Below are 115,343 nucleotides of genomic sequence, written 5' to 3' on the forward strand. Positions count from 1 at the left end.
TCTTAGAAATCAAGGTTTCTTTAATATTGGTAGTGTAAGAACAAAAGGGGTTGAATTTAGTATTGCTTCTGATATTGTTAAAAACGATAATTTGACTTGGAACGTAGCTTTTAATACTACTTATATCGATCAGAATATTTCTGAATTAGGAATTACGGTTCCTGGTTTTCAAGGTTATTTAACCGGAGATAATATCGCTGGTGGAAACGGAAATAAAATCCTTATTAACTCAGTAGGATATTCGCCAAATTCATTTTTTGTATATGAGCAATTATACGATGCAAATAAAAGACCAATTGCAGGTGCTTATGTAGACAGAAACGGAGATGGAAAAATTGATACAGGTGACCGTTACAGAGCTGGAAAAGCGGCTCCGGATTATACTTTTGGTTTGTTTTCTACCTTAAACTACAAAAAGTTTGACTTTACAATGAACTGGAGAGCAAGTGTTGGTAACAAAATTTTTGATAACGTAAGTTCTAATTTAGGTTATTCTGATGCTGGATTAAGAAGACAAACTGATTTGTCTAACGTAAGTTCAGATTACTATAATACTGGTTTTACTTTTGAAGATAATGGTACATCACGTTACTTGTCTGATTATTTTGTAAAAGATGCTTCTTTTATCAAATTAGATAACATTACACTTGGATATACTTTAGATAAAACAATCATAAAAGCTGCTACTTTAAGATTTACAGCTGGTGTTCAGAATGTTTTCATTCTAACAAAATACAATGGTTTAGATCCTGAGAAATTCAACGGAATTGATAATAATGTATACCCAAGAGCAAGAACATTCTTGTTTGGAGTAAATGCGAATTTCTAATAGTAGACTGAAATCAAAAATTTAAAAACAAACAAAATGAAAATATCATTTAAATATATATCTTATTTTTTCCTATTCGTTTTAGGATTAAGTATGACGCTTACTTCGTGTACGGACGACTTAAACGTGACGCCAAAGGATGATGATGAATTTTTATCAGAAACCTTTTTTCAAGATCCTGCATCGTACAAAGAAGTTTTGGCTAAATTATACGCAGGTTTGTATGTGGGTGGTAATGATGGTGATGGTGATGCTGCTGTACCTGGAAAAAGTCCAGATATTGCAGGACTTGGTGGTGACTTTAGCAGTTACTTAAGATTACTTTTTGTAACACAGGAATTTACTACAGATGAAGCGATTATTGCATGGGCTGATGGTACTTTACCAACATTGAATGCTCAAACATGGTCTCCTGCAAATGAATTTCTTGAAGGAACTTTCTCAAGAGCATTTTACCACATTAGTGTTGCTAATGAGTTTTTAAGACAAACTACAGATGAGAAATTAACTGCAAGAGGTGTTGATGCAAACTTAAAAGCTGATATCGCTAATTTTAGAGCCGAAGCTCGTTTTTTAAGAGCTTTCTCTTATTATAACTTAATGGATTTATTTGGTAATGTGCCAATTACGACAGAAAAAGATCCTGTTGGATTCTTTTATCCGGAACAAAAAACAAGAGCAGAAGTTTTTGCTTTCGTTGAATCTGAATTGAAAGACCTAGACAATAGTTTAGTGGCTCCAAGAGCAAATGAATATGGAAGAGTTGATAAAACTGCTGCTAAATTTTTATTGGCGCAAGTTTATTTAAATGCTAAAGTATATATAGGTGTAGATAAAAACAATGAAGCCGCAACTTTATGTAATGAAATCATTACGGGTTCAGGATATACATTTGCAAATGTTCCATACAGATATTTATTCTCTGCGGATAATAATAGAAATGGTGCTCAGTCAGAAATTATTTTCCCAATTGTTGGTGATGGTAATGCTATTAGAGCAACTGGTGGAGGTATGAGTTTTATCATGCACGCTTCTATTGGAGGTAGCATGGATGCTGCATCAAGAGGTATGGATGGTGGATGGCAAGGGATTAGAACTCGTAGAGAGTTTGTAAATCTTTTTCCTGATGCAACTGCAACTGCAGATAATAGAGGTACGTTCTACACAAACGGACAATCTAAAGACATTAATAATGTTTCGACTTTTACTGATGGTTATGCTGTAACAAAATACATCAATAAAAATGCTGATGGTTCTGCAGCACAAAGAAATGATATCCCGGATATTGATTTCCCAATGTTTAGATTAACAGATGCTTATTTAATGTATGCCGAAGCAACTCTTAGAGGAGCTTCAAGCGGAAATATTGCAACAGCTTTAGGTTATGTAAATCAAATTAGAGCAAGAGCAAATGCACAGGCAATTACACTTCCTCAGTTAACTCTTGATTTTATCTTAGATGAAAGAGGAAGAGAATTATTCTGGGAATGTCACAGAAGAACTGATTTGATTCGTTTTGGAAAATTTAGCGGAGCGTCTAAAATCTGGCAATGGAAAGGTGGATCTGTAAATGGTAATGCTACAGAGTCATTCAGAGATTTAATGCCTATTCCTGCAAGAAATATTCAGGCAAATCCAACTTTGAAACAAAATCCTGGATACTAACTTTATAAAACATTAAAATGAAAAATATATATAAAATTTTAATCGCATTTATTGGTGTTTTGGCGGTTTCATGTAATGCTGATGATGTTGAGAACAGACCTGTTATTGATGCAGGAACTGCTCCGGTATTATTAACACCAACATCTGGCTTTAGTATTGTACTATCAAAAGAAACTGAGAAAAACGTTGCTACAACTGTTACCTGGAACAAAGCAACTTATACTGTACCTCAGGCAATAATAAATTACACAATTCAGATTGCTAAAGCAGGAACTAATTTTGCAAGCCCAATTACTGTAATGAGCACAACTGGTGTTTCGCAAGAATTAACAGTAGAAGAATTAAATTCGGCATTAGTAAACGGTGGTTTTGTTGAGAAAGAAGTAAACAATGTTGATATTCGTATTAAATCTGTCGTTGGAGCTTCAGGAATTCCTCAATACTCTAATAGCTTTACTATAAAAGCAACACCTTATCACGTACCATTGGCAAGTTCGCATTGGTTAGTTGGTGCAGCTACTCCTGGAGGTTGGTCTTGGGATGGTGATGCAGAAACTGAATTTCCTTTAGTTGCTGGTCAAAGTAATATCTATCAGGTTACTCTTGTTCTAAAAAGCGGAGAAGGATTTAGAGAATTTATCAAAAATGATTTCACAAGTGGTGGTAACTGGGGCGGCGACAACAGTCATAACTTTACTTACTATACAGGATTGGGTTATACTATTGATTCAGAATTAGTAAATGCAGGTGACGGAGATTCTAATTTTAAATATACAGGACCTACGGGATCAAGAGTATTTAAAATAGACAACGTTGCAAAAACGATAACATTAGATTAATTTCAATGTAAATAAATTAAGGGCTATCTTATTAGGTAGCCCTTTTGTCATAGACAACATAAAAAATTGGTTATGTTAGTAATGTAAAGGGGCTGTCTGTAAAAAGGCAGCCCTTTTATTTTACATTTTTTCTTTGTTGTATTCTCCAATAACGGCAAAATACCCAAAAGTTCCCAGTCCTAAAACGATAAGAGGAGTAAGGATAAAAAGAATGATGATCCCAAAGACTAAATCGTCTTGTTTGTCTGATAGAAGTTTGGGTAAACCAAATTCAAATACGCAAAAATAAGCCGCTGCAACCGCAAGAACAATCCATAAAACACCTAAAATTTGTTTGATCGCATTCATAATTATTATATTAAAGGTGGTTAGTTTTGTTTTTATTATCGATATAAATCATTCCAATTACAAAGCAAACAGAAGCTATTATAATAGGATACCAAAGTCCGTCAAGATAAAATTCAGGTTTGCCGGCTTCTTTTGAATGCGTTACAAAATAGGTTGATATCGCCGGAAGCAACCCTCCAAAAATACCATTCCCAACATGGTACGGCAGAGACATTGAAGTATATCTGATCTTAGCTGGAAACATTTCAACCAGAAAAGCTGCGATAGGACCGTAAACCATTGTAACAAATAAAACCTGAATGAAGACTAAAAATATTAATGTCCATTCATCGCCTGAATTTATAGTGATCGAAATACTACTTTGAGATTCTTTTTTATTAGCAAAATCAGTTCTCTTTTCGATATACGTAGTTCCGTCAGTATAGGTTTTTGAAATTGAGGTTATTATGTCGCCATTTTTTGTTTTTTCGACATTTTGACCCGTACTTTCTACCATCTCGGTTTTATAATTTACATCTGTAGTATTGTACATCATTTTATAAATTGGTCTGTAAAATAAAATAGCGAGCAGCATTCCGCCCATCATAATGTATTTTCGCCCAATTTTATCACTCAGCCATCCAAAAATGATAAAAAACGGAGTTCCTATCAAAAGAGCAATTCCTAATAATCCGTCTACTTGCGACGAATCAATATTCATTACTGTTTTCATAAAGCTCATGGCATAAAATTGTCCGGTGTACCAAACAACACCTTGTCCCATTGTAGCGCCAAATAATGCCAGTAAAACAAATTTTAGATTATACCTGTTTCCAAAGCTTTCCTTTAACGGATTTGTGCTCGTTGTGCCTTCTTTCTTAGCTTTTGCAAATACCGGAGATTCATCCATGTTTTTGCGAATTAAGTACGAAACACCAACCATTACAATAGAAACCCAAAACGGAACACGCCATCCCCAGGAATCAAAATCTGTAGGCGTAAGAATGTTTTTTGTAGCCAGTATTACCATTAATGAAATAAATAAACCAACTGTAGCTGTGGTCTGAATCCAGGAAGTCCAATATCCTTTTTGTCCCACAGGAGCGTGTTCAGCAACATAAGTGGCTGCTCCGCCATATTCTCCTCCCAAGGCAAGTCCTTGTAGTAAACGCAGAATTAAAACTAATAAAGGCGCCATAAAACCAATCGTTTCGTAACTGGGAATACAGCCTATTAAAAAAGTAGAACCTCCCATTAATAATAAAGTAGCCATAAAAGTGTATTTACGACCAATGATATCTCCAAGTCTGCCAAAGAATAATGCTCCAAAAGGACGAACTACAAAACCTGCTGCAAAAGTGGCCAAAGTCGATAAAAATGCCGCTGTAGGATTGTCACTCGGAAAGAATTTTGTTGAAATTACCACCGCTAAACTTCCAAAAATATAGAAATCATACCATTCAATCATTGTGCCCATTGAAGAGGCTGAAATTACTTTCCAAATACCTTTTGTAGAAGTTTTACTCATAAAGCGATCTGTGTTTTTAGTAATAAATAAAAATATAAAGTATCATTTTACGAATATATAAGATATTTTTTTATTTAGTTGATACTTTTTTAACAAAAAGAACATAATTATTGACTTCTGGGTTTTTAGTAATACTAATTGCATTAAAACTGGAGGAGAGATTAGAAAACGATTTTTAACTGCAATGAGTGCAAAATAAAAATGCGAAATTCGCAAAGCTATAATTAGTATATTTTGTCATTTCGAGGAACGAGAAATCACATCCAGAGAGCAACGAACCGTGAATATGTAATGTGATTTCTCGTTCCTCGAAATGACAAACTAGAAGTAAAACTTATCGGAATTAGATTGGAATTTTTGAAAAAGAAATTAAAAACAAAAAACCCGAATCCCGAAGCTTCGGGACTATTCGGGTTTTAATGGTGGTGTCTCCAGTCCCGAGAGTTCGGGAGAACAAGGGACAAATTATGATTTTCTCTTAGAAAGGATATCTTTTAAAACAGAGGAGTCATTGATTATTTTTCCTTTAATAGTTTTTCTAAATATTGATTCTTTTCTTTTTCAGCCTGAACTAAGCGTTCATAAAGTTTTTTATTTTCATCATAAGATTCAATAAGTTTATCTAAAGGATTGAACGTTGGTTGGTATTGAAAAAATGAAGCGTTGTCGTGATTGTTCACTGTGTTTCCTATAATATTAAATACAGCTTCGTCACTATAGTTTCTTATACCATCAGCAGTGACGCCTAAAACTTCTGCAATTGCCTGCAGTTTTTCATCATCAACAGTTTCGCTTCCCTCAATGTTAGAAATAGATTGTTGGCTTATGCCAATGGCAAATGCTAAAGCTTCTTGTTTCATACCTCTAAGCTCTCTAATTCGGCTTATGTTTCTTCCAATATGTTTTGGTTTTGTTGCTGTGTTCATAGCTCAAATATAATAATTTAAGTATCAAAGTACAAAAGTAGGCAACACATAGTTTTTAACTGTTGAATTTTGCGGTAAAAACTTTTAGAAAGTATTAAAAAAAAAACCCGAATCCCGAAGCTTCGGGACTATTCGGGTTTTAACGGTGGTGCCTCCAGTCCCGAGGCTTCGGGAGAACAAGGGACAAATTATGATTTTCTTTTATAAAGGATATCTTTTAAAACAGAGGAGTCATTGATTATTTCTCCTTTAATAGTTTTTCTAAATATTGGTTCTTTTCTTTTTCAGATTGAAGCAAACGCTCATAAAGGTTTTTATTTTCTTCTACAGTTTCCATTAATTTATCTAATGGATTGAAAGTACAATGATTAGGTTGATTAGTGATACCGCCGTTAATTTCGTTATCATGTATATTATTAAAATAATTAATCGCGGCTTCGTCTGAGAAGTTTTTAAGAGCTTCGACGTTTACTCCCAATACTTGTGCTATTTCAATAAGTCTTTCTTCTTCTATGGTTTCGCTATTTTCGATAGCAGATATTGTTTGCTGGCTTATTCCTAAAGCCTGTGCTAAAGCTTCCTGTTTCATATCACGAAGTTCACGAATACGGCTTATTTTTCGTCCTATATGATTTGGTTTTGTAAGTGTGCTCATAATTCAAAGATAATAATTAAGTATCAACCTACAAAGTCGAAAAATATAATTCTAAACTTTGTAGAAAATGTCATCTTGTTATAGTAAAATAAGCTTTAGGAACCTTTGCGTAAATCCTAGCGCATTTAGCGATAAAATTTTACAATCAGAAAAGCATAAAAAAACAAAAAACCCGAATATTGCTATTCGGGTTTTAACGGTGGTGCCTCCAGGGATCGAACCAGGGACACATGGATTTTCAGTCCATTGCTCTACCATCTGAGCTAAGGCACCGTGCTGATTGCGGGTGCAAAGATAGAATCATTTTTCGTTTATCCAAAACATTTTTTAAAAAAAATCAATTCGTATCTTCGCGTTTATAAAAATGTAAACATGATTTTAACTGTCGATGTGGGTAATACTCGGATAAAAGCTGCTGTCTTTGAGGGAAGTAATGTTCTGGAGAATTTTGTTTTTGAGAAAAGTGAACTTGAAAAAAAAATTAAAAATATTTTAGAAAAATTTCAAAATTGCTCAGATTTGGTTGTTGCCTCTGTTGGAAATGTAGAAAAACAATCTTTTTTGGCTTTCGAAAATGATTTACAGATTCATTTTTTGACTCATGAAGATATTTTCCCTTTTATAAATAAATATGCCACCCCAAAAACTTTAGGAATAGACAGAATGGTTTTGGCGGCTGGCGCAACTTTGCAATTTCCTAAACAAAACAGATTAGTAATTGATGCAGGAACTTGCGTTACCTACGATTTTATCGACGAAAATGATAATTATCTGGGGGGAGCGATTTCTCCCGGCTTGCGATTGCGTTATGAAGCCTTGCACAATTACACGGCCAAGCTGCCTTTGCTTAGTTTTGAATTGCCGGAACAATATATAGGTAACTCCACAGCGCAAGCGATTCATTCCGGAGTTGTAAATGGCTTCGTCTATGAGATTGACGGTTTTATCGATGAATATCGGGCAAACTTTTCAAATTTTATAATAATTTTAACGGGAGGAGATGCAGATTTTTTGGCTAAACGATTAAAAAATACCATATTTGCCAATTCAAATTTTCTATTAGAGAGTTTGAACCAAACATTTCAATATAAAAATCGACAATGATTAAAAAAATTATAGTAAGCGCTTGTTTGCTTATCTCGTTCGTTTCATTTGCTCAACAGGGTACTGCTTCTCCTTATTCTTTCTTTGGGATTGGTGATGTCAGATTTAAAGGGACTCTGGAAAACAGGTCTATGGCCGGGGTTTCGGTAGAGCAGGATAGTATCCATTTGAATATTGAAAATCCGTCCAGTTACGCCAGTTTGGGACAAACTACTTTTACTGTTGGAGGTACTTTTGCAAGTTCCGTATTAAAAACTACTGAGAAATCTGAAAAAGCACAAAGGTCAACTTTTGATTATTTAGCTGTTGGAATCCCAATGGGAAAATTTGGAGCAGCTTTTGGTTTGATTCCGGTAAGTTCAGTTGGATATAAAATTCAAAATGACAACACAGGAACAGACGGAGCAACAAGTACGCAACTTCAGGGAAAAGGTGGAGTAAACAGAGTATTTTTTGGTTTAGGATATAAAATTAAGAAAAACTGGACTATTGGTGCTGATGCACAATATAACTTTGGTAAAATTACAACAACAAGTGTTGAGCTTGTTACTGGAGTTCAAAATGCTACTGCAGAAACAAATGCATCTGAGTTGTCTGGTGTTGGTTTTAATATTGGAACCATGTACCAAACAAAAATTGATAAAAAATTGACTTTGTTTACCAGTTTGAATTATAGTTTTGCAAGTAATTTAACGGCAAATAATACAAGGGTTATTTCTGTAGATGGTGATGCAGATCCTTATGAAGGAGCTCCGCATGAAGATAAATTAAAGATACCAAACAAAGTAACATTTGGTGCCGGTATTGGGCAGCCTAGAAAATGGTTAGTAGGTACAACATTTGCGTTTCAGGGTAATGGGCAACTTGCCAATTATTACAATGCTGCGGATAATATAAGCTATGAAAAATATCAAAAATATGCAGTAGGTGGATATTATATTCCTAATTATGCATCGTTTACAAGTTATCTTAGCAGAATTACATACAGAGCCGGTCTTAAATATGAAAAACTTGGTTTGATTGTTAACAACGAATCAATCAATGATGTTGGTATGAGTTTAGGAGCTGGAATTCCGCTTGGTAATGGTTCTTTTTCTAATGTTAACGTTGGGTTAGAATTTGGAAAAAGAGGTACTACTTCTGCAGATTTAGTTCAGGAGAATTACTTCAACTTTAGTTTGAGTTTCTCTTTTAACGACAGATGGTTCGTGAAAAGCAAATTCAACTAATCATTAGTTGTATGTTTTTCTAAGCTCATTACAATTTACTACATTTGGCAAATGAATTTACCAAAGAGATATATTATAACCATTGTCACAGTTCTTGCTGTGACACTGTTTTTTGGGTGTGAAAGTAATTTTAAAGAAGTTCAGAAAATTAACTTCTCAGAATTCGTTCCCGGAAGTGATGCAGATACCGTAAATATAAAATACACAGATTCCGGTCTTATAACAGCGGTTTTAAAAAGCCGTAAAATGTTAGATTACTCAAATCTTGATTTTCCTTTTACTGAATTTCCAAAAGGAATTGATGTTACTTTATATGATAAAAAACAAAAGCGTACTTTTATCGTATCAAATTACGCTGTTTCTTATAAGCCAACCCAGATAATAGATTTGCAGGGAAAGGTTAAGATTACGTCAGAAACCGGACAAATGCTTGAAACGGAGCAATTGTATTTTGATCAGAAAAATGAATGGTTTTATACCGAAAGAAAATTTAAACTTACTGATGCAAAAGGAGTTTCTTACGGTCAGGGTATCGATTTTAGTAAAGACTTTAAAGTAATTAATTCACAACGCGTAAGCGGTGAAATAGAATCAGACGAAAAAATATAATTATGGGCGTTTTAAAATATACACAATATCTTTATTTATTAATTGCAGCTGCTTTCATTTATGATGGAATTACGAAGCTAAATTCACCTGATGAAAATCCGTGGTTAAGCTTTATAGTTGCTGGTGTGAGCGTTTTTATGTTTTTCTTCAGGAGAAAATACGCCAAGAAATTTGATGACCATTATAAAAAACAATAAAAAATGGAAATTAGTATTATAATACTATGTTTAATACTATCAGCCTTTTTTTCAGGAATGGAAATAGCCTTTATTTCCTCGAATAAAATTTATCTTGAGATAGAAAAAAAGCAAGATAATTTTTTATCCCAAATCCTAACTAAACTTACTGAAAACCCTTCAAAATTTATTGCTGCAATGCTTATTGGTAACAATGTAGCATTGGTAGTTTATGGTTTTTACATGGGAGATTTAGTCCTGAATTGCATGGGCAGTTTTGGATTTCATTTTTCTGATGCCACAAGTTTATTGGTTCAAACCATAATTTCGACTTTTATAGTCTTAATAACAGCAGAATTTTTTCCGAAAGTCTTTTTTCAGATTTATGCCAATTCGCTCATTAAGATTTTTGCGATTCCGGCATATTTGTTTTACAGATTATTTTATTACATCTCGACATTTTTTATCTGGATTTCGGATTTTGTATTGCGAAAATTTTTCAAGACAGAAGGCGATCAGGTACAGCTTTATTTTAGTAAAATAGAACTGGGAAATTATATTACAGAACAAATGAACTCTGTTGAAGATGATGAAGAACTGGATTCAGAAATTCAGATTTTTCAAAATGCCTTAGAGTTTTCAGGTGTAAAAGCGCGTGATATTATGACGCCGCGTACAGAGATTGTCGATATCGATTTGTTTGACAGCATTACGGATCTTAAAGAATTATTTATAGAAACCGGGTATTCTAAGATAGTGGTGAGTCAAAACTCCCTTGATGACATTGTGGGTTACGTGCATTCATTTGATTTGTTTAAAAAGCCTAAAACAATAAAATCAGTTTTAATGACTGTTGAGTTCGTTCCGGAAACGATTTTGATAAAAGATGCCCTGAATTTATTAATCAAAAAACGAAAGAATGTTGCTGTAGTTTTAGATGAATATGGAGGTACTTCCGGAATTATAACTATTGAGGATATAGTCGAAGAACTTTTTGGAGAGATTGAAGATGAGCACGATTCAGAAGAAGAAGAATTGATTGAAGAAGATTTGGGCGAAGGTAAGTATTTGTTCTCGACCAGATTAGATGTAGAATATTTAAACGAAACCTATAAACTGAATATTCCTGAAGAAGATTCTTACGGAACTCTTGGGGGATTTATTGTGAATTCTACAAAAGAAATACCTCAAAAGGGAGAGGAAATAGTGATTGACAGCTATTATTTTGTGATTGAAGAAGCCACAAATAAGAAAATAGAATTGGTTAAATTGACAATAAAAGAGTGATTTTTTTAATTAATGAAAAAAATTGTGTAAAATAAAACGCTAGTTGTATTGTTATTAACTAGATAATTGTATTTTCGCAAACTGAATATAAAATTAACGATAATAAAAATGGCAGTTTTAGCAAAAATTAGACAGCGTTCCGCTTTATTGATAGGAGTTATTGCACTTGCATTATTTGCATTTATAATACAAGATCTTTTCACCAGAGGAAGTTTCGGTCAAAGTTCAAAAGATGTGGGAAGCATCGATGGAAAAGATATTTCATTTGAAGACTTTAGAGTTAAAGTTAGTAATGTTGAAAAAAGTGGACAAGGAATTACTTCCACTGAAGCTGCAAACAGAGTTTGGGATCAAGAAGTTTCGATCGCATTATTATCAGCGCAATTTGATAAATTAGGATTAAGAGTTGGTGAAAAGCACTTACTTGAAGTTTTAAAATCAGATCCAAATATTGGTAAAAACCCAATGTTTTTAAACGCAGCTGGTGGTTTTGATGTTGTAAAGTTTAAAGAATACTTTAAAGCTAATCCTGAAGCAGCACAATATATTTCTGAAAAAGAAAAAGATGCTGAATTAAACGCAAAATTTCAAATCTACAATACATTAGTAAAAGCAGGTCTTTATACTACAGCTAGCGAAGGAAAATTAAAATATGAAATGGAAGCTAACAAAGTAAACTTTGCTTATGCTGCAGCTTTATATTCTTCTATAAAAGATAGCGAAGTAAAAATTTCTGATTCGGAAATTGTAGATTACATGAAGAAAAACGAGAAAAAATTCAAAGCGGATGCAACTCGTGAAATTCAATATGTTTTAGTAGAAGATAAAGCTTCAAAAGAAGACGAAGCTGAAATCAAAAACAAAATCACTTCTTTATTAAACGGAAGAGTAGAATATAATGCAAAAACAGGTAAAAATGATACTTTGCCAGGTTTTAGAAACGCAACTAACATTGCTGAATTTGTAAATTCAAATTCTGATGTTCCTTACGATTCTACTTATGTTCCTAAAAATGCTTTACCAGCTGTAGATGCTGATAAATTATTCAGCTTACCTGCCGGAGCAATTTACGGACCATATGTTTACGGAAGATATTATGCTATCTCTAAATCTTTAGGATTTAAAGCTGGTGTTAATGCAAAAGCAAGTCATATCTTAATTGGTTATGAAGGATCTCAAACTCCAAACCAAAAAGAAAAAAGAACTAAAGAAGAAGCTAAAGCTAAAGCAGAAGAAATTCTTGCTCAGGTTCAGGCAAATCCAGACAGTTTCATGATGTTGGCTTTTACAAGTTCTGATGATTCATCTGCACAACAAGGTGGTGATCTAGGATATTTTGGTCCAAACCAAATGGTAAAACCATTCAATGATTTTGTATTCAACAACGGAATTGGAAAAGTTGGTTTAGTTGAAACTCCTTTTGGATTTCACATTATCAAAATTACAGATAAACAAGACGGAATTCGTTTAGCTACTATTGCTCAAAAAATTGAGCCTTCTGAAGCTACTTCTGATAAAGTATTTACATTAGCAACTAAATTCGAAATGGATGCTGCTGATAAAGATTTTAATGCTACAGCAAAAGAGTTAGGTTTAAAAGTTGCTCCTCCTGTAACTGCAAAAGCAATGGATGAAGCGTTTGGTCCTTTAGGAAACCAACGTAACATTATTAGATGGGCTTATGATAAAGAAACTAATACAGGTGATGTAAAACGTTTTGAAATCGCTAATATTGGTCACGTAATTGCTCAATACAAAAGCGAAAACAAATCAGGTTTAGTATCTGTAACATTGGCAAGACCTTATGTTGAGTCAATCTTGAAAAACAAGAAAAAAGCAGAGATCTTAAAAGATAAATTAAAAGGTTCTACAATAGAAGCTGCTGCTAAAAGCGCTGGTGTTGCTGTTCAACAAGCTACTAATGTAACACTTGATAATCCGGTTTTACCTGGTGGAGTTGGGCAAGAGCCTAAAGTTGTTGGTAATGCATTTGCATTAGCTGCAAATAAAGTATCTGCTCCAATTGAAGGAAATACAGGAGTTTATGTTGTAAAAAACATTAGTACTGTAAAAGCTCCTGCAATTGCTAATCATGCTGAATATGTTGCTAAAGTAAAAGCTCAAAGCGCATCTGATGCAAGCAGAATTTTACCAGCTTTGAAAAACAATGCTAAAATTGAAGATAACAGATTACAATTTAACTACTAATTTTAAGTAATTAAATTTTTAAATACAGAACCCGAAACATTCATTTGAATGTTTCGGGTTTTTTGTTAAATATATTTTTCTAACTGTTTTGTAGTAAATGTTTTATCTATTTCTCTAACTACATGGGAATAATGTAAATATGATTTAAAATATTTGTGATATTCAAATTATTACAGTTAATTTGTCCGAATTTTTGTTTTAATAAGATATTCTATTTATGCAGATGTTGCATAAAGATTAAAATTAATAATTAGAGAAACGATTTTAATAATCAGATACTGAATGTTTTATAAGTTTAATTTGTTCAAAAGAAAACCTAGAGTATATTCCAAAATAGAGAATCATATTTATGGAATAATTACGGAGCTTCTAAAGGTTGGCAGTACTGACATCAATGTTGATGAATTGGGCGGAAAATACTATTTAAGTAACGAGGAGCAACATTTTAAGGTTACTATATTAAGTAACGATTATGTGATCAGACTTACCAATACACGAGATTCTGTTGCTGAAAAATACGATAAGGTTTTTGTAGAAGATGTTTTGCGAGCAGTAAAAGAAGAGAAACATCGCAGAATGGAAGTTGTGTATGATTCTATTACAAATAGTATAGAAAAAATGGCAGAACGTTTACACAACACGCTAATTGAGTCTAATGAGTTAGAAACTCAGAAAGTTCGTCGTCTGGAAAAAACATCATAAGCATAAAAAAAAGTAAACTATTTGGTTTACTTTTTTTGTTTTAGGGCTTATCGTAAAAAGGAATACTTATTTCTGTAAAATCATTTCGTCATAAGAAAGAATTGTTTCATATCCTTTTGAGTTAAAATAGGCTTGCGGATTCTCTTTTGAAATTGCCATTACAAAATCGCCGCCCCACGCACCAAGACTTTTAACGACACCATTGAAATCAGGAAAAGCAATTTCTTTAATGGTTTTGATTTCTAGTATATTACTCAAATGAATTTCATGCTTTTCTACATTATGGGCAAATTCCTTAAGTGTTTTTGCTTGTAAGATAGCTTGAGTAATTTTATTGTTGTCAATAATATTATGAGCCAGATTCTGGTTTTTGTTATTATAATATGCACTAATCGCTGCTTTGCTGTTTTGTTTTTTATTAAGGTAAACAAAATAGATATTTTGTGTAAAGTCAGGATTAAAAGTAATTGTTTCTACAACCGGAGAATTGTCTTCCAGTCGATAAACAATTGGAGTATTATTTTGGGCACAGGCTATATCATAACCACTTCCTCCAAAACTATTTTTAAGCAACGTAAAAGCATCAATTTGTGCCCATTGTGCAATGTTATTTAATAAGGTAGACGATGTGCCTAAACCCCAGTTTTTAGGAAACGACAATTGTGTCGTGACTTTATATCCTTGTGAAGTATTAATAAAATCAGGATTTAAGATATAAGCTTCATGAAGAATATTGATTAAGGTTGTTTTTACAGTTTCAATCTTAGCAGCTTCATTATTAATGATTTCAGGAAAAGTGATCGTATCTTCATACCAAAGCTGTTCGTCAAAATTGTAACTTTTCCATTCAATTTCATTATTTGAAGCATCTTCTACAATTAAATTCTGTCCAAATTTTGTGGGTAATGCAAATGCTCTGGCGCCGTCTAGTACTAAATATTCGCCTGTAATCAAGAGTTTTCCGTTACTGTAAAAAGTTGTTTTCATTCTTTGTTTTTTAGCCCCGATAGTAGTGAAAATCCTTTTGTGCAGTCCCGAAGCTTCGGGAGGCATAAAAGATTGCAACGAATAGCGGGAATAGCTTCTGATTATTTGGCTGGATTATTTTCTTAAGTTTTCAATAAATTCTACAACGGCACTATGCGAAACAGCATTTTTCTTGAAATGAGATTTTATTAAACGACGCTCTTCTTCGCTGGCTTCAAATTGGTTGATGATGTTGTTTAGGTGCATTTTCATATGTCCTTCCTGAATTCCGGTTGTAGTTAAAGAACGTAAAGCGGCAAAATTTTGTGCCAAACCTGCGACAGCAACAATTTGCATTAATTCTTGTGCAGATGGTTTTTCAAGAATATCGAAACATAATTTTACTAAAGGATGCAAGGACGTTAATCCGCCAACGGTTCCTAATGCCAATGGAATTTCAAGCCAAAAAGTAAAAATTCCGTTTTCGATTTTAGCATGAGATAAACTTGCATACTGACCGTTTCTGGAAGCATAAGCGTGAACTCCGGCTTCGACAGCTCTAAAGTCATTTCCGGTGGCAAGAATTACCGCGTCAACTCCGTTCATGATTCCTTTATTATGGGTTACGGCTCTAAAAGGTTCTACTTCGGCAATTTGAACTGCTTGTAAAAAACGCTCTGCAAATTCTTGCGGATTATCGATATGTTTTTCTTTTAGATCTTCGATAGGGCATGAAACTTCGGCCCTTACAACACAATGCGGAACATAATTAGATAAAATACTCATGACAACTTTGAGGGTTTCATCTTCAGAAAATATATCTGAATTTTGAAATTCATCTTTCAAAGTTGTTGCAAATTGTTCTAAACAAGAGTTGATGAAATTAGCACCCATGCTGTCTTTTGTTTCAAAGGTTGCATGAAGCTGGAAATAATTCTCCAGTAAACTACGTTTGTCTTTTAGTTTAATATCTAAAATTCCTCCGCCACGTTGTTGCATGTTTTTCGTAATGCTTTGTGTTTCAGAGAAAAATTTAGGTTTTATCTGATCAAAAAAGGATTGAAGTTTTTCTGCATCTCCGTTAAAAGTAAAGTGAACCTGACCAATCTTTTCAGTGTCGATTACGGTTGCTTTAAAACCGCCTCTGGTTGCCCAGTATTTTGCTGCTTTTGATGCGGCTGCAACTACTGAACTTTCTTCAATAGCCATTGGAATAGTTTTGTATTTTCCGTTGATTAAGAAGTTAGGAGCCACTCCAAGTGGTATATAGAGGTTTGTAATGGTGTTTTCTATGAATTCATCATGCAATTGTTGAAGCTTTTCGTCTGAATTCCAGTAATTTCTTATAATATTCAGCGCTTCTTCAGGGTTTGAAAAATATGTATTGGCGATCCAGTTTATTTTTTCTTTTTTGGATAGTTTAGAAAATCCGGCAACAGCGTTGTTCATTCTCAGTATTTTAAATAATAATGTCGCGGCAAAGATACCATTTTAAGAGTTTTGTTTGCAAAGTATTTGAAATTTGAAAAGTACGCAAACGTTATTTTTTTTAACATTTAACAGTTGAAATGTGTATTATGTTCATTTTTTTTACTAAAATTGGGCTCTTTTTTATATTTAAAATAATTCTGATGAATACAAGTAAAATTACTGTAATTTTTTTATTTTTAGTTGCTACTGTTTTTGGACAACAAAAAATTACGATCGAAGATATTTATGGTGGAGCGTTTAGGCCAAAAGGTATGGACGAATTGCAATCTTTAAAAAATACAGATCAATATACTGTTTTAAATGTAGATCAGGCAAGTAGAAGTATGCAGATTGATTTATACGATTTTGCAACGCTAAAAAAGGTATCGAATTTAATTGATACTAAAAATCATAAAGCTCTTGCAGAAGGAATTGACAGTTATACTTTTGATGCTTCAGAAAAAAAGATTCTGATTGCTTGTAATTCGAATAAAATTTTTCGTCACTCTTTTACAGCAGATTATTTTTTATATGATATAACTTCTAAGTCGTTGACTAAACTCTTTGATTTTCAGATTCAGGAACCTACTTTTTCTCCTGATGGAACTAAAATTGCATATGCCAGAGAAAACAACTTATATGTATATGACGTAGCTTCAAAAAAATCAACAGCACTTACAACTGACGGAAAAAAGAATGCTATTATAAATGGTATTACGGATTGGGTTTATGAGGAAGAATTTTCTTTTGTACGGGCTTTCGATTGGAGTAAAGACAGTAAAAAACTAGCTTATATTCGTTTCGACGAAAGTCAGGTTCCGGAATTTTCAATGTCAATTTTCAAAAAAGACTTATATCCAACTATTGAAACGTTTAAATACCCAAAAGCCGGAGAAAAAAACTCTGAAGTTTCATTACATATATATGATGCAACGGGCAATACTACTAAAAAAGTTGATTTAGCAAATTATAATGATTTCTATATTGCAAGATTACAATGGACAAATGATAACAATATATTATCTGCACAGGTTTTAAACCGCCATCAGGATAATTTAGATTTACTATTTGTTGACGGAACTACAGCAACTGCAAAAGTGGTTTTGAATGAAAAAGATAAAGCATATGTTGATGTTACTGATAACTTGACATTCTTAAAAGATAACAGTTTTATCTGGACAAGCGAAAAAGACGGTTTTAATCATATATATGTTTATGATAAAACAGGAAAGCTTAAAAATCAGGTTACAAAAGGAAACTGGGAAGTAACTTCATACTACGGTTTCGACGAAAAAAACAAAACTATTTTTTACCAGTCTGTAGAAAATGGTTCTATCAACAGAGATATTTACCGCATAGGATTAGACGGAAAAAACAAAGTTCGTTTGTCTAAAAATACTGGCGCAAACGCAGCTACTTTTAGCCCTAACTTTCAGTATTTCATAAATACGTCTTCAAGCGCTGCAAAACCTACAATTTATACTTTAAACGAGGCTAAAACCGGAAAAGAAGTTCAGGTTATAGAAAACAATCAGGCACTTGCAGAGAAATTGAAGGGATATAATTTACCAACAAAAGAATTTTTTGTTTTAAAAACGGCTAAAGGAAACGAGCTAAATGCCTGGATTATGAAGCCTAAAGATTTTGATGCTTCTAAAAAATATCCGGTTTTTATGATTCAATATTCAGGACCGGGATCTCAACAAGTTGTTAATCAATGGGGGAGTTCTAACGAATATTGGTTTATGATGCTTACTCAGCAAGGTTATATTGTGGCTTGTGTAGATGGAAGAGGAACAGGTTATAAAGGTGCTGATTTCAAGAAAGTAACGCAAAAACAATTAGGGAAATACGAAGTAGAAGATCAAATCGATGCCGCAAAAGTAATTGGTGCATATCCTTATGTTGATGCGTCAAGAATTGGAATCTGGGGTTGGAGTTATGGAGGTTTTATGGCTTCGAACTGTATTTTTCAGGGTAATGATGTTTTTAAAATGGCAATTGCTGTTGCTCCGGTAACAAACTGGCGTTTTTATGACAGTGTTTATACAGAAAGATACATGCAGACTCCGCAGGAAAATGCAAGCGGATACGATCAAAATTCGCCAATAAATCACGTTGATAAATTAAAAGGTAAGTTTCTATTGATTCACGGATCTGGTGATGACAACGTTCATGTTCAGAACTCTATGCAAATGATGGAAGCGTTAATTCAGGCTAATAAACAATTTGATTCTCAGATATATCCGGATAAAGATCATGGTATTTATGGAGGTCAGACGAGAATTCAGCTTTATAATAAAATGACTAACTTTATCAAAGAAAATTTATAATCTAAAATTTTTAACCTTTAACAAATAATGAATAATATGGGAGAAACTCAAGTAAAAACGGCGCATCCAAAAGGACTTTGGGTATTGTTTGGAACGGAGATGTGGGAGAGATTCAATTTTTATGGAATGCGAGCTTTATTAACTTTATTTCTTGTGAATTCATTATTGATGAAAGAAGAAGAAGCGTCTTTAATTTATGGAGGTTTCCTTGGACTTTGTTACTTAACGCCAATGTTGGGAGGTTTTGTTGCCGATCGTTTTTTAGGGAACAGAAACTGTATTTTATTAGGCGGTTTATTAATGGCAATAGGTCAAATGTTGCTGTTTACCAGTGGAAGTATTTTTGAAGCTAATTTACCTTTAGCGAAGATCATTATGTATTCTGCATTAGGAGTTATCGTTTTTGGTAACGGATTCTTCAAGCCAAACATTTCAAGTATGGTTGGAAGTTTGTATCCTAAACAGGAAAAAACAAAATTAGACAGTGCTTTTACAATTTTCTATATGGGAATTAATATTGGGGCTTTCTTAGGGCAGTCTATTTGTCCTTTATTAGGTGATGTAAAAGATGCAGGTGGAATTAGAGATATCCATGCTTTTAGATGGGGATTCATGGCGGCTTCTGTTGCGATGCTTTTAGGAACTATTCTTTTTTACTTTTTAAAAAATAAATATGTAGTTTCTCCTGAAGGAAAACCATTAGGAGGTTTGCCTTCTAAAAATGATGCTTCTGATTTTGAAGAAGGAGAAGCACAAAAAGCTAATTTTTCTAATAAAGCTTTAACAATTGCCGGAGTTGCATTTATCGCACTTGGATTCTTTTTTCATTATGCTGTAGGTCAAAACTTGATTTATACATTAATTTACTCAAGTGGTATATCATTGGCAGGATTAATTATTTCTGATACATCATTAACAAAAATCGAAAGAGACAGGATTATTGTAATTTATATCGTTTCGTTCTTTATTATTTTCTTCTGGGCGGCTTTTGAACAAGCAGGTTCGTCATTGACTTTTATTGCAGACAATCAAACAGACAGAAATTTCTTTGGCTGGCTAATGCCTCCGTCAATGGTTCAGATTTTTAATGGATTATTTGTAGTTATATTAGCAGTTCCTTTTAGTATACTTTGGGATACTTTAAGAGCCAAAGACAAAGAACCAATTTCGCCAGTGAAATTAGCTGTAGGTTTAGTGGTTATTTCTGTGAGTTTCTTTATGATTGCAACTCAGGTTTCTTATATCGGAACTTCAGGATTATTATTAGTAAAATGGCTTATCTTATTATATTTCTTAAATACATGTGCTGAGTTATGTTTGTCTCCAATTGGTTTATCATTGGTAGGGAAATTATCTCCAAAACGTTTTGCATCTTTATTATACGGAGTATTTTTCTTGTCTAATGCGTCTGGTTATGCATTAGGAGGGACTTTAGGATCTATTTTGCCTGCAACAGGAGATAAATTTGCTAAAGCTAAAGAATTAGGAATCGATCTTCAGGCAGTTTTAGATAACAAAGTTGTACCAACTCAAGAGCAATTGTCTCTTTTAGAGCAACATCAGATTAGCGCTCATAATCACTTTTTTGCCGGATTCGAAATTCATAACTTATACGAGTTTTTTATGGTATTTGTTGTGCTTACAGGTATCGCAGCGATAGTTTTATTTGCTTTGACTCCGTTCTTGAAAAAAATGATGCATGGCGTTAGATAAAATGGAGAAAACAATAACATTAGAAGAAATTCAAAATTTTAAGGGCAACTATCCAAAACAATTGTGGTATTTGTTTTTTGTTGAAATGTGGGAACGTTTCTGTTTTTACGGAATGCGTGGTGTACTTACATTTTTTATGGTAGATCAGCTTTTATTAAAAGATGAACATGCCAATTTGCAATACGGAGCTATTCAGGCTTTTGTATACGCCTTTACTTTTATTGGAGGTATTTTTGCCGATAAGGTTTTAGGATTTAAAAAGTCATTATTCTTTGGAGGAATCGTTATGATTCTGGGCAATCTTTTGATTGCCTTTTCTCCGCAAACACTGTTTTATTACGGTATTGCTTTCTCGATTATTGGAACAGGGTTTTTTAAACCAAATGTTTCTTCAATGGTTGGGGAATTATATCATGAAGATGACGGAAGAAGAGATGCTGGTTACGGAATGTTCTATGCCGGAATAAATGTTGGAGGTCTTTTAGGAGGTGCTTTGTGTATTTATTTAGGGAAATATTATTCATGGCAATTGTGCTTTTTATCGGCAGCTGTAGTGATGTTTTTAGGTTTAGTTACCTTTTTATTTACTAAAAAGTATTTGGGGCCAATTGGTGATTCGCCGTTATTAGATTTAGAACCAGGTAAAAGAAGAATCCGCGAAATTGCAGTATATGCTATTTCTATATTGAGTTTGCCGTTTATTTTTATAATGGTAAAAAATACAGATTACACAGATTATTTCATGTATACAATTGGGATAGTTGCTGTTTTGTATTTTACGTATGAACTAATTAAACTAGGAGATATAAAATTGCAGAAAAAGCTTTTTGCAGCTTTTCTGTTCGTATTCTTTTATTTGCTTTTTAATGCAATTTATGAGCAAAGTGGTGGTTCATTATCACTTTTTGCAAAAGATAATCTAAGTAATAAATTACTGGGTTTTACAATTGATCCCAATGTGGTAAACAATAGTTCTAACACGTTTTTTGTAGTGGCTTTAAGTCCGCTTATTGGTTTGTTATGGATTTGGATGGGTAAAAGAAGAATTGAACCTAACACCTTAATTAAATTTGGAATTGGATTCTTGTTTCTGGGAGCTTCATTCTATATCTTTTATCTAACAAAGTTTTTTGCAAATTCAGAAGGTATCGCATCTTTAAACGTCTTTACTTTTGCTTATCTGGTAACAACAATTGGTGAGCTTTGTTTAGGACCAATCGGGATGTCAATTATTACCAAGTTATCTCCAAAAAGATTATTTGGTATGATGATGGGATTATGGTTTCTGGCAAGTGCATTTGGGCAATTATTTGCAGGGAAGTTAGGAGCAGAGATATCAAGATCAAATACAGGAGATACTTTATTGTCTAAGTTACAATCGTATACCGAAGGATATTATCAATTAGCAATTTATTCGCTTGTTGCAGGGGTTATTTTGATTGCGATTTCGCCAATTATTAAAAAATTAATGCAAGAAGTAAAATAGACCGTATTGAGCGATTCTTTTTTTGTTTAAATTTGTCCAAAATAAAATAAAAATGAAAAAAATATTTTTAATAACATTGTTTTTAGTTGGAGCATTTGCAACGCAAGCTCAAGAACTAAAATGGTATACCGATGTAAAAGAGGCAATTACCGTAAGTAATAAAGAACAAAAACCAATGTTGATGTTTTTTACCGGAAGCGATTGGTGTGGTTGGTGCATTCGTTTGCAAAATGAAGTTTTAAAAACACCTGAATTTACTAAATGGGCTAAGGATAATGTTATTTTAGTTGAACTGGATTATCCTAGAAGAACACCTCAGACTCCTGAGATTAAAAATCAGAATAATGAATTGCAGCAGGCTTTTGGTATTCAGGGATTCCCTACAGTGTTTTTTACAAGCGCTGAATCAAAAGACGGAAAAGTTAATTTTAAAGGTCTTGGTCAAACAGGTTACGTTGCCGGTGGTCCATCTGCTTGGTTAACAGTTGCTGAAGGAATTGTTCATCCAAAAAAATCTTAAAGAGAATAAAAATCTATATTATTTATAAAAACTCCTTACAGTATTGTAAGGAGTTTTTTTTGTTTAGTAAGAAAAGTTATTCATTTGTTTTTATGTTTTTAGGACTTTGATATTTTTTTACAATAAAAAAAACACATAATGTATTTTTTGTATTAATAAAAATTGGAAAATTAAAATAATATGTTAATTTCGTCATGCTATACTAACCAAAACCATTATACTATGACTAAAAAATTACTTATCCTACTATTTTTTTTAGGTTCATATTTTTTGCATTCGCAAAATTTAGTTTGGAGAACAAACATGACTGATGCAATCGCAATAAGCAATGAACTAGGAAAACCAATGTTGATTTTATTCACTGCCTCAGGTGTACCGGACAATCTTCAGAACGAAATCTTTAAGACACCGGATTTTGCAGTCTGGTCACGTGATAATGTAGTTCTTGTAAAATTAGATTTATCTGATGCATCTAAAGATGAAAGTGATAAGGAACAGAATGTGAAATTAAAAAATGCCTTTGGCGTTGAGGATTTACCTGAAGTATGTTTTGCAAGTGCTTCGATTCGAAAAAACAAAACGACATTTAGTGCTTTAGGAAAAATCGCCTATAAACCGGGTGGTGCAAAAGCGTGGATCGCAGAGTCGAATGCGATTTTACATCCTAGTGAATAATTAAATTTAAATTAAGTTTCTTAGTTTAATTTGTAGGCTCCCTTTTCGCTTTCTGGTGAAAAGGGATTTTTTTTGGGTGTTAATCAATATTTGCAATCAATATTTAGTTTTTTAAGGTGCTATTTTTTTTCATTTTGCTAAAATATTGAGATTTTTTTAATGAATTCTTGTTTTTATTGTTTTTACTCTAATTTTTGTTTGTATATCATTTGTTTGGTTCAGATATTATGTTAATTTAGTCGCGTAAACCTACTTAAAGCCAATTTAATATGACCCAAAAACTACTTATTTTACTATTTTTTTTAGGTTCGTTTTTTCTACATTCACAAGTTTGGAAGACTGATATGAATGACGCCATCATGGCAAGTGATGCACAAAAACGACCTTTGTTAATTTATTTTACTGCGGCGGGTGTTTCGCAGAAATTTCAAAGCGAAATTTTTGGAACTCCTGATTTTGTGGTTTGGTCGCGTGATAATGTTATTTTAGTTAAACTTGACTTATCTGACGCTAATGTATCTGAGACTGTAAAAGATCAAAATGTAAAATTAAAAAATGCACTAGGTATCGATGAATTGCCACAAGCATGCCTTTTAATGGCATCTGTTAGAAAAGGAAAAACAACTTTTAATAATCTGGGTCTTGTTCCTTATAAACCAGGAGGAGCAAAAGGCTGGATAAATGATGCCAATTTGATCTTGAATCCATAAGTGATTTAATAAATGCTTATTAAACATATCCCTTTTACTCGATGAGTAATAAGGGATTTTTTTATTTATAGTTTACTGTTGCTAATCAATAGTTTATCATTTATAGGGCTGTTTTTTTCTTATTTTATATATATGTTGCGTTTTTATTGCCTAATATTCATTTTTGTTATTTTTTACTTAATGTAATATTGTTTTGTGTTTATATTTAATATTATTTGTGTTAAATTAGTCAAATAAATACAATTAAATCAGAACTAACATGAAACAAAAACTACTTACTCTATTATTTTTTTTAGGTTCATTTTTTCTGCATTCGCAAAGTTTAGCCTGGAAAACAAATATGAATGAAGCAATTAAGTCCAGTGACGAACAAAGAAAACCGTTATTAATATTTTTTACTTCAGTTGGTACTTCCCAGAAAATACAAAACGAAGTTTTTGCGACGACTGAGTTTGCAGACTGGTCAGATAATAATGTTGTTTTGCTAAAACTTGATCTGTCAGATTCTAAACTGTCCAGCGAAGAGAGAGAACAAAATCTTAGATTAAAAGAAGCTTTAGGTATCGAAGAACTAACTCAGGTTTGCCTCGCTACAGCTTCTGTTAGAAAAAACAAACCCACAATTAATAAACTTGGATTGCTCGAATATAAAGTTGGTGGACCAAAAAAATGGATATCAGATGCTAAGACAATATTGCGAGGAGAATAATTGATCCTTTAATTTAATCTGTAAAATCCCTTTTCTTTAGTTGCGTGAAAAGGGATGTTTTTTTTAAGACAAGTTGCTCTCCAGATCTTCTGTATATTATTAGAATTAGAAGCATCTGCAATTAATATTTTTGGATGTAAATCATCCAGAATACGTTCTAGATTTATTTTTGGCGACTGAGTAAGTATTAATATGTCCGGTTGAATTTTAGTTGCATAAATTCCTGAACTGTCAATTACCGCTATTCTTTTTCCATTAAAAAATAAAGTATTTTTAATTTTATAAATTGATTTTAATTCTCCAAAATTCCCAACTAAATACGTGTTTAAAATATTGTTTTTTGAAATAGTATCAGTTGTAAAAATTGTAATATTCTTTCCTCTTCTTTCAGATATCAACGTGTTTTTCTTTGTATTGTAAATGATCAATTCATGTTTGCTTTCAATTTCTTTTTTAGTGCAGAGAAAAGAAATTTGCACTAATATGACTGTAATTAGAAAAAATACAAATTTGTTGTAACTGGGATTTTTATTCCAAATAATTGCAGCAATAATAAACAGATAAAAAGTTAGAAGAAAATAGAAATTAAAACTAATATCACGTATTACAAACCATTCAAACGAAGCTACAATATGGATGGTTTTATTTAGAAGATAAATGCTTTTTTCGAAAATTTCGATTATGAATATAGGAGGCGAGGTAAACACAGCATAAAGCATTACTATAATTCCCGCGATCATTATAAAAGATAAGATTGGAATGATGACAATATTTGTGACAAAAAAGAGTCCCGGAAATTGATGAAAATAATAGAGACACAAAGGTAATGTGCCTATTTGTGCTGCAAACGATACAGTTAATGCATTCCAGATTGTGATTAGGATTTTCTTTTTTGGCGTCCATATTCGTTTTAATAGCGGTTGAAGCCAAACGATAAAGAGCAACGCCAGATAACTTAATTGAAAACCTACATCAAACAAAAAATATGGTTCAAAAAGCAATATTAAAAGCATTGAGACTAATAAGGTGTGATAAATGCTCCCGCTTCTTCGTAAATGATTTCCTGTGGCTAAAAAAGAAAACATTACAACAGAACGTAAAACAGAAGGTGATAAACCTGATATTACAGCAAAAATCGTCAAAGAAATTAGAATAGATAGTAATTTAATGAATGAGCCTTTGCGGGTATTGGGAATTGGTTTTAAAATAAAATTAATAAACAGCATAATAAAACCTACATGTAATCCTGATACGGAAAGTATATGTGTAGCTCCTGAATATTGATAATCCTGAATAATCTCTGCAGAAATATCTTGTTGCTGTCCTAAAATTAGTGCAAGGGCAACATTCATTTCTTCTTTATTAAAATGAGCTGTTTCAAGATTATTTACGATCCGGGAATGAAGCTTGCCGGAATAATACCAAATGTCTTTTTTGAATTTTTTGTTAATGCGAATCTCAGATTTGCTAATGTATACCTGAGCATAAATTTGCTTGTCTTCGAGATATTTGCTGTAATTAAATTGATTTGGATTTTTACTCTGAGTATTTCCCAGTAAAATGGTATTAACCTTTATGACACTTCCTATAATAGGATTTTGAAGACTGTCTTTTTGAATGTTTACAATTATTTTACCAGAATGAGATTCATTGTTTATTGTATTTATTAGTGCTGTAAATCTGTCGTTGTAAGTATTGCTTTTAAGTTTTTCGCGTAATGTAAATGTTATAGTTTGCGGAGTTTCAAATGCCTTTTTATAATGAATATAGTTGGACTTTTGAAGCGAATTAGTGTGAAGTAATAAAGTTATTGCGCCAATAAAAAAGGATACGCAATAAGCACTGACTCCAAAAACAGAATTGAATTTTTTATTTTTTTTGCTAACAAAATAAGAAACAAAAAATGTAATTAAGCAAACAACAAGTATGGCAAAAACGACATTAAGAGCAGAATTGCTGTAATAACAAAACAGAATACCAAATAAAAACCAAATTGTAATTTTGGTTAAAGGAAAACTTAATACTTTCATTTGCTAAAAGTATTAAATAATTTGTAAGAAAAAAGATATATTTCGTTTAATTGGATTTACTCAACAATCCGATTGATTTGCACAAAAGAATTTTGATAATAAGGTTCTTTTGTAGACGAAATTATAACTCCCTTTGAGGTAGAAGAATGTACAAATTTAATCTCATTAGAATTTACTTCAGTAATAAGTCCAACGTGATTTATTTGTTTGCTTTTATTTGTTTTAAAGAAAATTAAATCACCTTTTCTGGCATCATTAAATTTGATTATTTTCCCAACTTTTGCCTGTTCATAAGAAGGTCTTGGCAATTTAATATTCTCTGACTCAAATGTGGTAAATACCAATCCGGAACAATCATAGCCGCTTTTTGTTGTGCCGCCTGCTTTGTATCTTACGCCAATATTGGATGTAGCCTTATCAACTAAATTATTAACCGTATTTCTATTTTCTCTCTTAGACTCTTTATTGCTTACAGCGGTCGAAGTCGATTTGCAAGAAGCAAAAAACAGAACTAAAAGCAAAAAGAGAATTATTTTTTTCAAACCAAAGAATTTTTAAACTTGTTTTAAATCAGCAACAATAAGTTTTGCAGTTTTTTTACTTGCGCCAACTCCACCTAATTTTTGCTCCAGAATATCATAGTTTTTAAGCAGTTTACTGCGATAGTCAGGTTCTAATAATTTTTGTAATTCTTCTTTAATGCGTTTTGTATTGCATTCGCTCTGGATTAATTCTGTAACAACTTCCTGGTCCATAATCAAGTTGACAAGCGAAATATATTTTAGGGTTATGATACGTTTTGCAATTTGGTATGAAATAGAACTTCCTTTATAGCAAACTACTTCCGGAACTTTAAAAAGTGCTGTTTCCAGAGTGGCAGTTCCTGAAGTTACAAGAGCCGCAGTAGACGAACGAAGCAAATCATACGTTTTATTCGAAATAAATTTGATGTTTTTATTGCTGATAAACTGTTGGTAAAATTCAAGATCCTGACTTGGAGCACCAGCAATTACAAATTCATACTCCTGAAAATCGTCAACAACACTAAGCATAACACTCAACATTTTTGTGATTTCTTGTTTACGGCTTCCGGGTAAAACCGCAATAATTGGTTTTTCGCCCAATTGATTTTCTCTTCGGAATATAGTTTCATCAAAAGCAGGCTGATTCTGGATCGCATCAATTAGCGGATGGCCAACAAAATCTACCGGAAAATGATGTTTGTCTTCATAAAAGCTTTTTTCGAAAGGCAATATCACAAACATCTTATCGATATCTTGTTTGATCGCTTTGATTCGGTTTTCTTTCCAGGCCCAAATTTGAGGCGAAATATAATAATGTGTTTTGTAATTTAAAGCTTTTGCCCATTTTGCAATTCGCATATTAAAACCCGGATAATCGATAAAAATCAAAACATCAGGTTTGAATTCCAAAATATCTTTTTTGCAAATTTTAATGTTGTTCAAAATGGTTTTTAAATTAAAAATCACTTCAACAAAACCCATAAAAGCCAATTCACGATAATGTTTTACTAAAGTTCCTCCGGCTTTTTGCATTAAATCTCCTCCCCAAAATCTAATATCGGCCTGAGGATCTTCCTCATATAAAGCTTTCATTAAATTTGAACCGTGTAAATCTCCGGAGGCTTCACCTGCTATTATGTAATATTTCATATGAATTGTATTGAAAGTGTATTTTGATAATTAAAACACCGGCATTTTTTTGCAAGGCAAAGATAAGATTTAAATAAATAAAGTAGAAATTGCTAAAACAATCACGGCCAAAACTACGCCTCTTGCCTTAAGTTCCTCGTCTCGTTTTAATAAAATCCCAAAAACGGCAAGATCTAAAACAGTACCTATAGTAATTACTTTTCCTAAATAGCCTTGTTGTTTTATGGTTTGAAATCCGGTAGAGATATCAAATTTTGTAAAAAAAGCGATGAATAAATAACTGCCCAATAATGCAGTGAATATTCCAATTATAAAACCAATTAAAAGATCTTTTTTATTCATTTAAATCCCAGGTATTAAGTTGTTGCATAGAATGATGTGCCGTCAAATCAAATTGCACGGGAACAACAGAGATATATCCATTCTCTAAAGCCCATTCATCTGTATCTTCGCCTTGGTCTTCGTTTGTGAATTTTCCGGTAAGCCAGTAATAATCTTTTCCGTAAGGAGTTTGGCGTTTGTCAAATTTTTGGGCATAATAAGCTTTCGCCTGACGACAAATTTTGATCCCTTTAATTTCTTTTTCTTTTAATTTTGGAAAATTAACGTTTAAAACAACTCCAGGAGGTAATTTGTTTTTTAGTGTTTCTAAAGTTATCTTTTTTACGAATGATTTTATTTGTTCAAAATCTGCATTCCAGTCAAAGTCTAATAATGAGAAACCAATAGCCTGAATACCTTCGATTCCGGCTTCTACGGCAGCACTCATTGTTCCTGAATAAATAACGTTTATAGAGGAATTTGTTCCGTGATTAATTCCGGAAACACATAGATCCGGTTTTCTTTTTAAAATTTCATTTACTGCCAGTTTTACACAATCAACCGGAGTTCCGGAACAGCTATATTCAGTAACAACGTCTTCTTCTTTTGAGATTTTATCCAGAAATAAAGTATTATTTATAGTAATCGCGTGTCCCATTGCGCTTTGAGGTTTGTCAGGAGCAACTACGATAACATCGCCAATGGTTTCCATAACACTTATTAAAGCCCTGATTCCGGGAGCTAAAATTCCATCATCATTCGTAACTAATATTAAAGGTTTTTCATTTTTCATGATGATATTTTTGTTCTGATTTGTCAAAATTAAAGCTTGTAAAAGCAAATGTAGTAACAGATTTTGGTAGAATACTAACAAATAGATAAAAATTGTAAACTAAATTAAAGAAGACTTTTGAACATCAAACATTTTTATATCTTTAACAAAAAATTATAGTCAACTTGGCAACTTGGCACAATTTTTACAGTTAACTTAGATTAAAAAATTTGATGAATGCTATTATTAAGTTTATGAAAAGAAATTATAAAATACTTATAGCCGTATTATGCTTGTCTTTAACCTTATTTGCCTTTAAAATTAATGCAGATAAGAGTGCTGATCCGGATCCAAACAGAGATAAAACGCTTTTAGAACTACTTGCTTTCGTTATTGAAAAAGGACATTATAGCCCTGCAGAAATAAACGATGAATTTTCTAAAGGTATATTTAAAGACTATATTGAAGCTTTAGACCCTTCAAAGAGATTCTTTTTGCAATCTGATATTGATGAATTTAAACAATATGAGCTGCAATTAGACGATCAGTTTTTGAATAAAGATCTAACGTTCTTCAATCTTACTTATACAAGATTGATGAAACGAATGGAAGAAAGCAAAAAACGTTATAAGACTATTTTAGCGCAGCCTTTTAATTATGATGTAGATGAAACATTCAACGCAGATTATGATAAGTTGCCTTATGCAAAAAATGCAACAGAGATAAATGAAAGATGGAGAAAACAAATTAAGTTATCGACACTTTCATCACTTGTAACAAAACAAAAGTTAGAAGAAGATAAAAAGAAAACAGATCCTGCATATAAAGTAAAAACTTTTGAAGCTTTAGAAAAAGAAACTCGTGATAGTTCATTAAAATCATTAGACGATAACTTTAGCCTTATTAAGGATTTGAATAAAGAAGATTGGTTTTCTGTTTATGTAAACTCAATTATGACGCGTTTTGATCCGCATACAAGCTATTTTGCCCCTGAAGAAAAAGATCGTTTTGATGTTAATATCAGTGGTAAACTGGAAGGTATTGGAGCAAGATTAACCAAGAAAAACGATTTTACTCAAATAGACGAATTGATTTCAGGAGGTCCTGCATGGAAAGGAAAACAACTTGAAGCCGGAGATTTAATTTTGAAAGTAGCACAAGGAAACGAAGAACCTGTAGATGTTGTAGGGATGCGTTTAGATGATGTTGTTAAAAAAATTAAAGGACACAAAGGAACTGAAGTAAAACTTACAGTTAAAAAAGTAGACGGAACGATTAAAGTAATTTCGATTATAAGAGATGTAGTTGAGATTGAAGAAACATATGCTAAATCTAGTATTGTAGAAAGAAACGGATTGAAATACGGGGTTATTTATTTGCCTAAATTTTATATCGATTTTGAAAATAAAGATGGTCGCGATGCCGGAAAAGATATTGCTCTTGAGGTCGAAAGATTAAAAAAAGAAGATATAAACGGTATTGTACTTGACGTTCGTGATGATGGCGGTGGATCATTATCTACTGTTGTTGATATTGCTGGATTGTTTATCGAAGAAGGACCAATTGTTCAGGTAAAATCAGCAGGTAAAAAGAAAGAAGTTTTATACGATAAAGATAAAAAAATCGAATGGGATGGTCCATTAGTAATTATGGTAAACAGTTTCTCAGCTTCGGCATCAGAGATTTTGGCTGCTGCAATTCAGGATTACAAAAGAGGTGTTATCATTGGTAGCAAACAAACTTACGGAAAAGGAACTGTGCAAAATGTTCTTGATCTAAATCAGTTTGTTCGTAATGCAAATTATGGAGATTTAGGAGCTTTGAAAATTACAGGACAAAAGTTTTACAGAATCAATGGAGGTTCAACTCAGTTAGAAGGTGTTCATAGTGATGTTGTTATGCCAGATCGTTATGCTTACCTGAAAATGGGGGAACGTGATATTGATAATGCAATGCCTTGGGATAAAATAGATCCGGCGGATTACAGCACGTGGACTTCTAATGAAAACTTTTCTAAAGCAATTTTGAACAGTAAAAACAGAATCGCCCAAAATGCGCAATTCAAATTAATTGAAGATAACGCAAAATGGATTGATGTTAAAAATAAAGAGAACACTTATAGCTTAAACATTAATAGTTTTAAAGCGACTCAGGAACAAGTTGAGAATGAAGGGAAGAAATACAAACCAATTTCTGAATATAAAAACAGTTTGATTTTTAAATCTTTACCATATGAAGAACTTGAAATGAAAAGTGATGCAACCCTGAAAGAGAAAAGAGATGTTTGGCATCAGGCATTATCTAAAGATGTTTATGTTGAAGAAGCATTGAATGTTTTAGATGATTTGCAATCAAAAGGCGGAGTTGCAAAAGGAACAGTTTCTCCTAAAATGAAAAAAGATAAATTGGTAAAATCATAATTAATTATAGATTTACTTATTGTAAAACGCTCCAAAAAGTTCTGCTTTTTGGAGCGTTTTTTTTGTAAGTTTAACTAAAGATAAAATATCAGATAAATGAAAAATTATATAGTTTTTGGGTTAATTGGTTTTTTGTTAACGTCATGTAAAAAAGAAATAAATGTAAAAGAGGAAGTGATTAATAATCAGGGATCTACTTTTGTATCTAATCAAAATAGTACAAATGCTTTATATGATATTTCTTATTTACCAACTTCTACAACCAGGCAAATCGTTAAACACACATATTATACACTTTCTTATAATGAGAAATTTGAGCAGGCAGAATGGGTTGCTTATGAATTAAAGAAAGAATATTTAAAAAACTCAAACTATAAACGTCCATATTTTATTGAAGATCCAAGTGTGACAACAGGTTCTGCTGACTGGAGAAATTATAAAAAATCAGGTTATGATAAAGGGCATCTTTGTCCTGCCGGTGATATGGAGTTTAATGAAAGTGCTTATAATGATACATTTTATACTTCGAACATTTCGCCTCAGGATCATGATTTTAATAGCGGAATCTGGAATAGGTTAGAACAAAAAACACGTTATTGGGCAAGTAAGTATAATGATGTTTATGTAGTAACGGGCGGAATTTTGAAAGATTCTGATAAAAAAATAGGAACAGAAAAAGTGTCTGTTCCTAAGTATTTTTATAAAATAATTTTGGCTAAAAGTGGTAGAGAGCATAAAGCAATTGCCTTTTTGGTTCCAAATAAAGATAGCGATGAGTCACTTTATAATTTTGTCGTTTCTATTGAAACTCTTGAAAAAATGACCGGAATAGATTTCTTTCCCAATTTGAAAAACCTAAAAAGCGATAAGGATTTTTAAATCAGCAAAATAAATTACAAACCAGTTTGTTCTTTTCCAGAGTTGAATGTAAAGGGTTAGATAGAATTAAAAAGATTATAAGTATTTTTTTTTACGCAGATCCTGCGGATTTAATTTTGAAATTAAAGCACATAAAAAAGCCGAAGATTTCTCTTCGGCTTGATTTTTTATTTCCTTTAAAAAACTAGAAAGTTGTTAAGACTTTTAATTCTGCAATAGTTTGTGTTGGATTCTCTGCTTTAAAAACAAAGCTTCCTGCAACCAGAACATCAGCTCCGGCTTCTACTAATTGTTTTGCATTTTTACTGGTTACACCACCGTCAATTTCAATAATTGTCGAAGCATTTTTACGAGTAATTAAATCTTTTAGTTTTTTTACTTTATCATAAGTATTTTCAATAAATGATTGTCCCCCAAAACCTGGATTCACACTCATAATACATACTAAATCAATATCGTTTATGACATCTTCTAATAAATCAATATTAGTATGAGGATTGATTGCAACTCCGGCTTTCATTTCTTCAGCTTTAATAGCTTGTAGGGTTCTGTGTAAATGTGTACAAGCTTCATAATGTACGCTTAAAATATTTGCGCCTAAATCAGCAAAAGTTTTAATATATCTGTCCGGATCAACAATCATTAAATGTACATCGATTGTTTTTTTAGCATGTCTTGAAATTGCTTCTAAAACGGGCATTCCAAAAGAAATGTTAGGAACAAAAACTCCATCCATAATATCAATATGAAACCAGTCGGCCTGACTGTTATTGATCATTTCGATATCACGTTGTAAATTGGCAAAATCAGCTGCAAGAACAGAAGGAGCAATAAGTGTATTCTTCATTGTGTGTAGTTGTGTGTTGTGTTATTTTTTGCAAAGATAGATTTTTTATGATTTACAGTAAAATTTAACCGCAAAGCACGCAAAGATTTTTTTTCTTTTAAGATTTTTTAAAAACGCAAAGTTCGCAAAGCCTTGTGTTTTATATTTGCTTTTAAAATAAACTAAAAAAAAACTTAGCGAACTTAGCGCAAACCCTTGCGTGCTTTGCGGTTAAATTTTAATAAAATAAAAAACTCCGGTAATCAGCCGGAGTTTCAATCATCAATCAAAAAACGAACAGTCAATCAAACTGTTGTTTGCTTTAATAACCAATATACGTAATTTCACAATAAATTCCAAATCCCAATATTTGGAATTTGGAATTTAATATTGGTTTTTCGGGTGATTACCCAAGATAAGTTTTAAGAATTTTACTTCTTGAAGTATGTTTTAATCTGCGGATTGCTTTTTCTTTAATCTGACGTACACGCTCACGAGTTAAGTCGAAAGTTTCTCCAATTTCTTCTAATGTCATTGGGTGTTGATCGCCAAGACCAAAATACAAACGAACAACATCTGCCTCTCTTGGAGTTAATGTTTCTAATGAACGCTCGATTTCAGTACGTAATGATTCGTGAATTAATTCTCTGTCCGGGTTTGGAGACTCTCCTGAACGTAAAACGTCATAAAGGTTAGAATCTTCACCTTCAACAAGAGGTGCATCCATAGATAAGTGACGACCAGAGTTTTTCATAGACTCTTTTACGTCATTTACAGTCATGTCAAGTTCTTTTGCAATTTCTTCAGCAGAAGGCGGACGCTCATTAGATTGCTCTAATAATGCATACATTTTGTTGATTTTATTGATAGAACCAATTTTATTTAATGGTAAACGAACAATACGTGATTGTTCAGCCAAAGCCTGAAGAATCGATTGACGAATCCACCATACAGCGTAAGAAATGAATTTGAAACCACGAGTTTCATCAAAACGTTGAGCCGCTTTAATTAAACCTAAGTTTCCTTCATTAATTAAATCCGGAAGAGTTAATCCTTGATTTTGATATTGTTTAGCAACCGATACAACGAAACGTAGGTTGGCTTTTGTTAATTTTTCTAATGCTCTTTGATCACCGGCCTTTATTCTTTGTGCTAATTCTACCTCTTCATCAGCGGTAATTAGGTCAACTTTTCCAATTTCTTGTAGGTATTTGTCTAACGATGCAGTTTCACGATTTGTTACCTGCTTGGTGATTTTAAGTTGTCTCATGTTTTTGTCTCCTCAATTTTTAAGTGTACAAATAGTTATACGTAAAGAGAGGAGAAAAAGTTACAATTAAATGAAAAATATTTTAAAATTTATATGTGACACCAGATTGGATGGATAAACTATAGGGTTTGGCAGTGTTGTCTTCAACGTGAATTTAGCTCCATCATTATTGTCAATAATAATAGTTAATGATTGATTAAGTGTGTTTTATGAGATGTTTTAATTTACATTCCCTTCTTTTATTTCTATAGTATCTTTAATCAAAACAGGTTTTCCGCTGGCAGAAAATCCTTCCAGTATTATTTCGAATTTACCTGACACATCTGATGCATAAACTGCAATTTCAGAGTTTGGATCTTTTAAATCGACTTTTGGCAGCCATAATAATTGATGTCTGTAATCTGGTATTCTTGCATTTTTAGTATTGGTGTAATCAGGTTGAAAATATTCTTTTGTGGATTGAGGTCTTAAAACTTCAGGTCTTATAATAAAATTGCCTTTAAGTTTCGTTTCATAATCTCCGTTTTTGGTAGTAAAGATAACTAAACCATTAAACGATTTTGAGCCATAGTAATAAATGCCTTTTACAACATTGATCTTGTCAATGTTTTTAGAGTTATAAACAAAAAGCTCATTAATATCTTCAATTATTAAACCATCAACAACTAATAATGCTGGTATTACTGATTCATAATTAGGATCATAATCATAAACGTGAATCGCGTAATTATTGTTGTTTTTTGTAAAATATGTCCCTTCAACAACTTCAGTTATGGTTTCTGCTACTGTTGGAAATCTTGTAAAAGCATCCAGTTTAAATTCTTTTGCTGCATTCCCATAAAAAGCAAGCGTGTCTTTAGACGCTAATATGTTATCTTTTTTGATATTATAGTAAGCATTTTCTATTTGACTGGAAATTAACCTCTCAGAAATGTTTTGTTTAAAATCAGAATTGAATTGGACAACAGGAAACGTCAAATTCGAGAAGTCGATATCTTTTGGTTTGTCGACTTCAATAGTATAATCATGTTTATTATCTTCAATAATCTGAACGACTAAATTTGCGCTTGTATTCGCTTTTTCCAAATTGAAAAAGAATCTCCCTTGAGAATCCGTTTTGGTTAATTTTAAAGTATAGTTTTTTTCTACTATAGAAAGAGCTATCTTTTTGTTCTGAATATCTGAACTTGTTGATGATATTTTTCCTGCAATTATTTCTCCGCGCAATTCCGGTAGTGTAAAATCAGTAGTATTTATTTCAGTGTGACTATTTTTATTAGAATTTTTTTCCTCCAATTCATTAAAAGATGTTTTACTTTGAGCTAGAAAACCATCTGCTTTTCTTATTGAAAGCATATAATTGCCTTTCGTGAAATCATCAGAGTTAGTGTTGATTTTAAATGTTATCAAATCTCTATTTTGATATGTTTTACTTTTTAAACCAAAGGATATATTCTCATTCGTTAGAATCTGTGGTGTAGCATATTCTTTTTGAGAAATGCTATTTGTTGGTTTTTCCTTATAAGGGTTTATTATAAAAATGTCAATATTACAATATTCAGTTACTTTTTTATTAAGCAACCAGTTCGTATAACCTATAAGTTTGTAGCTTCCGGTTTCTAAAGTCGTTGGAATGAAAAAATCACTGTTAGCGGCTCCGTTTTCAAGAAATAATTTATGTGTAAAAACAGTTTTTTTATTGCTGTCTATAAGCTGTAAATAGGCGATTTTACTATAATTTGAAGCAGAGTTTGTTGATTTATTGATACAAAAAATCTTGTACAATAAAGTTTCTCCGGTTAAATACGAATTTGCATTTGTACTGATATAAAGAGATTCATTTAACTTTTTATCTATTTCATTCAGTTCAGTTATGGCATTGGTTTTTTGAGCAAACGAAATTTGCTGAAAACTAATTGCTAAAACGATCAGTGTTATATATTTTAATCTATCCAAAATGATGGTTTTATGTTTGATGAAAATGAAGTGCAATCCCCGCATTCTATTGCATACAATATGTAAGCTCCGGTTTCGTCTGGAAAGTAGGATCTTGTTCCTGTAGCAAGTAAATTCATAATTGTAGTTCCTTTGCAAGCAGGTGATTGACCAAAACAATACGTAAATAAGTAATTGTCAGTTTCTAACTCAGGAATTGGAGCCGGACAATCATATTGGTAAGCTGGAATTGGTTTTCCCGGGAAAATGTCTCCGAAATTAAAAAACAATCTTTTTTCGGAATAAGAGGAAACATTAAAATAACCAATCACTTTTTCTCCCGGATTATCAACAGGTTTAATATTTCCGTAAAAAAAGCCTGGTTGTGTTTGTGACAAAAGACTTCCGTTATTCGAAATCTCTTTTAAGGTTTCATAAAAAGTATGAGCAGCAAGACTCTGAACATATTGTTTTACCAAAATACTATATCTGTTTCTGATAATTGGATCTTTACTGCTAATAAACCGAACAGGGAAATCAGTTACTTTGTCTTCACTTAGTTGATTGGTATTTGTTATTAGTAAATCATTTGATTTCTGATTTAAGAAACAAATTCTGGCCTCTTCTGTTCTGTCTTCAAAAACAACTTTTCCTGGCGGATTCGAACCAGGTGCATAAAAAACAGGAACTGCTTTTTGATAATACCATTTAGGAGCAACGACTTTATAAGTTTCTTCGTATTCGTATTTATAATATCTTGAATTGTTTGTTGGATCAGAGCTGTTTACTGTGATTTCTACACCAAGTACACCATTTTTAGTTACTGCTTTAGATTCTAATTTATCGATTTTGGTTTCTTGCGGTAATTTTTCTGAACTCGAAATATAAGATCTTCCGTCTTTGGTAAGTATATGTAATTGATATGTTCTGCCCGAAGCAGCTAGAAATTGAGTTAAAGAAATGTACGATTCGGTACCTTCTTTAAATTCATATTTATTGCCAATATCATCCGTAACATAAACCACAGCTTTAGTCTCAAAGTTTGGCGTTTTTTCTTCAAGTTTATAAGTTCTTGACACTTTTATTTCCTGGTTTTTATACTCATTTGTAATCGTTGCTTCTACGACGATAGCATCTTCAAATCCATTTGTTTGATAATTATACGGTGTTGTACAACCCAATATCGATAAGAGGATCATTGTTACAAGAAATCTATGTTGGAAGATTTTTTTCATAATCTTTTAAAATTTAAAATTATAAGTAACAGTTGGTATTGGAACAGAAAAAATCGAAGTTTGATATGCTTTTACCTGACCGTCTTTTGTGACAAAAAAGATAGAATACGGATTGTTTCGTCCTAATACGTTGTAAATTGAAATATTCCAGAAACTATGTGCTAGCTTTTTTATTTTATGATTCCCTTCAATATTTAAGCCTATGTCTAATCTGTAATAATCTGGTATTCTATACTTGTTTCGATCGCTATACATCGTGTACTCGGCTCCGTTATAATAATATTTGCCTATAGGATATGTTATAGGTCTTCCGGTTTGATATACAAAATTTGAAGAAAAACTATAACGATGTGTAAATTTGTAATTCATTACAATACTTACATCGTGAGGTTTATCAAAGTTTGTTGGAAAGTACGCACCATTATTTACTTTTTCATCATTAAACTGACTATCCAGTTTTATAAATGTTCTGGAATAGGTATAACCAATCCATCCATTAAGTCTTCCGGTTGATTTTTTCAGCAAAAATTCAACACCATAAGCTTTTCCGTCACCTTGTAATAATTCAGTTTCTAAATCCTGATTTAAAAGTAAGTTTGCTCCAACTTTATAATCAAGAATATTTTTAGAGGTTTTATAATAACCTTCAAGGCTTAACTCGATATCATTATAATCCAGTTTTTTGAAAACTCCAAGAGAATATTGCAAACCGCTTTCAGGTTTTACATTCAAATCAGATAATTTCCAGGTATCAGTAGGCGATTGGGTTGTGTTGTTTGTTAAGAGGTGAATATATTGGTAATTTTTATCAAAACCTGCTTTTACAAATAAGCTTTCATCAAAAATATACCTTAAGGCAACTCTTGGTTCAAAACCTCCACTGGTATTAATTACATCATTATTTCCATAGTTTTTTTCTTCAACAACGGTTGAAGGTGTCATAGGAACACCTTCCTGATAGATTTTTTGTGTTAATGCTCCTAAAGCTGCATACAAAGAATATCTAGCTCCAATATCTAATAAAAGTTTGTCAGTGATTTTAAATTTATCAGAAAAAAACACAGCTGATTCCAGTCCTTTTTCATCATCAATTTTAATTGGGTTGACTATTGAAGATTCTCCCTTTGGGTCTAATTCTCCGGGATTAACTTTATACAGTTTACTGGATATTCCGTAAGTAAATTTATGTTTGCTGCTTAATTCGCTATTAAATTTTAGACTTGCCTGAGTTTCATCTATCTTATATTTAAAAATAAATGATTCAGGATTGGGTGATTCATAATCGATACTGAATTTATATTCGCTATTCGTAACATTGAACTCACTGTTGTTTTTTTCATTAAAAGCGTGTTTCCATTTTAAGGAAATAAGTCTGTTGCTATATTGGTATAACGAATCAGGAGTTATACTATATTTATCTTTACTATAATATCCAGTAGCTTCAATTGCGTTGTTTTTGTTTATTTTATGCGTATATTTTGCAAACAAGTCATAAAATGAAGCCTGACTGTCTTTTAGGTTTTCATCATCTAAAGATTTTAGAATCCAGTCAGAATATGTTGCTCTTCCGCCTAATAATAAACTGGCTTTTCCTTTTACAACAGGAATAGATGCGGTAAGATTACTTGTTACGGGACCAATTCCTCCTTCGCCTGAAAATTTTTCAGTATTTCCGTTTTTAGAAATTATATCAAAAACAGATGACAATCTACCGCCAAATTCTGATGGAATTCCGCCTTTGTAAATGTCAACTTTGTTAATCGTGTAAGGATTTAGAGACGAGAAAAAACCAAAAAGATGAGCCGGATTATAAATAGTACCATTATCAAGAAGCATTAAATTTTGATCTTCTTTTCCTCCTCTTACATTAAATCCTGACGAACCTTCGCCAGCGGTCTTTATTCCCGGAATAGTTAAGGCAATTTTTAAAACATCTCTTTCTCCAAGAACTAAAGGAACAGTTTTTAGCCCTTCGGCTTCGATTGTCGTAACGCCTGTTATTGCCGTTCTGATGTTTTGACTGTTTTTTCCTTTTACAACAACTTCTTTTAGCTGATTTATTTTTTCAATTATAGAAAAATCTAAAGTACCATTACTGTAGATCATTATTTTTCGAGAAGTATTGTTGTACAATACAGATTCAATTTCGATTGTTGCCAGTCCTGTAGGCAGTTTTAAACTATAATAACCTTCACTATTTGTAATAGCCGTAATAGTTGTGTTTTTTACCTTTACAGTTACATCTGCTAACGGTTTCTCATTCTTTAGGTCAGTTATATGACCGGAAAGTGTATAGAAATCAACTTCAGAATCTAGCGCTTCTTTACCGATTAATGCGATTGGAGCAGATTCTGTTTTATTTTTTTTCACAGAATCATATTGTTGAAAAAAGATAGGGACATTACCATTCTTTGACTTTTCATTTAAGAACTTATCATTGATAATACTATTTTTTGTTAAGATGATTTTATTTTTATCTATAAAAAAATTAAGATCAGTATCTGCAAAAACTTTACTCAATATTTCCTGAATGGTTTTATTGGAGTAATCTCCTGATATTAGAACATTTTTATCAAGCCAATCCTCCTGAAAATAGAATCGATAATTTGTAGATGCTTCTATTTTTTTTAAAACCTCAATTCTGTTTGTATTACTGTAATTAAGATTAAGGTTGCTTTTTTGATCTTGCGAATAGATTAATTGATTAAAACCGATAAATAATAAAAGGATCGTAAATATTCTCATTTGTATAATTTAGCAGATATTAATTATTAATATATTTCAATAGATTCTTCATAAACAATGCAGGTGCATCCTTTTTTAAACTTCTGTAGGTAGTGTAGAAATCATTTATTTTTTTCTTACTATTTGGGAATAGTGTTATGATTTCTTTTTTATCGTTTAATGGGTAAAATAAGTTGTCTTTTAAAATTAGAAAATCATATTTTGGCACGAATTCTATCAGGTCAATTTCAGCTTTATTGATTTTTTTCTTCTCTTTATAATATTTTATAAAAAGTGTTACGTTGTTTCCTGCCGGAATTTTTTCATAATATCCTTTTCTGTAATTAGGCTTTAATGCTGTTAGATTTACAAAATTCTCGTTTCCTATTTTAAAAGAACTAACATTGTTTGTGATGATATTAATTTTTGTCGTGTTTAATTCACCATAAGGTTTTAAGATAAGCTCGTCGTTATAAATGTCATAATTTAATAATAAGTCAAAATAATCCTGATTGTTATAACGAATACTTCCTTTTTTAAAATCTTCAGAAATATAATAACGATTCTGATTATCGACTGTTTTGTCGAAATTCAAATGAGCTGATCCGTTTTCGAAGTCCAAAGATTCTACACCAATGTTTTTATCAAACCAATTGTAGACCGAAATTTCCTGACTTGTTTGGCAATAGGAAGTGTAAATGTTTAAGAATATTCCAAATAGAATAAGGTAAAGAGACTTTTTTTGAATATTTTTCAAAGGATTGGTTTATTTGGTTTTTTGTTTTTAGCTTTTCAAAAATATTAAATAAATGTTAATAATAGCGATTTTATTGTTAAAATGTATTCGCTATTTTTATTATTTACCTTAAAAAGCAATTAAATAAACAATCTTCTAAATAAAAAACACCTTGGCTTTAATAATTAAAGTTGAGGTGTTTTATTAAAATAGGGCAAACGTTATTATTCGGATAGATCGTCATAAACGTCCAGCATATCATCGAATATTTTTTTTAGAGATTTAATGTATAGTGGAAAAGCAATGATTAATAAAATGTATTCTTTTCTTAATACAGTTACATCATCGAGGATTTCGTATAAACTAGGAATAATTAATGTTAAGGAAACGGCAATACCAACCCAAGGATTATTTTTTATTTTTTTTAGAATAGATAAAAGCTTCATGTCTGGTTGTTTGGTTAACGCAAGTCTCATTTATAGTTATATTGATTTAGGGGTTTCTGTGTGTAAAAGTAATTTTGATTTTCTCTTTTAAAATCAAAAATGTCACGAAAGCTATTTTTCCTGTCATGAAATATTATAAAGCCCTGTAAACAAAGTGATTTCATTTTAAGCAAAAAAAATCCTCTCGGAATTGAGAGGATTTGCAGATTCTTTTATTTAGTGATTAAGACAGAATGTTCATTTTTTTTAGAAAATCTTTATAAGTGTCACTTAAGTTTATTTTGTGATCTCCTTTTAGAATAATAAGATTATCTGCCAGAATAATTTCTTCGATTTTATCTGTATTCACAATTGTGTTGCGATGTGTTTTTACAAATTTGTTTTTATCCAATAAGTTACTGATTTTAGTCAGTGAAATTTGAATGACAAATTTTTCCTTTTCAGTAATAATATTGCAATAACGTTCTTCGACTTCAATATATAAAATGTCGTTTATAGCTACTTTTTTCAGCGAGTTTTTCTTCTTTATAAATAAAAAATCATTGCTAATTACCGTATCCTGTTCATCGCTCATGAAAACATTTGTTTGAGCGTAGAACTTTTCGACAGCCATTTCTATAGCATAAAGAATTTCAAGTTCGTTAAAAGGTTTCATCAGGAAGCTAAAAGGCTTGGTGAGTTTTGCTCTTTCAAAAATTTGACGATCATTTGAACTGGTTAAAAAAACAAAAGGTTTTGAAGCGTTCGGAATTATATTTATAGATTCTGCAAAAGTGATTCCGTCCGGTTTTCCGTCCAGAAAAACGTCTATAATAATGATATCTATAGTATTCTCGTAAAAAAGTTTTAATGCATCAGTGAAGTTTGCGGCAACGCCTGTAATGGTGTAATTATTTTCGACGAGAACCTTGATAAGCGCATCGCTTTGTTCAGGTGTGTCTTCTATGATTAAAACATTAATATTATCCATTTGTTCTTGTTTTTGGGAAAGTTAATATCATTTTAGTTCCCTTGTTAATCTCACTTTCAATATTCAGGGTTCCGCTATTTTTCTTGATCATTTGTTTACATAATTGCATGCCTAAACCAGTTCCTATAATTTCAGAGTTTGATTTCTTAGCTAATAGTTCGCTTTCGGTAAGTAACTCTTTAATTGTTTCCTGTCGCATTCCAATTCCGTTATCCTGTATAATAAGATCACAAAAATCAGGATTGGTTTCTTGAGTGTAAAAACTTATTTGTCCGTTTTCATTAGAAAATTTAATAGCATTGTCTAATAAATTTCGAAGTACAATCTTTAGTGAATCAAGATCTACATAAATAAAAATACTTTTTGAGACTAGATTTTCAAAAGTAATCGCTTTGTCAAGAAGCAAAGGTCTGTAATTATACTCAATTTGCTGAACTATAGAATACAAATGAATTGATTCCTTATGAAAATACAATTGTTTGGTTTGCAGCATCGCCCAATGCAGTAAGTTATCTAATAGACTGTAAGCCCCATTTGCAATTGTACTATTGTGAAAAATAAGATGATGTAATTCATCATAGTTTTTGGTTTCGAGTGTTGCAGATAATTTAGCGTTACTTGTTTTTAACGCATTTACAGAAGATCTTAAATCATGGCTTACTATAGAAAACAATTGATCTTTAGTAGCATTAAGTTCATCAAGTTTATTTTTTTGAAGTAATATTATTTTAGAGTTTTTTACTTTTTGACCGTATAAATAAACCCCTCCTGTTAAAATTAAAAGTAGTCCTATTGCAGCGAAAAACAAGCTATTTCGTTCTGTGTTTTTAAGTTTGTTTTCAATTTGAAGAACTTTAATTTGTTTCTGTTTTTGTGCTACAGCAAACTTTTTCTCAAAATCAGCGACAGCCCATATTTTATTTTGATTGTTTAGAGAATCTGTCCAGTCTTCTGCTTCTTTTCTATAGGTTAGCGCCTTTTTATAATTATTCCTGTTTTCTTCTACAACAGCCATGTTGAATGCTGTATTTTCTTTTAAGGTAAAATCTTTTATGTTTTTAGATAACATATAAGCTTTTCGAAAATAATATATAGCTTGCTGATCTTTATATTGTAAGTAATAGAGATTTGCAATATTTATATTAGATCGAATTACGTTTTTTGTAATATATTTCGGGTTTAAAAGAACCTCTTTTTTTAAATATGACTCTGCTTTATCAAATTGCTTAAGGTGTAAGTAACAGATTCCAATATTGGTATATAAATCTGCTATTTCGCTTTCATCTCTGTGCTTTAGGATTTCTTTTTCAGCCTTTAAATAATATACAATTGCTTTTTCGAAATTTTCTTCAAAATAAAATAATAATCCAATACTATTATCGACCACATAATAATATTGGAAGGATTTGCTTATTAAGTTAAATTCAATACGTGATTGTTTATATAGCCCTTTCATCATTAATGAATAGCCTCTAAAATAATGACAATATTCTTTTGTTTCTAGATCAGTATTAGAATTTAATAGTTTCATAGAATAGACTAATGTGGAGTCCCATTCTTTTTTAAAGAAAAAATTCTGTGCTTTACTAAAATTAATTTCACTTTTTAGTGAATTTGCTTTTTTTTGAATAGTAATCTCAAAATAATTCAAGTTTTTTTTTTGTTGTGAGATAGCTATCGAGAATGAAAAAAGTAACAATAAAAAAATCTTGTGTTTTTTTTGAATCATTATTGACATTTTATAAAATCACTAAAATGTTATGTTGTTAATAATTTACAAATTGTAAATGGAATCATTGTTGAATATTCACTACAAAATGATAATCGAAAATTAAAGAATGGTCTAGATCTACTGAATTACTATGTTGCTGCACTTGTTTTTGTGCCTCTTGAAGTTTTTGGATCATCTCCATCTCCGCCGCCTACATCAGTTTTTGAACTTGAATTTTGTAAATATGATATAACTTCTGTGATGTTTTCAACAGTTTCAGATGAATAGTCAGTCTCTACATACCAAACATCATAAGTGTCTGGAGAGTCGTTGTCCCAATCGTAGTCGAAATAAATTGTGAAAGTGTTGTCTTCTTCTTTAACTGTTTGCACAGTAGGTTTTTCGGAATCTTTAGAATTAATGTATAGAGTAGCAGCAATTTTTAAGATTAGTACTCCGTCGTCATTATAATAAAAGTTTGCCGAAGCTAAAGGAGGAATGGGGAAAGTTAGATTTTTTATGTCTTTAAATCTAAAATCTTCAGTGTTGATTTTTTTAGTTTGAACAACTTTCAATGTCATAATAGGGTTTTTTAGGGTTAATAATTTATATTTTTGGATGCCTAAAGGTATTTTTTTTCTTCGAATAAAATGTGAAATTCATGTAGTTTTTTAGTTTTATTCTCGTTAAAAATAAAAGGAGTAGTAGTTTGTTGTAATTTAATTACTATTTGCTATAAAAACGAAAAACCCCAATTCAAATAAATGAATTGGGGTTTTCTATGAATAAACCTTTAGTAAACTAAGATCTGATTACTCTTTTTTCTCCTCACGTGGAGGTCTTTGTAAAAGTGCTTTTCTTGACACTTTTTCTTTTTTAGTTTTAGGATCAACACCTAGGTATTTCACTTCAAATACATCACCCATGTTTACTACATCGGTAACATTTTCAGTTCTTTCCCAAGCTAATTCAGAAACGTGTAATAAAACTTCATTTCCTGGTGCAGAAGTATATTCTACTACAGCTCCAAAATCTAACATTTTAATTACTTTTACTTCATAAGCTTCTCCCATTTGTGGTTTAAAAGTGATTGACTTAATTTTAGCCAATACTGCTTCAATTCCAGCTGGATCAGTACCTAAGATTTCGATAACACCTTGCTCATCAACTTCGTTGATAACAATAGTTGTTCCGGTAGCTTTTTGTAATTCCTGAATTACTTTTCCACCAGGTCCAATTAATGCTCCAATAAAGTTTCCAGGAATAGTTCTGGTAATGATTTTTGGAGAATGTGCTTTAACATCAGCTCTAGGAGCGGCGATAGTCTCAGTTAATTTTCCTAAAATATGTAAACGTCCTTCACGTGCTTGCCCTAAAGCTTGCTCCATAATATCGTAACGTAAACCATCAATCTTAATATCCATTTGACAAGCAGTGATACCGTCAGCAGTTCCGGTTACTTTAAAGTCCATATCTCCTAAATGATCTTCATCACCTAAAATATCAGACAATACAGCAAACTTCTCACCATCAGTAATCAATCCCATAGCAATTCCAGAAACTGGTTTTACCATTTGAATTCCGGCATCCATCAAAGCCATTGTTCCTGCGCAAACCGTTGCCATAGAAGAAGAACCGTTAGATTCTAAAACTTCAGAAACAATACGGATAGTATAAGGACAATCAGCAGGAATCATATTTTTTAAAGCTCTTTGAGCTAAGTTACCGTGACCAACTTCTCTTCTTGAAGTTCCTCTTAATGGTTTTGCTTCACCAGTAGAGAAAGGAGGGAAGTTATAGTGTAAATAGAATTTCTCTTCACCTTGTTCAGATGGAGAATCAATTTGGTTAGCTTCTCTTGAAGTTCCTAAAGTTACAGTTGCCAAAGCCTGAGTTTCTCCACGTGTAAATAAAGATGATCCGTGAACTCTTGGTAAATAATCAATTTCACACCAGATTGGTCTTATGTCAGTTGTTTTTCTACCATCTAAACGAACACCTAATTCTAATACTACATTACGAACAGCTTCTTTGTTTGTTTTGTAGAAATATTTAGAAACTAGATCTCCATCAGCTGCTAATTCTTCTTCAGTAAATAAAGCTTTAACTTCTTCTTTTACTTCAGCAAATGCAGCGCTTCTTTCGTGTTTTGCAGATCCAACTTTTGCAATAGCATAAATTTTATCGTATGCTGCAGCTTTTACTTTTTTGTAAATTTCTTCGTTTTCTTTCTCACCTTCGTAAGTACGAATTTCTTTTTTACCAAAAGCAGCTTGCAAACGCAATTGCGCCTGAATTTGAACTTTTATAGCTTCGTGAGCAAATTTGATAGCTTCTACCATTTCTGCTTCTGAGATTTCTTTCATTTCTCCTTCAACCATTGCAACTGAATCCATAGAAGCTCCGATCATCATGTCGATGTCAGATTTTGCTAAGTCTTCTCTGCTTGGGTTAATTACAAACTTACCGTCAATACGTGCAACACGTACTTCAGATATTAGGTTGTAAAAAGGGATATCTGAAACAGCTAATGCTGCAGATGCAGCTAAACCAGCTAAAGCATCAGGCATAACTTCTTCGTCATGAGACATTAATTGAATCATAACTTGTGTTTCAGCATGGTAATCGTCTGGGAAAAGCGGACGTAAAACACGGTCTACTAATCTCATTGTTAATACTTCGCTATCGCTAGGACGAGCTTCTCTCTTGAAGAAACCTCCTGGAAAACGACCTGCTGCTGCAAATTTTTCGCGGTAATCTACCGTTAATGGTAAAAAATCAACATTTGGGTTAGCGCTACGTGCAGATACTGCTGTTGCAAGTATCATCGTGTCGCCCATTCTTACTACTACAGAACCATCAGCTTGTTTTGCTAAGCGTCCTGTCTCGATTGTGATGCTTCTGCCATCACCTAAATCGATCTTTTCTACAAATAATTGTGGAATCATAATTTTTCCTTATTGGTTATACAATGGGTTTTAGTTGTGTTGTAGTTGTTGTGTGTAGTTGTTGTTAATCTAAAACCCAATGAAAAACCAAACTTTTTTTCTTATAAAATGCTTGTAATGTAAAAAACAAAAAGAGGCACTCTCGCACCTCTTTTCTATATTGATTATTTTCTGATATTCAATACTTTGATAATCTCACGATATCTGTTGATCTCTTTCTTTTTCAAGTAATCCAACAAAGCTCTTCTTTTACCTACTAATAGTACAAGTGAACGCTCAGTGTTGTAATCGTGACGATTTTTTTTCAAGTGTTCAGTTAAGTGTGAAATTCTGTACGTGAACAATGCAATCTGACCTTCTGCTTTTCCAGTGTTTGATGCTTCACCGTGTTGTGCAAAAATCTCTTCCTTCTTTTCTTTAGTTAAATACATTCCAATATTATTTAATGATTTTTATGTATGTCTTTACATCTCTTGTAAGACGGTGCAAAAATAATACTTTTTTTTGGAAAAAATAAATTTAAAGATTGAAAAAATTAAAGATTAAACAATTTCGAATGAAAATAATATTTTTTTAATCTTTTACAGGCCTGATTTTTTAGAATAATTTTGCAACTTCTTGATTTACAAATTCTAAAAATCGTTCGTCAGCCTCTGTAAAAGGATCTATAACATGGCTGTCAATATCAATTTGTCCTATATTTTGCCCATTAACAAATAAAGGAACTACGATTTCAGATTTTACTGTAAAGCTGCAAGCAATGTAATTATCCTGCGCTGCAACATCCGGAACTACAAAATTCGCATTGCTTTCTGCTACTTGACCACAAATTCCTTTTCCAAACGGAATTACGGTATGGTCAGTTTCAGCGCCAACATAAGGACCCAAATGCAAAGTTTTATTCTCATGATTGGCAAAATAAAAACCAACCCAGTTATAATATTCTACATTTGCATTTAACAGTTGGCAAATTGATAATAATTTTTCGTCTCTAACTAATGTTGTATCAGCTACAATAGCACTTATTTTTGGTTGTAATTCTTGAAATGTCATGATATTAAAATTTTATACAAAAGTATTTAAAGCTAATCTCAAAAAATACATAAATTTGAAAAAAATTTCCGTTGAAAAAATACCTGATCCAATTTAAGCCATTCCTTATATTTATAAGTACATTTTTTGCAGCATATATTTTGCTTACAATAGTTTATAAATTTTATTTAAACACTTTTCAAACAAATGATGTTGATGGAATTACTGCTGTTGTGGGTAAAAATGTTCTGCAATTAATGAATGTATTTAATTGTGATATTAAAATCTTCAAAAGTCTTTCAGATTCCTGGCTGGAGGTTTGGTACAATAAAAAGTATGTAATTAGAATCGTTGAAGGATGTAATGCCGTAAGTGTTATTATTTTGTTCATTTCTTTTGTGCTTGCTTTTTCCGGTAAACTTAAAACTACGATACTATTTATTGTGTTTGGTATATTGTTTATTTATATACTCAATGTTATTCGAATCGCTTTGTTAGCGGTTTTATTATTTCATATTCCTGAAAAACAACATATACTTCATGGTGTTCTTTTTCCGTTAGTTATTTATGGAGCGGTTTTTATTTTATGGATTATTTGGGTAAATAGATTTTCAAAGTATGCTAAATAATCTGCTTAAAAATAAATTCAAAATTATAATTGCAATACTTATTATAGTATGTTTTGGTGTAATAAGAGCTTTTGAGGTAAAACTGTTTTATGATCCGTTTTTAATTTATTTTGAATCTGATTTCAAAAACGCACCATTTCCTCCGGTAGATTCTTTTAAACTTCTTTCGGCGCTTTTATTCCGGTATTTTCTAAATACAATTCTTTCATTAATACTTATTTATACTTTATTCAGGGATCTTGAAATCCTGAAGTTTAGTGCCTTTATATATGGTTTCTTTTTGGTGCTGCTTTTTGTACTGTTTTTTACTATTCTCAATTATTTTCCAGACGGGAACTGGCTTCTTTTTTATGTTCGAAGATTTATTATACAACCCATATTTGTATTGTTATTTATCCCTGCTTTTTACTATCAGCAACAAAATCTTAAAAAATAACATTTCATTAAATCTTTTTTCCAGTCTTTTTAGGTAGTTTTGCAGTATGAATTTAAAAAAGTGTACAGGATTATTTTTAGTGTTCCTATTGTTGGTTTCCAACATTGGGTTTGCTTTTGATGTACATTATTGTGGAGGCGAAATTGCTTCTGTTTCATTAAATACTTCTGTTGCTACGTCTCCTGAAAAAAAATGTTGTGGCGCATCAGAGAAAAAATCTTCTTGTTGTAAAGACAAAGTAGTTCATTTTGAGAAAAAATCTGATAATGCAACTCCTAAGTTTTTCTTTTTTCAATTTGCTTTTCCGGCTGTAATTCAGGAATTCAAACCAATTGCTTTTTTATCAATTCCAAATTTTAAAAGCAATCAGATCATTTCGTATTATTCTGATGCGAATGCACCTCCGCTATTTAAACTATATAGTCAATATATTTTTTATTCCTGATTTTAATGTTTAGAATCAAGCCTTTATTGGCTTGTGCTATGCTGTTGCTTATTTCTCATATGAGAATGCTATTAAACAGCTTTTCTAATTAACATTAAAATCTTTTTTATGCAAAAAAATATTATGCTTTTGTGTATAATTTTGCTTTCTGTTTCTGCTTTTTCGCAAGAAGATTTAGAGGAAGTAAAAATTACCAAAAAGCAAAAAGGAATCAAAAAATCCTATACGCTTACTGCCAATACAAGCGTTATTACAAGCAAAGAGTTGCTTAAAGCTGCTTGTTGCAACCTTGCCGAAAGCTTCGAAACAAATCCATCAATAGATGTCAATTTCTCTGATGCCTTAACAGGAACAAAGCAAATAAAAATGCTTGGTTTAACAAGTCCTTATTTAATGATTACCGAAGAAAATATTCCTTCGGTTCGTGGAGCTTCTCAGGCTTATGGCTTGTCATTTACACCCGGAACCTGGATCGAAAGTGTTCAGATTACCAAAGGGGCGGGAAGTGTTATTAATGGTTACGAGAGTATTTCCGGACAAATAAATACAGAGCTTTTAAAGCCGCTAAACGATATTCCGTTCTTTTTGAATGTTTATGGTTCTACAGATGCACGTTTTGAGGTCAATACACATTTCAATAAAAAATTATCTGATAAATGGGCGACAAGTTTGTTTGTGCATGGAAATGCTCGTGTCGCGAAAAATGATATGAACGATGACGGATTTCTGGATAATCCTTTAGGAAAACAAATCAACGTACTGAATCGTTATCAATATTATAATCCCGAAAGTGGTTTGGTTAGTTTTATCAATTTCAGATATATGAATGATAAAAAACAAACCGGAGAAGTTGATTTTGATAAAGACAGAGATCGCGGAACAACAAACTATTGGGGTTCAGAAATTAATACAGAACGTTTTGATGTCTCTACAAAAATAGGATATGTTTTTAAAGACATGCCTTATCAGAGTATTGGTTTTCAGAATGCTTTTAACAGTCATAATCAAAACTCTTATTTTGGGTTGAATTTATATGATATAAAACAGAATAGTTTTTATTCAAATCTAATTTTCAATTCGATTATCAATAATACGATGCATAAATTTTCGACTGGTTTGAATTTTACTTACGATCAGTATCAGGAATTTGTGAATGTAAACGATTATAGTCGAATCGATAATTCAGTAGGAGCGTTCTTTGAATATACCTATGATAATACAGATAATTTTAGTTTGATTTTAGGCGGAAGAATTGATAATCATAATCGGTTAGGATTTTTTGTGACGCCACGTTTGCATATGCGTTACAATCCCTGGAAAGATGGGGTAATTCGTTTTTCTGGAGGAAGAGGAAAACGCTCGGCGAATATTTTTGCAGAGAACCAACAGCTTTTTGCTAGTTCAAGAACGTTTTCGATTTTAGATACAAACGGAAAAATTTATGGTCTAAATCCGGAAATTGCCTGGAATTATGGTGTGAGTTTTTCTCAGAAATTCAAGGTTTTTGGTAAAAATGCCGAAGCTGGATTTGATTTGTATCGTACCGATTTTCAAAATCAGGCAGTTGTCGATTTAATGCAAAGTCCGCAAAATGTTTCATTCTATAATTTAAGAGGAAAGTCTTTTGCTAATAGTCTGCAAGTTGAGTTTAACTATGAATTGATTCATAATTTTAATTTAAGAACAGCATATAAATTCTACGACATTCAAACCGACTATTTAACCGGTACTTTTCAGCGTCCGTTGCAGGCAAAACATCGTTTTTTAGGAAACCTTGAATACGAAACAAACGTAAGTGATGGTAAACAATGGAAGTTTGATTATACTTTTAATTGGTCTGGAAAGCAACAATTGCCTTATACAGCATCAAATCCGGCAGAAGATCAGTTTCCTGATTTTTCACCGTCGTATGCAGTTATGAATGTTCAGGTTACAAGAGTAATTTCGCCCGTTTTAGAAATATATGCAGGAGGAGAAAATATTGGGAATTATAAGCAGCAAAAAGCTATTTTAGGGGCTCAAGATCCATTTGGTCCTAATTTTGATGCTTCTATAGCATATGCGCCAATTTTTGGACAAATGTATTACGCAGGTTTACGATTTAAAATAAAATAAAGAACAGGAAATTAATTTCAATAACAATAAATAATAATAAGATGAAAAATATAATTTTAATTGCATTAGTAACTTTTTTAGGATTTTCAGCGCAAGCTCAAACTAAAAAAAATAAAAATTTAAAATATACTACAGAAGTAAATGGAAACTGCGAACAATGTAAGAAACGCATAGAAAAAGCAGCCTTTAGTGTTCCGGGAGTAAAAACAGCAACCTGGGATATTAGTTCACATCAATTAGCGGTGATTTTAAATGAAGAAAAGTCATCTATAGCAGATTTAAATAATGCTGTTGCAAAAGTAGGTCATGATACTAAGGATGTTAAGGCAACTGAAACGGATTATGAAAATCTACATTCTTGTTGTAAGTATGTAAGAGAATAATTATTCTAAAGAGCCCAAGTTTATACTTGGGCTTTTTAATAGTTAATTTATCTTTAAAATATAGCATTTTATTGGTGTTGAAGCAAATTATTGTTAATTTCACAAACTTATAAATATAACCAAACGCATTTATGAATAATTTTGATTGGACTCAATTAATCAACCCGGAATTTTATATTACTTTAAGTATCGGCGGCTTTCAAATTGGTTTATTTATTGTTTTGTTTATAGTTTTTGCTGAAACAGGATTATTTGCAGGTTTCTTCCTTCCGGGAGATAGTTTGCTTTTCTTGGCGGGTATTTACAGTCGTGACTTGATGCTGAATGTAGTTGATATCCCAGCTGATTTTATAAATGTTTTTGTGCTTTCGACTTTAGTTGCAATAATGGGAGTTTTAGGGAATATGACTGGATATTGGTTTGGTGCCAAAAGTGGTTATTACCTGTTTAAAAAAGAAGATTCTTTCTGGTTTAAAAAGAAATACCTGTTACAATCTAAAGATTTCTTCGAAAAATATGGCGGAAAAGCAATTATCTACGCACGTTTTCTTCCAATCTTTAGAACATTTGCCCCAATTATTGCAGGTATAGTTTCTATGGATAAAAAGAAATTTATGTTCTATAATATTTTGAGTTCTTTTTTATGGTCATTCATTTTGATTTTTGCAGGTCACTATTTATACGGAGTGTTTCTAAAACAAGGAATTGATCTAAAACATCATATCGAATATATCATTATCATAATCGTTATAATTTCTACTTTCCCAGTATTAGTTAAGCTTTTAAAAAAGAGACCAAGCGAAAAGATATAATTGAAAATTAAAAATAAAAAAAGTCCGAAGTAAAACTTCGGACTTTTTTTATGCTTGAAAATGATTTGATAAATAAAGATGTCGAGAAGCTTGAGATTAACCTATTATTAGTAATCAAACCATAATCGTGTCATTTCGACGAAGGAGAAATCACATAAAGTAACTCGACAGCAGTGCGTTCTTTTAGCATGTGATTTCTCATTAGTCGAAATAACATAAAGCAAAAAAAACATAACTCTTTTGATCTCTATAGTTAATAGAGTTTTATTATGAAGTTGAAATTTGTAATTTTTAAATGGAATTTATCTAAAAGCCTACCACTCATTTACTTTGTTAGCATCCATTTTTAAGAAGATGAACAGTAAAATAGTGAATCCCCAAAGTCCTGATCCTCCATACGAAAAGAAAGGAAGCGGAACTCCAATTGTTGGAAAAATACCAATAACCATTGCGATATTTACAAAAAAGTGTGTAAATAAAATTCCTGCTACGCAATAACCGTAAACTCTGCTGAATTTTGTTTTTTGTCTTTCGGCAAGGTAAATTACCCTTAGTAATAAACCAACAAAAAGAGAGATTACAACTAATGAGCCTACAAATCCCCACTCTTCACCAACCGTTGTAAAAATATAATCTGTATGTTGTTCCGGTACGAATCCTCCTTTAGTCTGCGTGCCTTCTAAGAAACCTTTTCCAACCCAGCCTCCGGATCCAATAGCGATCTCAGATTGATTTGTGTTGTATCCAATACCTTTCATATCGACAGTTTTACCTAATAAGATATTAAAACGATCACGGTGGTGTTGTTTAAATATATTGTCGAAAACATAATCTACAGAAAGGACAAATGCAGATATAATAGCTAATAAAATTCCGCTAAGAATGATATTGCGATCAACAGCACGACCTTTAAAGTGTATGATAATTAATACTCCCAATGCGATTAAAATAACTGCATATGGTTCTAAAACTAGCGTTAATACAAACAATAGAATAGTAATAAAGCCAGTCCAGACATACCAAGACGGCAATCCTTCTCTATAAAGTACAACAATAAAAATACTATAGATTAAGGCACTTCCCGGATCTGGTTGCGGTAAAATTAGCATTACAGGTAAAAATACAATTGCTAATGCCTGAATTTGCCTGTTTACATCTTTAAGATTAATTTGCGTGTCGCTCAAATACTTCGCTAATGCCAACGCTGTAGCGGCTTTAGCAAATTCAGAAGGTTGTAATGTAAAACCTCCTATAGCATACCAGCATCTTTGACCGGCAATAGTTTTTCCAAAAAGAAACAAACCTGCTAATGATAATAAAGACACACCAAAAATTATACTGGCATATTTCTCGTAAAATTTTCCATCAACAAAAAGCACGACAAAAATCAAAGGAATAGTACAACCAATAAAAATTAATTGTTTTTGATATGTTCCTTCGGTTGATAGTAATGATGAGGAATAGATATTTAGCCACCCTAATATCACTAACGAAGCATAGATAAAAACGCTTATCCAATCAATGTTATTTTTTACACTTTGATTTTTCATTTGAAATAATCTTTGTTAGTTCTTTTTAGTAGTGTCTGATACTATTTTTTTTACTTCTGTTTTAGGGGTAACTGCTACTGGTTTTGGGACAACAATTTTAGCTTTCAAAATAGAATCTTTTGGAGTCGATTCTATTGCACTTGCTTCTGTCATTCCTCCTAATTTTGCATATTCACCTGCAAGACTTTTGTTTAAAACCCTTACTTCTAAATCATTTCTTGTAATTTTTCTTTTCAAGTATTTCTCGATCATTAAACTTGCAATTGGTCCGGCAACAGTAGCACCAAAACCTCCATTTTCAATCATAATTGCAATTGCAATTTTAGGATTGTCTTTTGGAGCAAAAGCCACAAAAATAGAGTGATCTTTAAGTTGTGTTCTCTTTCCGTTAATTTTAGCAAAATTTTCTGCTGTACCCGTTTTTCCGCAAATATCGATACCATTTACTCTAAGTGCATAAGCTGTTCCTTTGTTGTAAACATCAAATAAACCGCTGATAACAGGCGGAAAATATTTTTGATCAACCGTAGTAACATGCTTAGTTGTAAATTTAGCATCAATCTTTTTACCTTCAATTTTTTTAATGATATGAGGCGTATAATAATAACCCTGATTGGCAACAGTTGCCATCATATTAGCCAACTGAATAGGAGTCATTAAAACCTCACCCTGACCAATCGCATTCGATACAATCGTTGTGCTTCTCCAGCCTCCGTTAGGATAAATTTTCTTGTATGTTTTAGATGTTGGAATGTTTCCTCTTTTACCAATTGGTAAATCGTATCCCATAAATTGACCTAATCCAAAACTTTTTACGTGATCACTCCAGACATCAACTGCTTTACCCGGATTTCCATATTTGTTAATGGTAAGCATATAAGCTTGAGCAAAATAGGTGTTACATGAATTGTAGATTCCGTTATGTAATTGATGAGGACCAAAACCATGACATTTCATGAAACGACCTCGACCATAACTAAATCCATGGTGACACATAAATGTAGTTTGCTCATTGATAACACCTTCTTGTAATGCTACCAAACCGGTTAAAATCTTAAATGGCGAACCTGGAGGATATTCTGCCAGAAGTCCTCTGTCATATAAAGGTTTTGCAATCGAATCATGATATAAAAGAGTATAGTTTTTAGATCTTTGTCTCCCAACTAAAATACCCGGATCATAAGATGGTGCGGTAACTAATGCCAGAATTTCTCCGGACTTTGGTTCAATGGCAACGATTCCACCTCTTTTATTGATCATTAATTCTTCTCCGTACTTTTGTAGTTCAGCATCAATCGTTAGGTTAATATCTTCTCCGGCAACAGCAATAGTATCGTATCTGCCATCTTTATAAGAACCAATCTCTCTATTGTATTTATCTTTCTGAATATATTTTACGCCTTTGATTCCACGTAAAATTTCTTCGTAGCTTTGTTCTACACCTTGTTGTCCAATTAAATCTCCACTATTATAATAAGGGTTTTTGGCAATTAAATTTTCGTTTACCTGAGTAATAAAACCAAAAATGTTAGCGCCATAATCTACTTCGTAATCACGAAGTGATCTTTTTTGGAAATAAAAACCTTCATATTTTCTGATTTTTTCCTGAAAAGCAGCGAATTCATTTTTGTTTAATTGTGATAAAAATACCGAAGGAAGTCTTGGGCTGTAGACTTTTGCTTTTGCAATTCTTTTGTCGTATTCTTCTCTTGTAATATTTAATAAAGCACAGAATTCACCAATATTTAGATTTTCTTTGATTTCTCTCGGGATAACCATGATATCGTAAGAAGCCTGATTGGCAACTAATAATTTTCCGTATCTGTCATAAATATAACCCCTTTCAGGATAGTCATACTGTTTCTTTATTGCGTTGTTTTCTGATTTCAATTTAAAAGAATCGTCAACAATTTGCAAATAGAATACCCTGATCACTAGCAAAGATGCTGCAATGATAATTAAAGAGGGCAGCAGAACTTTTCTCATCGTTTATTGGGCTTAATAAGGTAAATTATTATAATTGAAGTGATTATTGTAAAAATTGAGCTAAATAAAGTTCGGAGTAAAATATCCCAAATAAATTTAAACTGAAAAGCTTCCAGTACAAATAATACAATATGATGTAATACAACAGATACTAAAATAAATGAAAAGCGTTCAGGAGTTAAGGAATCATTTAGTTTAATGGTTTGATATTCATAACTCAGTCCAAATGAGAACTTAAAAATATAAGGTCTGTAATACGCCAGAATTACACAAGCCGTAGCGTGAATTCCGCCAGAGTTGCAGAACATATCCATTGTTAGTCCAAGTAAAAAACTTGAAATAATCAGACCTGATCTGTTACTATTTACGGGATATAAAATTATATATAGAATATATGGAAAAGGGCTTATGTATCCCAGAAAATTCATATTGTTGAAAATAACAACCTGAATTGCCAGTAACATTATAAATCGAAAAATATTGACTAACAATGCGCTATTCATCTTTTCCCTTTTTTTCTAAATTAATAAGTTCTTCTCTGTCTTTACTTTTAATAATGTAAACATGTCCAAGATTGGTCATGTCGTTGAATAATTTAACGTTAATGACATAGAAGCTTGTTTTGTCCTGAATGTATATTTTATCAACCGTTCCAATGTTAATTCCTTCAGGAAAAATTACTGATTGACCACCAGTTACGATAGTATCTCCTTTTCTGATCGAAGCCAATCTGGGTACATCGACTAACTGAACAAATCCTGTGCTTTTACCATCCCACGTTAAAGAACCAAAGTGGTTTGATTTTTTAATCTTAGCATTGATTTGTGATTTCATATTCAAAATACTCACAACAGTAGAATATCTTGGCGAAGTATTGTCTACGATACCAATGATTCCTAAACTGTTAATTACACCCATATCTTGTTTAACTCCTTCGTTTGATCCGGAATTTAAAGTGATGTAGTTTTCGTGTGTGTTGTATGAGTTGTGAATTACTTTTGAAACAATAATGTCAGCAGGTTTTACTCCTTTTATACTATCGGCCAAAGGCACTTTTGTGGTGTCTTCCTTATTGAATAAAAGACTTTTTAATCTTGCGTTTTCAAGTACCAATTCGTCGTTTTCGGTTCTTAAATTCAAATATTCATTTACACGATTAATTTTTTCATAAACACCTCCGCTTAAAAAATTAGCTGAACTGATTACTCTGCTTTTATGATAGGAATGAGATTGAATTGTGAGTGCCAACGAAATACCTAAAAGCAGCAAAAACAGCAATCGATTACTGTTTCTTATAATAAAATTAAAAATTTGCTGCATTTCTTGTTCGGTTATTTTGTTTCAGGATATGCTATTAAGTTTCAAATTTTCTAAGAGTCAAATTCAATTAATTTAACTCTTAGAAAAGTAATTTATTATCTTTTGAATCTTATTTAATTAAGATGCTTTTAAATTTTGCAATGTTTTTAAGAGCCATTCCGGTTCCACGAACTACTGCTCTTAACGGATCTTCAGCGATATAAACTGGTAAATCTGTTTTTTGTGAAATACGTTTGTCAAGACCTCTTAACATAGATCCACCACCAGCTAAATAAATACCTGTATTGTAGATATCTGCAGCTAATTCAGGAGGAGTTTGAGATAATGTTTCCATTACAGCATCTTCAATACGTTGAATCGATTTGTCTAATGCTTTTGCAATTTCACGGTAAGAAACGTCAACTTGTTTTGGTTTACCCGTAAGTAAATCTCTACCCTGAACAGACATATCTTCAGGAGGTCCGTCTAAATCTTCGATAGCGGCTCCAATTTGAATTTTTATTTTTTCAGCTGTACTTTCACCAACAAAAAGGTTGTGTTGTGTACGCATGTAATAAACGATATCATTTGTAAAAACGTCACCTGCAATTTTTACAGATTTGTCGCATACAATACCGCCTAATGCAATAACTGCAATTTCTGTAGTACCACCACCAATATCAACAATCATGTTTCCTTTAGGTTGCATAATATCGATACCAATACCAATTGCTGCTGCCATTGGCTCATGAATCAGGTAAACTTCTTTTCCGTTTACTCTTTCACAAGACTCTTTTACAGCTCTCATCTCCACCTCAGTAATACCAGAAGGAATACATACCACCATTCTTAAAGCTGGAGTAAACATTCTTTTTTTCAATGCTGGAATGCTTTTGATGAACATATTGATCATCTTTTCTGAAGCATCAAAATCTGCAATTACACCATCTTTCAAAGGCCTTATGGTCTTGATGTTTTCATGCGTTTTACCCTGCATCATATTGGCTTCCTTACCAACAGCAATGATTTTGCCTGATATTCTATCACGTGCAACGATCGACGGACTATCAATAACAACTTTATCATTATGTATGATTAAAGTGTTTGCGGTACCAAGGTCTATCGCAATATCCTCGGTCATGAAATCAAAAAATCCCATAAGTTTTTTAGGGGTTTAAAATGTTATAAATTATTTTGAACAAAGTTAAACAAATTAATGTTTAAAATGACGTGTTCCTGTAAATACCATTGCAAGATTATTTTCGTTGCAATAATTTATGCTTAATTCGTCTTTTATTGAACCTCCAGGCTGAATTACAGCTGTTATTCCTGCTTTTTTAGCTAATTCTACACAATCCGGAAACGGAAAGAAAGCATCACTAGCCATAGAAGCGCCCGTTAAATCAAATCCAAAAGCTTTAGCTTTATCAACAGCTTGTACCAAAGCATCAACTCTTGATGTCTGGCCTGTACCTGAAGAAATTAAAGTTCCGTTTTTAGCAAATACAATCGTGTTTGATTTTGTGTTTTTGCAAATTTTAGAAGCAAAGATCAAATCTTCTATTTCCTGAGCAGTAGGTTCTGTAATAGTAACGGTCTTTAAATGCTCTTTAGTATCTGTAATATTATTTCTGTCCTGAATTAACAAACCATTAAGACATGTTCTCACTTGTCTTGAAGGTAATTCTACTTGATTTTGAACTAATATAATTCTGTTTTTCTTTTCTTGTAAAACGGCAATTGCATCATCATCATAACTTGGGGCAATTACTACTTCACAAAACAATTTATTGATTTCCTGAGCAGTAGCTAAATCAATTTTAGTGTTTGCAATCAAAACTCCGCCAAATGCAGATGTTGGATCGCAAGCCAAAGCTGCTAAATAAGCTTCGCTGATTGTTGTTCTCGAAGCTAAACCACAAGCATTGTTATGTTTTAGAATTGCAAAAGTTGGTCCGTCAGTTTTAAACTCATTGATTAAGTTTACTGCCGCATCAACATCTAATAAATTATTATAGGACAATTCTTTTCCGTGAACTTTTTTGAACATCGCATCAAAATCTCCAAAAAAGAAACCTTTTTGATGTGGGTTTTCACCATATCTCAAAATCTGACCACCTTCTATGCTTTCTTTGTAGATTGTTTCGTCAGTATTAAAATAGTTAAAAATAGCACCATCATAATGAGAAGAAACGTGAAATGCTTTTGTTGCAAGCAATCTTCTGTTTTCAAGAGTTGTTGCACCGTTTTGCTCTGTAATTAAGTCCAGAAGTAAGCTGTATTCGTTAACCGAAGCTACAATTACAGTGTCTTTAAAGTTTTTTGCACCGGCACGAATTAATGAAATTCCACCAATGTCAATTTTTTCAATAATATCTTGTTCGCTTGCACCAGAAGCAACAGTTTTTTCAAAAGGATATAAATCAACAATAACTAAATCAATCTGCGGAATATCAAATTCTTTCATTTGTTGAACATCACCTTCGTTATCCTGACGGTTCAGGATTCCGCCAAAAATTTTTGGGTGTAACGTTTTTACTCTTCCTCCAAGAATTTCAGGAAATGAAGTAATATCTTCAACCGGAACTACAGGAATTCCCAGGTTTTTTATGAAATCTTCAGTTCCTCCAGTCGAATAAAGTGTTACGTTTTGTTCGTGTAATTTTCTAACGATTGGCTCTAGTCCATCTTTCGAAAAAACAGATATTAATGCTGATTGTATTGTTTTAGTTGTGCTCATTGTGTAGTTATGATTTTCAGACTGCAAAAGTAGTTTTTTTAAATATTATTTTAAAGAAAATTAATGTAACATTATGCTAAAAAAATCTACTGATGAGTAAGTTAACTTTTATTAGGTTTTTGATTTTAATTTATTGAATTTTACTTTAACGAATAATACATAAATATGCTGCTTTATCTAAGGTTATTGAAAGAAAGTTTTCGCTTTGCCATAAACGCTTTACGAAATAATAAATTACGTACCTTATTGTCACTTTTGGGAGTTACGATTGGTATTTTTTCGATTATTGCGGTATTGGCGGCCGTAGATTCTTTAGATAGAAAAATTTCGAAAGACTTAAGCAGCTTAGATAAAAATACGATTTATTTGATGAAATATTGTTTTGGACCTTCAGAAATTCCACAATGGAAAAGAGAACAGTTTCCTAACGTAAAATACGATGAATATATTAGCCTTAAAAACTCACTAAATAATACAGATCAGGTCGCTTATCAGCTTTTTGTAAATCATGAAACTTTAAAATATGATTCAAAAACAGTTAGTGATGTCAATATCGTGCCTTCGTCTAACGAAATGGTAGATATTGAGGGATTGAGTTTTGATAAAGGAAGATTTTATAATGAATCAGAATCTAATTCCGGAAGTGCCGTTATTGTTTTAGGATATGATATTGCCGAAGGACTTTTTGGAACAAGTGATCCCATCGGGAAAAATATTCGCTTATACGGTCAGCGTTTTACCGTAATTGGAGTAATTACCAAACAAGGTGCAGGTTTTTTTGGAGATAGTAATGATACATCTGTTTATTTGCCAACCAATTTTTTACGCCGAATGTACGGTGACAGCGATTCTATGACTCCCGTTATTGTTTTAAAACCTGTAAAAGGTGTAGATATGGATGCTTATAAGGCAGAAGTTGCACAAAAACTAAGGGCAATTCGTGGAATGAAAGCAGGCGAAATGGACAACTTTTTTATAAATGTACTTTCTGGTTTTACTGATTTTGTTGACGGAATTTTAGGAAGTCTAAGATTTGGAGGGATTTTTATAAGTTTCTTCTCTTTTCTTGTTGGAGGTTTTGGAGTTGCAAATATCATGTTTGTTTCTGTAAAAGAACGAACAAACTTAATTGGTATTCAGAAATCATTAGGGGCAAAAAATAGATTTATATTATTTCAGTTTTTGTTTGAAGCTGTTATACTTTGTTTAATTGGTGGAATAATTGGTTTATTAATTGTTTTTCTAATGTCTGTTCTTTTGACCAATTTATTAGATTTTGAATTTGTTTTGAGTTTTTGGAATGTAGTTATCGGAGCAGGATTATCAATTCTTGTTGGGGTAATTTCCGGAATTCTTCCTGCGATTTCAGCAGCAAAACTAGATCCGGTTGAAGCTATTAGAACCGGGATGTAGGTTTTTAAAAAGGTTCAAAGGCTCAGAGTTGCAAAGGTTCAAAGGTTTTATAAAAGAGTTTAAAGTTGCAAAAGGGGAGAGGTTTTTAGTTTGTATAAAACTCTGGAGAAAGAATTTATATTGTAGAGGCTGAATTTATTCCGTTGAATATGAAATTGATTCTTTTGAATTGCCTCCGGCTTTTGCTGGAGATCTAATTATAGATAAAGATTTAGGCTTTAGCCAAATAATTTTAGATCATACTTTTTTAAGAAAATCTATTATAATAAAAAATCCCAAGAAATAAATCTTGGGATTTTTGTTGAACTCAATATGCTTTTTGAAACTCTTATTTTTCTTTTAATAATTTTTCCAAATATTCATTTCTTTCTTTTTCTGCCTGAAGCATACGCTCAAAAAGTTCGATCACTTTATCTAATGGATTGAAAGTACAATGACTTGCATTAAACATTCCGTTTGCTCCATTGCAACTATTATCATAAAAAGTGTTGAAATAATTAATCATATTTTCTTCGGTAAAGTTTTTTATAGCTTCAACACTTACTCCAAGAGCTTTTGCAATTTCTGTAAGTTTTTCATCTTCTATCGTTTCGCTATTTTCTATTGCAGATACAGTTTGCTGACTCAATCCTAAAGCTTGCGCCAAGGCTTCTTGTTTCATGTCTCTAAGTTCACGAATACGGCTAATTTTTCGCCCTATATGATTTGGTTTTGTTGCTGTGCTCATAATTCAAAGATAATTATATTACTTTAAATGGAATAGGTTTGGAACTCTTATTTTTCTTTTAATAATTTTTCCAGAAACTCAACTTTTTCTTTTTCTGACAGAAGCATACGCTCAAAAAGTTCCACTACTTTATCTATTGGGTTAAATGTACAATGACTAGGGTTGAACATTCCGTTTATTCCATTAGTAAAACTATTATCGTAAAAATTATTAGTATAATTAATCATATTTTCATTTGTAAAGTTTTTAATTGCTTCAGTATTTACGCCAAGAGCTTTTGCAACTTCTGTAAGTTTTTCATCATCTATGGTTTCACTGTTTTCTATTGCAGATACAGTTTGCTGATTTGTTCCTAAAGCTTGTGCCAAGGCTTCTTGTTTCATATCGCGAAGTTCGCGAATACGACTAATTTTTCGCCCTATATGATTTGGTTTTATTTGTTCGCTCATAATTCAAAGATATTTATATTACTCTAAAGAAAATTGGTTTTGGTAAAAAACAGGCAAAATTATGTTTGATACATTTTCATGTAGATTGCTTGGGAACAAAACATTATTAGAAAAATGCAAACAACAAAAGTGCAATTTTTCGTACAATTATTAATTAATTGAGATTGAAATTGTAAGTCAGGAAACATTCCGTAGGAATTAAATATTGGTAGCAACGGAATTTATTCCGTTGAAATTGTAGAACGACAAATATTCAAGGTTTGATATAAAAAAAAATCCCAAGAAATAAATCTTGGGATTTTATATGTTTAAGAAGTCCGAAAACTATCTAATCGTATTATTTTGAATCAAATCGATATACAAATTAATTTTGTCTTTCAATTCTTTTCTAGGCGTGATAAAGTCTAAGAAACCGTGCTCTAATAAGAACTCTGCAGTTTGAAAACCTTCTGGTAAATCTTTTCCTGTAGTGTCACGAACAACACGAGGACCAGCAAAACCAATCAAAGCTCCAGGCTCAGAGATATTAATATCACCTAACATGGCATATGATGCAGTTGTTCCTCCAGTTGTTGGATCAGTACATAAAGAGATGTAAGGTAATTTTGCTTCAGCTAATTGGGCAAGTTTTACAGATGTTTTTGCTAATTGCATTAACGAATAAGCAGCTTCCATCATACGAGCTCCACCTGATTTAGAAATCATTACAAAAGGCAATTTGTTTTTGATCGCGTGATCAATACCTCTGGCAATTTTTTCTCCAACAACAGCTCCCATAGATCCACCAATAAAGGCAAAATCCATACAACAAATTACAAGTTCTTTTCCTTTAGATTTTCCCACTCCCGTACGCACAGCGTCTTTAAGGTGGGTTTTCTCCATTACATCTTTCAATCTTTCTGCATATTTTTTTGTATCCACAAAATGCAAAGGATCTTTTGATGTCATGTTTTTATCTAATTCAACAAATTCATTATTGTCGAATAAAATTTCAAAATAGGTTGCGCTTCCAATTCGAACATGAAAATCATCTTCAGGACTAACAAATAAGTTTCTCGCTAATTCGTCAGCATCAATAATTTTTCCAGTAGGAGATTTGTACCACAATCCTTTCGGAACGTCCATTTTATCTTCGGTCGCAGTTGTGATCCCTTTTTCTTGTCTTTTAAACCAAGCCATTTGTTTAGTTTTCAGTGTTCAGTAATCAGTTCCAGTGTTCAGTTTTAATAACAGTTTTCAGTTTTCAGCAATTGCAAGAAAACTGAAAACTGTTACTGATCACTTTTTTATTATAGTGTATTTACGTTATTCAAGTCTGCAAAAGCTTGCTCAAGTCTTGTATTGAATGTTACTTCGCTTTCACGTACCCATTTTCTTGGGTCATAGTATTTTTTGTTAGGAACATCAGAACCCTCCGGGTTACCAATTTGAGTTTTTAAATAGTCAATGTTTTTAACCATATAATCACGAATTCCTTCTGTATATGCAAATTGTAAATCTGTATCAATGTTCATTTTGATAACTCCGTATCCAATAGCTTCTCTAATTTCTTCAAGTGTAGAACCTGAACCTCCGTGAAAAACGAAATCTACCGGGTTAGCACCAGTTTTGAATTTGTCTTGTACGAAATCTTGAGAGTTTTTTAAGATTTTTGGAGTCAATTTTACGTTTCCTGGTTTGTAAACACCGTGAACGTTTCCAAAAGCAGCTGCAATAGTAAATTTAGGACTTACTTTAGATAACTCTTCGTAAGCATAAGCTACTTCTTCTGGTTGAGTATATAATTTTGAGCTATCAACATCAGAGTTGTCAACACCATCTTCTTCACCACCTGTAATACCAAGTTCGATTTCTAATGTCATTCCCATTTTGCTCATTCTTGCTAAATATTCTTTACAGATCTCGATATTTTCTTCGATTGGCTCCTCAGACAAATCGATCATATGAGAACTGAATAATGGTTTTCCTGTTTCTGCAAAATGTTTTTCAGAAGCATCTAATAAACCATCGATCCAAGGCAATAATTTTTTTGCACAGTGGTCAGTATGTAAAATTACAGTCGCACCATAAGCTTCTGCTAAAGTATGAATGTGTTTTGCTCCGGCGATTCCTCCAGCGATTGCTGATTTCTCGTTAGCGTTAGATAATCCTTTTCCAGCGTTAAATTGTGCTCCTCCGTTTGAAAATTGAATAATAACTGGCGCGTTTAGTTTTGCCGCAGTTTCAAGAACACCATTAATTGTGCTAGATCCGGTAACGTTTACTGCTGGTAAAGCAAAACCTTTTTCTTTAGCATAATTAAAGATTTCCTGTACTTGATCTCCTGTAGCTACTCCCGGTTTAATATTGTGTGCCATTGTAATTTTTTTTAGTTGTTTTTAGTTTTTAGGTTGCAAAAATAAGAATTAATTAGCATTAGAAAGGATAATTTATCCCAAAATTTAAAACCGAATGACCAAAATTGTATTCTTTGAACCAGCGGTCTCCCTTCTCATGCGCCGGATTATAAGTCTTAAAGCCTAAATCTAAACGAATAACAAAAAAGCTTAAATCGTAACGTAAACCAAATCCTGTACCCAAAGCAATTTCAGCTAAATCGTTTAAGTTGTTGAATTTTGCCTTGTCGTCGATCACATTATCGAGCACATTCCATATATTTCCGGCATCTGCGAAGATCGCGCCCTTGACATCTCCAAGGATTTTAAATCGAAACTCGGCGCTCATGGCAATCTTCATATTTGCCTCATTAAAATCGTTTACTGCATTTGTACTTCCGGGTCCCAAAGCATAAGGCTGCCATCCGCGGTTGTCATTTGAACCTCCTGAATAATAACTTCGTGAAAAAGGAATATAATTTGAATTACCAAACGGAATCGCGATACCAAAAAAGCTTCTTACGGCCAATACTTTTTCTTTTCCAAAATCCCAGTGTTTGATATAATCAAATTCGGTTTTTATATATTCAGAATACTCCAAATTGAATATTTCATAATTGCCATTTGCATTTTTTGGAAGATTTCCTATGCTCGAAACAGCAGATAATAAAGTACCTGCAGATTCTATTTTGGTTTTAAACTGATAAAAAGTATTGTCAGCAAGATCCTTTTTAGTGGTTTTTGTAAATGTGTAACTTGTTGCTAGAATAAAGTCATTTTCAGTCAAACGAACCCTTCTTTCTTCGATACTTTCTACATCTTTATAATCAGGATCTCCAGGTTGCAAAGCAGTTTGATTGGTTAATACCTGATTTGTAAAATTGGCAGTTCCGTCAGGGATTTTTAAATTTTGATTTACATCTAGATTTGCAGCGTCAGTATTATAAGTACCCGCAATACCGTTTAACTCATTATAGGAGGAGGTGTAAACTTTAAAATAGTTATTTGGATTTAAATTTCGAACAAATTGAGCATTTAGTAATTCTAATTTTGCCGTATTATTTCGTTTAGGCGACCAGTTATAAGAGATTCCGCCAGTAAAATTTTCTTTGTCCAGACCAATATTTCTTTGCTTAGAAAAACCTCCGGCAATACTTGTGGAAGGAATCATTCTTTTAGGAATAATTTTTTCAGTTCCAAACGGCAATAAGATTCTTGGGAAATTCAGTTTCAAATCAACCCCATATTCTGATACGTTAAAGAAATTATCATTAGGATTGGCCATATCTTTAGACGAACCAATATTTAAACGAGTAGAAATCTCAAGAGTTTCAGCCCTGTTAAATACGTTTCTAATGGTTTCAGAAATACTGGCACCAATACCAAAATCCTGAATATTAGAATGCGTTACATCAAATGTAGCTCCAAAACTATATTTTTTTCTTGGAGTTAAATAAACATTTGCGATCAATGATTGTGCTGTAGAATCCCGCTTATCAACTTCATATTGAATCGAAGGGTAATTGAAGATTTTTAAATTATTCAAATACCTCGAAGAGAGAGTTGTTCTCGTGTCAGAAAAAGTGCTTCCTTTATTAATAAAAATTGCATCAGTAATAGCTCTGGGTTTATATTTTAGCTTTTTGTAGCTGTATAAATTAAAGTTTTTATAAGTCGTGCTATCTGTTATTTTGGTTTTTGCATTTGCAGGAGAATAATCCGTATAAATGTTTACATCGCTTATTTTATACAATTTAAAAGGTTCAGTTCTGCTTGAATCTCTTTCCTGAATATTATTGTTGTTTACAATCAGTGTTACATCGGCTTTGTTCTTTTTGCCAATAGTATCAATATCAAAAGTAACATAAGTAGGCTGAAAAAAATAAGCGCCGTGATTTCTAAAGTAAGTAGTAAGACGGTTTTTTTCCTCTTCAAAATCAGCAGTTTTATATTGTTTCCCTGATTTTAAAAACGACGGTTCATTGTTGGTTTTGTATAATGAATCCAACGCCGGAGTCATGATATTTGTTTTTATAGTGTCCAGGGTATATGCCGGACCAGTAGTTATAAGATAGTTTACTTTTGCTTTTTTTCTGGCAACACTATCAATACTATAATCTGTTGCTACATTAAAATAGCCATTATTAAAATAGTAGAACTTTAAACGTAAAAGAGATTTTTTGGTTTTTGCCGTATCAATAATTACCGGCGGCTCTCCAGTGCTTTTTAAAAACTCATGAATACCTTTGTTTATAAAAGACTGCCCAAGTCGATCTACTTGTTTTGCAGATAAAATTTTTGCCTGACGTTCATATAAACCCGGGTTATTTTTAAATTTTGCCTGATAAGTAGAATCTGGATTTAAGTTGGCTAAATTGTATAAATTTAAACGTAAACGATATCCCAGCAAAGTACCATTGGGTTTTTGATACATTTGGTTCGATGCTATTTCATCATTAGTTTGCTTTCCGTTTACAATAATATTGTTTTTTACAAGAAGGTTTTTTCCATCAGGAACTCTTTTTACAGCATTACAACCGCAAATAAATGTTGCTATTAGAATAAATGCTGTTATTTTTGTGGAATTCTTTTTCAAGTGTTCTTAAATATTTAATTCAAAAGTACATTATTTTATGGTTAGTAAAAACCAAATAAAACTTATCTCAGGTTTACATCAAAAAAAGCAACGTTTTGCAAATCAATTGTTTTTTGCCGAAGGAGTAAAAGTAATTCAAGAATTGTTGCTATCCAATTTTGAATTAGAGCATTTATACACGACTCTAAATGATTTTGAAGAAGTTCATTCTTCAAAACGTACACTTATTAATGAGCAGGAACTTAAAAAAATAAGTGCCCTGTCAACTCCAAATTCATGTTTGGCAGTTTTTAAAATCCCATCCGAAAATAACATAATCAATTCGGGTTTGATTCTGGCTTTAGACGACATTCGTGACCCCGGAAATCTGGGAACGATTTTACGTCTATGTGACTGGTTTGGAATCAAGCAAATTATCTGCTCAAAAGAAACTGTCGATATTTATAATCCAAAAGTTGTGCAGGCGACAATGGGGTCGATTGCAAGAGTAAATGTGAATTATGTTGATTTGAAAAGTTTTATTGCAGAAACAAATCTTCCGGTTTTTGGGACCTTTATGGACGGAGATAACATCTATCAGTCAAATTTACCTCAAAACGGCATCATTATTATGGGTAACGAAGCCAATGGGATTTCATTAGAAATTGAAAAAATGGTTACCAGCCGACTCACAATTCCAAGGTTTGGAGAGCTGCAAAAAACCGAAAGTTTAAACGTAGCTACTGCAACTGCAATTATTCTCAGTGAATTTAAACGAAATAGTTAAGATTTTGTTTTAATGAAAAGTGAAATTTATTAAAATTGCCCTTGATTTCATTGAGTCAATATTTCCTGTCCACGGGCTTGGTCCATTTGCCGGATTATCACGAATTAATTCGTCAGTAATACCAAACATACCTCTAATAGAAGGAGAGAATATAAAGTATTCTGAGAAAATATCAATTCCAAAACCAAGCTCGTAAGCTGCAGTCCATTGTTTTACCCTGAATTTGCCTTCAAAATTGTCGTCTTTTGATTTTGAATTACTTGATAAATTTAATGTAGTAGACATTCCTCCAACTAAGTATGGACGAATATTTCCGGTACGCAAAGAAGAAAATTTTAATAATAAAGGAAAGTGTATATAAGTACTGTTTACTTCTCTTAAATAATCTTTTTCTAAAGGCAGCTCAGGATAAAATAAATCACGCTTTGTGTAGTACAAACCTGGTTCAAAACGCAGGTTTATATATTCCTGAAGCCTTAAATCAGCTACAACACCAACATTAAAACCGGTAGTTTTTTTTACCTGAATATCCTCACCCGGATTTTTGTAGTCAAATTTGAAATCGAAACTATTAAATCCCAGATAATATCCAAAATAAAGGCGTTGTTTTTGCCAGTTTTCAAGATTTATGATTGGATCCTTGCTAAACATGCTTTTAGCAAATTGAGAATATCCTTGCGTCGTTAAGACTAATAAAATTAAGACTACAGTTTTTTTCATACTATTTTTTAGATGCAGAATAAATTGTTGCGACACCAAAAGTTTGAGGCATAGCCACAACATCTATAAACCCAATTTTTCTCAAAATATTGTTCAGGGCTTCTCCATAAGGAAAAACAGCAGCAGATTCAGACAAATAACCATAAGCAGAATTGTCTTTAGAAAACAATTTTCCTATAATTGGAAGTATGTTTTTGCTGTAAAATTTATATCCTTGTTTATAAGGTGTTTTATCCGGTACAGATGTTTCTAAGATAACAAAAACTCCGTTTGGTTTTAAGACTCTTAAAATTTCAGCAAATCCTTTTTCTAAATTCTCGAAATTTCTAACTCCAAAACCAACAGTTATAGCATCAAAATAATTGTCTTCAAAAGGGATGTTTTCAGAATCTCCTAAAACCATATCAATAACGTTTGATAATTTTCTTTCGGCAATTTTCTTTTTTCCAACCTCAAGCATTCCGGCAGAAATATCCAGACCAATTATTTTTTCGGCATTAGTTTGGGTCATTAAAATGGCTAAATCACCAGTTCCGGTTGCGATGTCAAGAATAATTTTTGGTTTTTTATCTGAAACTATTTTTAATACTTTTTTTCGCCACTTAATATCAATTCCAAATGAAATTACACGATTTAAATTGTCATAGTTTCCCGAGATGTTATCAAACATTTGGGCAACTTGCTCTTTTTTACCTAAAGAAGAGTCTTTATATGGGGTTATTTTTTCAGACATTTTTTTTATTTACGCAAATATAATACAATCTGACTTAACTGTAATTGAGTTTTTTAATTTGTAAATAAATGTTTTAGGCAAAGGTTCGTAATTGTTTATTAGATTTTTATTTTTTGGCTATCACTAAAAGTAGGTATCACTAAAAAATCACCGAAAGTGGGTATTGTGGGGTGCTGATTTTATAACCAACTTTGCCTCAGTTAAAAGAAAAATTTTAATGATTGATGGAATAATTGACTAAATCAAATGAATACTTTTTTGCACTGGTAATTTCATTTGTTCTTGAAGTAGTTTTGAAAGTATTGTTCTTGGGGCCAATACTCTTTTTAAAGTGCGAAATACGTTCTTAGGATTAAATTTGTTTTTGGAAATTTTAATTTTCTTGCCTTTAATATCTTAGTGGTATTTGTTATTAAAGGCGCTTTTGAGATTCATTCTCATTAAATGTTATTCAGTTATTCAAATGTTTTTAACATTTGTGATTTTTTTACCAAAACTATTTCTGGAATAAGTCAGATCTAAAAGTCAATCGTTTTTAAAAAACATCCTTCACAAGAGGATGTTTTTTTATTTTCTAATATATGTTTCGTACGTATAATCATAAAGATGTTTGTCATCTTTAAAATTTTCTTCAGCTTCTACAAGCTGCCATTCGTTATTATTAATTTTAGGAAAAAAAGCATCAGCGTCAAAAGTATGATGCACTTTGGTGATTTCTATAATATCTGTATAAGGTAAAGCCAGATTATAAATTTCGCCTCCGCCAATAATATACGAATCCTCATTTTCAGGACATGCAGCAATTGCGCTTTCAATGCTGTCAACTACAATACATCCTTCCGGATTATAATCTTTCTGACGTGTTATTACAACATGAACCCTGTTTGGGAGTGGTTTTGGAAAACTTTCGAAAGTTTTTCTTCCCATAATGATATGATGATTCGTTGTAAGCGATTTGAATCTTTTAAAATCATTTGGTAAATGCCAAACCAATTCATTGTTTTTTCCAAGTGCGTTATTTTCGGCAACAGCCGCTATCATTATAATCATGGTATTCTAAAACTAAATTTTATTTTCAGTATCCTCATTTATTCTGGATTCTAATTGAATAATTCTTTTTTGTTGTAAGCCAACAAGTCGGTCAATTTGTTCTCTTTCCCACTTTTTATTCATAAACCTGTCTGTAATGTAAACCTTTATAAAATGCAAAATAAAGATAAAGAACCATATTGTTATGGCCCAAATACACCAGTTCTGTTCCGTGTTTGCTCCAAAACCAAAAAATCTATTGGCAATAAATATAAATAGACTTCCTAGTAGAAAAAGTACAAAATGAAAATACAGGATTTTTTTTTGTCTAAGTCTTCTTCGGGCATATTCGTATTGTTCGTGCACTTCTTTTTCCATAAGATTTAAATGAGGTTATAAAGTTAAAATTTATTTTGTAATCACCCTATTTAGATTCGCGAATATTTCTTCTAAAATAAACGGGAAGTTTTAAATTCAAAATTTTAACGGGATTTATTTATTGATATGCCTAAAAAGATAATTCGTTTTTGATATTATCACAAATCGGATGTGAAGATATCAAAAGTTCATGTGATTTTGTGTAATTTAGTCTATGAATCTAAAAACTAAATAGTTATGTCTTTGAAGAAACAATTTATTAAAACAAAGCCGGTTTGTAAAGTAACATTTTCTATAGATGCTAAAGACGCAAGTTCGGCAGCAGTTGTTGGTGATTTTAACAACTGGAATATTGAAGAAGGAACTTTAAGTAAGTTAAAAAACGGTACTTTTAAAGCTACTTATGACTTGGTTAAAGATGCGATTTACGAGTTTAAATACGTAATTGACGGAAGTTATGTTAATGATCCTGATGCAGATTCGTATAAATGGAATGATTTTGCCGGAAGCGAGAATAGTGTATTAGTTGTGTAAAAAACAGCATAAAAAAATCCGCTTGATTTATTAAGCGGATTTTTTTATGGTTTTATACAGCAACACTTCCTTTTATTCCTGCGTGCGGTTCATAATCAACAAGTGTAAAGTCATTATAATCAAAATCAAAAATGTTTTTGATCTCTGGATTTAAAATCATTTTTGGTAACGGTTTTGGCTCACGTGTTAATTGTAATTCTAATTGTTCGAAATGATTGTTGTAAATATGTGCATCTCCAAACGTGTGAATGAATTCGCCGTATTCTAAATCGCAAACCTGTGCAATCATCATCGTTAATAAAGCATAAGAAGCAATATTAAACGGAACGCCTAAAAATATATCAGCGCTTCGTTGGTACAATTGGCAGGATAATTTCCCTTTTGTTTCTCCTTTTTCAGTGTCAGGACTTGTTACATAAAACTGAAAAAATGCATGACAAGGAGGTAAGGCTGCTTTGTTGTTCCCAACGTTTTCTTCAAATGATTTTTTAGTATCAGGTAAAACAGATGGATTCCATGCTGAAACTAACATTCTTCGGCTGTTTGGGTTTGTTTTTAGTTCTGTAATCAATTCAGATATCTGATCAATTTCTTCACTATTCCAATTACGCCATTGATGTCCGTAAACAGGTCCTAAATCTCCGTTAGAATCTGCCCACGCATCCCAGATTTTTACTCCGTTTTCCTGAAGATATTTAATATTTGTATCGCCTTTTAAGAACCAAAGTAATTCGTAAATGATCGATTTTAAGTGTAATTTTTTGGTTGTAACCATTGGGAAACCTTCACTTAAATCAAAACGCATTTGGTAACCAAAAACACTTTTTGTTCCGGTTCCGGTTCGGTCTCCTTTTTGATTGCCGTTTTCTAAAACGTGTTTTACCAGGTCTAAATATTGTTTCATGACTGCTTTAAGCTCTAGGCTTTAAGCTTTAGGCTTTCTCCTAATGCTCTAAGCTTGTTTTTTTATGTTTTTTTGCTTTAAGCTTACAGCCAAAAGCTTACGGCTTATAGCCCTAAAAATTATCTTTTTGAAATTTCGTCTCTAATTTTAGCGGCTTTTTCATAATCTTCCTGAGAAACAGCCTGATCTAAAAGTTCATTTAATTCCTGTAAACTATGTTTAGCATAAACATCTCCGGATTGATTACTTTCTTCTTCATGGCCAAAAGTTTCCGGATTAGAAAGTACGTCATCAATTTCCTGAGAACCCTGATCAGTTTCGGCAGTATTTGATTTTAAATAAATTCCTGCTTTGTCTAAAATGTTTTTATAAGTAAAAATCGGAGCGTTGAAACGTAGTGCTAATGCAATTGCATCAGAAGTTCTCGCATCTATAATTTCTTCGATTTTGTCTCTTTCACAAATTAAACTGGAATAAAAAACACCGTCAACAAGTTTGTGAATTATCACTTGTTTTACAACAATATCAAATCTTTCTGCAAAGTTTTTGAATAGATCGTGTGTTAACGGACGTGGAGGTTTAATTTCTTTTTCTAAAGCAATAGCAATCGATTGGGCTTCAAAAGCGCCAATAACTATTGGTAATTTTCTTTCGCCATCAACTTCATTCAAAATTAAGGCATAAGCGCCATTTTGAGTTTGACTGTATGAAATTCCTTTTATGGATAATTTTACTAGACTCATATATGTGGGTAAAAAAGGGCAATTATTGCCTCATTTTAGTACTTTTTTTGATTGAAAAATAAAGGTGCAATTTTAATCAAAAAATATGGAACAAAAAAGCCACCTAAAACAAAGATACGATTATCTTGTTTTTAGGCAGCTATATTTTTATAGAGATTTTTAAATTAAGAATGTTGTGCTTTAAAAGCTTTTAATTTCTCAATTAATTTAGGAACAATTTCAAAAGCATCTCCAACAACACCATAATCTGCCACTTTAAAGAAAGGAGCTTCAGGATCATTGTTGATTACCACTTTTACTTTTGATGAGTTAATACCAGCAATATGCTGGATTGCACCAGAGATTCCTATTGCGATATATAAATTTGTAGCAACAGGTTTTCCTGTTTGCCCAACGTGTTCGCTATGAGGTCTCCATCCTAAATCAGAAACTGGTTTAGAACAAGCAGTTGCAGCACCAAGTACAGTGGCTAACTCTTCAACTAATCCCCAGTTTTCCGGACCTTTTAATCCGCGTCCGCCAGAAACTACGATATCTGCATCAGCGATAGAAACTTTTCCTGTTACTTTTTCTACAGATTCTACTTTTACTCCAAAGTCATTTTCTCCAATTGATGGATTAAAATCTTCTTCGGTTGCAGATCCTGCACTTTCAAAAATTCCGTAAGAGTTTTTAGCTAATCCAAGAACTTTTACATCTGTACTGATTTCAGTAATATTGAAAGCTTTGTTTGAGAAAGCATTTCTTTTTACCTGAAAAGGTGAAGTGCTAACCGGTAATCCAACAACATTTGAAGCAAACCCAGCATTTAAAGCTACAGCAACTAATGATGAAAGATAAATACTGTCTGTAGTCGAAGAAAGTAAAACTACTTTTGTTCCTTCTTTTTCAGCAGCTTGTTTGATAACATCGGCGTAAGCCTTAGCTGTAAAACCTGCTAATTTATCGTTTGTTACTTTTAATACTTTGTCAACTCCGTATTTAGATAATTCGCTTACATCGCTAATGTTAACGGTTAAAGCGGTTACGGTTGTTCCTAAAGTTTCTGCTACTTTCTTAGCGTAAGAAGCTAATTCAAAAGCAACTTTTTTAAATTTTCCTTCTGCAGATTCTGCATATATTAATATTGACATAATAATTTTAGATTTTAGATTTTAGATTTCAGATTTTAAAAATTGAAATCTAAAATGATTATTGATTTTAGATTTGAAGTGAATCAAATGTTGAGTTTTAGATTTTGCGTTGCGATCAGCAATCTAAAATCTAAATTCTACAATCTTAAATCACCTTAGCCTCGTTGTGTAATAAATTAACTAACTCATCTAAATTATCAGGAGAAACTAATTTTACTGCTGATTTAGGAGCCGGTTTTTCAAATTTCACTGCTTTTGTATTTACAGGAGCATCAACTGGTTCAAGAATAGTAAGTGCTTTTGTTCTTGCAGTCATGATTCCTCTCATGTTTGGGATACGAAGATCTTTTTCTTCAACAAGACCTTTTTGACCACCAATGATTAGAGGCAAAGTAGTGCTTACAGTTTCTTTTCCACCATCAATTTCGCGAACTGCTTTTACATTGTTTCCATCAACGGTTACACTTGTACAAGAGTTTAAAAAGTTAGAACCTAAAATTCCTGCGATCATTCCAGGAACCATTCCACCATTATAGTCAAGAGATTCTTTTCCTGCAATTACAAGATCATAACCTCCGTTTTTAATTACTTCGGCAAGTTGTTTTGCAACAAAAAAACCATCAGTTGGGTTAGCATTTACACGAATTGCTTCGTTTGCACCAATTGCTAAAGCTTTACGTAAAGTTGGTTCTGTATCCGGGCCTCCAACATTTACTACTGTTACAGTAGCACCTTGTTGTTCCTGAAACCAGATTGCACGTGTCAGACCAAATTCGTCATTAGGGTTAATTACATATTGTACACCATTAGTATCAAATTCTGAGTCACCATTGGAGAAGTTGATTTTTGAAGTAGTATCAGGCACATGGCTGATGCAAACTAGTATTTTCATAAGTATATATTTTGAATTTATAATATGCTCTGACAAATTTAGAAATTAAAATCGGAATAATATACTATGCGTGCATAATATTTTTTAAAAACTATTACGATTTCGCAGATTCTGAAATTTAGAAGTCGATGCTTTACAATCCAAAATAGATAATTCATTCATTTGTGCTGATTCTTAGGAATTTTGCAAAGCCATGAGTCTCAACAACTGTTAAACTTAGATTGATTTATACTACTTTTTCGACTGTTACGTTTTAGAGTAAGAATTTTGGAAACTTTTAGTATTAAACAAAAAGAGTTGAATTTGTATGATAGGTGTTTTACTAATGAAATAATACTATTATATCGATTTCGTAAATATCACAATAAAATTTAAAAAGTTAAAAGCGCAGGGCAGGAGGAAGATCATGTGATTTTAAATCTAATTTATGCTTTTAAGTTATTTAAAATATTTATTTTTGCTCTTCAGAAAATTCAACATACAATATAAATATGAGAACAATACAATTTAGAGAGGCCATTTGCGAAGCGATGAGCGAAGAAATGCGTCACGATGAATCCATATATTTAATGGGCGAAGAAGTTGCAGAATACAACGGAGCATATAAAGCTTCAAAAGGAATGCTTGCTGAGTTTGGCGAAAAAAGAGTAATCGATACTCCAATTGCTGAGCTTGGTTTTACAGGGATTGCAGTAGGATCAGCTATGAACGGTTGTCGCCCTATTGTGGAGTACATGACTTTCAACTTCTGTTTAGTAGGTATTGATCAAATTATAAATAACGCTGCTAAAATGCGTCAAATGACAGGAGGACAATTTAATGTGCCTATCGTTTTTCGTGGACCAACTGCTTCTGCAGGTCAATTAGGAGCTACTCACTCACAAGCTTTAGAAAACTGGTTTGCAAATACTCCGGGTCTTAAAGTTGTTGTGCCTTCTACTCCTTATGATGCAAAAGGACTTTTGAAATCTGCAATTCGCGATAATGATCCTGTAATTTTTATGGAATCTGAGCAAATGTATGGTGATAAAGGCGAAGTGCCTGACGGAGAATACACAATTCCGTTAGGAGTTGCTGATGTTAAACGTGAAGGAAAAGATGTAACAATTGTATCTTTTGGTAAAATCATCAAAGAAGCTTTTATTGCTGCTGATGAATTAGCTAAAGAGGGTATTTCTTGTGAAATTATCGATTTAAGAACAGTTCGTCCAATGGATAAAGATGCAATCTTAAAATCTGTTAAAAAGACAAACCGTTTAGTAATCTTAGAAGAAGCCTGGCCATTTGCAAGTATTTCATCTGAAATTACATACATCGTTCAGGAACAAGCATTTGATTTTCTTGATGCGCCAATTCAACGTATTACAACTGCAGATACACCTGCACCTTACTCTCCTGTTTTACTTAAAGACTGGTTGCCAAATGCAGCTGATGTAGTAAAAGCAGTAAAGAAAGTATTGTATAAATAATACAAAATTAAAATACTCACAAAACTTCATCAGTCATATTAATTGATGAAGTTTTTTTTTGCCAGACGATGAAAAGAATAATTTTATTCAGCCTGTTTTTTGTATTCGCATTTGCGAATAGTGGTACCGCACAAACAAAAGTGAACGGAATTGTTTTGGATAAATCGAATCAGCCAATACCTTTCGCAAATGTCGTTTTTAAAGGTTCAAATACAGGAATAGTTTCTAATGAAGACGGACGTTTTTATCTGGAATCGCCAATTACCTATACCGCTTTATTAGTTACATCTGCAGGATTTTCTGACAAGGAAGTTCCATTGGAAAAGGCGGTGAATTATGATTTTAAAATTGTTCTGGGAGAAGCCGAAGCGCTTAATGAAGTTGTAATCTTTACAGGAAAAACTTCTAAAAAAAATAATCCGGCACTGGATATATTGAGAAAAATATGGGAAAGAAAACGTAAAAACGGTCTTTACCAATTTAACCAATATCAAATGCAAAAGTACGAGAAGGTTGAGTTTGATATGAACACAATTGATAGTGCTTTTATGAAAAACAAACTCTTTAAAGGGATGGAGTTTGTTTTTAATCATGTTGATACTTCAGATGTTACCGGAAAAACCTATTTGCCAATATTCATCAATGAATCTGTTTATGATGTTTATGGCGATAATAAATTAAAGAAAGTAAAAGAGAATCTTAACGGAAGTAAAACATCCGGTTTTAACGGAAATCAGCAGATTTTATCGTTTGTAAAGGATCTTTATTCAGATTATAATATTTACGATAATCACCTTACTTTTTTTGACAAAAGTTTTACAAGCCCGCTTTCCAAAACTGGAATTGATGTTTATAATTATGTCCTGAAAGACAGTGCTTACATCGATAAAAAATGGTGTTATAACATTGTATTTTATCCAAGACGTAAAAATGAGTTAACTTTTAAAGGAGATTTTTGGGTAAACGATACCACTTTTGCGATCAAGAAAATTAATATGGGCGTTACCAAAAGTGCCAATATTAACTGGGTAAAAGATATTTATATCGAGCAGGAATTTGAAGTAGAAAATGATTCTGTTTTTCTATTGACCCGTGATTATATGATGTCGGATTTTGCTTTAAATAAAAAAGAAAAATCTAAAGGAGTTTATGGTAAAAGGACAACTTTGTACCGCAATCATAAATTTAATCTTCAAAAACCGGAGAAGTTTTATAAAGAAGAAGTCAATTTTATAGACAATGCTGTTTATGAACGGCCGCCGGAATTTTGGGATGAAAATCGTTTTGAGAAATTAAACAAAGACGAAGCAGGTATTTATAAAATGCTGGATACTTTGCAGACTGTCAAGCGATTTAAGCAGCTTTATAATTTAGTTTCTATTTTAGGAAGTGGTTATGTCGAGTTTAAAAACTTCGATTACGGACCTATTTTCTCTACATTTGGATACAATGAAGTAGAAGGTTTGCGATTAAGAGTAGGAGGAAGAACTTATTTTGGACCTAACGATCCATGGCGTGTTCAAGCCTATACCGCTTACGGATTTGATGATAATAAATTCAAATACGGAGTTTCAGGAAAATGGATGGTCGACAAGAAAAAACGTGTCATCATTTCTGGAGGAAACAGGCGTGATATCGAACAAATTGGTGCCAGTTTAACCACAACAAATGATATTTTAGGACGAAGTTTTGCTTCTTCGGCATTGTTTACAACAGGAAGTAACGGAAAATTAACCAATATTAATTTGAGTAATGTTTCTGTAGAAATGGAGCCCATAAAAAACTTTGTCGTTCAGGCCGGTATTTCGTACAGAACGTTAGAGTCTGCATCACCAACTTTTAGTTTAGATTATTATACGACTTTGCCAACACCGGCAAACCCTACAGGTGTAATACAAAGTGCAGTAAAACAATTTGAGGCTAATGTTCAGTTCGAACTTATGCCAAAACGTAAAACTATTGGTTTTGGAGTTGAGAGAGATCTTGTAGATAGCCCATTTAGTCATTTCTTTGTTAATTTTAGTTATGGACTTAAAGGAGTTATGCAAAGTGATTTTGCTTACGAAAAAATACAATTATTCTACAAACAGCCTATTATTATTGGACCATTAGGAAGATCGAATATTATTCTGGAAACAGGAAAAACCTTTGGTACGATTCCGTTAGGATTAATGAGTGTAATTCCGGGTAACCAGACTTATTTTACGATAGAAAATACGTTTAGTAACTTGAATTTCTACGAGTTTATTACAGATCAATACACAACTTTACAATGGAATCATGATTTTGGCGGAAGATTATTTGCCAGAGTTCCGTTTATGAGAAAACTAAACTGGAGAGAATTTGTTGGAGTAAAAGGAGTTTACGGAACAATTTCAAACGCTAACAGAGCCATAAACGCATCAGACCAACCGTATAATGCACCAGAAAATGTGTATTGGGAGTATAATGCCGGAATTGGAAATATCTTCAAGGTTTTTCGTATTGATTTCTCCTGGAGAGGAAGTTATTTAAACACTCCAGATGCCAATAAATTTGCCGTAAAAGGATCTTTCGGGTTCTATTTTTAAGCATCTATACATTATTTGATGGTTCTATATTAAACAAATAATATTTTATGAGTGAAAACCAAGTTGCTAATAAAATGATTTGGACAACTAATCTAAGAGTTGTGGCAACAGTTAGTGTGATTTTTTTGCATGTTGCGTCAGAGATTTTATATCAATATGGTTGTATTCCTGATTTTATTTGGTGGACTGGAAACATTTATGATAGTGTAGTTCGTTTTTGTGTCCCAGTATTTGTTATGCTTACCGGAGTTTTAATGCTAAGCAAAACCTATGAGTTAAATGATTTCCTGAAAAAAAGATTTTCACGAATAATTTTGCCTTTTCTATTTTGGAGTTTTGTTTATGCCTTATTTTCATTAAATGATAAGATTTCAGGAGGCTCTCAAATGTCTTTTTTAGAAAGTATAAAATGGCTAATTCATCTGTTGTTAAATGGTACTTCCTATCATCTTTGGTATATTTATATGATTATCGGAATTTATCTTTTTATTCCAATAATAAGCAAGTGGGCACAAAATGCTACTCAAAAAGAAATTTTGTACTTTATATTCATCTGGATTTTTACCTTAATTATCAATCAGCCAATTTTATCCAATTTTAAAATTAATATTGATTTAATGTATTTTTCAGGATTTATAGGATATGTGGTTTTGGGATATTATTTATCGATCAAATCATTTGCTTACAGCAAAACAACGATAAACTTAATTTCTCTCTTTCTAATATTTGCAGGCGTTAGTATTACAATATTTGGGACTTATTTTTTATCAAAACGCAATAATGATTTTGTAGAATATTTTTATAATTACAATACATTAAATGTTTTGATGTCATCTGTTGGAGTATTTCTATTTTTTAAGAATTTAGAAATTTCTAATTTAAAGGTTATAAAAATAGCCAATTTTATTAGCAAGTATAGTTATGGAATTTATCTGGTTCATGTTTTGGTTTTAACTTTTATGAAAAACATAAAACTAGATTATGATTTTATAAACCCAATATTTGCAATTCCTATTGCTACTTTAATTTGTTTATTGGTTTCTTTATTAATTGTTTTTGCTATAAATAAATTGCCTTATGGAAAATATATATCAGGATAGAATAATTTAAAAATCTGCGTAAAAACAGGGCTAAAAAAAAACTCAGATATGCAAGAAGCTATTGATTTTCTATCCACAAAAAATCCAATATTTCAGGAAATCATCGAGAAGTATGGATTGCCGCAAATCCCGAAACGTCCGCAAGGTTTCGAAACATTGGTATTGCTAATCCTTGAACAGCAAGTTTCTATAGATTCGGCGAAGGCCACATTTTTAAAAATCAAAGCCTACACAACTTGTAATCCTGAAACAATGTTGGTATTATCAGATGAAGAATTTAGAAATCTTGGTGTAAGCCGTCAAAAAACAAAATATATTAAAATTCTGGCTGATGCTGTTTTAAGCAAAGAACTTGATATTGAAAGTTTATCCTCAAAATCAGCAAAAGAAGTTCGCGAAGAACTTATTAAATTAAAAGGAATTGGAAATTGGACTATCGATATTTATTTAATGTTCTGTCTTCAGGAACCGGATTTGATTCCGTTAGGCGATATTGCCGTTATCAATACGATTAAAGAATTACTGAATATTCACGATAAACCAGAAATGGAAATTCATACACAACAATGGAGTCCGTATCGTTCTTATGCGACATATTTGCTGTGGCATTATTACTTAAATAAGCGAAACAGGAAAATTACCTATTAAGTGTCTGTTATATAAATGGAAAAGTATATTAATTAATGAATAAATACATAGATTAATGTGCTTTTTTTATTGTAAAAAAGGATTCTTTGGTTACTTTTGCAATCGAAATTATAGAAATAATAAAAAACGAAAATGACCGCAGACAAACTAACAACTTTCGATGTATTAATCGAAATACCACGTGGAAGCAGAAATAAATACGAGTACGATTTTGAAATCAAAAGAATGCGTTTCGACAGAATGTTATTCTCTTCAATGATGTACCCTGCTGATTACGGATTTATTCCTGAAACTTTAGCACTTGACGGAGATCCTCTTGATGTGTTGGTTTTAATAAACGAACCAACTTTCCCTGGATGTGTTATTGAGGTAAAACCAATTGGTGTTTTCCATATGGCAGATGATAAAGGACCGGATGAAAAAATTATTTGTGTACCGGTTTCTGATCCAATCTGGAATTCTTTAACAGATCTTTCAGATATGAACCCGCACTTAGTAAAAGAAATTGAGCACTTTTTCCAGGTTTATAAAGATCTTGAAAACAAAAAAGTAGATGTAGAAGGTTGGGGAGACGTAAACGAAGCTTTTGCAATTATTGCTGAGTGTACAAAACGTTTTGATGATATTGAGAATAAACCAGAAGGATTATTTAGTATTAAATAATTTTTGCCATCATATTTTATAAAAAAAGCAATACTCCGTTAAGAGTATTGCTTTTTTGTTTAAATTCGTTTAGTTAGTTCATTGACTATTAACCAAAACCATTAAAATATTATGAATGCATTTATGATTTACTTGCCAATTGTAATGGCAATTATCGGATTACTTTTCATGGGAATAAAAAGGACTTGGGTTTTAAAACAAGATGCTGGAGATGGCAAGATGAAAGAGATTTCAGATTACATCTACGAAGGTGCACTGGCATTTTTAAAAGCAGAATATAAACTCTTGACAATCTTTGTAATTATTGCAAGTATAGCTTTAGCAGGAATTACTTTTATCCCGGGTGTAAAAACACATTTATTAATAGTAGTTGCATTCATTTTTGGCGCATTATTTTCAGCCTACGCAGGTAACATAGGTATGAAAATAGCAACCAAAACAAACGTTAGAACCACTCAGGCAGCACGTACTAGTTTGCCTCAGGCTTTAAAAGTTTCTTTTAGTGGCGGAACGGTGATGGGTTTAGGAGTGGCAGGTTTAGCCGTTTTGGGTCTAACCGGATTTTTTATAATTTTCTTTAATCTTTTGTCTTGTGGAGTTTGGAAGGATACAGAAACCATGACCGTAGTTCTTGAAACACTTGCAGGGTTTTCGCTTGGTGCGGAATCTATTGCATTGTTTGCCAGAGTTGGTGGAGGAATCTACACAAAAGCTGCCGATGTTGGTGCAGATTTAGTAGGTAAAGTCGAAGCCGGAATTCCGGAAGATGATCCTCGTAATCCGGCAACAATTGCTGATAACGTTGGAGATAATGTTGGAGATGTCGCGGGTATGGGAGCTGATTTATTTGGCTCGTATGTAGCAACTGTTTTAGCAGCAATGGTTTTAGGAAATTATGTGATTAAAGATATGGGCGGAAATATTCAGGATATCTTTGGAGGAATTGGACCAATTTTATTGCCAATGACTATTGCCGGTTTCGGAATTTTATTTTCGATTATAGGTACTACACTTGTAAAAATATCTGATGATAATGCCAAAGAAGCACAAGTACAAAAAGCTTTGAATATAGGAAACTGGGTTTCGATTGTTTTAACAGCAATTGCCTGTTTCTTTTTAGTACGATATATGTTGCCTGAAACTATGCAAATGAGTTTTTTTGGCGAAGGTTCTAAAGATATTTCATCAATGAGAGTTTTCTATGCAACCTTAGTGGGATTGGTTGTTGGCGGAGCAATTTCATCAGTAACAGAATATTATACAGGATTAGGGACAAAACCAGTTATGGCAATTGTACAAAAATCGTCGACCGGAGCAGGAACAAACGTTATTGCAGGTTTGGCAACAGGAATGATTTCTACTTTTCCAACCGTATTATTGTTTGCAGCAGCAATCTGGATTTCATATGCTTTAGCAGGTTTTTACGGAGTTGCTTTGGCAGCTTCAGCAATGATGGCAACTACTGCCATGCAATTGGCAATTGATGCTTTTGGGCCAATATCTGATAATGCAGGAGGAATTGCTGAAATGAGCGAATTACCAAAAGAAGTTCGTACAAGAACAGATATTCTGGATTCAGTAGGAAATACAACTGCTGCAACCGGAAAAGGTTTTGCAATCGCCTCAGCAGCTTTAACTTCATTAGCATTATTTGCGGCGTATGTAACCTTTACAGGAATTGACGGAATCAATATCTTTAAAGCTCCGGTTTTAGCTATGTTATTCGTGGGTGGAATGATACCGGTAGTTTTCTCGGCTTTAGCGATGAATTCTGTTGGAAAAGCCGCAATGGATATGGTTTATGAAGTACGTCGCCAGTTTAAGGAAATTCCGGGAATTATGGAAGGAACCGGAAAACCGGAATATGGAAAATGTGTTGAAATTTCGACAAAAGCCGCTTTACGCGAAATGATGTTGCCTGGAATCTTAACAATTGGTTTCCCGATTGCAATTGTACTTTTAGGAAAATTAGTTTACGCAGACAATAATCAGTTAATCGCTGAAATGTTAGGAGGATATATGGCTGGAGTTACCGTATCTGGAGTTCTTTGGGCAGTTTTTCAAAACAATGCAGGAGGTGCATGGGACAATGCTAAAAAATCTTTTGAAGCAGGAGTTTTAATCAATGGAGAAATGACTTATAAAGGTTCTGATGCACATAAAGCAGCCGTAACCGGAGATACAGTTGGAGATCCGTTTAAAGATACTTCAGGACCATCAATGAATATTTTAATCAAATTAACTTGTTTGATTGGTTTGGTAATTGCGCCTATTTTAGGTGAAGGACATTCCGCTTCAGGTTTAGCTGAAAAAGGTTCTTGTTGTGCCAAAACAGAGATGCATGCTGGCGGAGTTTCTAAATGTGGTGATCTTTCGATGATGACAAAAGAAGAATGCATTAAAATGTGCAAAGAGAAAGGATGCACAGCCGAAGAAACAGCAAAATGTCTGGCGCATTATGATGCAAAAGGAAAATATGCACATCAAAAAACAGATTGTTTTGATACCACTAAATATACCAAAAACAGACTTGAAGTTAATTTAGCTACTGTTAATGGTGTTACAACCGGAACTGTAACCAAAACAGAAAACGGTAAAACAACTACCGAAGTTTATGAAGGTACTGAAGCCGAAGTAAAAGCAAAAATCGAAGCTGCGAAATAATTTAGGAAAACCAAAGAAGATAAATAAAAAATGCCTCTAAATATTTAGAGGCATTTTTTATTTAGTCAAAGCATATTCTTTTATTAAAGTTGCGGCAGGTATATGTAGCTTTTCATTTAGAACTCTAATTTGTGTTATTGTTAGCGCTCTTTTTCGGTTAAAAATTTCTGAGACTCTTGATCGGCTATTTAAAATAATTCCTAAATCTGTTGCGGTAAGTCCGTTTTGCTCCATCATAAACTTAATAGCTTCAATTGGGTCAGGTTCCAGTATTGGGTAATGTATTTGTTCATACTTTTCGATAAGTGTTACTAGAATATCTAATTCATCACTTTCATTTGTATTTGGTATCGCATCAAAAAGAGCATTTACTCTTTCTAAAGCTAAATCATAATCCTTTTCTTTTTTTATAGGCCTTATTTCCATATTATAATTATTATCATTTCCCAAATTCCCAAATATGGGCGTGGTAAAAATAAGAAAATATTTACAAATTAAGCAAGGTTTCTTTGAGATTGTTCCATAATAAAAAATGCCTCTAAATATTTAGAGGCATTTTTTATTTTATTCAAAATCATTTATGAAATTAGTTTCTAAAACAACCCATTCAATTCAGCATCGATTCTATTAATGATATTTCCTAAATCTTCCGGATTATCAACGAAATTAATATTATCAACATCAATAATCAATAATTTTCCTTTAGTATAAGTTTGTACCCAGGCTTCGTATCTTTCGTTCAAACGGCTTAAATAATCGATAGAAATTGAATTTTCGTAATCACGTCCGCGTTTGTGAATTTGTCCTACTAAATTAGGGATAGAACTTCTTAAATAAATCAATAAATCAGGCGCTTTTACCAGTGATTCCATTAATTCAAAAAGAGAAGTATAATTTTCGAAATCACGACTCGTCATTAATCCCATAGAATATAAGTTGGGAGCAAAAATGTAGGCATCTTCATAAATCGTTCTGTCCTGAATGATTTTCTTTCCGCTTTCACGAATTTGCAATACCTGACGAAAACGACTGTTCAGGAAATAAATCTGCAAATTAAACGACCAGCGTTCCATTTGATGGTAAAAATCATCTAAATACGGATTATCAACTACATCTTCATAATGGGGTTCCCATTTAAAATGTTTCGCCAATAATTTAGTCAAAGTTGTTTTACCTGCTCCTATATTTCCTGCTATTGCTATGTGCATTACGGTGTTACGATTTTATAATTTGTTATTTCTTTGGCTGTAAAAATAGATAAAATTTGGTCTTTGTAGCAGAATTTATCAAACGATTTTTCTAAAATTTCAATTTCAGAAAATGCATTTGAATTTGTACTTGTAATGTCTTTAAAATACAACAAATTAGCGCTCCTGTAAAGATATTGATGATTGTTAATAATCTCTATTTCATCAAAATCGGATACTTTTCCTAAAGAAGTTGTTTTTCCGAAAATATCACAGGAAAACCAGTTGTTTTTTTTATCGATCCAATAGAATGTATTAAAGTCAGTTTGGTAATGTTTTATGGCTTCTATTAAAGGTGTAGAAACTGTCTTATATTCGTTTTTTAAATAATCAAAAAGACTAATTTGTTGGTTTAATGCATTATAAATCCATAACTGATTCTGTGTTGACATTCCGATCGCCGAAACAACAATTGGTGTATTGTTCAGAGAAAAATTAATTTCTGTGATTTTGTTCAGCTGATTGTCTAATAAAACTGCGGTATTAAAATCTTCATAGAACAATACGATTTTAAGCGGATTTTGTAAATCGACTTTCGTGATTTGGCCCAGCGAAACATTCTTATATTCAAATATTTCTTTGCCTTTGATTTTACTAAAAACATTGTTTTTAATCTGATACCAATATCCAAAAGAATCGTATCCTGAAAAATTATCAGCATCAATTGTCGAATGAGAAAGTAAAGTGGCTTTTATTGTTGGATTTTGCGAAAAAACAGCTGAAAAAGAGCAGGTAATAAAAAGAAGGTTTAAAAAAAATTGCACCGTTTTGCTCATGATATTAGTTTCTAAAGAGCCAAATTACAAAAAACGAGAATAAGAACTACTTAATTAATTTAGAGATTTAATTTCTAAACCTCGTTATGTTGTAATAGTCTAAGTAATAGTGGATTTTGTCTATATCTTACAGCTGTTGATATATTTAACTTTCGGTATTTTAAAATAAATAATACATTTGAGTGTAAGTTTTATCGGATTTACTCAAATTTAAAGAAAACACAATGAAAAAAGTAATCTATTATATGTCCTTAATACTTGTATTTACTCAGATGCAAGCTCAAAAAGATTTTCAGGGAATGGCAGTTTATGAGTCAAAAACGCAAGCTCCAAAATTTGAAGGTATGCGAGGTAATCGTGATATTACTCCGGAAATGCAAAAGAACATGGAAGAGCGAATGAAAAAAATGCTGGAAAAAACATTTATTCTGAATTTTGACAAATCGGCCTCTATTTACAAAGAAGAAGAAAAATTAGAAACTCCGGGACAACAAGGCAGCGGAATGCGTATTATGATGAATTCATTTATGGGCGGTGGCGGAACATTTTATAAAGATGTAAAAACAAAATCTTATACGGTAGATAAAGAATTTATGGGAAAAGAATTTCTGGTTGTAGATTCTTTGCCAAATCTTAACTGGAAAATGGAATCTGAAACCAAGCAAATTGGTGGATATACCTGCTATAAAGCAACTGCGGTGAAAGAAGCCAGTAAAACTGATTTTAGAAATTTCAGACCAAAAAACAACGACGATAAAAAGCCTGAAGATAAAAAAGAGGATGTAAAGAAAACCTCGGGAGAAACGAAAACCAACTTCGAGGATAATTTTGAAATGCCAAAAGAAGTTACAATAACAGCTTGGTATTCTCCGGAAATTCCGGTGAATCAAGGTCCGGAAAATTATTGGGGATTACCGGGTTTAATCTTAGAAATCAATGACGGAAGAACAACGATATTATGCTCCAAAATTGTTTTGAATGCTAAAGATAAAGTCGAGATAAAACCTTCAAAAAAAGGAAAAGTAGTTTCTCAAAAAGAATACGACGAAACTGTCATTAAAAAAATGGAAGAATTTAGAGAAATGAATCGTGGCCGCGCAGGAGGACCACCGCCAATGATGGGAAGATAAACATCATTTCTAAAACTTTTTATTTATTCTAATCATTTTCATAATGAACAAGACTCTCTATATCCTGGCTTTTCTGTTTACCTCTCTATGTTTTTCGCAAAGTGTTCGTTTTGATGGCTTTATTCAGGATGAACAAAAAAATCCGTTAGAAATGGCCAATATTATGGCGGTTAATAGTGCTACAAAAGCAATGGATTCTTACGGAATTACCAATGATAAAGGAAAATTTCAGCTCACGTTAAAGCCCAATACATCTTACTCGATAAAAGTGAGTTATCTTGGAATGAAATCGAAAGAAATTTCAATTGCAACTCAAAACACAAACATTGTTCAGAATATTGTTATGGATGATGCCGGAATTGAACTTGAAGGGGTTGAAATTGTTCGTGAAATGCCGGTTTCTATAAAAGGAGATACTATTGTTTATAATGCGGATTCGTTTAAATCCGGAACAGAAAAAAAGCTGGAAGATGTACTTAAAAAACTTCCGGGCGTTGAGGTAAATGCCGATGGAGAAATTGAAGTCGAAGGCAAAAAAGTGAGTAAGCTAATGGTCGAAGGAAAGGATTTTTTTGATGGCGATACCAAACTTGGCGTTAAAAACATTCCTGCAGATGCCATTGATAAAATTCAGGTTTTAAGAAACTACAATGAAGTTGGAGCTTTAAAAGGCTTAGAAAATGATCAGGATAATGTTGCGATGAACATAAAACTGAAAGAAGGAAAAAAGAACTTTTGGTTTGGTGATGTCACCGCAGGAACCGGAGTTGGAGAACTCGACAGCCGTTATATTATTAATCCCAAATTGTTTTATTACAGTCCTAAATACAGCATTAATTTAATCACCAACTTTAATAATATTGGAGAATTACCGCTTACGGCTCAGGATTATTTTAAGTTTACGGGCGGATTTAAAAATATGATGAAAAAGGGCGGAAGCAATTTTAATGTTTCTTCAAACGACTTAGGAATTTCGATCTTGAGAAACAACCGTGCAAAAGAAATTGAAACCAAATTTGGAGCGACAAATTTCGCTTATTCCGTTACAAAAAAATGGAACATTAGTGGTTTCGGAATTCTGTCAACTTCAAAAACAGATCTCGAAACGAAGTCGCAAACTACAATTCTGGATTCTGGAGATGAACAAAAAAGAGACGAATTAACACATCAAAAAAATAATTTAGGACTTTTTAAATTGAGTTCGACATACAAGCCAAACGATAAATTTCAGTTTGATTATGATATTTTAACCAAACTCTCCAAACAAAATGAAGATACAGAACTGTTGCGAGAATCAGTTGTAAGCAATGTTTCATCTTTAGAAACTATTTTGACCAATAAAAAACAAGATCCAACATCAGTAAATCAAAACCTGAGTTTGTATTATACACAAAGCGAGAAGAATATTTTCGCCTTTGAAATGCAGCATTTGTATCAGGATGAAAACCCTTTTTATAATGCCAATTTACGTACGCAGCCTTTTAATTTTTCGGGATATATTTCAGGGCAGGACCGAAATGATCTTAATCAGGATCGATATGTAAAAACCAATAAAGTAGATGCTAAACTGGATTACTATTATATGGTTACGCCAAAAAGCAATATCAATATTACAGTAGGAAACACATTCTCGTATCAGGATTTTAATTCGCATATTTTTCAAATTCTGGATAATGGTGATAAAAATGACCTGAATAGTGCCGAAAACAACAATCTGGTCAATTATAATTTTAATGATGTATTTCTTGGGTTCCACTATAAAATTCTAGCAGGAAAATTTACTTTAACACCTGGAGTCAGTGTACATTCTTATACGATGAAAAACACACAATTAGGAACTGATTATTCTCAAAGTTTCACGAAAGTGCTGCCAGATTTTTTTGCTTTATATCAAATTAAAAAAGCAGAAACCCTGACCTATAATTTCTCTCTGTCAAATGATTTTACAGATATTAATCAATTGGCTTCGGGATTTGTTTTATCAGATTACAGTAGTTTATTTAGAGGAAATCGATTATTAGAAAATGCTACTTCGCAAGTCCATTCATTGCGCTACTTTAAATATAATATGTTCAATTTTGAGAATATTTTTGCCAACGCAACCTATACCAAAAAAGTGGATGCCATTAAAACAAAAGCAGATTTTACAGGAATCAATCAATCGTCATCTCCTTATAATTCTAATCTTGCCGATGAAACTTTTACTGGAATGGGAAATTATGGACGTTCTTTTTTAAAGAATTACAAAGCATCTGTAAATGCTACTTTCAATTGGTCTAAATTCAATAACATACAGAACAATATAGTATCGACTACAGAAAGTTTTAGTCAAAGTTATACTGTAAAAGCTTCAACAAACTATAAAAATTTCCCCAATTTAGAGTTTGGTTATAATGCGCTGATTAACAAATACAGCGGCTCGACTTATTATACAGATAAACCGTTTGCGAGATTAGATTATTATTTTTTAAATAGCTTTTCGTTTGTTTCAGAGTATGAATTTTACCATTATTATACAGGTAATAAAACAGTCGATAATGAATATGATTTTTTAAGCGCCAGTTTAATTTATCAAAAAAAGGATAGTAAATGGGAGTATAAAATTGCTGCTACAAATTTACTAAATACTAAATATCTTAACGATGACAGCTTCTCACAGTTTTCTACAAGAGTTTCACAATACACTGTACAGCCTCGTTACATCATTTTTTCGATGAAATATAATTTATAGTATTTTAATTACAATGCTTTATGTTTTTTGATACTTTTTTAAATAAGAAAGAAATATCTTTGTTTTAAATAGTAACAACTAAAATTGTAAGCATGCGTAATTTTATATGGAGTTTCTTAGCGTTCTTTTGTTTAATTTCTGTTTCTTTTTCTCAAACAAAAAATATTGAAAAAGGATCTTATCTGTCTACAAACAAAGGTCAGAAGATCAAACTAAATTTATTAGAAGATAATAAATACGAATTGGTTTTTTATTCGGGTAATTATGAAGTAAAAGGTGATTCATTATTGTTTGCTCCAAATGTAAAAACAGAAAGTGTTTTTGATCTGGCGTTTAAAAATGATAAAAAAGCAAAAAAAGTAAAAGTTAAGTTCTCAGATGCTGTTTACTATTATTCTTTTTATATAGGTACACAAAATGGTTCCGGTGATGTTCAATATCAAAGATTGTCTGATATTAGAGAAAAAGTAAATCCTGCAGATGATAAACTTGACGTAGATTTTGAAATCGAACGTGCCGATTATTTGTACTTGGTTTATGAAGAATATGGAGGAAATAGCAAAGTATCAAAATTTGCTTTGCCAAAAGATGTTTCAGAAATTACAATTAAATACGAGCCTGAGGCCTTAGGCGATTTAAAGATAAAAGGTTTCTTTAACCAGAAAACAAATGAGTTGATGATCTCTGAACAATCAGGAAAAGATCCACTGGTTTTTCGTAATGCAAAAGATCCTCAGCCTGAAAAAGTTTCAAAAGTAGTTTCGTTAGAAAATAAGACAATCGTAAATTTCACTTATCCAGGTAAAGAACCTTTGGTAACAGAGGATTTTGGATTGGCAAGTGATTCTACTGCTGTAGCTGTAGAGTCTTATCCTTCAACAAATTTTGATTTTAAGTTCAAGATCGAAGACAATTTGAAAAGCGCTATTGCAGCAACAAAAAGTACTAAAACTAAATTTTTAGTAGTAGCAGTTGATAATAAAAATACTTCGGCGAAAGTTGATTTTGATACTTTTATTAAAAATCAGGAAACTCAGGTTAGTTATAATATGTATGAAGGATATAATCCGGAATATGATTTGTATAATTTTTATCTGGCTAATGCCGATGATAAAAAATGGTTGAAAACGAATAAACTTGCTGATACACAAAGTGTAATTATTTTAAATGGTAATGGAGAAATCCTTGCCACTGCAAAATCTAATCTAACAGAAAAACAATATCAGTTAGGTTATTATGACGGTTTATATAAAAAATTACAGGCAATAGATGGATTAGCTGCTTTTAGTAAAACAATAAAAAATAAAAAAGCAACTGATGCTGATTTAATTCAGGCTTTTAATAAAGTATCGGTTCTTGAAATACCGTATGATTATAACACAGATTATGCAGTTACAACAGACGATAATACTGCTGGATTTAAATTTGTAAATACAACTTTAGATAAAAAAGAAGTTTCACAAATCTGGAAAAAGCTGATTGAAACACATCAAAAAGATACAAAACCTAATATGTATCTGGTAGAAACTATTTTGAAAGAAATACAAAATCAAGGATTCTCAAAACAATTTTTTACGGAAGGTAAAGTTTTAAATGATACTGATTTTCTTGCCATAGATTATCTGATAAAACATTATGATGCGATTGATGCAGAACGCGCAGCTTTTGTTGCTAAAGAAGGTGAAACGCATGTAATAGGAAGTTTAAATACAGAAATTGCAAGAGCTTTAGAGCAAAATAAATATGTTGCGGAAAATGATATTGCAGCAGAAAAAAATGAAAGCAAAACAATTTCAGTTTATAAAAAACTAATTGCCGCAGGTAAAGGAAACTTTGAATGTTATCAAAATTACTTTACTTATTTAGCTGATGTAAATGATAAAGACGGCTCTAATACAACTTATTTAAAAGAGTTCAGTACTTATTTTAATGCCAATCTGGCTACGGATAAAGGAAGCGTTATCGAAAAATTAGATACTATGTTTACTACAATAGATCCTACTTCTGATTATGCGTATAACGGCTGGAATGCGTTTAAGGAATATCATTCTAATTTATGCAATTCTGCTGCATGGACGGTGGTTTCAAAACCAGGGAATTTGAGTTTTATAAAATCAGCGATCACATGGTCAGAATATAGTTTGGTCGTTACTAAAAACAATTCTTATTATCTGGATACATTAGCACAATTGTATTATAAAGACGGACAAAAACAAAAAGCAATCGAGACACAAACTCTTGCCGTTAAATATCTAACGGATTATGTAGAAGCAGAAACTGCTGCAGAGATTCGAGAAACATTAAGTAAAATGCAAAACGGAACGTATTAAAATTAAAAAGCCTTTGAAATATCTCAAAGGCTTTTTTTTTAGTTCTTAATATTCACCAGCACTTTTATATTATAGTTGGTTACTATTTTTTTATTGTCTTTGATTTTTCCATTCGCACTAAGATAGGTAATCCTAATTTTGTATTTTGGAGTTTCTATTTCCTGTATTATTTTTTTATTTGAATTATAGTTCTCTTTAAAATCTTTGGTTTTATTCGCAAAATCATTGATTAATATTGGAATATTATCTTGATTAATTTGTAGATCTAAACCGTAATCTTTATCAAAAGATTGAATTGAATAGCTTTTGTTTTCAATTTTTATACAATCATTACACTCGAATTTATTCTGATAAGAAGAGAGATTAAAAGCGATATCATAGTCGTGTATATTCTCTACATTATTTTTATCATCTTCATAATAATAGTAATAAAACTCATCTTTGTTTTTTTCTTTTCTATCATAAGGAGATCTATATTCAAATCCTAAAGCTTCCATGATTTCATAATCACTGGGAAATTTATCTGTTTTAAGAAGCGTCTCCAGTTTTGTTTTGGCATAAGGAACCATTATTTGTACGCCATAATTATCTTCAAGAAAAGAAACAATGCTGCTTAAATCTTTTTCTTGTTCGAAAGTTAATTTTTGATTTGATTTTTGCATGTAAGATTCAAATCGGGATAATTGACTATTTTTTGAAATAAAATTGGCACTCTGCGGACCAACTAGAGAAAGCAGTCCTGCCAGACACAAACTCATGGGGATGAACTTTATTTTAGGTTGTTTTTGCATTAAAAAATACGCCACAATAACAGAAAGCCATATCGATAATAAAAGAACATAATAGCGTTCATGCGTAAAACCGTAAAGATTGATTCGATATAAAATTGCCCAAAAAAGTAATCCCAGTAACGGAATCAATAAAAAATAAAACCATCTGTTAAAAGTTCTCATCCATAGATTATTAGTTTCTGTCGCAATAGGATGAACCAATAAAAAAGATAAAATTCCGAAGATGGCAAATACCAAAACGAGATACGAAACCCATCCAACAGGCAAAGAAAACGTAATCAATATCTTGGCTTCATAACAAATTAAAATCACCAAATAAAGACTTATTAAAGGTAACAAAACATATTGCGTGAAATTTTTAAGCCCTTTAGGATACTTTAAAATCAAAGGATTCTCGCTGTTATTCGTTTCAGGAACTCCGTTTAAAAAGAATATCGTATTGAAGATTCCGGCAATAACAAAAAAGATATGAAGATAAATGTGATCATAAAATTCAACCTTGAATAACTTATCAATAGCTAAAATAGCCAATGCCAAACCACAATAAAGTACAACACTATATAAACCAGCGGTTAAAATTCGAAGAAAAAGCTGTTTGTTAAATTCCCAAAACTCATCCTGATCATATGATCTGGGCAAGAAACCGGCAAATGAAACTAACAAATGCAAAGCGATATTAAGGACTAAAAACTGTTGTATTTCAAGATCTGTAATGTCTTTATGAAAATTAAAGACAAAGAGAAAAACAAAACTTCCGAGTATTATACTTGTTGCAAAACGTAAAATAGTATTCTTTTTTGAGGCAAGGAAAAACAAACTAACAGAAAGAAATAATACCAGACATAAAGAAGCACTCATTAATGCTTTTTCATAAAACTCTTTATTGGGATCATTATAGTTTTTTTCATTAACAATAATAGCGGAAAAAGTTCCTAAAACAGCGATAATTATTTCTAACGGAAATCTTAGAACTGTTTTTAGTGTGGCGTTTAGAACGTTTTGAAACGAAGGAAGTCTGCTCATTTTTTAATCAGTTATATTGTACTAAGAAAGGTAAATTGTAAGAGATAACCAAATAATAATAGTAATGACAAAAAAATGTTATCAGCATTTTATTGATTTTACATTTCAGTACTATTTCAAACCCAAATGGATGATTTTTTCTCAATAAATTACTAAGTTTGGAATATTAAATTAAAACGTATGAAAAATAAAATGATCCTCGTTTTAATTGCTTATGGAGGAGTAGTTTTTTCGCAGGCAATTAAAAAACCTCTCGTTTCAGCAATTACAGACAAAGACCTTAAAACCGATATGTACCAGATGGCTGGTGATCATTTTAATGGTCGTGAAGCAGGAACTTTAGATGAGTTGAAAGTATCGATGTGGCTGGCAAATAAAGCTAAAGAAGCAGGAATGGCTCCGGCGGGTGATGATGGAACTTATTTTCAGTTTTTTGATATGTACAGGCATCAGGTAACTCCAAATACAAAATTTAAAATTGGACAAAAAGAATACAAATTGTGGAAAGACGTTCTCGTAGCAGAAACCACAAACATTAAAGTAGATGCTTCATTAGTATATTTGGGAGCTGCTACAAAAGAAGAAATTGAAAAAGCAGATATTAAAGGAAAAGCAGTTGTTTTATTAGCATCGAAAGAAGGAATTGCTGATGATATTTCGCTTTTTGACAGACGTTATCCAGGTCTTGTTCGAAATAAATATTATGATCTTGTAGTTAAAAAAGGAGCAACAGCCCTTATCATGGTCGCAGATAAACTGGCAGAAGAAAGCTGGTCTCAGGTAGAACCACAAATGACAAGAGGTATTTACGGAATCGAAGGATTTCGTGATAAAATTGGTGCAACAATGCCGGTTTTCTGGGTACACAATGATCAGTTAGAATATCTTAAAAGCACTAAAGATTTATTGTCTACAGAAGTAATTTCAGAAACCTACAAATATCCTTCAGTAAATGTGGTTGGAACAATCGCCGGAACTGATGCGAAGCTAAAAAATGAATATGTTCTTTTTAGCGGACACCAGGATCACGACGGAGTAAGACAAAAATATGGTAAAGATTCTATTTATAACGGAGCAGATGATAACGCAAGTACGTGTGTAGCCATGTTAGCCATTGCAAGAGCGTATAAAAAGCAACCCGGAAAAAGAACTTCTCTATTTGTATTTCACGGTTCAGAAGAGCGTGGTTTATTAGGATCAAGATGGTATGCATCTCACCCAACAGTTCCGGAAAAAGATATTATTGCAGTTCTAAATGGAGATATGATTGGTAGAAATAACGTAAATCAGGCAGCTCTTTTAGGATCTAGTTCTCCTCACGAAAATTCATCTGATTTAGTGGCAATTGCTAAAAGAGCAAATGATGAAGGCCCTAAATTTGATTTAGATAAACTTTGGGACAGACCAGAACATCCGGAATATTTTTATTTCCGTTCAGATCATTTACCATATGCAAAAAGAGGAATTCCGTCTGTTTTTTATACCAGTGTTTTGCACAGTCAATATCATACGCCAATGGATGAATCTGAAAATATTGATTTCGTAAAACTACATAAAATGACAGAATGGATGTATCGAACAGGCTGGATTTTATCTAACGATGCTTCTCGTCCTAAAACATTACCCAATGTTCAATTAGAGCGATAAATTCTGTTTTATTTGTATTGAAATTTAGACGCGGATAAAACGGATTCGCTATCGCGAAAACGCGGATAAAAACAGATTTTTTCTTGGTTTGCATTCTACTTAGAGCAGAATGTAAAATAATTAGTGTATGAATTTAACTCAATCTAAAAATAAAAAATCCGTTTTTATCCGCGACTATACGAAGTAAATCCGTTTCATCCGCGTCGAATTTAGCTACAGATAAACTAACAAAAAATAAAAGAGGCTATCTAATAAATAGATAGCCTCTTTTTATGTTTAAGAGTAACTAGTTGTCGAAAAATCTAACAATCTAATTCGTCTAATAATCTAAATTTACAATCCAAATTCAGCTTTTACTTTGTCTACGAAATCAAGTTTCTCCCAGGTAAATAACTCAACAGTAACTGTTTTTTCGTGTCCTCCCGGAGCAAAGAAAGTTTTAGTTACAACTTCTGGTTTACGTCCCATGTGTCCGTAAGCAGCAGTTTCGCTATAGATTGGATTTCTTAATTTCAAACGTTGCTCAATAAAGTAAGGACGCATATCGAAGATAGCTTCTACTTTTTTAGCAATTTCACCATTAGTTAAGTTTACTTTAGAAGTTCCGTAAGTATCAATAAAGATTCCCATTGGTTCAGCAACTCCAATAGCGTAAGAAACCTGAACTAAAATCTCATCAGCAACACCGGCTGCTACTAAGTTTTTAGCGATATGACGAGTTGCATAAGCAGCACTTCTGTCTACTTTACTTGGATCTTTTCCAGAGAATGCACCACCACCGTGAGCACCTTTTCCACCGTAAGTATCTACAATGATTTTTCTTCCAGTTAAACCAGTATCTCCGTGAGGTCCTCCAATAACGAATTTTCCTGTTGGGTTAATATGGTAGTTGATTTTATCATTGAATAAATGTGCGTGAGCTGGATTTTTTGCAATGATTCTTGGAATCAAAATTTCGATAATATCTTTTTTGATTTTAGCAAGCATTGTAGCTTCTTCATCAAAATCATCATGTTGAGTCGAGATTACAATCGCATCGATACGAGTTGGTTTGTTATCGTCGCTATATTCTAAAGTTACCTGAGATTTAGCATCAGGACGTAAATAAGTGATCTCTTTATTCTCACGTCTTAAAATTGCTAATTCCTGTAATAATTTATGAGATAAATCAAGTGCCAATGGCATGTAGTTTTCAGTTTCGTTAGTTGCGTAACCAAACATCATTCCTTGGTCTCCAGCACCTTGCTCTTCCGGCTTAGCTCTGTCAACACCCTGATTAATATCTGCTGATTGCTCATGAATTGCAGAAAGAATTCCACAAGAATTTGCTTCAAACATATACTCGCTTTTAGTATATCCGATTTTACGGATAACTTCGCGGGCAATTTGCTGCACATCAAGATAAGTATTCGATTTTACTTCACCTGCTAAAATTACCTGACCAGTTGTAACAAGAGTTTCACAAGCTACTTTTGAGTCAGCATCAAATGCCAGAAAGTTATCAATTAAAGCATCCGAAATTTGATCTGCAACTTTGTCTGGATGCCCTTCACTAACAGATTCTGACGTAAATAAATAAGCCATAATAATTTATTAAATTAACATTAAGCGAGGAAAAGTAATTGCTGAAAGTGCTAAAGGAGGTATCCTGCTTTAGCATTTTTTACTACTGAAATTAATCTTTCAGCATTCATAACGAACCGTTTCATTATGAAGAGGTTGCAATCAGTTCAAATTTTTCCTCTGTATTCGGGTGCAAAGGTATAAAACCATTTTGATTTGCAAATTAAAGTTCAACATTTTTTATTTTTATAAGTATAAATTTAACACAAACATACTAAATTGATAGGGTAATAGAAATTATTTCTGTTTTTGTTTGGTCGATTAAAAAATAGTTTGCAAATTTGCCCCATCAAAAGAAAATAAAACATGAAATCAATAGTTTGCAATATGTCTTGTAAGATGCCGGAGCCTTCCGCAGAGACGCTATTGTAGATTTTTTTCAAAAATATATATAGAACCTCTGCTAACCGCAGAGGTTTTTTTTTGCCCAAAAAGCAACAAACCATAAACCACTTTTAAATCAAAATAATAATCAATCAAAAGAACGCATGAAAAAAAATGTAGTATTAGCATTAAGCCTTTTAACATTTTCCGGAATCTATGCTCAGGACAATAAAAAAGAGCAGGATACCTTAAAGAACAATGAACTATCAGAAGTAACAATAGTAGGATCCAGAAGTAAAAACAGAGTAAAAACAGATGTTCCGGTTCCGGTAGATGTTTTTAATATCTCAGAAATAACAAAAGGATCACCGCAAACCAGTGTAACACAGATCTTAAATTATGTTGCACCTTCTTTTACCAGTAATGCAACTTCTACAGCAGATGCTACAGATCACGTTGATCCCGCACAATTAAGAGGTTTAGGTCCGGATCAGGTTTTAATATTAGTAAATGGTAAACGCAGGCATTCAAGTGCACTAGTAAATATAAACGGATCTCCCGGAAGAGGTTCTGTAGGAACAGATTTAAACGCAATCCCATCATTTGCGATCGAAAGAATTGAAGTTTTACGTGATGGTGCAGCGGCTCAATACGGTTCTGATGCAATTGCAGGAGTTATCAATATTGTACTTAAAAAGAATGCCAATTTTATTTCAGGAGGAATTCAATATGGTACAAATTTATCATCAGGATCTAATAATTTTAAAGGTGGAGCCGATGGTCAGAATTTGCAAGTAGATTTAAACTACGGAACCTCTTTAGGCAAAGCGGGAAGTTTTCTGAATGTTACTGGAAGCGCTGTGACCAGACAAGCAACAAGCAGAGCCGGAATTAGAAATAATGCTATTTTTAATGCCTATAATGCTGTAGAAAACAGAGCTGCTCAAAATGGTGTTGCTATTAATTCTTTATACAGTAATATAAACAACACGCCAAATTCTGCTCAAATCCTTACTTCATTAAAACAATATGCGCCACAAGTAAGTTATTTTACACCGGCACAACAAACGGCAATTTCATCGGCTACAACATTAACACAAATGCAAACAGCTTTGAATTTTGATGTAACCAATAATGAAATGGCTTACAGAGGTCAGGAAAGAAGCGATTATAATATGAGTGTTGGCCAGTCAGAACTAGCTTCAGGACAACTATATTATAATACAAAATACCCTTTGACAGAAACTACGGCTTTATACTCTTTTGGTGGAGTCTCGTATAGAAATGGTAAATCGTACGCTTTTAACAGATTGCCAAATGGTTCCGGAACTTTCACACAAGTGTATGAAAATGGATTTTTACCGGAGATTCAATCGGATATTTTAGATGCTTCATCTGCGGTTGGAGTTACAACAGAATTATTTGGTTTTGATACTGATCTTAGTACAAACCTGGGGACAAACTCTTTTAAATATGATGTAAACAATACGATCAATGCAACTTTAGGAACCAATTCAGGTACAAGTTTTGATGCCGGAAAAGTTTCGTTTTTACAAAGCACAACCAATTTGGATTTTAGTAAAAAACTTGATGTTTTAGAAGGATTAAATGTTGCTTTTGGTGGAGAATTCAGATATGAAAATTACCAAATTAAAGAAGGAGAACAAGCTTCGTACGGATTATATGATACAAACGGAAATTTAGTTTCTGGAATTCTGCCAAGTAATTCACCATTAATCGTAACGGACTTTTTTGGTAACAAACGTGGAGCAGGAGCACAAGGATTTTCTGGATTTCAACCAGCAGATGCCAAAGAAAAAGACAGAAAAAGTGGTGCAGCTTATGTTGATTTAGAATTAAACGCCACTAAAAACTGGCTTTTAAACGGAGCTGTGCGTTATGAGAATTATTCAGATTTTGGTAGTACCGTAATTTTTAAACTGGCATCTCTTTTAAAGTTGAATGACAATATCAACTGGAGAATTTCAGGTCAAACCGGTTTTAGAGCGCCATCATTACAGCAAAAATATTTTGAAGCAAGTTCAACTCAGTTCATAAACGGATCTCCTTATCAGGTAGGATATTTTACAAACGACTCACAAGCAGCTAAAAGTATTGGAGTTGAAAGCCTGAAACCTGAAAAATCTAAAAGTATCAGTACAGGATTTACATTCAAGATTCCGGAAGCAAATATTACAATTGCAACCGATGCTTACTTTACAAGAATCGACGACAGAGTGGTTTTAACAGGACAATATGCAAGACCAACAGATGCTCAGATAAGTGCTGCAACATCAGACCAGCAACGAGATGCCTTGACTTTATTTCAACAAGCATTTGATTTAAAAGGTGTAGAAAGAGCTTCGTTCTGGACTAACGGAATCAACTCTGAAACTAAAGGTATCGATGTGGTAATTTCTCAGAAATATGATGTAATCCAGGATTTTACCATCAGAAACGATTTTGCTTTAAGCTATAATACAACTAAAAGAGTTGGTGCATTAAATGTTCCTCAATCTATTATTGATGCAGGTGGAGATCCTTATATATATTCATTTTTCCCGGAATCAAGCCGTATTTATTTAGAAGAAGCAATCCCGAAATTGAAAGCTAATTTAATGACTACTTTCAATATCAAAAAACTGGATATTTATTTAAGAAACAGTTATTTCGGAAAAGTTACAGATCCGGGCGCGACAGATGTAAACTTAGACGGATCATCTTCAGTTTATGAACATCCGGAATACAGCGCAAAAATTGTTACCGATTTATCTTTCGGATATCAAATCAATGAGAAATTCAGATTCACAGTTGGGTTTAATAATATAGGAGATGTTTATCCGGACAGAAACAACCCTTCAACTCCTGCGTTTACAAACACAACACCAACATTGTCTCCCGCGCCAAGTGCAGATTTAACAAATGCAAATCAATTTGCTTACTCAAGAGCGGTATCACAATTTGGATTAAATGGAAGATTTGGTTTTGCCAGATTAAGTTTTAAATTCTAAAAATAAGATTGTCCACGGGTTTTGCGGATTAAACGGGTTAACGCTGGTTTTTTTAATCATTTTAATTCTTTAATTAGTGGCTTAACTTTTTATATAATCAGCTTCAGCTAAAATATGCCACAGATTAAAAAGATTTACTCAGATTTTTTTAATCATTTTAATCCTTTAATCTGTGGCTAAATTTTTAATTGAATAGAAGAGGATAAGAAGAACCTGTGCAAATCCGCTTAATCCGCAAAATCCGTGGGCTAAATTTTTTAAACAGAAACACCAGTATTCACAGGGCTTCGAAAAAAATAATGTAAAATATCATTTTTTGATTTGGTAGTTATAAAAATAGTTTCTATATTTACTCTATCAAATTAGTCGAGTTTAAAAATAAGAATTAATTTAAATAAAATGAAAATGAAAACAATAGCGAATAATATGATTATATGTTGTGAGATGATGCAAATGTGCATCCCAATTCGTTGTTGCCAAAAGTAAAAGATAAAATCTTTGTTATAGTTAAACTATAAGCCCTTTTGGTAGCCATCCTAAAGGGCTTTTTTTATTTCAATACTTTAAATTAAAAATTATGAAAACACTAAACTCAATCGCAATAGAATATTTATTGAGAAACGATTCTCAAAAAAACAATAATAAATCAGAAGAGATAACAAGAGAAATTATAAGAATAAATACAGAGCAGCATATAAAAAGTCAAAAATCATTGTTGTTTCACCTGTATGATCTTGAAGAAGAAGCCGAAGAAATTTTTGTTTAAATCAATTCAAAAATCAATTACAATATCAATATATAAGTATTAATAATATTTAAAAAAAACTAAGAAATCATGAGCACACAAAAATTCGCAACAAACGCACTACACGCAGGACACGATGTTACTAAAAATGCAGGAACAAGAGCAGTGCCTATTTATCAGACATCATCATATGTATTTAACGATTCAGATCATGCTGCCAATTTATTTGGTCTTGCCGAAGCCGGATTTATTTACACAAGATTAAATAACCCAACAAATGATGTTTTAGAGCAACGTCTTGCAGCTCTCGAAGGCGGAATTGGAGCTGTAGTTACAGCATCAGGAGCATCTGCAATTTCTACAACTTTTTTGACACTGCTAAAAGCGGGCGATCATATTGTGGCTTCAAACAGTTTATACGGAGGAACTTATAATTTACTAAGTGTAACTTTACCACGTTTAGGTATTACAACCACTTTTGTAGATCCGTCTAAACCGGAAAATTTCACAAAAGCAGCCAAAGAAAATACAAGAGCCTTTTTTGTAGAATCTTTAGGAAACCCAAAATTAGATGTATTAGACTTAAAAGCAATTTCGGCAGAAGCCAAAAACTTTAAAGTACCTTTTATTGTAGACAATACGGTTGCTACTCCTTATTTATTGAACCCAATTGAGTACGGAGCAGATATTGTAATTCATTCTTTGACCAAATATATTTCAGGAAACGGAACTTCTTTAGGAGGAGTTATTATTGATGCAGGAAATTTTGACTGGTCAAACGGAAAATTTCCTGAATTTACAGAACCTTCCGCAGGATATCACGGTTTAGTATATCACGAAGCTTTAGGAAATGCTGCATTTATTGCAAAGGCAAGAATTGAAGGATTACGTGATTTTGGAGCCGCTTTGAGTCCGTTTAATGCATTTCAGATTATTCAGGGATTAGAAACATTACCAATCCGAATCAAGAAACATAGCGAAAATGCCTTGGCATTGGCTTCATGGTTAGAAAATCAAGATGAGGTAGTTTGGGTAAATTATCCAGGTCTAAAAAACAATAAATATTATGATTTGGCACAACAATATTTACCAAAAGGACAAAGTGGAGTAATCACTTTTGGACTAAAAGGTGGTTTTGATGCCGCTAAAAAAGTGGTTGATCAAACTAAATTGTTCTCACTTTTGGCAAATATTGGCGATACAAAATCATTAATCATACATCCGGCAAGTACAACGCACCAACAATTGTCTGATACTGAACAATTAGAAACAGGAGTTTCAAAAGATCTAGTCCGACTTTCTGTTGGAATTGAAGATATCGAAGATTTAATAGCTGATTTGCAGGCTGCTTTCGCAAGCGTTACGGAGTCGCAATACAGCATTAATAAAAATTAGGTTTTTTTGTTTTTTGTTTGAAAAATTGCCTTTAGTAGCGTGAGTTCTGCTAGAGGTGATTTTTTATAATAAAGAAATTCAACATATTTTTTTCACCATATAAGTAGAGACGCACTGCTGTGCGTCTAAATTGTTTGTCTGGCAGTGCATCATGTAGATTGATATTATTAAATGAACTTATATCACTTATATGGTTTAAAATAACCCCCAATAAATTAAAAATTATGTCAAAGCTTAAAATAAATATCATCCTTTTTGGAATTGGAAATATCGGAAGTACTTTGATCAATCAAATTATCGAAAGTCAGGAGTTTTTTCTCCAAAGTAAAAATGTCGATTTTCATTTTCCGATAATTACAAATTCTACAGTTGCTTTTTTCGAGAAAGAAGGCGTAGGATATGCATGGGAAACCAATTTCTTAGAATTGGCAGTTCCGTTTAAAGTGCAGGATATTATTGAATTTGCCAAAGAAAATGAATTTGAAAATCTAATTGCAGTTGATGCAACGGCAAGCGACGAGTTAATTCATCATTATAATACCCTGATCGAAAACGGATTTAATATTGTAGCGGTCAATAAAAAAGCCAATACCTTACCAATAGATTTGTACAAAGAGATTAGAGCAAATCTTAAAAAGCACGACAAAGAGTTTTTGTATGAAACATCAGTAGATACAGGTTTTCCGGTATTACAGACTCTTAGGGATTTGTATTATTCTGGCGAAAAAATCACGAAGATACGAGGTGTTTTTTCAGACAATCTAAGTTATGTCTTTAATAGATTTGCGAATGAAGAAGCCACCTTTTCCTCTCTTTTAAAAGATGCCAGTTTGCTGGGATTAATGCGTTCTACTTTTAAGGAAGATTTATCCGGAAACGATACGGCACGAAAACTGCTGATTCTGACCAGGGAAATTGGAAAAGATTTTGAACTTTCAGATATAAAAATCAATTCTCTAATTACCGAAGAACATCTGGAAAAAAACGGAATCCTTAATAAAGATGCAATTGACAAATCTTTTAAAATTGCAAAAATAACGCAGGCAGAGAATCATGTATTAAGATATGTTGGAGAATTTGATGTGCAGAAAAACACACTGGAAGTCAAATTAGTTTCAGAACCGGTTTCATCAGCTATTGGGCAATTAAAAGGATCAGATACCATTTTTGAAATTTATACACAATCTTACGCAGATGTTCCAATCGCCATTCAAAGTGCTTCGGCATGCAAACAAGCCATTTCAAGAGGGATAATAACTGACATTTTGAAAGTAGCTGATAAAATTAAAAATAAAGAAGCAGTTTGGTTGTAAGTGGTCTTTAATACTAGTTAGTTGTTCTTTGATTTATTGAAACAGGAAAGTTTATTATGTTTTTTCTTGTAAGTTTTAACTCTCAATTTTTAAGTTGTTAAATTTGTAAGATGTTTTTTAACGATAAAAACACGTTTTTTAACGTTTTTTAAGATTAATTTGCTGATCCTCACTTGCATAATTGAAAAAATATTCGCACATTTGTAATACCTCAAAATTACCAGAAGTAAATTTAGTATTCTGAATTAAAGTTATGTCGATCGGGACCAAAAGTTGAATAAACTTTTTTTCTTATTGATTTTAAAAGAAGAAAAAGTCAAAAGTATTTCAGTAGTTTCGAGAAGCTTATAAAAATAAACAAATGCAAGAATTTTTTAAAATAGTAAGTCAATCACAGATGAATAAATCCCTACAGATGAACAAGATGTTTAACGTCGCACGTATTTGTGTACGCGTCTGTTGATACTAAAAGTATATATAAGTTATTATAAAACTTAAACCCTTTTGGTATAAAAATCCAAAAGGGTTTTTTTATTTCATTTGGTTAGCATAACAAAAAATAAACGATTTAATAAACATAATAAAACGATAACTAACATAAACTTAAATATCATGAGCAAATTAAACTACATAACAAAAACTTTTTCTACGTTGAAAAATTTGAGAACAAAAAGAAACAATCCGCCACCGCCAACGAATGAATTGGTACATCCTAGATTTGGGATTACAGAGGCAGATAAAATAGCAGAGAAAAAAGAGCCAAATTCATTATTGTTTTTGATGTATTCAAAAGAAAATGAAACACTTTTTATCTAAATCAAAAAGTATCATAAAATAGGGGAATACCTGCTTAATTTTACTGGGCAAATTGTTCGGTAATTTTTTGCGTACAATAGTTTTTGTTTGAATTATGTTTAAGAAATTGAGGAATCAGTTTCGATAAAATTTGTTAGTTTAAGAAATAAGTAGTTAATTTGCACCTTTAAGTTCAAAAACGTATTGAAATGTTATAAAGAAAGGACGAGGGATTAGACCCGATGAATCCTTAGCAACCCTTCGTTAAATCGAAGAAGGTGCTGCATTCTACCACGCCCAAACGTGGAAAGATAACAACAAGAATTTTCTAGTTTCACTCTAGTACTTTCTTTCTAATATTTCCACATACAAATCAAAATTAAAAAGATTTGAAATTGGAAAATATACCAAGTCCCATTATAATTCAGGAATTCATCACCCAAAGTGGTGCATTATACCCGTCAATACCTTTAAGTTTTACGCTTTCTGGTTTACCATTACATAGCGCGCCTATTGTTTTGGTAAATCATGCTTTAACCGGAAATTCTCAGGTTACAGGTGAAAATGGCTGGTGGAATGATTTAATTGGCAATGAAAAAACAATAGATACCAACAGATATACCATATTAGCATTCGACGTTCCCGGGAATGGTAATGATTCCTTTATAATCGAAAACTATCAGGATTTTACAACAAGAGATATTGCCAGAATTTTTATAAAAGGACTTGAGGCTTTAAATATCAGCCAATTACATACTATCATTGGAGGTTCTGTAGGTGGAGGAATTGCCTGGGAAATCCTTGCATTAGAACCTGATATTACGCAAAACCTGATTCCAATTGCAACCGACTGGAAATCGACTGACTGGATGATAGCAAATTGTTATTTGCAAGGTCAAATCCTGAACAATTCTTCAAAACCTATCGAAGATGCCAGAATTCACGCCATGTTGTGTTATCGCTCTCCTGAATCATTCAAAGAAAAATTTCAAAGAACAATCAATAACGAGCTGTTGATTTTTAATATAGAAAGCTGGTTGGCACATCACGGTCACAAACTGCAAAAGCGATATCAATTGTCATCCTATAAATTGATGAACCAATTGCTTAAAACCATAGATATTACCAGAAATAGTGCCGATTTCGAAACTTTATTGTCCAGAACAAATGCAGCGATTCATATTATCGGGATCAACTCTGATTTGTTTTTTACACCAAAAGAAAATCGGGAAACGTTTCAGGAATTAAAAAAGTTCAAAGACAATGTTTTTTACAGCGAAATAGATTCGGTTCACGGACATGACGCTTTTTTAATCGAGTACAAACAATTAGATCATTTACTTGCCGATATTTTTAAGGCAGAAACAATAGAAAAATAAAATGAAAATATTAAAATTTGGAGGTAAATCGTTATCAAACGGAGAAGGACTTAATAAAGTAGTTTCAATCATTTCTGATAAAGTAAATCAAGGAGAACAAATTGCAGTTGTCGTTTCGGCTCGCGGAAAAGCGACAGACGAATTAGATTATATTTTGAAACTTGCCGCTAAAAATGGTAATTACAAACCATTATTTGAGAATTTTAAAGCTTATCAAATATCAGATTATCCGCAAGTAGATTTATCTGAAGAGTTTAATATTTTAGAGAAACTTTTTGAAGGCGTTAGCTTAATTGGAGATTATAGCAACAAAATCAAAGATCAGATTTTATCTAAAGGCGAATTGCTTTCGGCTAAATTATTAACCGCTATTTTAAAAGAAAAGGGCGTTCCTGCTAATTTTGTCGATTCGAGAGAATTATTAAAAACTGATTCTAAATTTGGTGATGCACAACCATTAGAACAACTTTCGAAGAAAAACGTCATTAATTATTTCAAACAGCATAATGGCTTAACCGTAAATATCGTAACCGGTTTTATTGGTTCAAATAATAATAACGATACTACAACTTTAGGCAGAAACGGAAGTAATTATACAGCATCATTAATTGCCAATTATTTAAATGCCGAAGAATTACAGAATTTCACTCACGTTGACGGAATTTACACAGCAAATCCAGATTTAGTTGCTGATGCTAAAAAAATCGAATTTTTATCATTTAATGAAGCGAACGAATTGGCGAATTTTGGCGCAACAATTTTGCATGCCAAAACTATAATTCCGTTATTAGAAAAAAATATTCCGCTTCGTATTTTAAATACGTTCAATCATGAAAACCGCGGAACTTTAATCACTTCAGATTCTGCTAAAGAAGGAATCAAAACACTTTCAGTTTTAGAAAACGTATCGCTTGTTAACCTTGAAGGACGCGGATTACTAGGAAAAGCCGGAGTTGATGCCCGAATTTTTAAAGTAATGGGCGATCATAATATCAGTGTAAGTATCATTTCTCAAGGTTCTTCAGAAAGAGGAATTGGTCTTGTTGTAGCAACAGAAAAAGCAACAACAGCAATGGTCGAATTAGAGAAAGAATTCGAGAATGATTTTTATTCTAAAGATGTAAACCAAATCACAGTTACAGATAATGTTTCTGTAATTTCGATCATTGGTCAGGATCTAAGTACTTTCCATAAACCTTATACGGCTTTAATCAAAAATAAAATAGTTCCAATATTATTTAATAATACTGTTACGGGTAAAAACGTGAGTTTGGTGGTTAAAAAAGCAGAACTAAACAAGGCGTTAAACGTAATTCACGGAGAGATTTTTGGAGTTTCTAAAAAAATCAATATTGCTATTTTCGGTCACGGATTAGTAGGCGGAACTTTAATCAATCAAATCTTAGAATCTGCTGCAGCAATCGAAAAACGTAAAGACATTAAACTGAATGTTTTTGCTATTGCGAATTCTAAGAAATTGCTTTTAAACAAAAACGGAGTAACTTCTAGCTGGAAAAATGATATCCAAAAAGACGGACTTGAATATACAATAAACGACGTGATTGCTTATGCAAATCAGCATCATCTAGAAAACTTAATAGCGATTGATAATACCGCAAGCGCCACTTTTGTTGAAAATTATATCACACTTGCAGAAAGTAGTTTTGATTTGATTTCTTCTAATAAAGTAGCCAATACATTAAGTTATGGTTTCTATAAAGAATTAAGAAAAGCTTTGGCAGAAAACCAAAAGAATTATTTATACGAAACTAATGTTGGTGCCGGTTTACCATTAATTGATACCATAAAATTATTACACCTTTCAGGTGAAAATATCACAAAAATAAAAGGAGTTTTCTCCGGAACGTTGAGTTATTTATTCAATAATTTCTCGGCAAAAGATGTTCCGTTTAGTCAGATTTTGCAAGAAGCAATCGATAACGGATATACGGAACCAGATCCGCGTGAGGATTTATGCGGAAATGACGTAGGAAGAAAATTATTGATTCTGGCAAGAGAATTAGATCTTCAAAATGAGTTTGAAGAAATCTCGATTCAGAATTTAATTCCGGAACATTTACGCGAAGGAAATGTTTCTGATTTCCTGAAAAAACTAAAGGAATTCGACCCAATTTACGAGAAAATAAAAGCAGATCAAAAGCCAAATCACGTATTAAGATATATTGGTGAGTTGTCTGGAGATTTGCAAAATGATAAAGGGATTTTAGAAGTAAAACTAGTTTCAGTACCTTCTGATACTGCTTTAGGCGGATTAAAAGGATCTGATTCTTTCTTCGAAATTTATACAGAATCTTACGGAGACAGACCAATCGTAATTCAGGGAGCCGGTGCAGGTTCTGCAGTAACGGCCAGAGGAGTTTTTGGAGATATCTTGAGATTATCTGATAAAGGGTAAAAAGTCTAGTAGTCATTGCGAGGAACGAAGCAATCACATTTGCTAAATCAAGCTTTGTGTAATTGTTAGTGAGGTTGCTTCGTTCCTCGCAATGACAAGAACAACAAACAACAAAAAAACAAAAGCAGAATGAAAGTAACCTTAAACAGAGTAAACGACGCGTTTCATTTTAAACTAAAAAATGAACGTGGTCATGTAGTTGATGTTGATAGCAGAGCCGAATTTGGCGGCAGCGATTTAGGTGCAAGTCCGATGGAATTAGTATTGATGGGAGTTGCAGGATGCAGTGCCATTGACATGATTTCGATCTTAAAGAAACAACGTCAGGAAATAACTTCATTTAACGCTGAGGTAGAAGGAGAGCGCGTACAAGTTGGAGAAGCGAAACCTTTTAAAGAAATCAATGTGGTTTTTTATTTAGAAGGAGATATCAACCCGGAAAAGGCACATCGTGCTGGACAACTTTCTTTCGAGAAATATTGTTCAGTAGCCAAAACAGTTGAGCCAACAGCTACAATCAAATATAAAGTTGTTTTGAACAACGAAGAATTGTAGAATTAGAAAATTAGATAATTTTTAGATTGGCTATAAAGATTCACTTGTTTAAGTTTAAGATGAAGATTTTGCTCATCGCGTAACCTGAAACTTTAAACCTGAAACAAAAAAACAAAAAAAATGAACGAACAAGAATTTGGCTTTGAAACTCTAGCCATAAGAACACAATTAGAAAGAACTCAGTATCTGGAGCATTCGGTGCCATTATACTTATCGTCAAGCTTTGTATTTGAAGATGCAGAAGATATGAGAGCTTCTTTTACAGAAGAAAAAGAAAGAAATATTTACAGCCGTTTCAGTAATCCAAACACGACTGAATTTGTAGATAAAATTTGTAAAATGGAAGGTGCCGAAGCAGGTTATGCTTTTGCAACCGGAATGGCAGCTGTGTATTCGACTTTTGCAGCCTTATTAAATGCTGGAGATCACATCGTTTCGGCAAGCAGTGTTTTTGGTTCAACTCATGCATTGTTTGTAACTTATTTTCCAAAATGGAATATCGAAACTTCGTATTTTGAGATTAATAAACCGGAAACAATTGAAGCTTTAATCAAACCCAATACAAAAATATTATACGCAGAGTCGCCTACAAATCCTGGTGTAGATGTAATCGATTTGCAATTGTTGGGAGATATCGCTAAAAAACACAATCTGATATTAATTATCGATAACTGTTTTGCAACGCCTTATATCCAGCAGCCAATTAAATTCGGAGCACATTTAGTAGTACATTCTGCTACGAAACTTATTGACGGTCAAGGGCGTGTTTTAGGTGGAGTTACTGTTGGAAGTGAAGATTTAATCAGACAAATTTACTTGTTTTCAAGAAATACAGGTCCGGCTTTGTCGCCATTTAATGCCTGGGTTTTATCAAAAAGTTTAGAAACTTTAGCAATTCGTGTGGAGAAACACTGCGAAAATGCATTGAAAGTGGCAGAGTTTTTAGAAGCACATCCAAATGTAAACAGTATAAAATATCCTTTCCTGAAATCGCATCCGCAATATGAAATTGCCAAAAAGCAAATGAAATTAGGAGGTAATATTATCGCTTTTGAAATTAAAGGCGGAATAGAAGCCGGAAGAAAATTTTTAGATAAAATAAAATTATGCTCTTTATCAGCAAATATTGGAGATACAAGATCAATTGTAACACATCCTGCCTCGACTACACACAGCAAATTGTCTGAAGAAGATCAATTAGCAGTTGGTATTACACAAGGTTTAGTACGTGTTTCTGTAGGTTTAGAAACGGTAGAAGATGTAATTGCCGATTTAAAGCAAGCACTTTCTTAAATCATTTTAGATTTCTGATTTTAGATATTAGATTTCAAGATCTAATATCTAAAATCTAATCTTTCTTATTATTATGGTCAAACCAAGATTATTGATTTTATCCGATTTATTTGGAGGAGCTAATCCCAAATGGATAAAAACGTATTCAGAGATACTCGAATCTAAATTTGAGATTCAGTATTATGATGTTCTTGAACTCGCTAATATTGATACTAATAATTGTATCGAAAGTGATATTCATAATCAATTTATTAACGGAGGAATTGATAAAGCTATTGAAAACTTACTCAAACTTGAAACTGATAAAGTAACAGTTTTAGGATTTAGTATTGGCGGAACAATTGCCTGGAAAGCATCTTTAAAAGGTCTTAATATTACACATTTATTTGCCGTATCTTCAACAAGATTAAGATACGAAGCTGAAACTCCAAATTGTATTATCAAATTATATTTTGGAGAAAAAGATCCAAACAAACCTAACCCACAATGGTTTTTGGATTTTAATTTAGAAAATCAAATTTTCAAGGATAATCATCATCAGTTATATTTGATAGAAAATATTGCTGACTTAGTTTGTGATGATATTTTGCAAACTGTATTGTGATAACTTTTTTTAATTGAAATACAGAGTTAAAAACCGTATTTACTTAAACTATACTAATTTAGTAGAACTTACTTTTGTAATCTGTTATTATTCTCGTTCAAAAAGCTTATTTTTGTTGCAGAAAAATATTTAGACTGCTTATTTAGATCAGAAATAGAAATCTAAAATCGACACTCTAAAATCTAAAATATTAAAAAGTGCTTTCAAAGAAAACAAAATACGGAATTAAAGCGTTAACCTATTTAGCCAGACGTGATAATAACGAACCTGTACAAATTGCCGAAATTGCGAAAAGTGAACATATTTCGATAAAATTTTTAGAAAGTATTTTATTATTACTTAGAAACTCCGGTTTTTTAGGTGCTAAAAAAGGAAAAGGCGGAGGTTATTATTTGATAAAAGATCCTAAAGATATCAGTATGGCAAAAGTATACCGAATTCTTGAAGGTCCAATTGCGCTACTACCTTGTGCGAGCCATAACTTTTATGAAAGATGCGACGATTGTGATGACGAAACTACTTGTGCAGCAAGACGTTTAATGATGGAAGTTAGAGATAATACACTAAAAATATTAGAAAGTAATTCCTTGGCAGATATTGCATTTTAAGAGAAAATTTTAAACCATATAAGTTATATAAGTTTATTTTAGACTTTGCCGCATAGCTTAATTAAATGAACTTATATAACTTATATGGTGAAAGAAAACTGTTTTAAAAAATCAATTTATATCCTGCCAGGAAAAGCATTACTGCAATAGCGTTTCTAAGTAATGTATCAGGAACTTTTCCGCTTAACATACTTCCAATAAAAATTCCCGGAAGTGATCCTAGTAATAATTGACCTAATAAAACTAAATCAAGATTTCCCATAGAAGCATGTCCAATTCCGGCAACAAGCGTTAAAGGAACAGCATGAGCAATCTCAGTTCCTACCAAACGAGGTGTTGGCAAAAGCGGATATAGAAAGAATAAAGTTACTGTTCCTAAAGCTCCAGCTCCAATAGATGTGAGCGTTACCGTTGCTCCAAGTAAAACCCCAATCCCAATAGTCAACATATTTTGTGTATGACTTTCGTTATGAAATTTATCTCCGGCATGTTTTTGAGAATATTTTAAGAGCTTCTTTTTAAATAAGATAGCAATTGAAGTAAAAAGCAAAGCCCAGCCTAAACTGTATTTTATAACCGCATTTATAGTCGAAATATCGGTTTTGATGCTGTTTAATATCCATAAAGTCAATAAAGCAGCAGGAACACTTCCTAATGTTAGCCAGCCTGTAATTTTCCAATTGATGTTTCCTTTTTTATGGTGTACAAATACGCCTCCCATTTTGGTAAAAGCCGCATATAATAAATCAGTGCCAACAGCTGTAGTTGGTGGAATTCCAAAATACAATAAAATTGGAGTCATTAAAGAGCCGCCACCAACACCTGTTAATCCTACGACAAACCCTACTACTAAACCAGCAATTACAAGACCTATTTGAAAATCCATGAATAAATATTTGTTGTAAAAATAAGAACAATTTTATAATTATCCGATGGATGTGGTAGACTTTAAAAAGCTATATTTGTAAATGAATATCTTTAATTGTTTATTTCGTTGAAATACAGTCTTATACGATTTTTAACTTAAGCAGCTAATTTGTTATATTATTTAAAGTTGCTGCTTACTTAACCAAAAGAGAATTAGAGTTGTAAAAAAATTAAATAATGTTTTGATATTTAGAAATAAGTACTAATTTTGCATAGTAATCTATTAAGCCGATAGGGTAATAGGTTTAGTAGCTCAAAACCAAGCCAGAGTATGGAAAAAGAATTGAAAATAAATAATTATGATGTTAGATCTGATGCGTCGATAAAAGAAAAGTTGTGGGTTGTAATTCCTGTGGTTTTGTTAGCAGGATTGTTATCTACATTGATATACAAGCATTATGCTGAATTTTCTGTAGATGGATTAATTTCAGGATTTGATTCAGATTTTTTAATGTTTTTCGCTATCGGAGTTTTTGCTCAGTTAGTAGACGGAACATTAGGAATGGGTTACGGAGCAACTTCCACTTCATTTTTACTGGCTTATGGAGTTCCGCCAGTAATCAGCAGTACAGGAGTTCACGTTGCAGAAATGTTTACAACAGGAGCATCGGCAATTTCGCATCATAGATTTGGGAATATCAATAAAAAACTGGTAAAGCATTTGTTGATTCCCGGAGTTTTAGGTTCAATTGTGGGAGCGTATTTATTATCAGATGTTATTAATGGTGATATTATAAAACCATTTATTGCAGTTTATATGATCGTTTTGGCAGTGATAATTATTAAAAAAGCATTAGCAAAAACAATCGTTAAAAAGAAAACTAAAAAATTAGGTATCCTGGCGACTTTTGGTGGTTTTATGGATGCTGTTGGTGGCGGTGGCTGGGGGCCAATTGTAACTTCGACACTATTAGGACGCGGGAGAAACCCAAGATATACAATAGGTTCTGTGAATGCAGCTGAATTTGCGATTTCGTTCGCAAGCGGAATCACTTTCATGCTTTTTGGAGGAATTCACGGCTGGCAGGTTATTATAGGTTTAATTTTAGGAGGAGTAATTGCAGCGCCACTAGGAGCGTATTTGGTTAATAAAATCAAAAGAAAACCAATGATGGTTGCAGTTGGAATTTTAATTATATTATTGAGTTTAAAAACATTATCTAAATTATTGTAATAAGTTTTTTA

Annotated in this window: 99 protein-coding genes, 1 tRNA gene and 1 riboswitch (1 of these 101 cut by a window edge); of the genes, 50 read left to right on the forward strand and 50 right to left on the reverse strand. The window is 32.4% G+C overall.

Annotated features, from left to right (window positions below; all coding sequences use genetic code 11):
* The 3 genes in view from ASF10_RS01960 to ASF10_RS01970 are tightly spaced (at most 36 nt apart) and all read left to right on the forward strand, a layout consistent with a single transcriptional unit that may run on beyond the window.
* Window positions 1-829, forward strand: partial view of a SusC/RagA family TonB-linked outer membrane protein gene (locus tag ASF10_RS01960; protein WP_056244698.1) — the final stretch only. Its footprint begins 2,147 nt before the window's first position; only the last 829 of its 2,976 coding nucleotides appear in the window; its start codon lies beyond the left edge, outside the window; its stop codon occupies window positions 827-829.
* A 36-nt stretch (window positions 830-865) separates the two neighbouring features.
* Window positions 866-2,494: a RagB/SusD family nutrient uptake outer membrane protein gene (locus tag ASF10_RS01965; RefSeq protein ID WP_056244700.1), complete on the forward strand. Its 1,629-nt coding sequence runs from the start codon at window positions 866-868 to the stop codon at window positions 2,492-2,494.
* 17 nt (window positions 2,495-2,511) lie between these two features.
* Window positions 2,512-3,333, forward strand: a complete 822-nt coding sequence (locus ASF10_RS01970; protein WP_056244703.1) for a SusE domain-containing protein — start codon at window positions 2,512-2,514, stop codon at window positions 3,331-3,333.
* A gap of 120 nt (window positions 3,334-3,453) precedes the next feature.
* Here the strand turns inward: ASF10_RS01970 and ASF10_RS01975 are convergent, their stop codons facing one another.
* The 5 genes from ASF10_RS01975 to ASF10_RS01995 all read right to left on the reverse strand — a co-directional run bounded on the left by ASF10_RS01975 (window position 3,454) and on the right by ASF10_RS01995 (window position 7,042).
* Window positions 3,454-3,681, reverse strand: coding sequence for a DUF6814 family protein (locus ASF10_RS01975; protein ID WP_056244706.1), 228 nt, complete (start codon window positions 3,679-3,681; stop codon window positions 3,454-3,456).
* 10 nt (window positions 3,682-3,691) lie between these two features.
* The gene (locus ASF10_RS01980) at window positions 3,692-5,188 is read right to left on the reverse strand and encodes an MFS transporter (protein ID WP_056244710.1); all 1,497 of its coding nucleotides are present in this window, start codon (window positions 5,186-5,188) and stop codon (window positions 3,692-3,694) included.
* Between the two features lie 515 nt (window positions 5,189-5,703).
* Window positions 5,704-6,114 (reverse strand): helix-turn-helix domain-containing protein, encoded by a 411-nt coding sequence (locus ASF10_RS01985; RefSeq protein WP_056244713.1) that lies wholly within the window; start codon window positions 6,112-6,114, stop codon window positions 5,704-5,706.
* Between the two features lie 238 nt (window positions 6,115-6,352).
* Window positions 6,353-6,769 (reverse strand): helix-turn-helix domain-containing protein, encoded by a 417-nt coding sequence (locus ASF10_RS01990; RefSeq protein ID WP_056244716.1) that lies wholly within the window; start codon window positions 6,767-6,769, stop codon window positions 6,353-6,355.
* A gap of 200 nt (window positions 6,770-6,969) precedes the next feature.
* Window positions 6,970-7,042 (reverse strand) — tRNA-Phe (locus tag ASF10_RS01995).
* Between the two features lie 99 nt (window positions 7,043-7,141).
* Between ASF10_RS01995 and ASF10_RS02000 the strand changes: the two genes are divergently transcribed.
* The 7 genes from ASF10_RS02000 (at window position 7,142) to ASF10_RS02030 (ending at window position 14,084) form a co-directional block, all read left to right on the forward strand.
* Complete coding sequence (locus ASF10_RS02000; protein ID WP_056245554.1) at window positions 7,142-7,873, forward strand: type III pantothenate kinase; 732 nt, start codon at window positions 7,142-7,144, stop codon at window positions 7,871-7,873.
* A complete protein-coding gene (locus ASF10_RS02005; protein ID WP_056244719.1) occupies window positions 7,870-9,102 on the forward strand; it encodes a hypothetical protein in 1,233 nt (410 codons plus the stop codon). Before ASF10_RS02000 ends, ASF10_RS02005 begins: the two co-directional genes overlap by 4 nt.
* A gap of 51 nt (window positions 9,103-9,153) precedes the next feature.
* Window positions 9,154-9,711 (forward strand): LPS export ABC transporter periplasmic protein LptC, encoded by a 558-nt coding sequence (gene lptC, locus ASF10_RS02010; RefSeq protein WP_056244722.1) that lies wholly within the window; start codon window positions 9,154-9,156, stop codon window positions 9,709-9,711.
* A gap of 2 nt (window positions 9,712-9,713) precedes the next feature.
* Entirely contained in the window at window positions 9,714-9,908 is a 195-nt protein-coding gene (locus ASF10_RS02015; protein ID WP_056244724.1) for a hypothetical protein, read from the forward strand.
* Window positions 9,909-9,911: 3 nt separating this feature from the next.
* Window positions 9,912-11,174, forward strand: coding sequence for a hemolysin family protein (locus ASF10_RS02020; RefSeq protein ID WP_056244727.1), 1,263 nt, complete (start codon window positions 9,912-9,914; stop codon window positions 11,172-11,174).
* A 108-nt stretch (window positions 11,175-11,282) separates the two neighbouring features.
* Window positions 11,283-13,382: a peptidylprolyl isomerase gene (locus ASF10_RS02025; protein ID WP_056244731.1), complete on the forward strand. Its 2,100-nt coding sequence runs from the start codon at window positions 11,283-11,285 to the stop codon at window positions 13,380-13,382.
* Window positions 13,383-13,664: 282 nt separating this feature from the next.
* Entirely contained in the window at window positions 13,665-14,084 is a 420-nt protein-coding gene (locus ASF10_RS02030) for a hypothetical protein (protein WP_056244733.1), read from the forward strand.
* 66 nt (window positions 14,085-14,150) lie between these two features.
* On the opposite strand, the gene ASF10_RS02035 is transcribed toward ASF10_RS02030, so the two are convergent.
* Entirely contained in the window at window positions 14,151-15,071 is a 921-nt protein-coding gene (locus ASF10_RS02035) for a GYDIA family GHMP kinase (protein WP_056245556.1), read from the reverse strand.
* A gap of 114 nt (window positions 15,072-15,185) precedes the next feature.
* Window positions 15,186-16,499, reverse strand: coding sequence for a hydroxymethylglutaryl-CoA reductase, degradative (locus tag ASF10_RS02040; protein WP_056244737.1), 1,314 nt, complete (start codon window positions 16,497-16,499; stop codon window positions 15,186-15,188).
* A gap of 182 nt (window positions 16,500-16,681) precedes the next feature.
* Here ASF10_RS02040 and ASF10_RS02045 point away from each other — a divergent pair, with 182 nt between their 5' ends.
* The 7 genes from ASF10_RS02045 (at window position 16,682) to ASF10_RS02075 (ending at window position 24,666) form a co-directional block, all read left to right on the forward strand.
* Complete coding sequence (locus ASF10_RS02045) at window positions 16,682-18,853, forward strand: S9 family peptidase (protein WP_056244740.1); 2,172 nt, start codon at window positions 16,682-16,684, stop codon at window positions 18,851-18,853.
* 36 nt (window positions 18,854-18,889) lie between these two features.
* Window positions 18,890-20,566, forward strand: coding sequence for a peptide MFS transporter (locus tag ASF10_RS02050; protein WP_056245560.1), 1,677 nt, complete (start codon window positions 18,890-18,892; stop codon window positions 20,564-20,566).
* Window position 20,567: 1 nt separating this feature from the next.
* Window positions 20,568-22,052 carry a peptide MFS transporter gene (locus tag ASF10_RS02055; protein ID WP_056245564.1) on the forward strand — a complete coding sequence of 495 codons (1,485 nt, stop codon included), beginning with the start codon at window positions 20,568-20,570 and terminating at the stop codon, window positions 22,050-22,052.
* Window positions 22,053-22,104: 52 nt separating this feature from the next.
* Window positions 22,105-22,572, forward strand: a complete 468-nt coding sequence (locus tag ASF10_RS02060) for a thioredoxin family protein (protein ID WP_056244743.1) — start codon at window positions 22,105-22,107, stop codon at window positions 22,570-22,572.
* Window positions 22,573-22,794: 222 nt separating this feature from the next.
* Window positions 22,795-23,247, forward strand: a complete 453-nt coding sequence (locus tag ASF10_RS02065; RefSeq protein WP_056245566.1) for a hypothetical protein — start codon at window positions 22,795-22,797, stop codon at window positions 23,245-23,247.
* Window positions 23,248-23,516: 269 nt separating this feature from the next.
* Window positions 23,517-23,957: a hypothetical protein gene (locus ASF10_RS02070; RefSeq protein ID WP_056244747.1), complete on the forward strand. Its 441-nt coding sequence runs from the start codon at window positions 23,517-23,519 to the stop codon at window positions 23,955-23,957.
* Between the two features lie 259 nt (window positions 23,958-24,216).
* Complete coding sequence (locus tag ASF10_RS02075; RefSeq protein WP_056244750.1) at window positions 24,217-24,666, forward strand: hypothetical protein; 450 nt, start codon at window positions 24,217-24,219, stop codon at window positions 24,664-24,666.
* Window positions 24,667-24,674: 8 nt separating this feature from the next.
* Here ASF10_RS02075 and ASF10_RS02080 read toward each other — a convergent pair whose 3' ends face one another.
* The 5 genes from ASF10_RS02080 to surE all read right to left on the reverse strand — a co-directional run bounded on the left by ASF10_RS02080 (window position 24,675) and on the right by surE (window position 29,483).
* Complete coding sequence (locus tag ASF10_RS02080; protein ID WP_056244754.1) at window positions 24,675-26,696, reverse strand: ComEC/Rec2 family competence protein; 2,022 nt, start codon at window positions 26,694-26,696, stop codon at window positions 24,675-24,677.
* Between the two features lie 56 nt (window positions 26,697-26,752).
* Window positions 26,753-27,238 carry a C40 family peptidase gene (locus ASF10_RS02085; RefSeq protein WP_056244757.1) on the reverse strand — a complete coding sequence of 162 codons (486 nt, stop codon included), beginning with the start codon at window positions 27,236-27,238 and terminating at the stop codon, window positions 26,753-26,755.
* A gap of 12 nt (window positions 27,239-27,250) precedes the next feature.
* The gene (lpxB, locus tag ASF10_RS02090) at window positions 27,251-28,369 is read right to left on the reverse strand and encodes a lipid-A-disaccharide synthase (RefSeq protein ID WP_056244759.1); all 1,119 of its coding nucleotides are present in this window, start codon (window positions 28,367-28,369) and stop codon (window positions 27,251-27,253) included.
* Between the two features lie 69 nt (window positions 28,370-28,438).
* The gene (locus ASF10_RS02095; RefSeq protein WP_056244764.1) at window positions 28,439-28,711 is read right to left on the reverse strand and encodes a hypothetical protein; all 273 of its coding nucleotides are present in this window, start codon (window positions 28,709-28,711) and stop codon (window positions 28,439-28,441) included.
* Window positions 28,704-29,483 (reverse strand): 5'/3'-nucleotidase SurE, encoded by a 780-nt coding sequence (gene surE, locus ASF10_RS02100; RefSeq protein ID WP_056245569.1) that lies wholly within the window; start codon window positions 29,481-29,483, stop codon window positions 28,704-28,706. Before surE ends, ASF10_RS02095 begins: the two co-directional genes overlap by 8 nt.
* Before the next feature lie 212 nt (window positions 29,484-29,695).
* On the opposite strand from surE, the gene ASF10_RS02105 reads away from it, so the two are divergent.
* Both ASF10_RS02105 and ASF10_RS02110 read left to right on the forward strand, forming a co-directional pair.
* Window positions 29,696-31,882, forward strand: coding sequence for a carboxy terminal-processing peptidase (locus tag ASF10_RS02105; protein ID WP_056244768.1), 2,187 nt, complete (start codon window positions 29,696-29,698; stop codon window positions 31,880-31,882).
* 96 nt (window positions 31,883-31,978) lie between these two features.
* Entirely contained in the window at window positions 31,979-32,761 is a 783-nt protein-coding gene (locus ASF10_RS02110) for a DNA/RNA non-specific endonuclease (RefSeq protein ID WP_056244773.1), read from the forward strand.
* Between the two features lie 184 nt (window positions 32,762-32,945).
* On the opposite strand, the gene rpe is transcribed toward ASF10_RS02110, so the two are convergent.
* The 13 genes from rpe to ASF10_RS02175 all read right to left on the reverse strand — a co-directional run bounded on the left by rpe (window position 32,946) and on the right by ASF10_RS02175 (window position 48,615).
* On the reverse strand, window positions 32,946-33,608 hold the full coding sequence (gene rpe / locus ASF10_RS02115) for a ribulose-phosphate 3-epimerase (protein WP_056244777.1): 663 nt from the start codon (window positions 33,606-33,608) through the stop codon (window positions 32,946-32,948).
* Window positions 33,609-33,993: 385 nt separating this feature from the next.
* Window positions 33,994-34,857 (reverse strand): RNA polymerase sigma factor RpoD/SigA, encoded by an 864-nt coding sequence (locus tag ASF10_RS02120; protein ID WP_007804760.1) that lies wholly within the window; start codon window positions 34,855-34,857, stop codon window positions 33,994-33,996.
* 219 nt (window positions 34,858-35,076) lie between these two features.
* Entirely contained in the window at window positions 35,077-36,813 is a 1,737-nt protein-coding gene (locus tag ASF10_RS02125; protein WP_056244779.1) for a hypothetical protein, read from the reverse strand.
* Window positions 36,801-38,027: a DUF4249 domain-containing protein gene (locus tag ASF10_RS02130; RefSeq protein WP_082472367.1), complete on the reverse strand. Its 1,227-nt coding sequence runs from the start codon at window positions 38,025-38,027 to the stop codon at window positions 36,801-36,803. Before ASF10_RS02130 ends, ASF10_RS02125 begins: the two co-directional genes overlap by 13 nt.
* 6 nt (window positions 38,028-38,033) lie before the next feature.
* The gene (locus tag ASF10_RS02135; RefSeq protein WP_056244784.1) at window positions 38,034-40,772 is read right to left on the reverse strand and encodes a TonB-dependent receptor; all 2,739 of its coding nucleotides are present in this window, start codon (window positions 40,770-40,772) and stop codon (window positions 38,034-38,036) included.
* A 19-nt stretch (window positions 40,773-40,791) separates the two neighbouring features.
* Window positions 40,792-41,508 carry a hypothetical protein gene (locus ASF10_RS02140; protein WP_056244788.1) on the reverse strand — a complete coding sequence of 239 codons (717 nt, stop codon included), beginning with the start codon at window positions 41,506-41,508 and terminating at the stop codon, window positions 40,792-40,794.
* Between the two features lie 203 nt (window positions 41,509-41,711).
* Window positions 41,712-41,963 carry a hypothetical protein gene (locus ASF10_RS02145; RefSeq protein WP_056244791.1) on the reverse strand — a complete coding sequence of 84 codons (252 nt, stop codon included), beginning with the start codon at window positions 41,961-41,963 and terminating at the stop codon, window positions 41,712-41,714.
* Between the two features lie 193 nt (window positions 41,964-42,156).
* Window positions 42,157-42,903, reverse strand: a complete 747-nt coding sequence (locus ASF10_RS02150; protein WP_056244794.1) for a LytR/AlgR family response regulator transcription factor — start codon at window positions 42,901-42,903, stop codon at window positions 42,157-42,159.
* Window positions 42,896-44,434, reverse strand: coding sequence for an ATP-binding protein (locus tag ASF10_RS02155; protein WP_056245573.1), 1,539 nt, complete (start codon window positions 44,432-44,434; stop codon window positions 42,896-42,898). Before ASF10_RS02155 ends, ASF10_RS02150 begins: the two co-directional genes overlap by 8 nt.
* Before the next feature lie 329 nt (window positions 44,435-44,763).
* Window positions 44,764-45,195: a hypothetical protein gene (locus tag ASF10_RS02160; RefSeq protein WP_056244797.1), complete on the reverse strand. Its 432-nt coding sequence runs from the start codon at window positions 45,193-45,195 to the stop codon at window positions 44,764-44,766.
* Window positions 45,196-45,426: 231 nt separating this feature from the next.
* Window positions 45,427-47,562, reverse strand: coding sequence for a polyribonucleotide nucleotidyltransferase (locus ASF10_RS02165; RefSeq protein WP_056244801.1), 2,136 nt, complete (start codon window positions 47,560-47,562; stop codon window positions 45,427-45,429).
* A gap of 164 nt (window positions 47,563-47,726) precedes the next feature.
* Window positions 47,727-47,993: a 30S ribosomal protein S15 gene (rpsO, locus tag ASF10_RS02170; RefSeq protein WP_056244804.1), complete on the reverse strand. Its 267-nt coding sequence runs from the start codon at window positions 47,991-47,993 to the stop codon at window positions 47,727-47,729.
* 166 nt (window positions 47,994-48,159) lie between these two features.
* On the reverse strand, window positions 48,160-48,615 hold the full coding sequence (locus ASF10_RS02175; RefSeq protein ID WP_056244807.1) for a GAF domain-containing protein: 456 nt from the start codon (window positions 48,613-48,615) through the stop codon (window positions 48,160-48,162).
* Window positions 48,616-48,686: 71 nt separating this feature from the next.
* Between ASF10_RS02175 and xrtF the strand changes: the two genes are divergently transcribed.
* From xrtF to ASF10_RS02205, 6 genes are all read left to right on the forward strand, one after another.
* On the forward strand, window positions 48,687-49,223 hold the full coding sequence (gene xrtF / locus ASF10_RS02180) for an exosortase family protein XrtF (protein WP_056244811.1): 537 nt from the start codon (window positions 48,687-48,689) through the stop codon (window positions 49,221-49,223).
* The gene (locus ASF10_RS02185) at window positions 49,213-49,659 is read left to right on the forward strand and encodes an exosortase F system-associated membrane protein (protein ID WP_056244815.1); all 447 of its coding nucleotides are present in this window, start codon (window positions 49,213-49,215) and stop codon (window positions 49,657-49,659) included. The genes xrtF and ASF10_RS02185 overlap by 11 nt, the downstream gene beginning before the upstream one ends.
* Before the next feature lie 46 nt (window positions 49,660-49,705).
* Complete coding sequence (locus tag ASF10_RS02190; protein WP_056244818.1) at window positions 49,706-50,104, forward strand: HYC_CC_PP family protein; 399 nt, start codon at window positions 49,706-49,708, stop codon at window positions 50,102-50,104.
* Between the two features lie 108 nt (window positions 50,105-50,212).
* Complete coding sequence (locus tag ASF10_RS02195) at window positions 50,213-52,219, forward strand: TonB-dependent receptor plug domain-containing protein (RefSeq protein ID WP_056244821.1); 2,007 nt, start codon at window positions 50,213-50,215, stop codon at window positions 52,217-52,219.
* A gap of 41 nt (window positions 52,220-52,260) precedes the next feature.
* The gene (locus ASF10_RS02200; RefSeq protein WP_056244824.1) at window positions 52,261-52,602 is read left to right on the forward strand and encodes a heavy-metal-associated domain-containing protein; all 342 of its coding nucleotides are present in this window, start codon (window positions 52,261-52,263) and stop codon (window positions 52,600-52,602) included.
* 131 nt (window positions 52,603-52,733) lie between these two features.
* Window positions 52,734-53,414: a DedA family protein gene (locus ASF10_RS02205; protein WP_055097211.1), complete on the forward strand. Its 681-nt coding sequence runs from the start codon at window positions 52,734-52,736 to the stop codon at window positions 53,412-53,414.
* Window positions 53,415-53,728: 314 nt separating this feature from the next.
* Here the strand turns inward: ASF10_RS02205 and rodA are convergent, their stop codons facing one another.
* From rodA to purH, 6 genes are all read right to left on the reverse strand, one after another.
* Window positions 53,729-54,964 carry a rod shape-determining protein RodA gene (gene rodA, locus ASF10_RS02210; RefSeq protein ID WP_056244827.1) on the reverse strand — a complete coding sequence of 412 codons (1,236 nt, stop codon included), beginning with the start codon at window positions 54,962-54,964 and terminating at the stop codon, window positions 53,729-53,731.
* A 15-nt stretch (window positions 54,965-54,979) separates the two neighbouring features.
* Window positions 54,980-56,950, reverse strand: a complete 1,971-nt coding sequence (mrdA, locus tag ASF10_RS02215; RefSeq protein ID WP_056244829.1) for a penicillin-binding protein 2 — start codon at window positions 56,948-56,950, stop codon at window positions 54,980-54,982.
* Entirely contained in the window at window positions 56,947-57,453 is a 507-nt protein-coding gene (locus ASF10_RS02220) for a hypothetical protein (RefSeq protein ID WP_056244833.1), read from the reverse strand. Before ASF10_RS02220 ends, mrdA begins: the two co-directional genes overlap by 4 nt.
* Window positions 57,446-58,270, reverse strand: a complete 825-nt coding sequence (gene mreC / locus ASF10_RS02225) for a rod shape-determining protein MreC (protein ID WP_056244836.1) — start codon at window positions 58,268-58,270, stop codon at window positions 57,446-57,448. The genes ASF10_RS02220 and mreC overlap by 8 nt, the downstream gene beginning before the upstream one ends.
* Window positions 58,271-58,379: 109 nt before the next feature.
* Window positions 58,380-59,408, reverse strand: coding sequence for a rod shape-determining protein (locus ASF10_RS02230; RefSeq protein ID WP_007804822.1), 1,029 nt, complete (start codon window positions 59,406-59,408; stop codon window positions 58,380-58,382).
* A 54-nt stretch (window positions 59,409-59,462) separates the two neighbouring features.
* Complete coding sequence (gene purH / locus ASF10_RS02235) at window positions 59,463-60,989, reverse strand: bifunctional phosphoribosylaminoimidazolecarboxamide formyltransferase/IMP cyclohydrolase (protein ID WP_056244839.1); 1,527 nt, start codon at window positions 60,987-60,989, stop codon at window positions 59,463-59,465.
* Between the two features lie 165 nt (window positions 60,990-61,154).
* Here purH and ASF10_RS02240 point away from each other — a divergent pair, with 165 nt between their 5' ends.
* On the forward strand, window positions 61,155-62,402 hold the full coding sequence (locus tag ASF10_RS02240) for an ABC transporter permease (protein WP_056244843.1): 1,248 nt from the start codon (window positions 61,155-61,157) through the stop codon (window positions 62,400-62,402).
* 328 nt (window positions 62,403-62,730) lie between these two features.
* On the opposite strand, the gene ASF10_RS02245 is transcribed toward ASF10_RS02240, so the two are convergent.
* From ASF10_RS02245 to ASF10_RS02265, 5 genes are all read right to left on the reverse strand, one after another.
* Window positions 62,731-63,129: a helix-turn-helix domain-containing protein gene (locus tag ASF10_RS02245; RefSeq protein WP_056244846.1), complete on the reverse strand. Its 399-nt coding sequence runs from the start codon at window positions 63,127-63,129 to the stop codon at window positions 62,731-62,733.
* Window positions 63,130-63,176: 47 nt separating this feature from the next.
* A complete protein-coding gene (locus ASF10_RS02250) occupies window positions 63,177-63,578 on the reverse strand; it encodes a helix-turn-helix domain-containing protein (protein ID WP_056244849.1) in 402 nt (133 codons plus the stop codon).
* Window positions 63,579-63,902: 324 nt separating this feature from the next.
* Complete coding sequence (gene accD, locus ASF10_RS02255; protein ID WP_056190173.1) at window positions 63,903-64,757, reverse strand: acetyl-CoA carboxylase, carboxyltransferase subunit beta; 855 nt, start codon at window positions 64,755-64,757, stop codon at window positions 63,903-63,905.
* 110 nt (window positions 64,758-64,867) lie between these two features.
* The gene (gene fbaA, locus ASF10_RS02260; RefSeq protein ID WP_056244853.1) at window positions 64,868-65,935 is read right to left on the reverse strand and encodes a class II fructose-bisphosphate aldolase; all 1,068 of its coding nucleotides are present in this window, start codon (window positions 65,933-65,935) and stop codon (window positions 64,868-64,870) included.
* Between the two features lie 58 nt (window positions 65,936-65,993).
* Window positions 65,994-68,549 carry a BamA/TamA family outer membrane protein gene (locus ASF10_RS02265; protein ID WP_056244855.1) on the reverse strand — a complete coding sequence of 852 codons (2,556 nt, stop codon included), beginning with the start codon at window positions 68,547-68,549 and terminating at the stop codon, window positions 65,994-65,996.
* Between the two features lie 37 nt (window positions 68,550-68,586).
* On the opposite strand from ASF10_RS02265, the gene ASF10_RS02270 reads away from it, so the two are divergent.
* Window positions 68,587-69,315: a TrmH family RNA methyltransferase gene (locus ASF10_RS02270; protein ID WP_056244860.1), complete on the forward strand. Its 729-nt coding sequence runs from the start codon at window positions 68,587-68,589 to the stop codon at window positions 69,313-69,315.
* Between the two features lie 9 nt (window positions 69,316-69,324).
* On the opposite strand, the gene ASF10_RS02275 is transcribed toward ASF10_RS02270, so the two are convergent.
* From ASF10_RS02275 to ASF10_RS02290, 4 genes are all read right to left on the reverse strand, one after another.
* Window positions 69,325-70,035, reverse strand: coding sequence for a porin family protein (locus tag ASF10_RS02275; protein WP_056244862.1), 711 nt, complete (start codon window positions 70,033-70,035; stop codon window positions 69,325-69,327).
* 1 nt (window position 70,036) lies between these two features.
* Complete coding sequence (ubiE, locus tag ASF10_RS02280) at window positions 70,037-70,768, reverse strand: bifunctional demethylmenaquinone methyltransferase/2-methoxy-6-polyprenyl-1,4-benzoquinol methylase UbiE (protein ID WP_056244864.1); 732 nt, start codon at window positions 70,766-70,768, stop codon at window positions 70,037-70,039.
* Window positions 70,769-71,335: 567 nt separating this feature from the next.
* Complete coding sequence (locus ASF10_RS02285; RefSeq protein WP_056244866.1) at window positions 71,336-71,818, reverse strand: dihydrofolate reductase; 483 nt, start codon at window positions 71,816-71,818, stop codon at window positions 71,336-71,338.
* A gap of 12 nt (window positions 71,819-71,830) precedes the next feature.
* Window positions 71,831-72,175 carry a 2TM domain-containing protein gene (locus ASF10_RS02290; RefSeq protein ID WP_056244869.1) on the reverse strand — a complete coding sequence of 115 codons (345 nt, stop codon included), beginning with the start codon at window positions 72,173-72,175 and terminating at the stop codon, window positions 71,831-71,833.
* Window positions 72,176-72,412: 237 nt separating this feature from the next.
* Here ASF10_RS02290 and ASF10_RS02295 point away from each other — a divergent pair, with 237 nt between their 5' ends.
* Window positions 72,413-72,709 carry an isoamylase early set domain-containing protein gene (locus ASF10_RS02295; RefSeq protein WP_056244871.1) on the forward strand — a complete coding sequence of 99 codons (297 nt, stop codon included), beginning with the start codon at window positions 72,413-72,415 and terminating at the stop codon, window positions 72,707-72,709.
* Window positions 72,710-72,761: 52 nt separating this feature from the next.
* Here the strand turns inward: ASF10_RS02295 and ASF10_RS02300 are convergent, their stop codons facing one another.
* The 4 genes from ASF10_RS02300 to ASF10_RS02315 all read right to left on the reverse strand — a co-directional run bounded on the left by ASF10_RS02300 (window position 72,762) and on the right by ASF10_RS02315 (window position 76,381).
* On the reverse strand, window positions 72,762-73,613 hold the full coding sequence (locus tag ASF10_RS02300; protein ID WP_056244874.1) for a thymidylate synthase: 852 nt from the start codon (window positions 73,611-73,613) through the stop codon (window positions 72,762-72,764).
* A 119-nt stretch (window positions 73,614-73,732) separates the two neighbouring features.
* Window positions 73,733-74,356 carry a bifunctional nuclease family protein gene (locus ASF10_RS02305; RefSeq protein WP_042566126.1) on the reverse strand — a complete coding sequence of 208 codons (624 nt, stop codon included), beginning with the start codon at window positions 74,354-74,356 and terminating at the stop codon, window positions 73,733-73,735.
* Window positions 74,357-74,520: 164 nt separating this feature from the next.
* Window positions 74,521-75,489: an electron transfer flavoprotein subunit alpha/FixB family protein gene (locus ASF10_RS02310; protein WP_056244877.1), complete on the reverse strand. Its 969-nt coding sequence runs from the start codon at window positions 75,487-75,489 to the stop codon at window positions 74,521-74,523.
* Between the two features lie 145 nt (window positions 75,490-75,634).
* Window positions 75,635-76,381, reverse strand: a complete 747-nt coding sequence (locus tag ASF10_RS02315) for an electron transfer flavoprotein subunit beta/FixA family protein (RefSeq protein ID WP_056244879.1) — start codon at window positions 76,379-76,381, stop codon at window positions 75,635-75,637.
* A gap of 491 nt (window positions 76,382-76,872) precedes the next feature.
* Here ASF10_RS02315 and ASF10_RS02320 point away from each other — a divergent pair, with 491 nt between their 5' ends.
* The 6 genes from ASF10_RS02320 (at window position 76,873) to ASF10_RS02345 (ending at window position 85,495) form a co-directional block, all read left to right on the forward strand.
* A complete protein-coding gene (locus tag ASF10_RS02320) occupies window positions 76,873-77,850 on the forward strand; it encodes a pyruvate dehydrogenase complex E1 component subunit beta (protein WP_056244882.1) in 978 nt (325 codons plus the stop codon).
* 68 nt (window positions 77,851-77,918) lie between these two features.
* Window positions 77,919-80,420: a DUF5686 family protein gene (locus tag ASF10_RS02325; protein WP_056244885.1), complete on the forward strand. Its 2,502-nt coding sequence runs from the start codon at window positions 77,919-77,921 to the stop codon at window positions 80,418-80,420.
* Window positions 80,421-80,467: 47 nt separating this feature from the next.
* On the forward strand, window positions 80,468-81,520 hold the full coding sequence (locus tag ASF10_RS02330; RefSeq protein ID WP_056244888.1) for an acyltransferase: 1,053 nt from the start codon (window positions 80,468-80,470) through the stop codon (window positions 81,518-81,520).
* A 48-nt stretch (window positions 81,521-81,568) separates the two neighbouring features.
* Window positions 81,569-82,168: a DNA-3-methyladenine glycosylase family protein gene (locus ASF10_RS02335; RefSeq protein WP_056244890.1), complete on the forward strand. Its 600-nt coding sequence runs from the start codon at window positions 81,569-81,571 to the stop codon at window positions 82,166-82,168.
* A 132-nt stretch (window positions 82,169-82,300) separates the two neighbouring features.
* Complete coding sequence (locus tag ASF10_RS02340) at window positions 82,301-82,831, forward strand: inorganic diphosphatase (RefSeq protein ID WP_056244892.1); 531 nt, start codon at window positions 82,301-82,303, stop codon at window positions 82,829-82,831.
* 111 nt (window positions 82,832-82,942) lie between these two features.
* The gene (locus ASF10_RS02345) at window positions 82,943-85,495 is read left to right on the forward strand and encodes a sodium-translocating pyrophosphatase (protein WP_056244894.1); all 2,553 of its coding nucleotides are present in this window, start codon (window positions 82,943-82,945) and stop codon (window positions 85,493-85,495) included.
* 57 nt (window positions 85,496-85,552) lie between these two features.
* On the opposite strand, the gene ASF10_RS02350 is transcribed toward ASF10_RS02345, so the two are convergent.
* From ASF10_RS02350 to ASF10_RS02360, 3 genes are all read right to left on the reverse strand, one after another.
* On the reverse strand, window positions 85,553-85,921 hold the full coding sequence (locus tag ASF10_RS02350; protein WP_056245576.1) for a type II toxin-antitoxin system HigA family antitoxin: 369 nt from the start codon (window positions 85,919-85,921) through the stop codon (window positions 85,553-85,555).
* Between the two features lie 167 nt (window positions 85,922-86,088).
* Window positions 86,089-86,703, reverse strand: coding sequence for a deoxynucleoside kinase (locus tag ASF10_RS02355; protein WP_041516522.1), 615 nt, complete (start codon window positions 86,701-86,703; stop codon window positions 86,089-86,091).
* Entirely contained in the window at window positions 86,703-87,518 is an 816-nt protein-coding gene (locus tag ASF10_RS02360) for a hypothetical protein (RefSeq protein WP_056244897.1), read from the reverse strand. The genes ASF10_RS02355 and ASF10_RS02360 overlap by 1 nt, the downstream gene beginning before the upstream one ends.
* A gap of 224 nt (window positions 87,519-87,742) precedes the next feature.
* On the opposite strand from ASF10_RS02360, the gene ASF10_RS02365 reads away from it, so the two are divergent.
* The 3 genes from ASF10_RS02365 (at window position 87,743) to ASF10_RS02375 (ending at window position 93,709) form a co-directional block, all read left to right on the forward strand.
* A complete protein-coding gene (locus ASF10_RS02365; protein ID WP_056244899.1) occupies window positions 87,743-88,648 on the forward strand; it encodes a GLPGLI family protein in 906 nt (301 codons plus the stop codon).
* Between the two features lie 43 nt (window positions 88,649-88,691).
* A complete protein-coding gene (locus tag ASF10_RS02370; protein ID WP_056244902.1) occupies window positions 88,692-91,379 on the forward strand; it encodes a carboxypeptidase-like regulatory domain-containing protein in 2,688 nt (895 codons plus the stop codon).
* Between the two features lie 92 nt (window positions 91,380-91,471).
* Entirely contained in the window at window positions 91,472-93,709 is a 2,238-nt protein-coding gene (locus ASF10_RS02375; RefSeq protein ID WP_056244904.1) for a hypothetical protein, read from the forward strand.
* A 38-nt stretch (window positions 93,710-93,747) separates the two neighbouring features.
* Here ASF10_RS02375 and ASF10_RS02380 read toward each other — a convergent pair whose 3' ends face one another.
* Window positions 93,748-95,523, reverse strand: coding sequence for a DUF4153 domain-containing protein (locus tag ASF10_RS02380; RefSeq protein ID WP_056244908.1), 1,776 nt, complete (start codon window positions 95,521-95,523; stop codon window positions 93,748-93,750).
* A 180-nt stretch (window positions 95,524-95,703) separates the two neighbouring features.
* Between ASF10_RS02380 and ASF10_RS02385 the strand changes: the two genes are divergently transcribed.
* Complete coding sequence (locus ASF10_RS02385) at window positions 95,704-97,170, forward strand: M28 family metallopeptidase (RefSeq protein WP_056244911.1); 1,467 nt, start codon at window positions 95,704-95,706, stop codon at window positions 97,168-97,170.
* Window positions 97,171-97,503: 333 nt separating this feature from the next.
* Here the strand turns inward: ASF10_RS02385 and metK are convergent, their stop codons facing one another.
* The gene (gene metK / locus ASF10_RS02390) at window positions 97,504-98,754 is read right to left on the reverse strand and encodes a methionine adenosyltransferase (protein ID WP_055097134.1); all 1,251 of its coding nucleotides are present in this window, start codon (window positions 98,752-98,754) and stop codon (window positions 97,504-97,506) included.
* A gap of 527 nt (window positions 98,755-99,281) precedes the next feature.
* Between metK and ASF10_RS02395 the strand changes: the two genes are divergently transcribed.
* The 11 genes from ASF10_RS02395 to ASF10_RS02445 all read left to right on the forward strand — a co-directional run bounded on the left by ASF10_RS02395 (window position 99,282) and on the right by ASF10_RS02445 (window position 113,231).
* A complete protein-coding gene (locus tag ASF10_RS02395; protein ID WP_056244914.1) occupies window positions 99,282-102,128 on the forward strand; it encodes a TonB-dependent receptor plug domain-containing protein in 2,847 nt (948 codons plus the stop codon).
* Between the two features lie 577 nt (window positions 102,129-102,705).
* Window positions 102,706-102,894 carry a hypothetical protein gene (locus tag ASF10_RS02400; RefSeq protein WP_056244918.1) on the forward strand — a complete coding sequence of 63 codons (189 nt, stop codon included), beginning with the start codon at window positions 102,706-102,708 and terminating at the stop codon, window positions 102,892-102,894.
* A gap of 69 nt (window positions 102,895-102,963) precedes the next feature.
* Window positions 102,964-104,268: an O-acetylhomoserine aminocarboxypropyltransferase/cysteine synthase family protein gene (locus ASF10_RS02405; protein ID WP_056244921.1), complete on the forward strand. Its 1,305-nt coding sequence runs from the start codon at window positions 102,964-102,966 to the stop codon at window positions 104,266-104,268.
* A 224-nt stretch (window positions 104,269-104,492) separates the two neighbouring features.
* Window positions 104,493-105,581: an aspartate kinase gene (locus ASF10_RS02410; RefSeq protein WP_056244924.1), complete on the forward strand. Its 1,089-nt coding sequence runs from the start codon at window positions 104,493-104,495 to the stop codon at window positions 105,579-105,581.
* A 612-nt stretch (window positions 105,582-106,193) separates the two neighbouring features.
* On the forward strand, window positions 106,194-106,397 hold the full coding sequence (locus ASF10_RS02415; RefSeq protein ID WP_056244926.1) for a hypothetical protein: 204 nt from the start codon (window positions 106,194-106,196) through the stop codon (window positions 106,395-106,397).
* Window positions 106,398-106,585: 188 nt separating this feature from the next.
* Window positions 106,586-106,694, forward strand: a riboswitch (SAM riboswitch).
* A gap of 77 nt (window positions 106,695-106,771) precedes the next feature.
* Window positions 106,772-107,755 (forward strand): alpha/beta fold hydrolase, encoded by a 984-nt coding sequence (locus tag ASF10_RS02420; RefSeq protein ID WP_241774885.1) that lies wholly within the window; start codon window positions 106,772-106,774, stop codon window positions 107,753-107,755.
* 1 nt (window position 107,756) lies between these two features.
* Window positions 107,757-110,171 carry a bifunctional aspartate kinase/homoserine dehydrogenase I gene (gene thrA / locus ASF10_RS02425; RefSeq protein ID WP_056244931.1) on the forward strand — a complete coding sequence of 805 codons (2,415 nt, stop codon included), beginning with the start codon at window positions 107,757-107,759 and terminating at the stop codon, window positions 110,169-110,171.
* Window positions 110,172-110,300: 129 nt separating this feature from the next.
* Complete coding sequence (locus ASF10_RS02430) at window positions 110,301-110,726, forward strand: OsmC family protein (protein WP_056244934.1); 426 nt, start codon at window positions 110,301-110,303, stop codon at window positions 110,724-110,726.
* A gap of 120 nt (window positions 110,727-110,846) precedes the next feature.
* The gene (locus ASF10_RS02435) at window positions 110,847-112,019 is read left to right on the forward strand and encodes a trans-sulfuration enzyme family protein (RefSeq protein WP_056244937.1); all 1,173 of its coding nucleotides are present in this window, start codon (window positions 110,847-110,849) and stop codon (window positions 112,017-112,019) included.
* 73 nt (window positions 112,020-112,092) lie between these two features.
* Window positions 112,093-112,623 (forward strand): hypothetical protein, encoded by a 531-nt coding sequence (locus ASF10_RS02440; protein WP_056244940.1) that lies wholly within the window; start codon window positions 112,093-112,095, stop codon window positions 112,621-112,623.
* Between the two features lie 197 nt (window positions 112,624-112,820).
* Complete coding sequence (locus tag ASF10_RS02445; RefSeq protein WP_056244942.1) at window positions 112,821-113,231, forward strand: RrF2 family transcriptional regulator; 411 nt, start codon at window positions 112,821-112,823, stop codon at window positions 113,229-113,231.
* A gap of 103 nt (window positions 113,232-113,334) precedes the next feature.
* Here the strand turns inward: ASF10_RS02445 and ASF10_RS02450 are convergent, their stop codons facing one another.
* Window positions 113,335-114,117: a sulfite exporter TauE/SafE family protein gene (locus tag ASF10_RS02450; protein ID WP_056244945.1), complete on the reverse strand. Its 783-nt coding sequence runs from the start codon at window positions 114,115-114,117 to the stop codon at window positions 113,335-113,337.
* Between the two features lie 312 nt (window positions 114,118-114,429).
* Between ASF10_RS02450 and ASF10_RS02455 the strand changes: the two genes are divergently transcribed.
* A complete protein-coding gene (locus ASF10_RS02455) occupies window positions 114,430-115,332 on the forward strand; it encodes a sulfite exporter TauE/SafE family protein (RefSeq protein WP_056244947.1) in 903 nt (300 codons plus the stop codon).
* Window positions 115,333-115,343 lie beyond the last annotated feature (11 nt).

This window comes from Flavobacterium sp. Leaf82, from assembly GCF_001422725.1.
In the GTDB taxonomy this organism is placed as follows: Bacteria; Bacteroidota; Bacteroidia; order Flavobacteriales; family Flavobacteriaceae; genus Flavobacterium.

Coding starts and splice junctions, on each gene's coding strand:
- ASF10_RS02220 (WP_056244833.1), bottom strand. CDS start 57,453: ATGAATAGCGCATTGTTAGTCAATATTTTTCGATTTATAATGTTACTG.
- ASF10_RS02370 (WP_056244902.1), top strand. CDS start 88,692: ATGAACAAGACTCTCTATATCCTGGCTTTTCTGTTTACCTCTCTATGT.
- mrdA (WP_056244829.1), bottom strand. CDS start 56,950: ATGAGAAAAGTTCTGCTGCCCTCTTTAATTATCATTGCAGCATCTTTG.
- ASF10_RS02185 (WP_056244815.1), top strand. CDS start 49,213: ATGCTAAATAATCTGCTTAAAAATAAATTCAAAATTATAATTGCAATA.
- rpe (WP_056244777.1), bottom strand. CDS start 33,608: ATGAAGAATACACTTATTGCTCCTTCTGTTCTTGCAGCTGATTTTGCC.
- ASF10_RS02075 (WP_056244750.1), top strand. CDS start 24,217: ATGAAACAAAAACTACTTACTCTATTATTTTTTTTAGGTTCATTTTTT.
- ASF10_RS02070 (WP_056244747.1), top strand. CDS start 23,517: ATGACCCAAAAACTACTTATTTTACTATTTTTTTTAGGTTCGTTTTTT.
- ASF10_RS02230 (WP_007804822.1), bottom strand. CDS start 59,408: ATGGGATTTTTTGATTTCATGACCGAGGATATTGCGATAGACCTTGGT.
- ASF10_RS02245 (WP_056244846.1), bottom strand. CDS start 63,129: ATGAGCACAGCAACAAAACCAAATCATATAGGGCGAAAAATTAGCCGT.
- ASF10_RS02150 (WP_056244794.1), bottom strand. CDS start 42,903: ATGGATAATATTAATGTTTTAATCATAGAAGACACACCTGAACAAAGC.
- ASF10_RS02205 (WP_055097211.1), top strand. CDS start 52,734: ATGAATAATTTTGATTGGACTCAATTAATCAACCCGGAATTTTATATT.
- fbaA (WP_056244853.1), bottom strand. CDS start 65,935: ATGGCACACAATATTAAACCGGGAGTAGCTACAGGAGATCAAGTACAG.
- ASF10_RS02130 (WP_082472367.1), bottom strand. CDS start 38,027: ATGAAAAAAATCTTCCAACATAGATTTCTTGTAACAATGATCCTCTTA.
- ASF10_RS02160 (WP_056244797.1), bottom strand. CDS start 45,195: ATGACATTGAAAGTTGTTCAAACTAAAAAAATCAACACTGAAGATTTT.
- ASF10_RS02060 (WP_056244743.1), top strand. CDS start 22,105: ATGAAAAAAATATTTTTAATAACATTGTTTTTAGTTGGAGCATTTGCA.
- ASF10_RS02095 (WP_056244764.1), bottom strand. CDS start 28,711: ATGAATAAAAAAGATCTTTTAATTGGTTTTATAATTGGAATATTCACT.
- ASF10_RS02335 (WP_056244890.1), top strand. CDS start 81,569: ATGCAAGAAGCTATTGATTTTCTATCCACAAAAAATCCAATATTTCAG.
- ASF10_RS02440 (WP_056244940.1), top strand. CDS start 112,093: ATGGTCAAACCAAGATTATTGATTTTATCCGATTTATTTGGAGGAGCT.
- lpxB (WP_056244759.1), bottom strand. CDS start 28,369: ATGAAATATTACATAATAGCAGGTGAAGCCTCCGGAGATTTACACGGT.
- rpsO (WP_056244804.1), bottom strand. CDS start 47,993: ATGTATTTAACTAAAGAAAAGAAGGAAGAGATTTTTGCACAACACGGT.
- ASF10_RS02315 (WP_056244879.1), bottom strand. CDS start 76,381: ATGAAAATACTAGTTTGCATCAGCCATGTGCCTGATACTACTTCAAAA.
- ASF10_RS02015 (WP_056244724.1), top strand. CDS start 9,714: ATGGGCGTTTTAAAATATACACAATATCTTTATTTATTAATTGCAGCT.
- ASF10_RS02275 (WP_056244862.1), bottom strand. CDS start 70,035: ATGAAAAAAACTGTAGTCTTAATTTTATTAGTCTTAACGACGCAAGGA.
- ASF10_RS02400 (WP_056244918.1), top strand. CDS start 102,706: ATGAAAACACTAAACTCAATCGCAATAGAATATTTATTGAGAAACGAT.
- ASF10_RS02135 (WP_056244784.1), bottom strand. CDS start 40,772: ATGAGAATATTTACGATCCTTTTATTATTTATCGGTTTTAATCAATTA.
- ASF10_RS02455 (WP_056244947.1), top strand. CDS start 114,430: ATGGAAAAAGAATTGAAAATAAATAATTATGATGTTAGATCTGATGCG.
- ASF10_RS02000 (WP_056245554.1), top strand. CDS start 7,142: ATGATTTTAACTGTCGATGTGGGTAATACTCGGATAAAAGCTGCTGTC.
- ASF10_RS02175 (WP_056244807.1), bottom strand. CDS start 48,615: ATGACATTTCAAGAATTACAACCAAAAATAAGTGCTATTGTAGCTGAT.
- lptC (WP_056244722.1), top strand. CDS start 9,154: ATGAATTTACCAAAGAGATATATTATAACCATTGTCACAGTTCTTGCT.
- ASF10_RS01980 (WP_056244710.1), bottom strand. CDS start 5,188: ATGAGTAAAACTTCTACAAAAGGTATTTGGAAAGTAATTTCAGCCTCT.
- ASF10_RS02055 (WP_056245564.1), top strand. CDS start 20,568: ATGGAGAAAACAATAACATTAGAAGAAATTCAAAATTTTAAGGGCAAC.
- mreC (WP_056244836.1), bottom strand. CDS start 58,270: ATGCAGCAAATTTTTAATTTTATTATAAGAAACAGTAATCGATTGCTG.
- ASF10_RS02165 (WP_056244801.1), bottom strand. CDS start 47,562: ATGATTCCACAATTATTTGTAGAAAAGATCGATTTAGGTGATGGCAGA.
- ASF10_RS01990 (WP_056244716.1), bottom strand. CDS start 6,769: ATGAGCACACTTACAAAACCAAATCATATAGGACGAAAAATAAGCCGT.
- ASF10_RS02005 (WP_056244719.1), top strand. CDS start 7,870: ATGATTAAAAAAATTATAGTAAGCGCTTGTTTGCTTATCTCGTTCGTT.
- ASF10_RS02270 (WP_056244860.1), top strand. CDS start 68,587: ATGGTTAGTAAAAACCAAATAAAACTTATCTCAGGTTTACATCAAAAA.
- ASF10_RS02415 (WP_056244926.1), top strand. CDS start 106,194: ATGAGCAAATTAAACTACATAACAAAAACTTTTTCTACGTTGAAAAAT.
- ubiE (WP_056244864.1), bottom strand. CDS start 70,768: ATGTCTGAAAAAATAACCCCATATAAAGACTCTTCTTTAGGTAAAAAA.
- ASF10_RS02155 (WP_056245573.1), bottom strand. CDS start 44,434: ATGAAACTATTAAATTCTAATACTGATCTAGAAACAAAAGAATATTGT.
- purH (WP_056244839.1), bottom strand. CDS start 60,989: ATGAGCACAACTAAAACAATACAATCAGCATTAATATCTGTTTTTTCG.
- metK (WP_055097134.1), bottom strand. CDS start 98,754: ATGGCTTATTTATTTACGTCAGAATCTGTTAGTGAAGGGCATCCAGAC.
- ASF10_RS02350 (WP_056245576.1), bottom strand. CDS start 85,921: ATGGAAATAAGGCCTATAAAAAAAGAAAAGGATTATGATTTAGCTTTA.
- ASF10_RS02300 (WP_056244874.1), bottom strand. CDS start 73,613: ATGAAACAATATTTAGACCTGGTAAAACACGTTTTAGAAAACGGCAAT.
- ASF10_RS02385 (WP_056244911.1), top strand. CDS start 95,704: ATGAAAAATAAAATGATCCTCGTTTTAATTGCTTATGGAGGAGTAGTT.
- ASF10_RS01975 (WP_056244706.1), bottom strand. CDS start 3,681: ATGAATGCGATCAAACAAATTTTAGGTGTTTTATGGATTGTTCTTGCG.
- ASF10_RS02430 (WP_056244934.1), top strand. CDS start 110,301: ATGAAAGTAACCTTAAACAGAGTAAACGACGCGTTTCATTTTAAACTA.
- ASF10_RS02045 (WP_056244740.1), top strand. CDS start 16,682: ATGAATACAAGTAAAATTACTGTAATTTTTTTATTTTTAGTTGCTACT.
- thrA (WP_056244931.1), top strand. CDS start 107,757: ATGAAAATATTAAAATTTGGAGGTAAATCGTTATCAAACGGAGAAGGA.
- accD (WP_056190173.1), bottom strand. CDS start 64,757: ATGGCTTGGTTTAAAAGACAAGAAAAAGGGATCACAACTGCGACCGAA.
- ASF10_RS02450 (WP_056244945.1), bottom strand. CDS start 114,117: ATGGATTTTCAAATAGGTCTTGTAATTGCTGGTTTAGTAGTAGGGTTT.
- ASF10_RS02320 (WP_056244882.1), top strand. CDS start 76,873: ATGAGAACAATACAATTTAGAGAGGCCATTTGCGAAGCGATGAGCGAA.
- ASF10_RS02285 (WP_056244866.1), bottom strand. CDS start 71,818: ATGATTATAATGATAGCGGCTGTTGCCGAAAATAACGCACTTGGAAAA.
- ASF10_RS02195 (WP_056244821.1), top strand. CDS start 50,213: ATGCAAAAAAATATTATGCTTTTGTGTATAATTTTGCTTTCTGTTTCT.
- ASF10_RS02405 (WP_056244921.1), top strand. CDS start 102,964: ATGAGCACACAAAAATTCGCAACAAACGCACTACACGCAGGACACGAT.
- ASF10_RS02025 (WP_056244731.1), top strand. CDS start 11,283: ATGGCAGTTTTAGCAAAAATTAGACAGCGTTCCGCTTTATTGATAGGA.
- ASF10_RS02040 (WP_056244737.1), bottom strand. CDS start 16,499: ATGAACAACGCTGTTGCCGGATTTTCTAAACTATCCAAAAAAGAAAAA.
- ASF10_RS02200 (WP_056244824.1), top strand. CDS start 52,261: ATGAAAAATATAATTTTAATTGCATTAGTAACTTTTTTAGGATTTTCA.
- ASF10_RS02305 (WP_042566126.1), bottom strand. CDS start 74,356: ATGAGTCTAGTAAAATTATCCATAAAAGGAATTTCATACAGTCAAACT.
- ASF10_RS02080 (WP_056244754.1), bottom strand. CDS start 26,696: ATGAAAGTATTAAGTTTTCCTTTAACCAAAATTACAATTTGGTTTTTA.
- ASF10_RS02050 (WP_056245560.1), top strand. CDS start 18,890: ATGGGAGAAACTCAAGTAAAAACGGCGCATCCAAAAGGACTTTGGGTA.
- ASF10_RS02355 (WP_041516522.1), bottom strand. CDS start 86,703: ATGCACATAGCAATAGCAGGAAATATAGGAGCAGGTAAAACAACTTTG.
- ASF10_RS02240 (WP_056244843.1), top strand. CDS start 61,155: ATGCTGCTTTATCTAAGGTTATTGAAAGAAAGTTTTCGCTTTGCCATA.
- ASF10_RS01970 (WP_056244703.1), top strand. CDS start 2,512: ATGAAAAATATATATAAAATTTTAATCGCATTTATTGGTGTTTTGGCG.
- ASF10_RS02295 (WP_056244871.1), top strand. CDS start 72,413: ATGTCTTTGAAGAAACAATTTATTAAAACAAAGCCGGTTTGTAAAGTA.
- ASF10_RS02030 (WP_056244733.1), top strand. CDS start 13,665: ATGTTTTATAAGTTTAATTTGTTCAAAAGAAAACCTAGAGTATATTCC.
- ASF10_RS02380 (WP_056244908.1), bottom strand. CDS start 95,523: ATGAGCAGACTTCCTTCGTTTCAAAACGTTCTAAACGCCACACTAAAA.
- ASF10_RS02065 (WP_056245566.1), top strand. CDS start 22,795: ATGACTAAAAAATTACTTATCCTACTATTTTTTTTAGGTTCATATTTT.
- ASF10_RS01985 (WP_056244713.1), bottom strand. CDS start 6,114: ATGAACACAGCAACAAAACCAAAACATATTGGAAGAAACATAAGCCGA.
- rodA (WP_056244827.1), bottom strand. CDS start 54,964: ATGAAAAATCAAAGTGTAAAAAATAACATTGATTGGATAAGCGTTTTT.
- surE (WP_056245569.1), bottom strand. CDS start 29,483: ATGAAAAATGAAAAACCTTTAATATTAGTTACGAATGATGATGGAATT.
- ASF10_RS02435 (WP_056244937.1), top strand. CDS start 110,847: ATGAACGAACAAGAATTTGGCTTTGAAACTCTAGCCATAAGAACACAA.
- ASF10_RS02035 (WP_056245556.1), bottom strand. CDS start 15,071: ATGAAAACAACTTTTTACAGTAACGGAAAACTCTTGATTACAGGCGAA.
- ASF10_RS02105 (WP_056244768.1), top strand. CDS start 29,696: ATGAATGCTATTATTAAGTTTATGAAAAGAAATTATAAAATACTTATA.
- ASF10_RS02330 (WP_056244888.1), top strand. CDS start 80,468: ATGAGTGAAAACCAAGTTGCTAATAAAATGATTTGGACAACTAATCTA.
- ASF10_RS02395 (WP_056244914.1), top strand. CDS start 99,282: ATGAAAAAAAATGTAGTATTAGCATTAAGCCTTTTAACATTTTCCGGA.
- ASF10_RS02020 (WP_056244727.1), top strand. CDS start 9,912: ATGGAAATTAGTATTATAATACTATGTTTAATACTATCAGCCTTTTTT.
- ASF10_RS02110 (WP_056244773.1), top strand. CDS start 31,979: ATGAAAAATTATATAGTTTTTGGGTTAATTGGTTTTTTGTTAACGTCA.
- ASF10_RS02340 (WP_056244892.1), top strand. CDS start 82,301: ATGACCGCAGACAAACTAACAACTTTCGATGTATTAATCGAAATACCA.
- ASF10_RS02375 (WP_056244904.1), top strand. CDS start 91,472: ATGCGTAATTTTATATGGAGTTTCTTAGCGTTCTTTTGTTTAATTTCT.
- ASF10_RS02120 (WP_007804760.1), bottom strand. CDS start 34,857: ATGAGACAACTTAAAATCACCAAGCAGGTAACAAATCGTGAAACTGCA.
- ASF10_RS02410 (WP_056244924.1), top strand. CDS start 104,493: ATGTCAAAGCTTAAAATAAATATCATCCTTTTTGGAATTGGAAATATC.
- ASF10_RS02345 (WP_056244894.1), top strand. CDS start 82,943: ATGAATGCATTTATGATTTACTTGCCAATTGTAATGGCAATTATCGGA.
- ASF10_RS02290 (WP_056244869.1), bottom strand. CDS start 72,175: ATGGAAAAAGAAGTGCACGAACAATACGAATATGCCCGAAGAAGACTT.
- ASF10_RS01965 (WP_056244700.1), top strand. CDS start 866: ATGAAAATATCATTTAAATATATATCTTATTTTTTCCTATTCGTTTTA.
- ASF10_RS02310 (WP_056244877.1), bottom strand. CDS start 75,489: ATGTCAATATTAATATATGCAGAATCTGCAGAAGGAAAATTTAAAAAA.
- ASF10_RS02360 (WP_056244897.1), bottom strand. CDS start 87,518: ATGAGCAAAACGGTGCAATTTTTTTTAAACCTTCTTTTTATTACCTGC.
- ASF10_RS02325 (WP_056244885.1), top strand. CDS start 77,919: ATGAAAAGAATAATTTTATTCAGCCTGTTTTTTGTATTCGCATTTGCG.
- ASF10_RS02190 (WP_056244818.1), top strand. CDS start 49,706: ATGAATTTAAAAAAGTGTACAGGATTATTTTTAGTGTTCCTATTGTTG.
- ASF10_RS02250 (WP_056244849.1), bottom strand. CDS start 63,578: ATGAGCGAACAAATAAAACCAAATCATATAGGGCGAAAAATTAGTCGT.
- ASF10_RS02365 (WP_056244899.1), top strand. CDS start 87,743: ATGAAAAAAGTAATCTATTATATGTCCTTAATACTTGTATTTACTCAG.
- ASF10_RS02145 (WP_056244791.1), bottom strand. CDS start 41,963: ATGAGACTTGCGTTAACCAAACAACCAGACATGAAGCTTTTATCTATT.